Annotated in this window: 88 protein-coding genes and 1 pseudogene (1 of these 89 cut by a window edge); 47 read left to right on the top strand and 42 right to left on the bottom strand. The window is 38.4% G+C overall.

All coding sequences use genetic code 11. From position 1 onward, the window contains the following. The 6 genes from ACOQO5_RS10955 to ACOQO5_RS10930 form a co-directional block, all read left to right on the top strand. Window positions 1-1,022, top strand: a 1,022-nt coding sequence (locus ACOQO5_RS10955) for an ATP-binding protein (RefSeq protein ID WP_420581734.1), incomplete at its 5' end; no start/stop codon positions are given. Continuing rightward, window positions 1,015-2,073, top strand: coding sequence for a response regulator (locus ACOQO5_RS10950; RefSeq protein ID WP_420581733.1), 1,059 nt, complete (start codon window positions 1,015-1,017; stop codon window positions 2,071-2,073). The genes ACOQO5_RS10955 and ACOQO5_RS10950, both read left to right, overlap by 8 nt. 10 nt (window positions 2,074-2,083) lie before the next feature. Next, entirely contained in the window at window positions 2,084-2,410 is a 327-nt protein-coding gene (locus tag ACOQO5_RS10945) for a TraR/DksA family transcriptional regulator (RefSeq protein ID WP_420581732.1), read from the top strand. 21 nt (window positions 2,411-2,431) lie between these two features. Then, on the top strand, window positions 2,432-2,887 hold the full coding sequence (gene bcp / locus ACOQO5_RS10940; protein WP_420581731.1) for a thioredoxin-dependent thiol peroxidase: 456 nt from the start codon (window positions 2,432-2,434) through the stop codon (window positions 2,885-2,887). Between the two features lie 206 nt (window positions 2,888-3,093). Further along, window positions 3,094-14,280: a T9SS type A sorting domain-containing protein gene (locus tag ACOQO5_RS10935; RefSeq protein WP_420581730.1), complete on the top strand. Its 11,187-nt coding sequence runs from the start codon at window positions 3,094-3,096 to the stop codon at window positions 14,278-14,280. A 158-nt stretch (window positions 14,281-14,438) separates the two neighbouring features. Continuing rightward, window positions 14,439-15,143 carry a DUF2490 domain-containing protein gene (locus ACOQO5_RS10930; protein ID WP_420581729.1) on the top strand — a complete coding sequence of 235 codons (705 nt, stop codon included), beginning with the start codon at window positions 14,439-14,441 and terminating at the stop codon, window positions 15,141-15,143. A gap of 124 nt (window positions 15,144-15,267) precedes the next feature. On the opposite strand, the gene ACOQO5_RS10925 is transcribed toward ACOQO5_RS10930, so the two are convergent. Next, window positions 15,268-15,771, bottom strand: coding sequence for an FKBP-type peptidyl-prolyl cis-trans isomerase (locus tag ACOQO5_RS10925; protein WP_420581728.1), 504 nt, complete (start codon window positions 15,769-15,771; stop codon window positions 15,268-15,270). A gap of 77 nt (window positions 15,772-15,848) precedes the next feature. On the opposite strand from ACOQO5_RS10925, the gene ACOQO5_RS10920 reads away from it, so the two are divergent. Then, on the top strand, window positions 15,849-16,421 hold the full coding sequence (locus tag ACOQO5_RS10920; RefSeq protein ID WP_420581727.1) for a DUF4202 domain-containing protein: 573 nt from the start codon (window positions 15,849-15,851) through the stop codon (window positions 16,419-16,421). Between the two features lie 124 nt (window positions 16,422-16,545). Beyond that, the gene (locus ACOQO5_RS10915) at window positions 16,546-17,715 is read left to right on the top strand and encodes a mechanosensitive ion channel (RefSeq protein ID WP_420581726.1); all 1,170 of its coding nucleotides are present in this window, start codon (window positions 16,546-16,548) and stop codon (window positions 17,713-17,715) included. 49 nt (window positions 17,716-17,764) lie between these two features. Here the strand turns inward: ACOQO5_RS10915 and ACOQO5_RS10910 are convergent, their stop codons facing one another. From ACOQO5_RS10910 to ACOQO5_RS10895, 4 genes are read right to left on the bottom strand one after another with little or no spacing between them, the layout of a single operon-like run. Then, window positions 17,765-18,514 carry a DUF1295 domain-containing protein gene (locus ACOQO5_RS10910; protein ID WP_420581725.1) on the bottom strand — a complete coding sequence of 250 codons (750 nt, stop codon included), beginning with the start codon at window positions 18,512-18,514 and terminating at the stop codon, window positions 17,765-17,767. Beyond that, window positions 18,507-19,487 carry an NAD-dependent epimerase/dehydratase family protein gene (locus ACOQO5_RS10905; RefSeq protein ID WP_420581724.1) on the bottom strand — a complete coding sequence of 327 codons (981 nt, stop codon included), beginning with the start codon at window positions 19,485-19,487 and terminating at the stop codon, window positions 18,507-18,509. The genes ACOQO5_RS10910 and ACOQO5_RS10905 overlap by 8 nt, the downstream gene beginning before the upstream one ends. A gap of 3 nt (window positions 19,488-19,490) precedes the next feature. Continuing rightward, window positions 19,491-20,576 (bottom strand): phosphotransferase family protein, encoded by a 1,086-nt coding sequence (locus tag ACOQO5_RS10900; protein WP_420581723.1) that lies wholly within the window; start codon window positions 20,574-20,576, stop codon window positions 19,491-19,493. A gap of 16 nt (window positions 20,577-20,592) precedes the next feature. Continuing rightward, window positions 20,593-21,789, bottom strand: a complete 1,197-nt coding sequence (locus tag ACOQO5_RS10895) for an acyl-CoA dehydrogenase family protein (RefSeq protein ID WP_420581722.1) — start codon at window positions 21,787-21,789, stop codon at window positions 20,593-20,595. 417 nt (window positions 21,790-22,206) lie between these two features. On the opposite strand from ACOQO5_RS10895, the gene ACOQO5_RS10890 reads away from it, so the two are divergent. The 5 genes from ACOQO5_RS10890 (at window position 22,207) to ACOQO5_RS10870 (ending at window position 28,323) form a co-directional block, all read left to right on the top strand. Next, window positions 22,207-23,022, top strand: a complete 816-nt coding sequence (locus ACOQO5_RS10890) for a 2,3,4,5-tetrahydropyridine-2,6-dicarboxylate N-succinyltransferase (protein ID WP_420581721.1) — start codon at window positions 22,207-22,209, stop codon at window positions 23,020-23,022. A gap of 250 nt (window positions 23,023-23,272) precedes the next feature. Further along, window positions 23,273-24,013: an alpha/beta hydrolase gene (locus tag ACOQO5_RS10885; RefSeq protein WP_420581720.1), complete on the top strand. Its 741-nt coding sequence runs from the start codon at window positions 23,273-23,275 to the stop codon at window positions 24,011-24,013. Between the two features lie 715 nt (window positions 24,014-24,728). Then, complete coding sequence (locus ACOQO5_RS10880; RefSeq protein ID WP_420581719.1) at window positions 24,729-26,303, top strand: PAS domain-containing protein; 1,575 nt, start codon at window positions 24,729-24,731, stop codon at window positions 26,301-26,303. 12 nt (window positions 26,304-26,315) lie between these two features. Then, window positions 26,316-26,978, top strand: a complete 663-nt coding sequence (locus ACOQO5_RS10875; protein ID WP_420581718.1) for a response regulator transcription factor — start codon at window positions 26,316-26,318, stop codon at window positions 26,976-26,978. A 286-nt stretch (window positions 26,979-27,264) separates the two neighbouring features. After that, window positions 27,265-28,323: an alpha/beta hydrolase gene (locus tag ACOQO5_RS10870; RefSeq protein WP_420581717.1), complete on the top strand. Its 1,059-nt coding sequence runs from the start codon at window positions 27,265-27,267 to the stop codon at window positions 28,321-28,323. On the opposite strand, the gene xseB is transcribed toward ACOQO5_RS10870, so the two are convergent. The 4 genes from xseB to ACOQO5_RS10850 all read right to left on the bottom strand — a co-directional run bounded on the left by xseB (window position 28,324) and on the right by ACOQO5_RS10850 (window position 31,475). Next, window positions 28,324-28,515 (bottom strand): exodeoxyribonuclease VII small subunit, encoded by a 192-nt coding sequence (xseB, locus tag ACOQO5_RS10865; RefSeq protein ID WP_420581716.1) that lies wholly within the window; start codon window positions 28,513-28,515, stop codon window positions 28,324-28,326. It lies immediately after the preceding gene. Continuing rightward, the gene (gene xseA, locus ACOQO5_RS10860; RefSeq protein WP_420581715.1) at window positions 28,512-29,741 is read right to left on the bottom strand and encodes an exodeoxyribonuclease VII large subunit; all 1,230 of its coding nucleotides are present in this window, start codon (window positions 29,739-29,741) and stop codon (window positions 28,512-28,514) included. Before xseA ends, xseB begins: the two co-directional genes overlap by 4 nt. Before the next feature lie 155 nt (window positions 29,742-29,896). Continuing rightward, complete coding sequence (locus ACOQO5_RS10855; RefSeq protein WP_420581714.1) at window positions 29,897-30,610, bottom strand: LytR/AlgR family response regulator transcription factor; 714 nt, start codon at window positions 30,608-30,610, stop codon at window positions 29,897-29,899. Continuing rightward, window positions 30,600-31,475 carry a sensor histidine kinase gene (locus ACOQO5_RS10850; RefSeq protein ID WP_420581713.1) on the bottom strand — a complete coding sequence of 292 codons (876 nt, stop codon included), beginning with the start codon at window positions 31,473-31,475 and terminating at the stop codon, window positions 30,600-30,602. Before ACOQO5_RS10850 ends, ACOQO5_RS10855 begins: the two co-directional genes overlap by 11 nt. Window positions 31,476-31,962: 487 nt before the next feature. Here ACOQO5_RS10850 and ACOQO5_RS10845 point away from each other — a divergent pair, with 487 nt between their 5' ends. From ACOQO5_RS10845 to ACOQO5_RS10815, 7 genes are all read left to right on the top strand, one after another. Then, entirely contained in the window at window positions 31,963-35,052 is a 3,090-nt protein-coding gene (locus tag ACOQO5_RS10845; protein ID WP_420581712.1) for a SusC/RagA family TonB-linked outer membrane protein, read from the top strand. Between the two features lie 20 nt (window positions 35,053-35,072). Then, a complete protein-coding gene (locus tag ACOQO5_RS10840) occupies window positions 35,073-36,620 on the top strand; it encodes a SusD/RagB family nutrient-binding outer membrane lipoprotein (protein ID WP_420581711.1) in 1,548 nt (515 codons plus the stop codon). Between the two features lie 78 nt (window positions 36,621-36,698). Continuing rightward, on the top strand, window positions 36,699-39,992 hold the full coding sequence (locus ACOQO5_RS10835) for a VCBS repeat-containing protein (RefSeq protein ID WP_420581710.1): 3,294 nt from the start codon (window positions 36,699-36,701) through the stop codon (window positions 39,990-39,992). Window positions 39,993-40,313: 321 nt separating this feature from the next. Beyond that, entirely contained in the window at window positions 40,314-42,266 is a 1,953-nt protein-coding gene (nagB, locus tag ACOQO5_RS10830) for a glucosamine-6-phosphate deaminase (protein ID WP_420581709.1), read from the top strand. 56 nt (window positions 42,267-42,322) lie between these two features. Further along, entirely contained in the window at window positions 42,323-43,414 is a 1,092-nt protein-coding gene (locus tag ACOQO5_RS10825; RefSeq protein ID WP_420581708.1) for an acyltransferase family protein, read from the top strand. Between the two features lie 108 nt (window positions 43,415-43,522). Further along, window positions 43,523-44,380: a hypothetical protein gene (locus ACOQO5_RS10820; protein ID WP_420581707.1), complete on the top strand. Its 858-nt coding sequence runs from the start codon at window positions 43,523-43,525 to the stop codon at window positions 44,378-44,380. Then, window positions 44,380-45,357 carry an ROK family protein gene (locus ACOQO5_RS10815; RefSeq protein ID WP_420581706.1) on the top strand — a complete coding sequence of 326 codons (978 nt, stop codon included), beginning with the start codon at window positions 44,380-44,382 and terminating at the stop codon, window positions 45,355-45,357. The genes ACOQO5_RS10820 and ACOQO5_RS10815 overlap by 1 nt, the downstream gene beginning before the upstream one ends. Here the strand turns inward: ACOQO5_RS10815 and ACOQO5_RS10810 are convergent. From ACOQO5_RS10810 to ACOQO5_RS10790, 5 genes are all read right to left on the bottom strand, one after another. Further along, on the bottom strand, window positions 45,354-47,885 hold the full coding sequence (locus ACOQO5_RS10810) for a PAS domain S-box protein (protein WP_420581705.1): 2,532 nt from the start codon (window positions 47,883-47,885) through the stop codon (window positions 45,354-45,356). The genes ACOQO5_RS10815 and ACOQO5_RS10810 overlap by 4 nt on opposite strands. Before the next feature lie 100 nt (window positions 47,886-47,985). Beyond that, on the bottom strand, window positions 47,986-49,077 hold the full coding sequence (locus tag ACOQO5_RS10805; RefSeq protein ID WP_420581704.1) for a hypothetical protein: 1,092 nt from the start codon (window positions 49,075-49,077) through the stop codon (window positions 47,986-47,988). Between the two features lie 9 nt (window positions 49,078-49,086). Beyond that, window positions 49,087-49,584, bottom strand: a complete 498-nt coding sequence (locus tag ACOQO5_RS10800) for a hypothetical protein (RefSeq protein ID WP_420581703.1) — start codon at window positions 49,582-49,584, stop codon at window positions 49,087-49,089. Window positions 49,585-49,627: 43 nt separating this feature from the next. Then, complete coding sequence (locus ACOQO5_RS10795; RefSeq protein ID WP_420581702.1) at window positions 49,628-50,071, bottom strand: hypothetical protein; 444 nt, start codon at window positions 50,069-50,071, stop codon at window positions 49,628-49,630. 43 nt (window positions 50,072-50,114) lie between these two features. Beyond that, window positions 50,115-50,654, bottom strand: a complete 540-nt coding sequence (locus ACOQO5_RS10790) for an RNA polymerase sigma factor (RefSeq protein WP_420581701.1) — start codon at window positions 50,652-50,654, stop codon at window positions 50,115-50,117. 204 nt (window positions 50,655-50,858) lie between these two features. On the opposite strand from ACOQO5_RS10790, the gene ACOQO5_RS10785 reads away from it, so the two are divergent. The 7 genes from ACOQO5_RS10785 (at window position 50,859) to lepB (ending at window position 58,927) form a co-directional block, all read left to right on the top strand. After that, window positions 50,859-52,493: a CTP synthase gene (locus ACOQO5_RS10785; protein ID WP_420581700.1), complete on the top strand. Its 1,635-nt coding sequence runs from the start codon at window positions 50,859-50,861 to the stop codon at window positions 52,491-52,493. Between the two features lie 4 nt (window positions 52,494-52,497). Further along, the gene (yidC, locus tag ACOQO5_RS10780) at window positions 52,498-54,333 is read left to right on the top strand and encodes a membrane protein insertase YidC (RefSeq protein ID WP_420581699.1); all 1,836 of its coding nucleotides are present in this window, start codon (window positions 52,498-52,500) and stop codon (window positions 54,331-54,333) included. Between the two features lie 355 nt (window positions 54,334-54,688). After that, on the top strand, window positions 54,689-55,471 hold the full coding sequence (locus ACOQO5_RS10775) for a ParA family protein (protein WP_420581698.1): 783 nt from the start codon (window positions 54,689-54,691) through the stop codon (window positions 55,469-55,471). Between the two features lie 34 nt (window positions 55,472-55,505). Continuing rightward, window positions 55,506-56,420: a ParB/RepB/Spo0J family partition protein gene (locus ACOQO5_RS10770; RefSeq protein ID WP_420581697.1), complete on the top strand. Its 915-nt coding sequence runs from the start codon at window positions 55,506-55,508 to the stop codon at window positions 56,418-56,420. Window positions 56,421-56,427: 7 nt separating this feature from the next. Further along, window positions 56,428-57,024 (top strand): DUF5683 domain-containing protein, encoded by a 597-nt coding sequence (locus ACOQO5_RS10765; protein WP_420581696.1) that lies wholly within the window; start codon window positions 56,428-56,430, stop codon window positions 57,022-57,024. Between the two features lie 56 nt (window positions 57,025-57,080). After that, window positions 57,081-57,794 (top strand): 4-hydroxy-tetrahydrodipicolinate reductase, encoded by a 714-nt coding sequence (dapB, locus tag ACOQO5_RS10760; RefSeq protein ID WP_420581695.1) that lies wholly within the window; start codon window positions 57,081-57,083, stop codon window positions 57,792-57,794. Between the two features lie 41 nt (window positions 57,795-57,835). Then, on the top strand, window positions 57,836-58,927 hold the full coding sequence (gene lepB, locus ACOQO5_RS10755) for a signal peptidase I (RefSeq protein WP_420581694.1): 1,092 nt from the start codon (window positions 57,836-57,838) through the stop codon (window positions 58,925-58,927). A gap of 54 nt (window positions 58,928-58,981) precedes the next feature. Here the strand turns inward: lepB and ung are convergent, their stop codons facing one another. Next, window positions 58,982-59,644 (bottom strand): uracil-DNA glycosylase, encoded by a 663-nt coding sequence (gene ung, locus ACOQO5_RS10750; RefSeq protein WP_420581693.1) that lies wholly within the window; start codon window positions 59,642-59,644, stop codon window positions 58,982-58,984. 80 nt (window positions 59,645-59,724) lie between these two features. Between ung and apaG the strand changes: the two genes are divergently transcribed. From apaG to ACOQO5_RS10735, 3 genes are all read left to right on the top strand, one after another. Further along, entirely contained in the window at window positions 59,725-60,111 is a 387-nt protein-coding gene (apaG, locus tag ACOQO5_RS10745) for a Co2+/Mg2+ efflux protein ApaG (RefSeq protein ID WP_084370606.1), read from the top strand. A 53-nt stretch (window positions 60,112-60,164) separates the two neighbouring features. Next, window positions 60,165-60,914: an O-methyltransferase gene (locus ACOQO5_RS10740; protein ID WP_420581692.1), complete on the top strand. Its 750-nt coding sequence runs from the start codon at window positions 60,165-60,167 to the stop codon at window positions 60,912-60,914. 76 nt (window positions 60,915-60,990) lie between these two features. Continuing rightward, the gene (locus ACOQO5_RS10735; protein ID WP_420581691.1) at window positions 60,991-61,788 is read left to right on the top strand and encodes a coiled-coil domain-containing protein; all 798 of its coding nucleotides are present in this window, start codon (window positions 60,991-60,993) and stop codon (window positions 61,786-61,788) included. Between the two features lie 124 nt (window positions 61,789-61,912). Here ACOQO5_RS10735 and ACOQO5_RS10730 read toward each other — a convergent pair whose 3' ends face one another. Beyond that, window positions 61,913-62,338: a DoxX family protein gene (locus tag ACOQO5_RS10730; RefSeq protein WP_420581690.1), complete on the bottom strand. Its 426-nt coding sequence runs from the start codon at window positions 62,336-62,338 to the stop codon at window positions 61,913-61,915. 124 nt (window positions 62,339-62,462) lie between these two features. Here ACOQO5_RS10730 and ACOQO5_RS10725 point away from each other — a divergent pair, with 124 nt between their 5' ends. Continuing rightward, on the top strand, window positions 62,463-62,924 hold the full coding sequence (locus ACOQO5_RS10725) for a MarR family winged helix-turn-helix transcriptional regulator (RefSeq protein ID WP_420581689.1): 462 nt from the start codon (window positions 62,463-62,465) through the stop codon (window positions 62,922-62,924). On the opposite strand, the gene ACOQO5_RS10720 is transcribed toward ACOQO5_RS10725, so the two are convergent. The 3 genes from ACOQO5_RS10720 to serA all read right to left on the bottom strand — a co-directional run bounded on the left by ACOQO5_RS10720 (window position 62,921) and on the right by serA (window position 67,210). Beyond that, entirely contained in the window at window positions 62,921-63,844 is a 924-nt protein-coding gene (locus tag ACOQO5_RS10720; RefSeq protein ID WP_420581688.1) for a universal stress protein, read from the bottom strand. The two genes, ACOQO5_RS10725 and ACOQO5_RS10720, sit on opposite strands and share 4 nt — an antisense overlap. A gap of 69 nt (window positions 63,845-63,913) precedes the next feature. Next, window positions 63,914-64,996, bottom strand: coding sequence for an aminotransferase class V-fold PLP-dependent enzyme (locus ACOQO5_RS10715; protein WP_420581687.1), 1,083 nt, complete (start codon window positions 64,994-64,996; stop codon window positions 63,914-63,916). 315 nt (window positions 64,997-65,311) lie between these two features. Continuing rightward, the gene (gene serA, locus ACOQO5_RS10710; RefSeq protein WP_420581686.1) at window positions 65,312-67,210 is read right to left on the bottom strand and encodes a phosphoglycerate dehydrogenase; all 1,899 of its coding nucleotides are present in this window, start codon (window positions 67,208-67,210) and stop codon (window positions 65,312-65,314) included. A gap of 469 nt (window positions 67,211-67,679) precedes the next feature. Between serA and ACOQO5_RS10705 the strand changes: the two genes are divergently transcribed. Together ACOQO5_RS10705 and ACOQO5_RS10700 are read left to right on the top strand one after the other, a co-directional pair. Then, window positions 67,680-68,951 (top strand): cation:proton antiporter, encoded by a 1,272-nt coding sequence (locus tag ACOQO5_RS10705; protein WP_420581685.1) that lies wholly within the window; start codon window positions 67,680-67,682, stop codon window positions 68,949-68,951. A gap of 39 nt (window positions 68,952-68,990) precedes the next feature. Continuing rightward, window positions 68,991-69,626, top strand: a complete 636-nt coding sequence (locus tag ACOQO5_RS10700; RefSeq protein ID WP_420581684.1) for a GOLPH3/VPS74 family protein — start codon at window positions 68,991-68,993, stop codon at window positions 69,624-69,626. A 34-nt stretch (window positions 69,627-69,660) separates the two neighbouring features. Here ACOQO5_RS10700 and ACOQO5_RS10695 read toward each other — a convergent pair whose 3' ends face one another. The 3 genes from ACOQO5_RS10695 to ACOQO5_RS10685 all read right to left on the bottom strand — a co-directional run bounded on the left by ACOQO5_RS10695 (window position 69,661) and on the right by ACOQO5_RS10685 (window position 74,329). After that, window positions 69,661-70,089, bottom strand: a complete 429-nt coding sequence (locus ACOQO5_RS10695) for a hypothetical protein (protein ID WP_420581683.1) — start codon at window positions 70,087-70,089, stop codon at window positions 69,661-69,663. A 1-nt stretch (window position 70,090) separates the two neighbouring features. Next, a complete protein-coding gene (locus tag ACOQO5_RS10690) occupies window positions 70,091-71,173 on the bottom strand; it encodes a potassium channel family protein (protein WP_420581682.1) in 1,083 nt (360 codons plus the stop codon). A gap of 282 nt (window positions 71,174-71,455) precedes the next feature. Beyond that, on the bottom strand, window positions 71,456-74,329 hold the full coding sequence (locus tag ACOQO5_RS10685) for a response regulator (protein WP_420581681.1): 2,874 nt from the start codon (window positions 74,327-74,329) through the stop codon (window positions 71,456-71,458). A gap of 391 nt (window positions 74,330-74,720) precedes the next feature. Here ACOQO5_RS10685 and ACOQO5_RS10680 point away from each other — a divergent pair, with 391 nt between their 5' ends. From ACOQO5_RS10680 to ACOQO5_RS10670, 3 genes are all read left to right on the top strand, one after another. Continuing rightward, window positions 74,721-76,151, top strand: coding sequence for a thioredoxin-like domain-containing protein (locus ACOQO5_RS10680; RefSeq protein WP_420581680.1), 1,431 nt, complete (start codon window positions 74,721-74,723; stop codon window positions 76,149-76,151). A gap of 109 nt (window positions 76,152-76,260) precedes the next feature. After that, window positions 76,261-76,734 (top strand): hypothetical protein, encoded by a 474-nt coding sequence (locus ACOQO5_RS10675; RefSeq protein WP_420581679.1) that lies wholly within the window; start codon window positions 76,261-76,263, stop codon window positions 76,732-76,734. 48 nt (window positions 76,735-76,782) lie between these two features. After that, complete coding sequence (locus ACOQO5_RS10670) at window positions 76,783-77,340, top strand: rhomboid family intramembrane serine protease (RefSeq protein ID WP_420581678.1); 558 nt, start codon at window positions 76,783-76,785, stop codon at window positions 77,338-77,340. Between the two features lies 1 nt (window position 77,341). On the opposite strand, the gene ACOQO5_RS10665 is transcribed toward ACOQO5_RS10670, so the two are convergent. From ACOQO5_RS10665 to ACOQO5_RS10630, 8 genes and pseudogenes are all read right to left on the bottom strand, one after another. Further along, complete coding sequence (locus ACOQO5_RS10665; protein WP_420581677.1) at window positions 77,342-78,157, bottom strand: alpha/beta hydrolase; 816 nt, start codon at window positions 78,155-78,157, stop codon at window positions 77,342-77,344. A gap of 53 nt (window positions 78,158-78,210) precedes the next feature. Continuing rightward, window positions 78,211-79,095, bottom strand: a complete 885-nt coding sequence (locus ACOQO5_RS10660) for a metal ABC transporter permease (RefSeq protein WP_420581676.1) — start codon at window positions 79,093-79,095, stop codon at window positions 78,211-78,213. Beyond that, window positions 79,095-79,229 carry an iron dependent repressor, metal binding and dimerization domain protein gene (locus tag ACOQO5_RS10655; protein WP_420581740.1) on the bottom strand — a complete coding sequence of 45 codons (135 nt, stop codon included), beginning with the start codon at window positions 79,227-79,229 and terminating at the stop codon, window positions 79,095-79,097. Before ACOQO5_RS10655 ends, ACOQO5_RS10660 begins: the two co-directional genes overlap by 1 nt. A gap of 234 nt (window positions 79,230-79,463) precedes the next feature. After that, the gene (locus ACOQO5_RS10650) at window positions 79,464-80,030 is read right to left on the bottom strand and encodes a metal ABC transporter permease (protein ID WP_420581675.1); all 567 of its coding nucleotides are present in this window, start codon (window positions 80,028-80,030) and stop codon (window positions 79,464-79,466) included. Then, a complete protein-coding gene (locus tag ACOQO5_RS10645; RefSeq protein ID WP_420581674.1) occupies window positions 79,951-80,400 on the bottom strand; it encodes a metal ABC transporter permease in 450 nt (149 codons plus the stop codon). Before ACOQO5_RS10645 ends, ACOQO5_RS10650 begins: the two co-directional genes overlap by 80 nt. Before the next feature lie 5 nt (window positions 80,401-80,405). Then, window positions 80,406-81,199: pseudogene (locus ACOQO5_RS10640) on the bottom strand (metal ABC transporter ATP-binding protein). Beyond that, window positions 81,196-82,113: a metal ABC transporter solute-binding protein, Zn/Mn family gene (locus tag ACOQO5_RS10635; protein ID WP_420581673.1), complete on the bottom strand. Its 918-nt coding sequence runs from the start codon at window positions 82,111-82,113 to the stop codon at window positions 81,196-81,198. The pseudogene ACOQO5_RS10640 and the gene ACOQO5_RS10635 overlap by 4 nt, the downstream one beginning before the upstream one ends. Further along, window positions 82,110-82,766, bottom strand: a complete 657-nt coding sequence (locus tag ACOQO5_RS10630) for a metal-dependent transcriptional regulator (protein WP_420581672.1) — start codon at window positions 82,764-82,766, stop codon at window positions 82,110-82,112. The genes ACOQO5_RS10635 and ACOQO5_RS10630 overlap by 4 nt, the downstream gene beginning before the upstream one ends. A gap of 224 nt (window positions 82,767-82,990) precedes the next feature. On the opposite strand from ACOQO5_RS10630, the gene ACOQO5_RS10625 reads away from it, so the two are divergent. The 4 genes from ACOQO5_RS10625 to ACOQO5_RS10610 are packed head-to-tail and all read left to right on the top strand — an operon-like array spanning window position 82,991 to window position 89,052. After that, complete coding sequence (locus tag ACOQO5_RS10625) at window positions 82,991-84,160, top strand: DUF4856 domain-containing protein (RefSeq protein WP_420581671.1); 1,170 nt, start codon at window positions 82,991-82,993, stop codon at window positions 84,158-84,160. 60 nt (window positions 84,161-84,220) lie between these two features. Next, window positions 84,221-85,330: an imelysin family protein gene (locus tag ACOQO5_RS10620; protein ID WP_420581670.1), complete on the top strand. Its 1,110-nt coding sequence runs from the start codon at window positions 84,221-84,223 to the stop codon at window positions 85,328-85,330. Then, window positions 85,320-86,693 (top strand): HTTM domain-containing protein, encoded by a 1,374-nt coding sequence (locus ACOQO5_RS10615; RefSeq protein WP_420581669.1) that lies wholly within the window; start codon window positions 85,320-85,322, stop codon window positions 86,691-86,693. The genes ACOQO5_RS10620 and ACOQO5_RS10615 overlap by 11 nt, the downstream gene beginning before the upstream one ends. Further along, the gene (locus tag ACOQO5_RS10610) at window positions 86,674-89,052 is read left to right on the top strand and encodes a TonB-dependent receptor domain-containing protein (protein ID WP_420581668.1); all 2,379 of its coding nucleotides are present in this window, start codon (window positions 86,674-86,676) and stop codon (window positions 89,050-89,052) included. Before ACOQO5_RS10615 ends, ACOQO5_RS10610 begins: the two co-directional genes overlap by 20 nt. Before the next feature lie 161 nt (window positions 89,053-89,213). On the opposite strand, the gene ACOQO5_RS10605 is transcribed toward ACOQO5_RS10610, so the two are convergent. From ACOQO5_RS10605 to ACOQO5_RS10590, 4 genes are read right to left on the bottom strand one after another with little or no spacing between them, the layout of a single operon-like run. Further along, a complete protein-coding gene (locus tag ACOQO5_RS10605) occupies window positions 89,214-89,672 on the bottom strand; it encodes a heme-binding domain-containing protein (protein ID WP_420581667.1) in 459 nt (152 codons plus the stop codon). A gap of 39 nt (window positions 89,673-89,711) precedes the next feature. Then, on the bottom strand, window positions 89,712-90,464 hold the full coding sequence (locus ACOQO5_RS10600; protein WP_420581666.1) for a glucose 1-dehydrogenase: 753 nt from the start codon (window positions 90,462-90,464) through the stop codon (window positions 89,712-89,714). Continuing rightward, entirely contained in the window at window positions 90,461-91,291 is an 831-nt protein-coding gene (locus ACOQO5_RS10595) for a mechanosensitive ion channel family protein (protein WP_420581665.1), read from the bottom strand. Before ACOQO5_RS10595 ends, ACOQO5_RS10600 begins: the two co-directional genes overlap by 4 nt. A gap of 23 nt (window positions 91,292-91,314) precedes the next feature. Continuing rightward, entirely contained in the window at window positions 91,315-91,812 is a 498-nt protein-coding gene (locus tag ACOQO5_RS10590; protein ID WP_420581664.1) for a mechanosensitive ion channel domain-containing protein, read from the bottom strand. Between the two features lie 126 nt (window positions 91,813-91,938). On the opposite strand from ACOQO5_RS10590, the gene ACOQO5_RS10585 reads away from it, so the two are divergent. Beyond that, on the top strand, window positions 91,939-92,763 hold the full coding sequence (locus ACOQO5_RS10585) for a DUF4197 domain-containing protein (RefSeq protein WP_420581663.1): 825 nt from the start codon (window positions 91,939-91,941) through the stop codon (window positions 92,761-92,763). A gap of 22 nt (window positions 92,764-92,785) precedes the next feature. On the opposite strand, the gene dsrP is transcribed toward ACOQO5_RS10585, so the two are convergent. The 6 genes from dsrP to ACOQO5_RS10555 all read right to left on the bottom strand — a co-directional run bounded on the left by dsrP (window position 92,786) and on the right by ACOQO5_RS10555 (window position 98,937). Beyond that, window positions 92,786-93,994: a sulfate reduction electron transfer complex DsrMKJOP subunit DsrP gene (gene dsrP, locus ACOQO5_RS10580; protein ID WP_420581662.1), complete on the bottom strand. Its 1,209-nt coding sequence runs from the start codon at window positions 93,992-93,994 to the stop codon at window positions 92,786-92,788. Between the two features lie 11 nt (window positions 93,995-94,005). After that, window positions 94,006-95,013 carry a sulfate reduction electron transfer complex DsrMKJOP subunit DsrO gene (gene dsrO / locus ACOQO5_RS10575; RefSeq protein WP_420581661.1) on the bottom strand — a complete coding sequence of 336 codons (1,008 nt, stop codon included), beginning with the start codon at window positions 95,011-95,013 and terminating at the stop codon, window positions 94,006-94,008. A gap of 4 nt (window positions 95,014-95,017) precedes the next feature. Next, a complete protein-coding gene (locus ACOQO5_RS10570; protein WP_420581660.1) occupies window positions 95,018-95,563 on the bottom strand; it encodes a cytochrome c3 family protein in 546 nt (181 codons plus the stop codon). 97 nt (window positions 95,564-95,660) lie between these two features. Beyond that, entirely contained in the window at window positions 95,661-96,377 is a 717-nt protein-coding gene (locus tag ACOQO5_RS10565) for a cytochrome c3 family protein (RefSeq protein ID WP_420581659.1), read from the bottom strand. Further along, window positions 96,374-98,698, bottom strand: coding sequence for a molybdopterin-dependent oxidoreductase (locus ACOQO5_RS10560; RefSeq protein WP_420581658.1), 2,325 nt, complete (start codon window positions 98,696-98,698; stop codon window positions 96,374-96,376). The genes ACOQO5_RS10565 and ACOQO5_RS10560 overlap by 4 nt, the downstream gene beginning before the upstream one ends. A gap of 5 nt (window positions 98,699-98,703) precedes the next feature. Further along, entirely contained in the window at window positions 98,704-98,937 is a 234-nt protein-coding gene (locus ACOQO5_RS10555) for a chaperone NapD (RefSeq protein ID WP_420581657.1), read from the bottom strand. Between the two features lie 263 nt (window positions 98,938-99,200). Here ACOQO5_RS10555 and ACOQO5_RS10550 point away from each other — a divergent pair, with 263 nt between their 5' ends. The 6 genes from ACOQO5_RS10550 to ACOQO5_RS10525 all read left to right on the top strand — a co-directional run bounded on the left by ACOQO5_RS10550 (window position 99,201) and on the right by ACOQO5_RS10525 (window position 107,088). Then, the gene (locus ACOQO5_RS10550) at window positions 99,201-99,665 is read left to right on the top strand and encodes a hypothetical protein (protein ID WP_420581656.1); all 465 of its coding nucleotides are present in this window, start codon (window positions 99,201-99,203) and stop codon (window positions 99,663-99,665) included. Window positions 99,666-99,860: 195 nt separating this feature from the next. Beyond that, entirely contained in the window at window positions 99,861-101,726 is a 1,866-nt protein-coding gene (locus tag ACOQO5_RS10545) for a DNA topoisomerase IV subunit B (protein ID WP_420581655.1), read from the top strand. A 3-nt stretch (window positions 101,727-101,729) separates the two neighbouring features. Next, window positions 101,730-104,429, top strand: a complete 2,700-nt coding sequence (locus tag ACOQO5_RS10540; RefSeq protein WP_420581654.1) for a DNA gyrase/topoisomerase IV subunit A — start codon at window positions 101,730-101,732, stop codon at window positions 104,427-104,429. A 31-nt stretch (window positions 104,430-104,460) separates the two neighbouring features. Further along, window positions 104,461-105,114, top strand: coding sequence for a TrmH family RNA methyltransferase (locus ACOQO5_RS10535; protein ID WP_420581653.1), 654 nt, complete (start codon window positions 104,461-104,463; stop codon window positions 105,112-105,114). A gap of 6 nt (window positions 105,115-105,120) precedes the next feature. Next, window positions 105,121-105,720 carry a SanA/YdcF family protein gene (locus ACOQO5_RS10530; protein ID WP_420581652.1) on the top strand — a complete coding sequence of 200 codons (600 nt, stop codon included), beginning with the start codon at window positions 105,121-105,123 and terminating at the stop codon, window positions 105,718-105,720. A gap of 123 nt (window positions 105,721-105,843) precedes the next feature. After that, the gene (locus tag ACOQO5_RS10525) at window positions 105,844-107,088 is read left to right on the top strand and encodes a hypothetical protein (RefSeq protein WP_420581651.1); all 1,245 of its coding nucleotides are present in this window, start codon (window positions 105,844-105,846) and stop codon (window positions 107,086-107,088) included. 21 nt (window positions 107,089-107,109) lie between these two features. Here the strand turns inward: ACOQO5_RS10525 and ACOQO5_RS10520 are convergent, their stop codons facing one another. Then, entirely contained in the window at window positions 107,110-107,466 is a 357-nt protein-coding gene (locus ACOQO5_RS10520; RefSeq protein WP_420581650.1) for a DoxX family protein, read from the bottom strand. A 76-nt stretch (window positions 107,467-107,542) separates the two neighbouring features. Further along, window positions 107,543-108,977, bottom strand: the 3' portion of a protein-coding gene (locus ACOQO5_RS10515; protein WP_420581649.1) for a SulP family inorganic anion transporter. 284 nt of this gene lie beyond the right edge of the window; the window shows 1,435 of its 1,719 coding nt (coding positions 285-1,719); the start codon falls outside the window, past its right edge; its stop codon occupies window positions 107,543-107,545.

The following is a 108,977-nucleotide window of genomic DNA, read 5'->3' as shown; positions in this document are numbered from 1 at the left end:
TGGGGAGAGATTTGGTTGCTTTAAAAAAAGATGGTAGTACTTTTCCGGTGGAAATCAGTCTGAATGTGGCTAAAGTAGATGAAGAGGAAGTGACCATAGCTCATGTCATTGACATTACGAGAAGAAGAGAAGCTGAAATCGAGCTAAAACGCAGTGAAGAGCAATTGTTAGTTTACGCTGCTGAGCTAGAGCAACGAGTTCAGGACAGGACCAAAAAATTGAATGAAGCAATAGATGATTTGCAAAAGTCGAACACGGACTTGGAAATGCAGATTAAAGAAAGAGTTAAAGCTGAGAATGAAGCGCGCATTGCCCTGGAAAAGGAAAAAGAACTAAATGAACTAAAAACCCGATTCGTATCAATGGCTTCACATGAGTTCAGAACTCCGCTGAGTGCAATTCTTTCGTCTGTTTCTCTTATAGGAAAGTATATCTCTGACGAGAACAGAGATAAAAAACTCAAGCATATCAATCGTGTGAAATCGAGTGTAGGAGAGCTAACGGGGATTTTGAATGACTTTCTTTCCATGGATAGATTAGATGCAGGAAAATTGACTGTGTCAGCAAGGGATCTCATTATTTGTGATTTCCTTCATGAGATTACCGATGAAATGAGTGAATTAATGAAAAAAGATCAGGTGCTTGATCTTAAGTGTAATAGTCCGGAAGGGATGTTTTGCACGGATTCACAAATTCTAAAACAGGTATTGGTTAATTTATTATCTAATGCCATCAAATATTCTCCGGAGGGAGGAAAAGTAATACTAGATACTATACTAGAAGATAAAGAGCTCACGATCAGAGTAATTGATCACGGGATAGGTATTCCAAAAGAGGATCAGAAACATCTTTTCGATAAATTCTTTCGAGCCAACAATGCCTCGCACATTCAAGGCACTGGCTTAGGATTGAATATTGTCAAAAAATACCTGGAGCTAATACAAGGAACTATAAATTTTGAAAGCACTGAAGGACAAGGGTCCACATTTACATTAAAATTAAATGCCATAAAAGATGAATAAAATATTGCTGATTGAAGATAATGTGGAAGTCAGAGAAAATACTGCTGAAATTTTAGAGCTATCGGGATATGAGGTGACAACTGCTTGCGATGGTAAGGATGGACTTGAAAAATTGAAAAATTTCAAGCCAGAATTAATAATATGCGACATAATGATGCCCATGCTGGATGGCTACGGAGTTCTACATATTATTTCTAAAAATCCATCAACGGCACATATCCCTTTTATTTTTCTTACTGCTAAAGTGGAAAAATCAGATATTAGAAAAGGAATGAACCTTGGTGCGGATGATTATTTGACTAAGCCTTTTGATGATATAGAATTACTTGGTGCAGTTGAGGCTAGATTAAAAAGGAGCAAACAGATTCAAAATGAATATGATGCAAACATTTCAGGACTCGATAGCTTCTTTAGCGATGCCAAAGAAATTGAAAGCTTAAAGCAACTGTCCAAAGAAAAGCGGATCAGACACCATAAGAAAAAAACGAACCTTTATTATGAAGGGGATTATCCTAATTATTTAATATTCATAAATAAAGGAAAAATCAAAACATATAAGACCAACAAGGATGGAAAAGAGCTGATTACTGGCCTTTTTGGTCCAGGGGATTTTATTGGGTTTAATGATTTGATTACGCAATCAGATCATAGTGATTCAGCCATGGCTATGGAGGATAGTGAGTCTTATTATATCCCCAAAGATGATTTTCTGCAATTGATATATAAAGATCGATCTGTGGCTTCCAGATTCATAAAAATCCTATCTGGCAATCTCAAAGATCAGGAAGAGAAAATGTTGCACATTGCTTATAATTCTGTAAGACAGCGTGTGGCGGAAGCATTGTTGACTGTTCAAAAGAATTATGGTTCTGAGAACAAAAAATTTCAGTTCTCTAGAGAGGATCTTTCTAATATTGTAGGAACTTCACCTGAGTCGGTCATTCGAACCTTATCAGACTTTAAAAAGGAAGGGTTGATTGAGATTAAATCCAATCAGATTACACTGATTGACATTGATGAATTAAGTACCATTATATCAAGGGGCTATTGAAAACCTGGAAATGGAGTTAGATAAAAAGGAAGTCAAAAAACTAATTGAAAATGAGATTAAAAATGTTCAATCAAACATTCTAGAGCTCAAAGACTTGACTAAACCTATTTCTCCAGAAAATTCCATAGGCCGTATTAGTCGCATGGATGCGATCAATAATAAGAGCATCAATGAAGCTTCACTACGAAAGGCCGAAGAAAAACTAAGTAAGTTGAAGGTGGCTTTGTCCAAAATTGATGATAAGGATTTTGGTATTTGTGTGCGTTGCTTGAAGCCGATACCCGTTGGTAGAATTATGCTCATGCCTCAATCAAATAAGTGTGTAAATTGCGCCTGATTATTCCAAATTAAAAGTATCATGAGTTTACAAAAAGGAGATAGAGCACCGGAATTCGAAGCCAAAATTCAAGATGGTTCATCCATTAAGTTGTCAGATTATCTGGGAAAGAAAGTGGTTCTGTATTTCTACCCTAAGGATAATACGCCAGGCTGCACAGCACAATCATGTAATTTGAGAGATAATTATGAGACCTTGCAAAAACAAGGGTATGTAGTGCTGGGAGTGAGTCAAGACAGTGAAAAATCTCATGTGAAATTTATAGATAAACATGAGTTGCCTTTTGACCTTATCTCTGATCCAGATCATATCGTTCATAATATGTATGGGACTTGGGCTTTGAAAAAGCTTTATGGCAGAGAATACATGGGTACTGTTCGAACAACTTTTATTATTGACGAACAGGGTATGATTGAAGAGGTGATTAGTAAAGTGAAAACCAAAGCGCACACTGAACAGATAGTGAATATCACTTAAGTTCGATTATGAAATTCTAGTTCCTCTAAGAGAAAATACTTAGATATTTTACGTATCATTGTAATATTTTCGATGGAAGCAACTTCTTTGTTTCCTTATTCATCCAGCGCTTTTAATGTTTTTTTATTGGTTTTTTGGCTTCAGTATGATCCTTCTAGAAGACTCACGTTTAGCCTAAATACCAATTGGCTATTTAACCTAGCATAATGAGAAAAGTTATTGTTGCCCTTTTTCTGGCCATTTGGTCATGGAATTCTTACGCCGAAGGTTCAAAGAATCTTACCCCGTCTAATACAGGTACTGCCGCAGGAGCAAACACCTTCATTGGATATCTAGTTCATAGTTCGGGCTTAGTAGGAAATTTCCTTCAAGCTGATGCGCCCGCAGCAGAAAGAACTTACATTCGAATTAATGATGGAGAGACATTATACTGGGGACTTCGACGGATTTCAAGTTTTGGAACGGATCAAGAAGACCTCACGGTCGTACTCTATGAGAATGATGGAACTATAGCAACGTCATGGACATTGACTAATGATGATGGGAGCCCAAATAGAGCTACATTCAATACTCCACAAACAGGTGTAATAGAAAGCTATGCAGAAGCAACCGCAGGCCCTGAGGCTGTAGTAGGAGTAACTGGATATGATGCGCAGAGTTATACGAATAACACAGGTTCAGATCAGGATTTTTATGTTGGTTTCATTCAGGACGATGGTGGAAGTACGAATCCTGCTACAGATATCAACGAAGAGAGCTGGTATGATTTATGGGATTTTTCCGTTTACGACGGTACTGAAGAGCAGCCTGGCAGAATGTTTTGTCAAAAATGGGGATTTACCAGTGCTGCAGGAGCTAATCTGTTATCTACCGATTTTCAAATGTATGCGAGAGTTCCATCTACAGTAGACGGAGTAAGTGCAGGGAATTATATAAAGGAAATTGATCTTAGTGGTTTGCAGCCATTCACTTTTGCGCTTTATGCAAATTCAGTAGGGTCTGATCCAGGTGTCTTGGGTACGACTAATTTTACAGAATTAAGACAATCACAGACTACTGAAACAGCCCTCTTAGAATACGATATTTTTTTAAACAACCCTGACCTGGAATTGTATCCGACGAGTACATTACCAACCGTAGTTATAGCAGATGCATTTTTCAGTTGTAGTGATACCGGCGGTGGTCAAGCTACTATTTATTTTGAAACTAATCAGGTGGGTCAAGTGGCTATTCTGATTGATATGAATGGTGAGACTGGTTATCAAGCTGGTACAACAGATGTATTAGTTGAGCAGGAAATTACAGCTGAAGGGTCTTATTCTGTGCTTTGGGACGGATTAGACGGTACGGGTGTGGCTGTAGCATCTGGTACTCAAATCACTATTTCAGGTCGGTTTACCTCTGGACCACTTCACATTCCGATGTGGGATGTAGAAGATAGCCCCACTGGCCTTGGTATGACGGATGTGCGTCCAGCTACAAGTTTTGATTTGATTTATTGGGATGATTCACAAGTCTTTACCGGAGCTGACCCAGAAGTTCAATTGAGTGGTACCAATGTAAATACACATACCTGGAATAGTGGAGACAATGATTTGTTGAATACCTGGTCATTCGGATATTATCAAATAAATACTCAAATTTTGGATTTTGTGTATAACTGTGATACGGATGGAGATGGAGTAGCAAATCATTTGGATGATGACGGAGATAATGACGGCATTCCGGATGCTGAAGAAGGAGATGTGAAGGCTGATGCCGATGCAGATGGAATCCCTGATTATTTAGATACTGATTTTGCTGGATTCGTAGACGCTAATGGCGATGGTGTAAATGATAATTTTGATTACGACCAAGATGGTATTCCAAATGCCCTTGATCTGGATAGTGATAATGATGGAATTTCGGATATTATTGAAGCTGGTCTTACCGATGCCGATAATGACGGTTTTGTTGATGGATTTGCAGATATAAATAACAATGGATTAAATGACTCATTTGATCCAAATCCAATGTTCAGGACGGACAGATTTGCAGATGAGTGTCAGACTGTTGCAGACCCTACACATAATTTATCCTTTACGGTAACTACTACAGATGCAAATGGTGATGCTACGCTGACTTTTAATCTAGAGGGAGATTATGGAGTTCAAGGAGGCGAAAATTTCACATTGACTGGTGAAGGTGCTGTCGATTTGGGAACTTATGATTATACCGATTCTGATAATTTGGATGGTTCTGATTGTAATGTCTTGGGATTTTCGATTACTATTCCTCAGGCCAACTGGAACACATTTAATGATGATGGAATAGTGACAATCACCATGACCACTGGAGGGGGAGTAGATGCGATTTGCGGTGCTAATTCTTCTTGTATTACGGACATGTCAGTAACCTATCCTATAAGTAATCCAGGAGGAGCAGTTTTAGTTATTCCAGATAGCGATGGAGACGGTGTGCATAATTATGCAGATATTGATAGTGACAATGATGGAATCGTTGACGTAATTGAAGCTGGTGGAATGGCGGGTGCCAATGGTCAAATTTCTGGCTTTACTGACACAGATGGTAATGGAAGAAATGATAGTCAGGATATAGGGGCTTTGAGCTTTCCGGATTCTGATGGTGATGGCGCGCTAGCAGACTATCTGGATATAGACAGTGATAATGATGGTATTATCGATAACATTGAATCACAAGCAAGCAACGCATTTGTTACTTCTGTTGCTGCCGACACCAATGGTAATGGACTTTGCGATGTTTATGACCCTAACAATGGTGGAACACTCATAGTACCAGTGGACTCTGATGGCAATGGCTCAGAAGATTACATAGATACTGATGCTGATGGAGATGGTGTAATAGACTTGATCGAAGGTCACGATGCCGATTTTAACGGTTTTGGAGATTGGGATGGAGATAATAATAATGTCTTAGATGCGAGTGATCCATTTGGAGCTACATTCAATAGTGATACGGATAGCGATGGCCTTTGGGATGTTTTCGATACCGACAATGGAGGAACCGCAGCCGCCGTGCAAAATACAGACGGTGCTGACTTTGCTGATTTTCAAGATACCGATGATGACAATGATGGTAGCTTGACCTCTGGTGAGGATGAAAACAGCAATGGAGATTGGACGGATGATTTTACACAAGGACAAGGAACTGCTGTAGTAGGGACTACCGTGCCTGATTATTTGTTTAGAGGAGATTATGATGAAGACGGCTTAGCTGATGCTAATGATGCAGATTCAGATAATGACGGATTGCTTGATACTGATGAAGATGGAGGAGAAGCGATTGACCCTAGTCAGGATGCTGACAATGATGGGGTACCGAACTACAGAGACCCTGATATATCTGGCTCCTTAGCTGACGCAACTGATTCGAATACAGACGGAGTATACGACACTTATGATACTGACTTGGACGGTATTCCTGATTTTCTTGACGGAGATTCAGACAATGATGGTATTCTAGATGCCATAGAGGCCAACAATGGTGCGGTACCAAATGGGTTCAATACTTCGACAGCTAGATTTAACTTGAATGACCCAGACAATGACGGTCTCATGAATTATGTTGACAATAGCCCTGCTGCTGTCGGTGGCAGTTCTACATTAAACAATGCCGACTCAGACGCTGATGGCATCCTTGATGTTCTTGATATTGATAGTGATGCTGATGGTATTACGGATTTTTATGAAAGTATCTCAGGCAGTTCTGCCGTGACGTTCGCAAATCTCGATTCTAACGGCAATGGGATTGATGATGGCTTTGATCCTGACAATGGTGGAACTTTGATCATTCCAGTCAATACAGATTTACAGGACAACCCCGATTATTTGGACGATGATTCTGATCAGGATGGAGTACTCGATATCGTTGAAGGTGATGATTTAGATAATGATGGTTTTGGAGAATGGGATGCAAATACCAATGGTGCTACTGATGATGCTGGGTTTGGGTCCGATACAGATGGAGATGGATTGGTGGACGCTTTTGATAACGTGGTTCTTGGTGCAGGAATAAACGGAACTGGTTCTAATGCAGACAGACAAAACACTGATGGCATCGACAATTTAGATTATAGGGATACTGATGATGACAACGATGGGGATCTTACTGAAGATGAAGATATTAATTTGAATGGCGATTTCAGTGATGATCGTACAGATGGACAGGGAGGAGCTAATATTCCGGATTACTTGTTTTATGGCGATTTTGATGGTGACGGAGTTCCTGATAGCTTAGACGGAGATTCTGACAATGACGGAATAGCTGATGCAGATGAAGATAATGGAGAAACTATTGATCCCAGTGGTGATGAAGATGGAGACGGTATTCCAAACTTTAGGGACGTAGATGATGCTACAGTGACTGCAGGATTGAGTGATACTGCAGATGCAAATGGCGATGGGGTCTACGATGTTTTTGATACAGACGCTGATGGCATTCCTGATTTCAGAGACTTGGATTCCGATAATGACGGATTTCCTGATTTGTTTGAAGTAGGAGGTACTGATGTAGATAATGATGGGTTATTAGATAATACGACAGACACAGATGGTGATGGAGTGGCCGATATAATCGATCCAGACGATGGAGGAACACCGCTAGTTGTTGTTGATACAGATGGCGACGGGTTTAGGGATGCGGCCGATCTGGATTCTGATGGCGATGGTATTACCAATCTCTTGGAAGCAGGTGGTACAGATGCTGACGGAGATGGAAAAATTGACAATTTTGTAGATTCTGATGGGGATGGTCTTGCCGATATCATAGACCCTGACAATGGAGGTAGTCCGTTAGTAATTCCAGACACTGATGGCGATGGAATTGATGATTATTTAGATGTCGACTCTGATAATGATGGTATCACGGATGCCGTGGAAAATGGGGGTGCTGATACAGATGGAAATGGTAAAGTTGATGGGTTTGAAATTGATACCGATGGTGACGGCTTGCCAGATTCGGTAGATCCTGATAATGGTGGAACTCCAATTAGTGATACAGATACAGATGGTGATGGTATTCCGAATAACAAAGATCTGGATAGTGATAACGACGGGTATCCTGACATCCTTGAAGGAGGAGGTACAGATGCTGACTTTGATGGAAGGGTCGATGCCATGTCTGATGCCAATGGAGATGGATTGAATGATTCAACTGAAAGTAATCCATATGCCATTCAAGACTATGATGGCGACGGTCAGAGGAATTTTGCAGACATGGATTCTGATAACGATGGCTTGTTGGACTTGGTGGAAAATGGTCTTACAGCAGATGCAGGAACAGGTCAAATCGATGGTTTTACCGATGCCGATACGGATGGGTGGAATGATGCCCAGGAAGGAATGGCATTTACTATTGTAGACACTGATGGAGGTTTATTCCCAGATGCTATTCCAGACTTTTTGGATTTAGACGCCGATGATGATGGTATTGTAGACAATATTGAAGGCCAAACCAAAGCCACTTATGTCGCACCTTCTGGTAACGATACAGATAATGATGGCTTGGATGATGCTTATGACCCGAACAATGGCGGTACATTGCTTTCTCCGCCAAATACTGATGGTACTGGTGCTGCTGATTATTTAGACGATGACTCGGATGGTGATACGGTTAACGATAGAGTAGAAGGTAATAATGCCGGACGGGGACAGTATGCGGATTGGGACGCAAATAGTAATGCCACGTTTGATGACACCGGATTTAACTCTGATATAGATGAAGACGGAATCCTTGATATTTTTGATAATTATGTAGGAACAGGAATCACTCAAATTACAGGTTCTAGTGCAGCTGTTACAGATATTGATCTAGATGACATTTGGGATTTTCAGGATTCGGATGACGACAATGATGGTACACTGACCAGTGCCGAAGATACGGACATTGTAGATGGAAATCCTACGAACGATTTTGCTCAAGGCGGCTTCAATATTCCAGATTATTTGTACAGCAATCCCGATTCTGATGGTGATGGAGTAGCAGATAGCTCGGACGATGATATAGATAATGATGGTTTAGCCAACTCAAGTGAAGATGGGGGAACAGGAGTTAACCCAGGTGGTGATAACGACAGTGATGGTATTCTGAACTTTCAGGATGCTGATATGGATGGAGATGGTATTGCCAATGTGAGCGATTCCGATGCGGATGGTGACAATGTTACAGATACTTTTAATCTAACTGATGCAAATGGCGATGGAGTCATTGACGAATTTGATTATGATTTGGATGGAATTCCAGACATGATGGACAGGGATAGTGATAATGACGGTATTGCAGATGTGGTTGAGTTTGGATTGGCTGATACAGATGAGGATGGAGCCTTGGATGGAGCAATCACCACAGATGATAATAACAACGGAATGGAGGATTCAGTTGATGAATTATGTGATGGCAATCCAATAGTTACTCCGTACTATGCTGCCACTTTATTTGAGAATAATGGCATGGACGATACTGACAATGCGCTTGGAGCACCTGATGGAACTTATGCATTTACAAATGCTAATGGAGAGTATATAACAGTCCAATTTGGTCGTACCATACCAAATGGTACTGATGTGATTTTTAATTTGGCCATTGATGGTAATTTCAATTTCACGACTTCTCAATCCACCGATGGGACGAATTTCACCAATGCGGTGCAGCAATCCGCTACTGGATTAACCACTCCAACAGACTATACTTACACACTCAATGCCGACGCAGACTATATAAGATTTCAGGCTGATGGAGGAACAGAGAGACAATTGTATCATATCTACTACAATGTCACAACAGGTCCATGTTTTGGTGGTACGCCAATTACTATTCCTGATACAGATTCTGATGGAGTACCAAATCATTTGGACTTAGATTCTGACAATGATGGAATCACAGACAATAGAGAAGCCCAGACTACGGCGACTTATGTGGCGCCAATAGCAGGAGATTCAGATACTGATGGAATTTTAGATGTTTACGATGTAGATGCTTCCGGTGCCATTGATCCAGAGAATTCTGATGGCGTAGACAATGATGATTATTTAGATACTGACGCTGATAATGACGGAATTCTGGACATGATTGAAGGGTTCGACGCTAGTTCGAATGGGTTTGCCGATTGGGATACAGATGGAGATAATGATATTACTGATGAGTTTGGATACAATGTAGATACAGATAATGACGGGATTTGGGATGTGTTTGATACAGACAATACAGGCTTTGCTACCTTTTCTAATATAGATGCATCTAATCAAGCGCTGCAAAATTCAGATGGTGCTGATGAGGCTGATCATCGGGACACTGATGATGACAACGATGGCACACTTACAAGTGCAGAAGACACAGGTGACGGAATGGGCGGAGGTGCTGATGGAGATTGGACCAATGATTTCGTCCAAAACGGAAATCCAATCCCGGATTACTTGTTTGCCGCAGATAATGATGGTGACGGTGTTTTAGACACAGTTGATGGTGATTCAGATAATGATGGTATAGCTTCGATTGACGAATATCCATTTGGTGTGATTCCTCTACCTGCTGGAGGTCCAGATGATGGATCTCTATTTGATGGCGATCTTGATAATGATGGAATCTATAATTATCTGGATGATGATATGGATGGAGATGGAGATGTCAACAGCATAGATGCTGATGACGACGGCTATGGAAATAACTTTACAGATGCCAATGGTGATGGGGTATTAGATGAGTATGATCAAGATCAAGATGGTATCATCAATCCATTTGATGTAGATAGTGACAATGATGGTATTTATGACGGTATAGAAGCTAACAACGGTACTGCAGCTGCTGGCTTCGATACCAATACAGGAAGGTTTACTGGGGTCGATGGAGATGGAGATGGGGTATCAAGTGACGTAGATCAAAATGATGGTGTTAGTAACAATGCACAAAGTACTACGCTGGCTAATGAAGACTTTGACTCTGATAGTTTAGAAGATTTTCTTGACTTAGACTCTGATAACGATGGTATTACTGATCACTATGAAAGCCAAGCAACCTTTGTTGCATTGAGCGGAAATGATACTGACGGTGACGGCTTGGACGATGCGTATGATAATGACGACGGTGGAACTTCAATTACACCTACCAACACGGATGCAGGTGGTGAACCTGATTATAGAGATGATGATAGCGATGACGATGGTGTTGACGATTTGATTGAAGCCTACGATGCCAATGCTAATGGCTTTGGTGATTGGGATTCAGATAATGACAATGACATCACGGACGAGACAGGCTATAATGTAGATACAGATGGTGATGGCGTTTGGGATATTTATGATATCTACGCAGGTCGAGGAAGCGATAATGTAGTAGGAACATCAGCAGATTTACAAGATACAGATACGGACGGAACAGTAGATTTTAGAGACACAGATGATGATGAAGATGGAATAGATACCTCACTGGAAGATGCTAATGGAAACAATGATTGGACTGATGACAAAACTCAAGGGGGAGGAGCCATTCCAGATTATTTGTATTTCGCGGATTTTGATGGTGATGGAATAGCTGATCTACAGGATTTCGACAATGACAACGATGGTATTCTCAATATCAATGAATATGATGCTTCACTAGGAGATGCCTTTGGAGATGATGATGGAGATGGATTGTTGAACTACAATGACCCTGGTGTAGATACCAATGCTGACAACATTGATGATCGATATGATTTTGATTTGGACGGTGTACCAAACTTCTTTGATTTGGACAGTGACAATGATGGTATACTGGATTTGATAGAAGGAGCAGAATTATCCGATGGTAATGATGATGGTACTATAGATGCATTTACGGATGGTGATTCGGATGGTATCCATGATGCAATTGGCTATACCGAAGGAACTCTTGACAATAGTGGTGGAGGTGATGGTGTTACCAGTCCTGCAAATAGTTCCACAATTGATGGTAATAGCGCAGATTTAGATCAGACCAATGAATTTTTGGTAATCGATCTTGGTGCAAGTTACGGTGCTGGAACAGTGGTAGCGGTATTAGCTCGGGTGGACGCAGCAGGTGTTGGAAACAACGATTTGGAGATTAGCCAGCATACTGCTAATACTTTTTCAGATGGTGCATATACTAATGATCAGCAGTTTTTAGCTGTATCTAATACATTGTATCAAAGCTTTACCATTGAGCTAAACGCGTCAGCTCAATATATCGGCGTTGAGAACCTGAATAGCACGGCAGGATCTTTACAAATTGATGGTGTCTATTTTAATACATCTACTCCTCCCGATTTTGATGGTGATGGTCAGCAAGATTTCTTGGATTTAGACTCAGATAATGATGGCATCCAAAGTTTATTAGAAGCAGGAGGGAATGATGCCAATAATGATGGTTCGATAGATACATTTGGTGACACTGATGGCGACGGTTGGGCCAATATTCTCGATGCTGACAACGGAGGTATAGCTTTATCTCCTTTGGATACGGATACAGATGGCTTTCAAGACTATGTAGACAGAGATTCGGACAATGATGGTATTCCAGATATTATTGAGGCTCAAGGGACAGATGCTACAAATGATGGAGAAACTGATGTGCTTACCGATTCAGATGCAGATGGCTGGGTAGACACCTACGATCCGGACAATGGCGGAACAGCACTGGCAGTATCAGATACGGATAATGATGGTAACTATAACTATAGGGATCTTGATTCTGATAATGACTTGATGCCGGATGCTGTAGAAGCCAATGCTGGAATTGCTCCAGCCGGTATGGATGCTAATGGACAATTCTCTTCACTTGTCGATACTGACGGTGATGGTTATCATGATGATCGAGATGGTACCGATGGAGGTGCTGCTTATGCTTACACCAATTCAGATGCAAGTGGATTGGCAGATTATCTAGATATAGATTCGGATAATGATGGAACTCCAGATATTGTTGAGAATAATGGTACTGACTCAGATAATGATGGTCGGGTAGATTCATTTGTTGATGCGGACGATAATGGAATTGATGATGGTGGTTCCGCTGTAAGTGGCTCAGATCAGGATGGGGATAATTTGCTCAATTATCAAGATGCAGATTCTGATAATGATGGTATTTCTGATTTGGTAGAAGGTGGAGGAACAGATGCTACCAATGATGGTCAAGCAGATGATCTTACTGATACGGATGGAGATGGTTGGGTTGATACCTATGATTTTACTAATGGAGGAAGTGCCCTTTCTCATAGCGATACAGATGGAGATGGCTTGTTAAATTTCCTAGATTTGGATGCTGATGGTGATGGTATACCTGATGCTGCTGAAGCTAATGATGGTTTCTTCCCTGTAGGAACGGATGATCATGGTAGGTTCACTGTAGGAGGTAATGATGCCGATGGCGATGGACTCGCAGATGATACTGATGGTACACCATTGGCACTTACCAGTACGGATGTAGATGGAATCCTAGATTATCTAGACACGGACTCAGATAATGATGGTTCTCCTGATTTATATGAAGGTTTTGATGATGATGAAGACATTGGAGAACCAGTAGGAGCCAATGATGTGTTACGGGATTTCGAGGCTAGAGCTGCAGCTTATGAAACTGCTAATGGAGATCCTGGGCAGTATACCACAACAGATACAGATACTGATGGTATTCCAGATTGGCTAGAGGATGGAGATGGTGATGGTGTACTCAATTTTGCTGATCCTGACAACGGATTCTTTAGCGATGCTGATTCTGATGGAATAGTAGATCTATTCGACAGTGATGCCAATGGTGTAGAATATGGAGGTGTTTCGGGAGTGCCAGATAATGATGGGGATATGACTCCTAATCAACTGGACACGGATAACACCATAACACTACCTTTAGACTTTTTATCATTTGAGGGTCAGTATATTGAAGATAAAATATTGCTTTCCTGGACTACTGCAAACGAGATCAATGTGAGTCATTTCGAAGTTGAAAGAAGTGCTGATGGAGAATCATTTAATGTAATTGGTCATTTAGATGCAATAAATATTGAATCAACCATCAACATCTACTCCTTGTATGATAAGTCTCCTTTGAAAGGAGTGGCGTATTATAGATTAAAGCAAGTGGATTTTGATGGAAAGTATCAATATTCTGAAACCATTAGAATGGAATCTGAGCTACACCAATTTTCCATATTGTACTACCCAAATCCTGTGGATGATTTATTGACTTTGGATGCCAATGAAGAGATTCAATATGCCAGTATTCAGATCATATCTATTTCTGGTGGAGTTGTTTACCAGCGTGTATATTCTGAAATTAACAACTCAAGAATCAATATTGATCTCTTTGGATTGCAGACTGGAGTATATCAGGTGCTTCTAGAAACTCCAAAGGGCACAAAAAAATTCCGTATAATTAAAAAATAGGTTGTATTACCGTCATTTACGAAACACGTCCTGAGTGATTGGGACGTGTTTTTTATTTAAGTGGATAGATACATTTGATATTTAAATAGGTAAAAATTCGGACGGTTAAGTTTACTGAGTAGGTTTATTATTGCCTGGTCTTTTGAAAATTAGAATAAATGAAGAAAATAATACTTGTTACACTATTACTATCAGGTCTGTCAAATGCTAAAGGGCAAGAGGTGGAAGGTGATATGAATGTTTGGTTTTTTATGCTTAATCATTACTCGATCAATGAAAAATGGCGAATAGGTAATGAAATCCACGTGAGAAGATATGATTGGACCAAGGAGCAACAGCAATTTCTGATTCGTCCGTACTTAGACTTTCGATTAAATAAAGAGGTTGTTTTTACACTGGGATATACGCACTTAAAAACCTCATCATTTGGACCTTTGCCGTCAGGGATCACCGTTCCAGAAAATAATATGTGGGAACAGGTTACACTTAACCAGACTATTGGTAAACTGGGTATTTCACATCGTTTCAGAATGGAGCATCGTTGGATAGGCAATATAGTAGGGGATGATATCAATGGCTATGCTATTGAAGGCACCAATTTTGCCAACAGATTCAGATATCGACTCACATTTCGACATGATTTAGGAGAGAAGTGGTTTGCTCATGTGTTTAATGAGTTTTGGTTTCATCAAGATGGGTTGAAACCTGAATCATTTGATCGAAATTGGTTTTATGTAGGGCTTGGTTACCGGGTGGCAGAGTCAGGAAATGTCCAGTTAGGATATATGAAGCAGCGAATTAAAGTGGGAGATAATTTTCTAGAAATGCCTACGTTCCAGTTGATGTTTCAATATGATTTTTAGCAAAATAGTGGCTCAATCATCCTCGTTTACAACGAGGGTGAAATGAGTATAGCATCTGTGAAGCGATCTATACAATAAAAAAGGAGATTGATATTCAATCTCCTTTTTTTGATAGTCATGATTATCAATGCTGGTGTCCACCTGGACCATGTGCATGGCCGTGATCAAGCTCTTCAGCCGTAGCCTTTCTCACTTCAATTACTTCCCCTGAGAAAAACAAGTCTTTTCCAGCCATCGGGTGGTTAAAATCCATGTTGACGTGCTCGTCAGTTATTTCTTTGACTAACCCCTGCAGCGGATTACCTTCTTGGTCTTTCATAGGAAGGAAATTACCCACCTTTACAATTTCCCCTAATTTACCATCTTGCTCAAACATATTTCTTGGCAAGTTCACCACAGCATTTTCATCTACCGGCCCATAGGCTTTGTCGCTTTCTATACCAAATTCGAATGAATCACCAACTGACTTATCTTTCAGATTGATTTCAAAATCAGGTAATACTTGCTGTGCACCAAATAAAAATACGAATGGCTCTTTGCTGTCCACTTCCTGGACGACTTCACCACTCTTATTTCCCTCTTGGAGCTTATAGGTGATGGATACTACTTTTTCGTTTCCTATATTCATGACGCGAAGGTAGAACTATCATTTGACGAATGCCAATTGAGACTCATCCTATATCTTTACGATTCAAATATTGAATCATGATTGAGAAAATTTTAGCAAAAATTGATGCTATTAATGCGGAAGACCCAAACGCTGTGTTGTATCACGGAGAAGAATGTCCAAAAGAACTCGTATATGGCCAGCGAATGACAGATATGTTACATGAGTACGATTCAGCCCCTTCTATTGCGATGCAGATTGCCGCTCGTGGTCAACATATACAACGATGGGCTATCCCTAGGTCCGATTACCCTATGGATAGAAAAGGGTATTTGAAGTGGAGAACAGAATTGAAGTTGATGCATGGGGAAATCCTTTCTGACATTCTTGAAGAAGAGGGAGCTGATCATTCTTTGATAGCTAAAGTAGCTGACCTGGTTACAAAAAAGAGACTTAAAACAGATGCTGAAACTCAGCAATTAGAAGATGTAGTTTGTCTGGTTTTCTTAAAGCATTACTTTGAGGAATTTGCGGCTGAGCATGAGGAGGAAAAGGTAGTTTCTATTGTGCAAAAGACCTGGGGCAAGATGACAGAGAAAGGTCATGAAATGGCCCTGAAACTCGATTACAACAAAAAGGAATTGGCGCTAATTCAAAAAGCACTTCAATAATTAGATAAATATGAGATGATATTGAACTATTCTAATGTAACTATTTCTTCTTCACTAGGATATTTCAATGGCTTAGGCTATCTTATTCGTCGAAATTTCACAAATCTAAAACCTATTAAAAGAAATGGTCTTTCCTGATTATTTACAAACACTTATTAATTCCCTTCACGATATCATGCCTGGTGTACTTGGTGCGTTGGTGGTTTTTGTCGTGGGCTGGCTTATCGCTGTAGTTATTCGTAGAGTAGTACACAGTCTCATGAAAAAAACAGATTGGGATGAACGCTTGCTGGGTAATACTATTGTAGACACAAATAAATTCCTGGCTAATCTTGCTTACTACATTTTCATGGTGATCAATTTATTGATTGTCTTGGAGATGCTTGGTTTCAGCTATGTGTTGGATCCTATAAGAAACATGCTAGATGAATTCTTGAGTTTTATACCAAAAATCGTGGCCGCGGGTGCGGTTGTATTCATTGGTTATGTATTGGCCAAGTTTGTATCCAATTTGGTAAAAATGGCTGGAAGCTTTTTGGACCGAATTGGTGAACAAATTGGATTCAAAGAAACAGACAAACTGGTCTTTTTTCTTCAACAAATCGTTTTCATTGCGATATTCATTCCTGCGATTATTCAAGGACTTAATGCGTTAGAGTTAGACGCCATTACAACGCCGGCGAATAATATCCTTCATAAGTTAATGGATGCCGTACCGCACATTATTGGAGCCGGATTGATCATGACCATTTTCTTTATTGGAGGCAAATTTGTCGCAACATTCGTCAATGATCTATTACTCAATATTGGAGTAGACAAACTTTCGAAACAATTGCACCTATTTATCATTGCAGAAGATCAGTCACTTTCTAAAGTAATTGCGAATATTTTGCACTTTTTCATCGTATTCTTTGGTGTAATCTCAGGCGTAGAGTTGCTAGGGATGGACAGACTGACAGAAGTTATGCATAATATTCTCAATTTGTCCGGAGATATTCTATTTGGACTAGTTGTCATGGTATTGGGCAATTTTGTAGCTTCTGTGGTGCATGGTTCGATGAGCAAAAAGAAAGAAAATGAATTTGCAGCCGGCATAGCTAGGATGGCCATCATTGGTTTATTTTTAGCCATTGCACTTCGTACGATGGGAATTGCTAACAGTATCATCGATTTAGCCTTTGGGCTGACATTAGGATCACTAGCTGTGACTGTAGCACTGGCATACGGTTTGGGTGGTCGAGAAGCAGCAGGCAAACACATGGAAGATATTCTGAAACGATTCAGAAAAGAATAAAAACGTTTAAATCGAATTGGAAAACCTCAGTCAATAGGCTGAGGTTTTTTTATATCAACCAAGGAATAAGTGCCTTTCTGTTAGGTGGATATTCAGGAAATTTTTCCTTGTACCATCTGTGATGTTTTATGGCTCTAGGGACTAAGTTGGCTAGTGTCCAAATCAAAAATGATAAAGCAGCATAATTATAGGCCATCAGCGCAAAACCAGTCCATTGGATTATTTCTCCAAAGTGGTTAGGACAAGAAATGTATTTAAATAACCAACCAATTGGGATTTTGTAACCACGCTCACCTGGTTTTCTTAAACTAATCAAGTAATGATCACTTTTTTGGTTGATGAAGAACCCTACAGCAAAAAATGAGATTCCCAGGATAAAATTGATGCTTTCTACGCTTGAAGAATTATTGCCGGATAAATATGAAAGGTAGTAACCATTTAAACTTGCGTTGACAGCATTGAAAAAAATGGCTGAAATAGCAATCACCAGAGGCATTTTTTTGCCTTTTGTTTTAATCCGAAGGGGGAAGACAAAGGTTCGGTTAAAATAATGAATAAGCCACAATGCAAACAAGATAAGTGTATAGGTGTTTTGATTTGAAACTAAACTGAAATAAAGCATAATCAAAAAGGAGGGAAGCTCCATAATTATCCATCCCCATTGATTACTTATTTCTATCCCCCAACCTTTCTTAGTATGTCTACCATATGGGGCAGTTACAAATTGAAGTAGAATAAATGCGGCTACGGCAATAAATATCCAAATGGCGCATAATGTATTAAAATCAGTATTATTCATAGATGTCGAATTCTTCTTTATTCCATTTCAATAGGTCTGATATTGTCGATTCAATACTACGACATTTATGATTCAATTCTTTTTTTGCCTTATTATCAACCATATATCTCGGGGATTGCTGAAGTGTTAACAAACTTTTTCGTGTCAGGGGAAGGTTGGATTTTGTTATTTTTAAGTACCACCTAACTATCGGATAAATGGCCAATAATAATTGAGTAGGAATGGTGATCCATGATCGGTGTGGGTTCGCCAATTTCGCCATTTTTTCTATTGAGCAAAATGAACCGCAAAGCAGGTAGATTTCGCCTTTTCGTGCTTTGTCAAAACTATTGATGATGGTCTGACAGAGATCTCTTACTTCGATCATGTCATAGCCACCTGTTGTTAGCATAGGTATATTTCCATATGCTAGATTATAAATGGTTTCTCCTAGGAGTGAAGGGTGATAGTCAGGTGGACCAACAACAGCTGTAGGTCTCAATATGACGGCATCTAGATCATGAGTTTTAACCGCTGCAATAATCGCTTTTTCCGCTTTAATTTTACTTGCCTCATAGCTATTAGTATCATCATTCTTATATGGTACAGATTCATCAAAAATGTCATGTTCAGATTTACTTTGCGCAACATCTGAAGAGCTGATATGGATGAGTCGAATGGCTTGCTTTTTCAGACAAGCATTGATAACTGCTTGTGTACCTTCCACATTGATTTGAAAGAGTTTTTCAGTGTTGTGGTCGTCAATAGAAACCAAAGCAGCACAATGAACAACTATTTGAGCTTCAGAAAATAAACTGCTCAAGGTAATTGAATCATTGATGTCGCCTTGTATCCAAGTAAGGTTCTTATGTGCTAATATTGGTAATGATCGGTGATATAATGCCCGAATTAGATAATCTTCCTGTATCAGTAATTCTATCAGAGCAGTACCGATATGCCCAGTCCCTCCGGTAATCGCAATAATGTTGTTCACAGGTTAATAATTAGATATCGACCCCGAATCCAGCGCTTTTTGACCATTCATGGCACAGGCGTTTACCACGCCTATCAATCCGGCAAAGCGCGGATCTTTCGTCAATCCTTTTTTGTATCTGGCATAGATTTGCTGACAGATCACGCCTAGTTTGAAACAAGCAAAAACGTAATAGAAGTGGATGTTGGAAGTATCAATCCCAGTCTTTTCAGTATATCTTTCAAGGACTTGCTGTCTGTTTAGGTTTCCAGGCATCCAGGTAAGGTTAAAGGCTTTAAGTGCTGGAGGATCAATGAGTTCTACCCAGTAGGCTAAGGCGGTCCCTAAATCCATCAGAGGATCGCCTATTGTTGCCATTTCCCAATCCAGAACAGCCAAAACATCTGAATAATTTTCAAGCGACAAAACAAGGTTGTCATACTTGTAATCGTTGTGCAAAAGAGTAATTGTCTCACTTTCTATGATGTTTTGAGTGAGCCATTCGCCAAGTGCTTCCATACCTGGCAACTGATCAGTTTTGGATTGATTATATCGCTCCACCCATCCCTCAACTTGTCTTTTGACATATCCTTCTGGTTTTCCTAATTCCCATAAATTGTTTTTGTCAAGATCAAGTTGATGTAAGTCGCAAAGAATATCTACTGAATTGGCACTGATCGTCTGCATGAGTTCTGCCGTCATAGGCATATTCTTAGGCGGGGCATTTCTGAGTATAATGCCTCTTACACGTTCCATGATAAAAAATTCATCACCAATGATGTCCTGATCCTCACAATGCAAGATAGGACGCGGTGAATAGGGACAAACAGGATTTATTTTAGTTAATAAATCATATTCCCGTTTCATGTCATGTCCACCCTTTACCTCAGCACCAATAGGTGGACGACGTAGGACGAATTCCTGATCGTTGCATTTGAGTAAATAGGTGAGATTGGAGAAGCCACTTGGAAATTGTTCCACACTAATACTCCCTTCTTCAAAATCAGGGGAGGATTTCAGAAATTCGCTAAGCTTATTGATGTCAATATCTTCACCCTGGCGGATCATACCAGATCGGTCCATCAACATATTTTTATTTCTGAGGCTCATTGTAGAGTTGTTTGGTTTAGTAATTTTTCAATATAGAACGTGCAATAACAGATTTGTGAACTTCATCCGGTCCGTCATATATTCTAGCTCCTCTTTCATGTCTGTACCACCAAGACAGGATTAAATCGTCAGTAATACCTAATGCGCCATGTACCTGAATAGCGCGGTCTAATACTTGTTGTAATACATTGGCCACATAATACTTGATTGACGATATTTCAACTCTGGAAGCTTTACTTCCATGCTTTTCTATCTTGTCAGCTGCATGCAAAACCATAAATCTTGAGGCATTTATTTCTGTTCTGGATTCGGCAATCCAGTTCTGAATCGTTTGTTTGTCACCTAAAACCTCTCTGGTTGATATTTGACGGAATGCCGCTCTTTTGCACATCAAATCCAATGCTCTTTCTGCTATTCCAATCCAACGCATACAATGATGAATTCTGCCAGGTCCAAGACGTTGCTGAGCCAACATGAAGCCTTGTCCTTCTTCGTGTATTAGATTGGCCATAGGAACTTTACAATTCGTGTATTTAATTTCTGCATGACTTACATAGCCGGCTCCTTCTTCTCCCATGATGGGTATATTTCTGACCAATTCGAAACCAGGAGTATCTGTCGGTACCACTATCATACTGGCTCTTTCATAAGGACTTTCAGCCTCAGGGTTTGTAATGGCCATGACGACGGCAAAAGAGGCGCCGTCTGCTGAAGATGTAAACCACTTATGTCCATTGATGACATAATGATCATCTTCTTTGGTGGCAGTGGTGCTCAGATATTTGGGATTTGATCCAGCATGTTCTGGTTCTGTCATAGAAAAACAACTTCGAATTTTACCTTCTTGCAAAGGAGCTAGGAAAGTAGATTTAATTTCTTCGGAAGCATAGCTTTCAAGCAATTCCATATTGCCAATGTCAGGTGCTTGACAGTTGAAAGCATAATGACCAAATGGGGTATTTCCCATCACTTCACTAATTTGTGCAAACTCTACTAAATCTAGGCCCAAACCTCCTTCGTCTTCGGAAAGGTGAGGAGCCCATAGTCCCATTTTTTTTGCTTTTTCTCTAAGTTGGAAAAGCAGATTTTCGTGTTGTTGAAAATCTGATACCTCCAGTAATTTCATTTCTAAAGGGATGACTTCTTCATTAATGAATTGGGTGTATTTTGGGAGGAGATTTTTGACTCTCGGGGTACTAAAAAGATCAATCATTGAGCGTAGTTTATGGATCATCAAGATAAGTAATTGATTGGATTAAACGAAGGGTGGGGGTAATGATCTTTACAAGAACAGATAGGGTGTTTATCTGGTCATTTAAAATAGTTGAGCGCTAATTAAAACAAAAAATAGCATTTAGCAGCACCAAATAATATTTGGTATGGATTTATAGTAATCAGTAAATCAGATAGATAAATACCATTACTTAAATAAAAATAGAGTATGCGTGCCAGATTATTAGAATGAAATCAATAGGAGCTGAAACAGAAGCTGATTGTTAATAAATTAACATATGTTTTTTGCTTCGTGAAAATGAAAGCGAAGTATATGTTTTTGAAACTTGGAATTGTAACTAGTTTTGTTGCGTAAAAGAAGCCTGCCAAATGGGCCAATTAAATTACAAATTGACAAATGGAAGATAATAAAAGAATCATTGAAGAAACCTGGGAAGATCGTTCGAAACTTCAAGATGGAGAAGTAGTGAAAACAATAGAGTTTGTTTTGGAAGAATTAGACAAAGGCAGGTTGAGATGTGCTGAGCCAACAGCTGATGGGTGGCAGGTTAATGATTGGGTGAAGAAAGCAGTAATCCTATATTTTCCCATTAGAAAAATGGAAAAAATCGAGGTTGGTCCATTCGAGTTTCACGACAAGATGGCGCTCAAATCTGACTATGATAAGTTAGGTGTTCGAGTGGTTCCTCATGCAGTAGCAAGGTACGGCGCATACATTTCGAGTGGTACGATTTTGATGCCCTCCTATGTGAACATTGGGGCCTATGTCGATGAAGGTACCATGGTTGATACTTGGGCTACTGTAGGTAGTTGTGCTCAAATTGGCAAGGGTGTTCACCTTAGTGGTGGTGTAGGTATCGGAGGCGTTTTAGAGCCAGTGCAAGCAGCTCCTGTAATTGTAGAGGATAATGCTTTTATAGGGTCAAGGTGTATTATTGTTGAGGGAGTTAGAATAGGAAAGGAAGCAGTGTTAGGCGCTAATGTTACTTTGACTGCGAGTTCAAAAATCATTGATGTTACAGGGGATGAACCAGTAGAATACAAAGGCTATGTACCTGAAAGGTCAGTAGTGATTCCAGGATCATATGCTAAAAAATTTCCAGCTGGTGAATACAATGTGCCCTGCGCCATCATTATTGGAAGAAGAAAGGAAAGCACTGATAAGAAAACTTCGCTTAATGACGCGTTGAGAGAAAATAGCGTAGCTGTATAAAAAAGTTATAGGTTAATCGTTGATGGTTATTGAGTGATTGGGCCATAATGAAAGCCAATTACTTGATAACCATTTTTTGTTCTTCGCCCTTTAGATTAGTAACACATATTCATTTAACCCATCTCCCCAGACCTGTTCTGGGGTTTTCTGATTAGTGCGCGGACTGACGGATACCACAACAGGCGTGGTAAGTAGAGGCGCAAATCAAAATCAATTGCTTACATTTATTATTCCAAATAAATCTATTGATATGAGAAGTTTAATCCTGATATTTTTCTTTGCCTTGAGTCTGGCTGCTCACGCTGCTGAAACGATTAAAATCAAAGCATCCGATGGGGTGGAAGTGACCGTTGACTTGCACATATCACATCCCGACACCGTACCCTTCATCGTGTTATTCCATCAAGCCGGTTGGAGCAGGGGAGAATATCAGGAAATTGCACCTATCCTCAATCAGTTGGGATTCAATTGTATGGCCGTTGATCAGCGGTCCGGAAAGGCAGTAAATAATGTAGAGAATCAGACCTTTGTCAGTGCTCGTCAACTTATGAAAGAAACTAAATATGTGAATGCATTACCAGATATGAATGCTGCCATTACTCACGCGAAGACTTATTTGGCTAAAGGAGACTTAATTATATGGGGCAGTTCATATTCCTCCGCTTTGGTGTTGAAAATAGCAGGTGATCGCGCTGATGAAATAAATGGAGTTTTGGCCTTTTCTCCTGGTGAATATTTTCAGTCTATGGGAAAACCTAAAGATTATATTACCTCGAGTGCTAAAAGCATCCAATGCCCATCATTCATTACTTCCGCAAGAGGTGAACAAAGCAGTTGGTGGTCTATTTATGAAGCCATTCCAACTGAGACCAAATCCTACTATCTCCCAGAGAGTTCAGGAAACCATGGATCACGAGCTTTGTGGAGTAAGTTCTCTGACCATAGAGGGTATTGGGATGCCGTTACAACATTCCTGAGCCAATATTTATGATTCTCTCTTTTTGGTGGAATTCCCAAGCCCCGTCATAATTGAGTAGAATATTGTAATTCCGGTGATAAGAAATATTGGAATATAAAATTTTATTAGCATCACTCCTTACAGTGACAAAATGGTTTCGACAGTATAGTTGTGCACTAAAACTACATTACAACTAATACCTAAAACAATTCTGATAGCATATCAATTTTTCATTCGCTTTGCATGCCTTTATTTTTTGGTAGATAAAAGACAATCAGAAACAGTAAACAGCTATGTCAAGACATGGACTAGGTTTTTCACCTATTTCCTCTATTAGGCAATTCACTCTTATATCGTATCCATTTGAATCGCACCTTTGTATTGTAGAGTTGAATAAGAGGTTAAACAACATTGATGATTAGGTTGGTTTTTGGAAGTAATCTGGAAGCTGGAGAAGTTGAAATTGAAGGGAAGTAGCTTCCAGAATTCTTAACTACTTAAGATTTTAAGCCGGCAGGTTATTGTGAGAAAAATAAGGTTGGTTTTTGGAAGAAAACAGGGGTGAAAGTGAAGTTGATAGAGTAGGAGACGCCCTTGTTTATTTTTTTAAACGATACACAAGATCAAATCAGCTATGAGATTGGTATTGGAGCACCGGGGCAATTGGCCTTTGGTGCTTTTTTATTTACAAAACTTAATTTCTCAATTATAATTATCCGATTTAGAACACATTACATGATATTTGAATATGACCAAATCGTCCGAGGAAGTTCTGGAAGGGGTGTTGTCTGCTATCAACGAATTGACAGTAAATCAAAATCTGAATCAGGCACTTGATCACGCCGTTCGTTTAGTTGGGCAAACCTTCGATAGTGATTGTTTTTTGTCTAAAATAATTCTTGAAAAAAAGAAGTGGATCAGCAATGTACGACACTCCTGGATGAGAGTGCCGGATGATCAAAGAATTGCAATCAATCAGAACTTGGTGTTAAGTGCTTTTGGTGATATTAGTAAGCGACTACTTGATGGTGAAATAATTACATTAAAATATAGCGAATCAAAGAGGAAGCTGAAGAAGCACTTTGATGAATCCGGTGGCAAATCCGTCATCTTAGTACCAGTGCTCATAGGAGAAAATTTGTGGGGAATGTTGGCTATGTCTGACATAGAAGATGAAAGAGATTGGCCAAAAAGTGTTAGAGCAACCTTAGATTCTTTAGCCACTGTGATCAGCTCTAAGGTGAGAACTAGTGAATACAAAAAAGGGTTGAAAAATGAAATTGATCGGAGCAAAAAAGCTTTACTCAATCAAAATGAACGCTACCTCTCTTTAATTGAAAATGTGCCTGGGATTATTTTCAGATGCAAAAATGATGAAGATTGGACTATGGAATTTATTAGTTCGTATGTAAAATCAGTCACTGGTTATGAATCAGTAGATTTTCTGGATCATAAGAAAGGCATTCATTTCAATAGTATCATTCATGAGTCTGATCAATTGATGGCAAAAGAGGATGTAGAAGCTCAATTGTTAAAAGGGACGCATTATAGAACTACATATAGAATCCGAACAAAGGAAAACGAGGTAAGATGGTTGTGGGAGCAAGGGGTCCAACTTATTGAGAATGGAGAGGAATTTCTGGAAGGATGTATAGTGGATATTTCAGATCGAGTGAACAGCCATGAACGTGTGCTCGCGGCTACCCTGGAAGCTGAAGAAAGGGAGAGAAGTCGGATATCAAGAAATGTACATGACAACTTACAGCAGCTCCTTATTACAGCACATATGAATTTAACCTTTCTTAAAAAAAGACAAGCTGATTTTACTGATAAAGAAAAAAGAAAATATGAGATAGCCAATGACTATCTACAAAAGGCTATCGAAGAATCGAGGTCATTGTCTCACAAATTGATGCCAAAAGCCATTGAAGATTATGGTTTTGAAGAAGCAGTAGAAGGCCTGATTGAAAATGTAGATGAAGTAGTTGATACTAAATTTGAATTTTATAATAACTTAAATGGGGATCGCCTTTCTTCAAAAGTGGAATTGTGTTTATTTAGAATTACCCAAGAAGCTATGAGCAACATTATCAAATTTGCTCATGCAAAAAAGTGTACAATTCAGTTGATGAAGCATGAGAAAACTGTTATTCTGACTATTGAGGATGATGGGATCGGTTTTGACAAAGGGAAGGTTGTGATGAATGCAGAGTCGTTTGGACTAAATAGTATGAAAAACAGAGCATCTTCAGTGGGCGGACAATTTTTTTTAGATAGTCAAATAGGAAATGGTACTCAGTTAATTGTAGAAATACCATATTAAAACTTAAACTTTATGATGACCAATTTGATCAAAATATTACTGGTAGATGATCATAAGATGATCAGGGAAGGAATTAAATCATTTCTAGAAGAGAGTGAAGAATATGAGGTAGTATTGGAAGCAGAAAATGGGACTGATGCTTTCGAAATTTATGATCCATCAAAAGTAGATTTGGTAATAACAGATATAATGATGCCAGAAATGGATGGTATCGAACTCACCGGTAAGCTAGTGAAAAAGAACCCCGACGTCAGGGTAATAGCACTCACCATGCTCAATGAAAACCATCATATCAAACAGATGCTGAAAGCAGGGGTATCGGGCTATTTGTTAAAAAACTGTTCCGAAGAAGAACTTTTCAAAGCTATTGAAACAGTAATGACTGGCAATAAATTTTATTCACAAGAAGTGACTGATATCATCATGAATGATCTGTCTGGTGATAAAAAACCAAAACAGCGATTGTCAATGGAAATTCCACTAACTACAAGGGAGCTTGAAGTTTTACATCTCATTTGTAAGGAACATTCCAATAAGGAAATATCTGACAAGTTGTTTATTGGGATGCGTACTGTCGACGCCCACAAAAGAAACTTGCTTGAAAAAACTGGTTGTAAAAATGTAGCTGGATTGGTAGTTTATGCAATAGAAAGAGACTTGTTTAATGACTTATAAAAATTATTTTTTACTGATTAAAAAAAGTGAATATTTGAACAGGCATTTGGCAGCATACTAGTACTCTCAAACAAGTATTCTGAAATTTCGTAAATTTGCTATAACCAAGCTATTAAACGTTATGAAGTTAATTCAGAAAATAGTCGGTCAGATCAAAAGACGATTTGGCTGGACAGCACCTAAACCCAACCCTGTAGACGTCGAATATTTCTTGTCTCGTAAAAAGCACAATCTAAGTTAATCTGAACAGAGTAATGGGTATTGCCAAAAGAATTGTTTTGGGGATATGACAATAAGAAATGCTTTTGTAATACTATGCCTATTCGTTTCTTTCTATCAGGCAGCTAGTCAAGGTTCTATTGATGCGGTAAAAATAAAAGGCACTCCTGTTGACATCTACGTACCTCCATCTTACGATAATTCAAAGGAATATCCTGTCGTGTATTTCAATGATGGCCAAATGCTTTTCGGTCACCCTACGATTACAATTGCTTTGCAAGATATACTGGATAGCTTGATTGACAATCGGCTTATAGTAGAGACCATTGTTGTTGGCGTATTTGCTGATGAGTTGAGGGCAGAGCGCTATGTACCTTATCAAAATGACCAATTCGAGCGAATGCCCAATGGAGACTCTTATGCTGAGGATTATGTCAACTTTCTGATTGATGATGTGGTTGCTTATGTTGATGAAAACTACAGCACCGTATCAAAACCAGAGGGTAGAGCCATATTTGGATTTTCTTTTGGAGGATTGAATGCTTTGTGGATGCTTTTGAATCGACCTGAAACCTTTTCAATGGCTGCAGGAATTTCTGCATCTATGTGGGTGGAAGACTTTGCTTTGTATGAAGAAACTAAAAAATATAAACCCAATCAGAAAATTTGGTTTGATATTGGTACCGCAGAGTGGAACTATTATGTGCCATTTCAAAGACTTCTAAAAGAGCAAGGTGCAAGCATAAATACGAACGCCTATTACTTTGAAGTGAAGGATGCAGTCCATACTTGGGAAGATGTCAGGCAAAGGGTACATATGCCTCTTATGGTTTTTGCTGGGGCGAAATCTCATATCCCTTCAAAAATGAATGTAGAAATAGAAATTATTCCAAGTAAGTCAAATGCACAAAAGAGATTCACCAGACTAAATCCAGTGATTACATGTAAGGATGGGTTAAAATATTCATTGGCCTATGAAGCCAATTACGAAGTGACGAACCCAAGTGCTGGCAAGGTGTATGAAGATGGCAGGTTTGAACTTTATGGTGGCGAGAACCTTGAAGTAATTGTAACCTATCTAGATTTCTCCAAGAAAGTGAAAATACGTTCAAAACTTCTCAACTAGTTAGTTGTTGGAAGTCTTGTTAAGATCTTTTTCGATTCCCCTCAAACGTTCTTGGCAAAAATGAACCAATTCATTAGCACGTTTCACTAATTCGGTGATTTGATCTACCTCTACTTCTTCCGATTCTAACTGTTCACAAATAGATTGCAATTCATCATATGCGGATTGATAAGTTAATTTCTTTTTACTCATTTGGTTTTGTTTACAGTACTGATGATGATTTGAGATGCGGTTTTAGTTTCAATCTTGTCTCCTAACTTAACTTTTTGATTTTTCAATGCTTTGCCATTCAAACGTGTGATTGAGTATCCTTTATTTAAAATGTTTTGTGGGTCGTAGGCATCAATCAGTTTTTGGTTATGATCTAAGTTTGCTCTCAGGTGGTTTACTATGATAGTCGGTTTTTGCTCAATGGTATGTGTACACTGCTCCAGTTCAAAGAAATTCTTCTGCAAAATTTGATTAACACTCAGTTGCCATTTGAATTTTATCTCATTGATACGTTCATTTTGACGTAAAAGTAATTCCTGTGTTTGCCGCCCGATGGATTCTTGAATTTGATTTATTTCTGATTCAAAAGTGGACATTTTCGCTATCAAAAATTCAGCTACAGAAGTCGGTGTTTTTAATCGGGTATGAGCCACCAGGTCTGCAATTGATTGATCTCGCTCGTGACCAATACCGGTAATTATAGGTAGTGGAAACTGTGCCAAATGCGAACAAAGGTCATAATCATCAAAACAATCCAAGTCAATCTTTGACCCTCCACCTCGTATGAGTATGATAGCTTCATAGTTTTTATTGGATTCATTGATTTTGTGAAGAGCATCTATAATGGACTGTGGTGCAGCATCTCCCTGCATAGTCGCTGGAAATAAATCTAAAGTGGCTTGATATTGGTAGGGGTTGCCTTCAAACTGATTGATGAAATCTTCATATCCTGCTGCCGATTCAGAACTGATGATTGCTAACTGCTGAGGGACAATTGGAAGCACCAAAGATTGGTTCATGTCAATGATGCCCTCGGATTCCAATAGCTTAATTGTTTCTTGTTTTTTACGCTCTCGTTCACCTATGGTGAAATTGACGTCAATGTCTCTAATGTTGAGACTTAATCCGTACACTTCATGAAACTCTAGGGAAGCATTTAATAATACTTTCATCCCCTGTTTGAGTTCAGAGCCGGTCTGAGAAACGAACCAAGGGTGGATTTCTCGAAACACATTGGCCCATATTGTACCTCTTGACTTTGCTTTTACATAGTTGTTTTCTTTTTCTACAAGCTCAAGGTAACAGTGACCATTGCCATGCAGATTGATTTGTCCGATTTCCGCTATGATCCAATAAGAGCGTTCTAAGTTTGTAGATAAAACGTCTTTGACAAGTAAGTTGAATTCCTGGAGAGAGTAATGATTCACGAGGTAAATGTCAATTTACAAATTTCAAAATCCAAATAGCTGTGAGAAAATTCACTAGATATTTTGATTAAAAGTTAATTAAGATTTAAGGTGTGCTATTTACGATTGACAGAGACTCCTAACCTGAAATTGTAATTCGTATTTTGTAAATCACTTTACTCAGTTCCTAGCAATAGATTCTTAATGTCCTTTTGATAATTCCTCCCGATGGGCAAAAGTTTATCTGCGATTTCTACTTGGTTTCCATCTATGGCTTTCACTTTGTTTTTAGCTATGATGTAAGAACGATGAATTCTTACAAAATCATCACCCGGTAATATTTCAGCTATTCCTACTAGATTGTTGTGGTTGATTAAGCTTTCATCGTAAGTTTTGATACGAACATAATCTTTGAGACTTTCTATGTACAGAATATCATCAAGGTAAACCTTGATCATTTTTTTATCGATCTTGAAAAAAACGTGTGCTTTTTCTCCATCCTCGGAGCTGCCTCCATCAGAAGACTCTTTTTCTGCATTTCGTTGTTCTATTCGATTAACTGTTTTCATAAATCGCTGCAGCGAGAAGGGCTTGACTAGGTAGTCGATCACATCGAGTTCGAAACTTTCTACAGCGTACTCCCTGTAAGCTGTAGTAATAACCACAGCAGGTGGATTTTGAAGACTTCTTAGGAAATCCAGACCCGAAACAGTGGGCATATTAATATCCAGGAATATGACATCAACTTCTTGATTGGATAGAAAATTAAAGCCTTCAACCGCATCTTTACAAGTTCCGACCACTTCGAAATTTTTAAAGTTGACTAAAAAATTTTTAATCACATTAATGGCAAGTGGTTCGTCATCTATTATTAAACAATTAATTTTCATTCAGCGGTATATTTAAAACAGTCTTGTATTTTTCTTCTCCTTCGATCAAATCTAGTTTGAAATCTGTATCATAGATCAATTTAAGCCTTCTTTTTGTATTTTCTAAACCGACCCCATGATTATATGTTTTCAAACCATTGTCCGCAATCGGCCCTGGTGATTTGTTGTTTTCAGTAATGAATGTAAGCCTTCCATCTTTCACATGGAGTGAAATAAGAATGGGAATATCCTGACCGATCAGTCTGGTGCCATGTTTGAAACTATTTTCAATAAATGGTAATAGTAAAACAGGTGGTATTTGCTTTCCTTCAATGTCTCCAGATATTTCTAAATCGACATTGAGTCGTTCTCCATACCTCAACATTTCCAGGTCAAGATAATTTTGAATGTGCTTGATTTCCTTGACTAACGGTACGTTTTTTTGTTTAGCGTCATAGATAACATAACTCATCAACTCAGATAGTTTTAGCACGGTATATGGCGCTTTGTTCGATTTATCCAAGGTTAATGAATAAAGGTTGTTAAGTGTATTAAAAAAGAAGTGTGGTTGAATTTGAGATTTAAGGAACGCAAGTTCAGTTTCAAGATTTACTTTTTGAAGCTGAGCCGTTTTATTTTTGAATTGAATCCAGTCTATGGTCATTTTGATGGCAGTACCTATGGCCACTACATAAACCTCTCCAATAAATGAGGCCATCACATAGTTGAAATTGAAAAGAGACAAATCCTGGATACCTGATTCTTTATATACTTCTGTGGTAACAAATAAATAGGTCAAAATGATTCTAACAATAGTGATCCCAAGAGTGGAAAGAAAGAGAATAATTATGTACCAAGTAATTTTTTTGGGGATCAGTCTTGGCATGAGATAGTATATATTAAAATACACTATTACTATATGCAGTGGAAACTCTACAAGATTTGACCGAAAGGAGTAGGTATAGTCATCAAAATAGGAACCCCATCGTACCCAATTGAATGAGAAGTAAATAACCCAGAAAAGGGTATGGTATACAACTGGTTGCTTGGCAAAGCTCAATGTCCTTTGCATAGAGGTTTCTTCTGGCTTAAAAAATAGATGATCGGAAGTTAACACTATTACTATCAGTTGTAAAATGAAAATGTCCGATATATTATCAAATTTTTATTAACCAGAGTCAATATTTCGCTCGGTGGCAGCGAGTGAAAGCTCAATGGTAATAATTAACCATTTAGAGATAGAATGGAGCTGAAGTCTTCATTCGAAGGTAAAATCCCACCATTCAGCTATTTATTTTTAATAAGGCTTAAAGATTAGTGAAAATAGAGGATGCTAAAATCTATTAATAATGACTAAATCTAAAATTAAGTCTATGAAACAGAGAATACTTTTATTAAGTTTTGTCATGGGTATGGTGCTAATGGCACAAGCCCAAACCCGGACTTTGACTGGAAAAGTCACCGGAGCAGACGATGGCACTGCTTTACCGGGGGTGAATGTGTCGGTGAAAGGCACGAGTACAGGTACCATTACTGATATGGATGGTAACTATAAAATGGATGTATCAGATGCTGACGTTCTGGTATTTTCATATATTGGATATGCTACTCAAGAAGTTCCCGTTGGAGGAAGAAGTGTAGCTGACATTGTCTTAGCTGTTGATGCTGAGCAACTCGAAGAAGTTGTAGTTACGGCCTTAGGTATCGAAAGAGAAAAGAAATCTTTAGGTTACGCTGTTACAGAATTAGGAGGAAAAGAAGTAAGTGAAGCAAAGGAAAATACCTTTGTTAATTCACTTTCTGGCAAGGTGGCTGGACTTCAAGTCTCTCAAAATGCTGGCGGAGTTGCTGGTTCAGCTCGAGTTGTCCTAAGAGGTAATTCTTCTTTGACTGGTGATAACAACGTTCTATATGTCGTAGATGGAATTCCATTTGATAATACATCTAACGGAACACAAGTTGATGAATGGGGGAATAATATGGATTATGGAAATGGTATCGGTGATATCAACCCAGAGGACATAGAAACTATCTCAGTATTGAAAGGTGCAACAGCAGCTGCATTATACGGTTCAAGAGCAACCAATGGAGTAATTTTAATTACAACTAAAAAAGGGAATTCAGGTTCAGGAATCGGTGTTTCATATACTTCTAATGTGGTGTTTGAAGAAGCTGCCTATTTTCCTGAATTACAAAATACTTATGGCCAAGGTGCTGATGGAAACTTCTTGACAGATGTTGATGCAGTTAGAGGTGCCGGTTCATGGGGACCAGCAATGGCTGGTCAAAGTGCTTTGCTTTGGACGGGTGAAAACGGAGCCTACAGTGCACAGCCGAATAACATGAAAGAGTTTTTTGATTTAGGAAAAACTTGGACCAATTCTATCGCTCTGGATGGTGGTAATGAAGAAACATCATTTAGATTAGGATATACTAATGTTTCAAATTCTGGTATTGTGCCAAAAAGTGGTTTGGACAGAAATTCATTTACTGTGAGAGTTAGCTCTCAATTGACTCCGAAATTGTCTGCTGATGCTAAAGTGTCATATGTCAATCAAAAAGTAAAAAACAGACCAAGCATGTCAGGTTGGGGAGATAATGTTATGTTGAATTTAGTTGGGATGCCTAGAAATACGGACATGAACGAATTATCTAGGTACTATGATGTCGATGGTAGCGTACGAAGACCAGTAAGTACTTATGGAAATAATCCATACTATACTGTAAACGAAATGTATAATGAAGATTCTCGAAATAGAGTCTTTGGAATGACTTCTTTGAGTTACAATGTGACTGACTGGTTAAAAGTAATGCTAAGAGGCGGAACTGATTATACGGTTCAGAAAATTTTCTCTTATACCAAAGCTGATCACCCATTTAACAATTCAGTACTTAATGACCTTACTTATACTTCTCAAGAATCAAACTTTGATTTCTTGGTTTCAATGAATAAAGATTTGTCTTCGGACTTTTCAATGGGTGTAAACCTTGGAGGAAATTTGAGAAAAAACAATAATACTACTGCTGGATACCAAGGAAGTGGTTATAGTTTCCCAGGTATTTACAACATTCTAAACACGAATACAAAAACTGTAAATGCAGGAGCTGGAACTTATGAAAAAGAAGTTCAGTCCGTTTATGCAAGTGGTCAGTTTGCATATTTGAATGCCATTTTCATTGATTGGACTGCAAGAAATGACTGGTCTTCTACTCTTCCTTCTAGTGATAATTCTTATTTCTACCCTTCTGTTTCTACTAGTGTTGTAGTATCAGATTTGATTGATGGTTTGAATGGTGGAGCACTTTCATTTTTGAAGGTTAGAGCGTCTTATGCACAAACAGGTAATGATACACAACCTTATAAACTAAGAGACTTGTTTATTGTTGATGGAGATTCTTACCTTGGGCTCAACACAGCTAGTATTAATCCAAGCAAAGCAAATGCTAATTTGGTTCCAGAGAAAACAAATGCATTGGAGGCAGGGATTGATGTTCGATTTTTGGAAGGAAGATTTGGAATTGATTTTGCCATTTACAAATCAAATACTACGAATCAAATTATGCCAATTTCAACAGCTAGAGAATCAGGATTTACTAGTGCTTGGGTGAATGCTGGTGAAGTAGAAAATAAAGGTTGGGAAGCTGCTATTAATGCAGAAATACTACGCGGTGGAGATTTTACTTGGACAGCCAACTTAAACATGTCATCTAATGAGACAAAAGTGATTGAGTTAGATCCTGAGAATGGAATCACAACGCTTGATTTAGCTCAAGGCGGTGGAGGCGGAGTATTCTTCGTATCTGCTGTTGCAGGAGGAAATTACGGTGAAATTAGAGGATTCGGATATCAAAGGAACGATGCTGGACAAATTATTGTAGATGCTGAAGGACTGCCATTGGCTACCGAAGAAAGAGTGTCATTTGGCGATTTTAATCCAGACCTATTGGGAGGATTGACTAACAGCTTTACCTATAAGAATTTTGCACTTGACTTCTTGATCAGCTTTAGAAAAGGTGGTAAGATTATGTCTGTAACAAGTGCTGTACTAGATGGTAATGGTGGAAGCGAAAGATCATTAGAGGGAAGAGATGGTGGAATTGTAGTACCGAACAGTGTGACTGAAGCTGGTGATCCAAATACGACAGCAGCAACCGCCATGAGATACTGGGGATCTAATTATGGATCACGTAATATCATTGAGGATTATGTGAAAGATGGAAGCTTTGTTAAATTTAAAGAGATTACTCTTTCTTACAACTTACCTTCAAGCGTACTTTCGAAAACTCCATTTAATAGAGTGTCTGTAGGCATTACTGGAAGAAATTTGTTCTTCTTGTCTAGAACTATTAAGGATTTTGATCCTGAAGTCTCAGGTTACAATAGTGGAAATGGCCAGGGAATTGAAGCATACGCACTTCCTGCTACAAGAAGCTATGGTTTCAACCTTAAGGTTAATTTCTAATAAATTAAAGAATTAAAACTATGAAAAAGATATTATCAATATTCTTGGTATTCGTAGCCGTAGCCTCTTGTACAGATGATTTTGAGGAGATGAATACAAGTCCAAATAGTCCGTCTACAGTTAGTGATAACTTAGCGCCAGTATTTACATATGTTCAAAGACACGCCTTTGCAGAAACTAGGTTTAACACTTGGAGAGGAAATTTGATTTTCGGATCAAGATTTGCTGACCAATGGTCATTCAGTTTTGCTGGTACATGGTTTGGAAATGCAGCCGGATTCTCTTATAATGCTGGATGGACTGATGCTGCATGGGATGATCCATATTCAAAAGTGTCTGCTAATTTGGTCTCTCTTTTGGAAGGAACGGATGTCGGTGGAACTGCAGAAGACCCAGCAATTAATGCAATTACAAAGGTAATGAAAGGGTTCTTCTATCAAAGAATGACGGATCAGTTTGGTGCTATTCCTTATTCTGAAGCAGGTACTGGCATTGCCGCACCAGCTTTCGAATCTCAGCAAGACGTTTACAACGATATCATGGCTGAGTTAGGTGAAGCAATTACTGCACTCAAAGTAGTAGGTACAACCCACGCTTATGCAGGAAATGATATAGTGTATGGTGGTGATGTTTCTAAATGGATAAAAGCAGCTAACACGTTAAGATTGAGAATGGCGTTAAGAGCTAAAGATGCTTCTGGTAGTAATTCTGATGCTGTAATTTCTGCAGCTATGGCTGAAGGTTCTTTTCTGAGCAGTAATGATGATTCATTTGCTGTAGATAGAGATTACACAAATGCAAATAACTTGTTCAATGGTTATAGCGATGTCTGGTGGACATGGGATGGGCCAGCGGCTAGATGGTCTATGAGTAGTACACTTGTAGATGCATTGAAAGCTAACAATGACCCAAGGTTATATGCCTTTGCTCAACCAATTGAAGGAGGAACTGTTGGAAATTCTGCTGACTATGTTGGTTCAATTGTTGGCGCTAATTCCGATTACATCAATGCAAACAATTTTGAAACTTTCTCATGGCCAAATGCGAGAATTTATTCTGAAGGAAGTGATGTCATGCCTTCCATAGTAATGACTTATGCTGAAGCTGAGTTACTTCAAGCGGAAGTAGCACTAGATGCAGGTAATTTAGGGACAGCTCAAACTCATTTTACGAATGCGATCCAAGGTCATATGGAATATTGGGGTGTGGATGCTGCTGATATTACCACTTATTTGACTGATCCTTCAGCGACACTTGTTGCTGCCACGGCTTTCGATCAAATCGCACTACAAAGATGGTTTGCCGCATATACTTATGGATATGAAGCTTGGGCTGTGTCAAGAAGAATGAATGTAGCTGAACAATTAGGCTTTGATACTAAGCCAATAGCAGCTACGGGAACTCCTGGATTTGCTAATACTGTAGGAGGCGCTGAGAACGCATTGCCAAAGCGATTGAGATATTCTTCTAACGCAGTATTGCTTAATGCAACTGGAGTAGAGCAAGGCAACACATTAAATGGTGGCCCTGATGCAATGACGACAAAAGTTTGGTGGGACGTTAATTAATTCCATTATTAGATAAATTAGAAAGACCATCTCGAGAGAGGTGGTCTTTTTTCATTCAACCCTAAAGTTTTAATTCTGATGCAAAAAGTTATCCTTTCCTTTTTGGTATTGCTCATAGTAGCTTGTCAAGCAGATAAGCAAGAAGTTACAAAGCCACTTTTTGAAGAGGTCAGCGCGTTGACATCAGGTGTTAATTTCAAAAACGAAATACCAGAATCAGCATCAATGAATTCGTTCGTGTACGAGTATTACTATAATGGCGGCGGAGTAGCTACTGGAGATATCAACGGTGACGGTTTGGAAGATATATATTTTACAAGCAATCTAAGTCCTAATGCTCTATACCTCAATACTGGTGACCTACAGTTTATTGACATCAGCAAAAAATCAGGCATTGAAGGAAAAGAAGGATGGGCCACCGGTGTCAGTATGGTAGATATCAATGCGGACGGTAGGCTAGACATTTATGTCTGCTATTCAGGGCCGTTTCAAGCAGACTCGCTTCGCGCTAACGAACTTTATATCAATCAGGGAAATGATAACTCGGGTAATCCAATATTTGAAGAACAAGCGGCAAATTATGGTTTGGCCAGCACAGCGTTTAGTACGCAGACGGCTTACCTCGATTATGACCTTGATGGCGATTTGGATGTCTTCCTACTCAATCACAATCCCACTCGTATCCCCGAATCAGAACTCGCTATTGGAAGAAGTAAAAAGAATATCAAAGGAGATCAGTTTTTCGAAAATGTCGATGGCGTATTCGTTGACAGAACAAACGAATCCAACATCTATTCAAATGCCATTTCGTATGGTCTGGGAATTGGCGTCGGTGATTTGAATGAAGATGGATGGCCGGACATTTATATATCGAATGATTATGAGGAGATGGATTACATCTATCTCAATCAAAAAGACAAAACATTTAAAGAAGTAGTCAAAACGGCCACTAGGCACATTTCTAATTTTTCGATGGGAAATGACATTGCCGACTATGACAATGATGGGGCCTTGGATGTGCTCGTATTGGACATGGTGTCTGAAGATAATTACGGCATCAAAACTAGTATGCCATCAATGAACCCAGAGCTTTTCAGCAAGAGATTAGCTCAAGGCTTTCATCATCAGTATATGTACAATACACTCCAGAGGAATACGACATACAATGCTAACGATCGGGTGCCTAGATTTACGGATGCTGGCAGATTAGCTGGAATTACAAACACAGGCTGGAGTTGGGCGCCACTCATGGTGGACTTTGACAACGACGGATGGAAAGACATTTTCATTACCAATGGAATCAAAAGGGATTTTAGAAATAACGATTTCAACCTATTTTTAAAAAAAATGATGGCTTCAGATCCTAATTATTTGGATAATCCAAACCACATGGAAGCCACGTTAAATAAAATTCCGAAGAAGCCACTCAAGAATTACTTCTATAAGAATAATGGTGACCTCACTTTCCTAAAATCAACAGATACTTGGTGCCCTTCTATGAAGAAGTCACTTTCCAATGGTGCCGCATATGCAGATATTGACAATGATGGGGATTTGGATTTGATCATCAACAATATCGATGAAAAGGCCACCATCTATCAAAATCATTCAACTAACAATTTCATCTCGATCAAACTAAAAGGTAGTCCAAACAATCCAGAAGGTATAGGTGCCAAACTGTGGGTGTATACCAATGATCAGACGCAGTATTTTGAACATTACCGTGTACGAGGGTTTCAATCGAGTATAGCTTCAGGAATCAACGTGGGTCTAGGTACTTCTACAGAAGTGAATAGGATGAAGGTGGTCTGGCCAAATGGTACCTCCCAAGAACTCACTCAGATCAGCGCCAACCAATCCATACTGTTAGATGCAAAGGATGCTGTTAGCAAGTCAGATGAGCGCAGACCTCAAAAACCACTTTTTACAAAAACAGGGGCAAAAGCAATAAAGCATATTGAAAACGAATTTGATGATTATGCAAAGCAAGTTTTATTGCCGCACAAGTTGTCACAATTTGGCCCGGCTATGGCCATAGGGGATGTGAATGGAGATGGTCTAGAAGACCTGTTTTTTGGGCAGGCTGTCGGCAGTGAGTCATGCGTTTACTTACAATCCACATCGGGAGAGTTCGAACAATCACAGCAGTTGGATGATAATTCTGCTGAGAGCACAGATGCGGTGTTTTTTGACTTTGATAATGATGGTGACCTGGATCTGTACGTGGTATATGGGGGTAATGAATTCGAAGATGGAGATGAACGCTATGTCGATAGGTTATACATCAATAATGGAGGTAAGCTGAAATATGCACTTGACTTATTACCAGCTATTTATGAAAGTGGTTCTGTGGTAAAGGTTCATGATTACAATGAGGATGGGCGGTCGGATCTGTTCGTTGGTACCAGACATAGGCCAGGGGATTATCCTAATCCTGCGACAAGTTATTTGCTGAAAAATACTGGAGAGAAGTTGATAGATGTGACATCCGAAATAGCAGCAGGCCTGAAGGATATAGGATTAGTCACTACCATGGAATGGGCAGATGTCGATCAAGATGGAGATTCAGATATGATCATGGTAGGCGAGTGGATGGCGCCTACGTTTTTGATTTATGATGGTCAGAAATTCACCAAAAAGCCTAGTGTATTCCTAGACAGTCTCAGTGGATGGTATGGCACTGTGAAGGCGGTAGACATAGACAAAGATGGAGATTTAGATTATGTACTGGGCAATCTGGGTAATAACTATAAATATCAAGCCAATACTGAGGAGCCCTTCGAGGTGTATTACTCAGATTTTGACCAAAACGGTTCAAAAGACATTGTTTTGGGTTATTACAATTTCGGTGAACTTTATCCTGTTCGTGGCCGTCAATGCTCGAGTCAGCAAGTACCTGAGTTAAAAAAAGAATTTGCTAATTATCATAGCTTCGGCTCATCATCTTTGGCTGAGATCTATAAGCTGAGTAGAAAAACAGATGTTTTACACCTTAAAGCAACTAATTTTTCTAGTGGGGTATTGATGACCACTCATACGGGGTACGAGTTTGTGCCTTTTCCTAGTGAAGCACAACTGTCAAGCATCAACGATTTCATAGTTGAGGATTGGAACGAAGATGGTCATTGGGATCTTTTGTTAGCCGGAAATTTATACCAGTCCGAAATAGAAACACCAAGAAACGATAGTAGTTATGGTTTGGTGTTGCTAGGTGCTGGCGATGGTAGCTTTGAATCCATGGATGCGGATGCATCAGGATTCTATACACTCGGTGAGACACGTAAAATGGTAAAAATGAAAATTGGTGGACAAGAATATGTGGTCAATGCCATCAACAATGGTCCGTTGATATTTCATAAGGTTGCGAAATAACAAGCTTGCCTCCATTTAGCTCTAATATCAGGTCATACAGCGAAAGAATTTCGATGCCACCTGAGCTAAACATACCTTAGTACTCACATTTAGTAGTAGTACAAGAAATTAAATTAGAGTTTTGGGTTAGAAAGGGTCACGTTTTGCGTGATCTTTTCTTTTTTAGGGCTATTTGCTGCTGTTTCCCGTTTAGCTTCAAAAAATACCAGTTTAGCTAATATTTTTCCTCTCCATTCATTGAATATCTAGTTTTATTTCATAATTAATAAGTTAAAAGCGCAGAATTACGCTTTTTAAAAGAAATTGGATATGAGCATAACTATGGTAAAAGATACCGGAATAGCATCTAAAAGGACTAGTCGTAAGGAGTGGAGCGCGATGGAATCTACCAAATTTGAAAAGATACATACCGAAATATTCGAAGACTCTGACAAAGCATCAAAAATAATTGCCCAGGAGATTTCGGCTTTGATTAGATATAAAACCGAAAGAAATGAAAAGTGCATTTTGGGTTTAGCTACTGGTTCTTCACCCATTCAGGTGTATGCAGAGCTGGTACGCATGCATAAGAAGGAAGGGTTAAGTTTTCAAAATGTTGTTTCCTTCAACCTAGATGAATACTATGGGTTAGACAAAACGGATAATCAGAGTTATATCCATTTTATGCATCACCACTTGTTTGATCATGTAGACATCCTACCAGAAAACATCAATGTACCAAGTGGGAAAATAGCATTCGAACATATTGCGGAGTACTGTACGCAGTACGAAGAAAAAATTGAGAGCTACGGAGGATTAGATTTTCAGTTATTGGGCATTGGCCGAACTGGCCATATTGGTTTTAACGAACCAGGCTCCAAGATCAATTCAACTACGCGAATGATTACGCTGGATTATTTGACCAGACAAGACAACGCCTTTGCATTCAATAGCATGACGGATGTACCTCGTAAAGCAGTTACCATGGGTGTCGGTACTATTCTTAAGGCTAAGCGAATCGTCATCATGGCCTATGGTATGAAAAAGGCCGAAATTGTAAGAAAAACTGTGGAAGGAGAGATGTCAACTGATGTGCCGGCTACTTTCTTGCAGGAACATGAGGATGTGACATTTGTGCTAGATGAAAGTGCGTCTCAAGATCTTACCAGGTACCAAACGCCATGGCTGGTTGGTGACTGTGAATGGACAAAAGATCTGAAGAAAAAAGCAGTAGTTTGGTTGAGCCAAAAGCTAAACAAACCAATTCTAAAGCTGGCTGACAGAGATTACAATGATCACGGCATGTCTGAAATCTTAGGAGAAGGCGGCGCTTATGAAGTGAACATCAAAATGTTTAATCACTTTCAACATACCATTACAGGATGGCCGGGAGGTAAGCCGAATGCTGATGATTCGAACAGACCCGAAAGAGCTACACCTGCCAAAAAACGAATCATTATTTTTAGTCCGCACCCGGATGATGATGTAATATCTATGGGAGGCACATTTCTTCGCTTAGTTGATCAAGGGCATGAAGTACATGTAGCTTATCAGACTTCTGGAAATATTGCAGTGGCTGATCATGAAGCTAATCGTTTTGCAGAGTTTGCCAAACAATTATACGAGTATGCCGCAGGAGAAAAAGCTGATACTAAGGTTTTCGACAAAATGTTGAAGGAAATCAATTCAAAGTCCAAAAAAGATGTGACTTCGATAGATGTCAGAAAAGTAAAAGGATTGATAAGAAGAGGAGAGGCTATAAGTGCTTGTAGATATTACGGTATCCCTGATAGTCAGGTTCACTACTTAGATTTGCCATTCTATGAAACGGGCAAAGTAGAGAAAAACCCCTTGGGGAAAGCAGATGTTGATATTATTAAAAATCTCATAGAGGAAGTTAAACCGCACCAAATTTATGCTGCAGGAGATTTGGCGGACCCACATGGCACACATGAAGTTTGTCTGAAAGGAATATTTGCGGCTTTAGAAGGCCTGAAAAAGCAAAAATACATGAAGGATTGTTGGGTATGGCTTTATAGAGGCGCATGGCATGAGTATCCTATTGATGAAATCGAGATGGCAGTGCCTATCAGTCCTGAAGAGTTGATGAAGAAAAGAATGGCTATTTTTAGACATCAATCTCAAAAGGATGGTGTAGTATTTCAGGGCGAAGATAGTCGTGAATTTTGGCAGAGATCTGAAGATAGAAATAGAGAGACAGCCGAAATGTATGATAGCCTTGGATTGGCAGAGTATGAAGCGATAGAAGGCTTCAGAAGGTATCATTTCCTGTAATTTTTGAAAAAAATAGCTCGGCGAGCAACTCGTCGAGCCAACTAAAACTTCACAATTTGAGTAAAGATCGACTCCTAAGCCTTGATGTTTTTAGAGGCCTGACCATCGCGGCTATGATATTGGTTAATGACCCAGGCTCGTGGTCCTACGTTTACAGACCACTTTTGCATGCGAAATGGCATGGGTGTACGCCTACGGATTTGATATTTCCTTTTTTCTTGTATATGGTCGGTATGGCTGTTTCATTGGGCAAGCCAAAAACAGGGCATGATCGAAAATTAATCACGAGTAAAATATTAAAGAGGAGCTTATATCTTTTTTTGATTGGACTCTTTCTAAATGGGTTTCCATATTTCGAACTATCCACATTCCGAATCCCTGGTGTATTACAGCGCATCGCTTTGGTTTTTCTGGCTATTGCTTTAATGCACCATTACTTCAAAACAAGAGTGCAGATAATAATTGGAATTTCCTTGCTTGTTGGCTATTGGATAATCATGAGTTTTATTCCTGTTCCAGGAATTGGCGAACCAAACCTAGAACCTGAAACTAATTTTGCAGCCTGGTTTGATCGACTATTTCTAAGTGGCCACATGTGGCGTTTGAGCGAAACATGGGATCCCGAAGGTTTTCTTAGTACTTTGCCTGCTGTGGTCACAGGGCTGTTAGGGATTTTTTCAGGTAAAATATTGTTTGCTGCAGAAAATAAAGCACAAGGACTTGGTAAAATCTTCGTGCTTGGTAATGTTCTGATAGGTATCGCTCTGGCTTGGGACATGACCTTTCCAATCAATAAAAGTTTATGGACAAGCTCATTTGTTTTATATACTGGTGGGATTGCTATGAATTTTTACGGGATTTTGTTTTGGCTACTTGATATTCAAAAGTACCGTTCCAAACTGACGTTTCCCTTTGAAGTTTTTGGTTCCAATGCTATAACTGCCTACGCATTGTCAGGGGTGTTGGCTTCTCTTTTTGGGATAATTTCCCTAGGTGATTATTCTATACATCAAGTGTTGTTTGATGGACTGGTCAATATTTTTGGAGATAATTATTTTGCCTCTTTTGCATATGCAGTCGGGTTTGTCACTTTGTGCTACCTTCCAATTTTAATATTGTATAGAAAGAAGATTTTTATCAAAGTATAGGAGGAATTAAAAATGTCGTAATAATTTTAAATTTTGTTGTAATTCTTTCTAAGAAAATGAAGGAAAAAGGAGATTACAATTAGTTTTGAAATTAAGTCAAAAGATCATATGATACTTATAGGAACAAGCGGATCATCTAAATGCGACTGGCAACTTATTCAGGGCAAAGAAACTGTTTTGAATTTGAGCTCCAGTGGAATCAATCCGTATTTTTATACAGAAGATATCATTGAAGTTTCTGTTCGCTCATTGAGTGAGTTACTCAAGCATGCAGATGAAATTGAAGCAGTTTTCTTCTACGGAAGTGGCTGCTCTAGTAAAAAGCTACAAAACATTGTAGTACGTGCATTAGCCAAAGTATTTACAAAATCTCACATTTACGTCAATCATGATATTGTAGCAGCGGCTTTTGCTACATATGATGGTACTCCGAGTTTTACTTGTTTGATGGGTACAGGAGCTAATTCATGTTTTTTCGATGGCGATATTGTGAGACAGGAGGTGCCAGGTATCGATTATGTATTGGGTGATGAGGGTAGTGGAGCTTATTTTGGAAAGATACTGCTTCAATCCTTTTTGCGAAAGCAACTCCCACCTGAAATAGCCACAGTATTTGAACAAACATATAACATTACCAAGCATGATATTTTGCAAAACGTATATATGAAACCTTTTGCAAATGTGTATTTGGCCTCGTTTTCTGAGTTTATACATCAACACATGGATCATCCATTTTTTAGAGTTATTCTGAAAGATGGGATAAGGAAATATGTAGAGATTTATTTGGAAAGCTTCCCTAATCACAAGAAATACACAGTCAATTTTGTGGGTTCTATACCATTCTTTTTTGAAGACATATTGAAAGAAATATTAATCGAGAAAGAAATAGAACTAGGTAAAATAATCAAAGAGCCCATCGAACAATTAGTACAATATCATATTAATAAACACTACACTACAAAATAATGCTTGAATTAATAGTTGGAATAGATATAGGAGGTACCAGCACTAAATTTGGTTTAGTTGATACTTCTGGTAAAGTGAGAATTCATAGCAGCATTGCAACTGACAATCCTGATATTAGCGCGTATATAGCTGAGCTTTCCAGAGCGATCAGAAACTCTATAGACTCATTGGATGAAAATGTAGAGCTTATTGGTGTAGGTGTAGGAGCTCCAAATGGTAACTACAAGAAAGGAACGATTGAAGATGCGCCCAACCTACCTTGGTCAGGTTCTATTCCAATTGCGGAATTGCTTGAAGCTGAATTCCATTTGCCTGTCAAACTCACCAACGACGCCAATGCTGCGGCCATAGGAGAGATGATGTTTGGGGGAGCCAAAGGCATGCAGGATTTTATTACTATCACGCTTGGGACAGGTTTGGGATCAGGATTTGTAGCTAATGGTCAATTGATTCAAGGGCATGATGGCCACGCGGGTGAGTTGGGGCATATTGCCTACAAAATCGGTGGTGGACGCCTGTGTAAGTGTGGTAAAAAAGGATGTTTGGAAACGTATGTTTCTGCTACTGGATTGAAAAGAACTGTATATAAGCTTTTGGCAGATCATCACATGGATAGCGAATTGAAACGGTATAGTTTTGATGACCTGAATACTAAAATGGTAGCAGACGCTGCCAATAATGGTGATGTTGTAGCAAAGGAGGCCTTCAATTATACTGGGAAAGTCCTTGGAGCGAAATTAGCAGATGCTGTGGGGCATACGAGCCCAGAGGCTATCTTCATAATGGGAGGTTTAGCCAAAGCTGGTGAATTGATATTTAAACCTACCATCAAAAATTTTGAGAAAAATTTACTCAATATCTATCAAGGTAAAATTAAAATATTACCTTCTGAGTTAGACAGTACGCATACACCAATTATAGGAGCTGCAAGTTTAATACTTGAAGATAATGAGAAGATAAAGAGTGTTCCGGTTTAACCGGAATGTTTCGTTTCGATGGTCAAAGGAAGGGAAATACTAAACTCAGTAAACTCGCCCTCCTTGGAAGATAAATCGACCGATCCATTCATTTTTTTTACGGTTTCTTTGATGATATAGAGTCCTAAACCGGCACCTTTTGATCTGTCGCTGGCTCGATAAAACATGTCGAAAATCTTATCTTGACTGGATGCTGCAATGCCGATGCCATTGTCCTTCACTTGAATCGATAGTTGTTTTTGTGCCTTTTGCTCAATAATAGTAATATCAATATTCTGAGTAGACTTATTCAAGTCCTGATATTTAATGGCATTGGAAATTAGATTGGCTAAAATGACTTCTATTCTACGTTTATCAGAAACAAATTTGGACTTCAGTTCTACATTCAAATTGAATAATACGTGCTGATATCCCTCCATATGAATCATATTGTTAATGATTTCATTGGTTAGTTTTTTGAAATCAATTTCATTTTGCTGAACCTCTAAGCGAGAGTTTCTGGAGTAGTCCAAAATATCCATAATGAATTTATCCAGACGCTCGACGCTGGTTCTGATCATGCCAAGATATTTCATTAGAGCAGACGATGGGTTTTCTGATTCAGAGATGTTTACCAAACCTTTAATTGATAGGAGTGGTGCGCGCAAATCATGGGAGACACTGTAAACAAACCGATCTAACTCGAAGTTGACTTTTTTCAATTCTTCGATTTGTTGAACCAGCTGTTCCTGGGTGTGTTTTCTGGCAGTAATGTCTTCTACTGAACCTTCAAATCTGAGCGGTGCACCATTTTCATCTACGGTGAATTTCAAGTGATTACGAACCCAAAAGATTTCGCCGTTTTTCTTAAAACTTCGGTATTCAGCCTCAATTTTGGTTTTACCTGCTTTAAGTTGATTTCGAATATGTTGACGATCTTTTTGATCTACAAAAAATTGGAGTGCAGGTTCTTTTACTTGTTCCAACATTTCTGCTGGGGAGCGAAAACCATACATTTTTGCCATCGCCGGATTTACAGTAAGAAGTTCCCCATTTCTCTTTCCTAAACCGATATAGATACCTTCTGCGGAGTTTTCGAATAGGTTTTTGTAGTCTGATTCTGCTTTTACTTTGTCTGTTATATCCCTGAAAGACCAAACTCTTCCTATATTTTTTCCATCCAATATCATTGGGACTGAATGTCGCTCGAAAATCTGGCCACTTTTGAGATGTACCAATCGTGTATGCACTTCATCGGAATGTATAAGTTCTTGGACTTCGGACAATATTTGCCCTGCATCTATGACTTGATTTAGAATGAATTGAGATATTTCTTCAAAAGGGGCAGTTTTGATATAATCCTGATCAATTCCCCATTGTTTACAAAACCGGTGATTGGCTTCTAATATATTTCCATTGCTCCCTGTTGCTAGTATGCCATCATCAGTAGATTCTAAAATGGCTCTTAGATAGGAAGTTTGCTTTTCTTCATTTTCTTTTTGAGCAACAATTGAACTTCGGTCGAATATGTGAGCACAGAATAGAGCTTCATTTCCTTCATGCAGCGCTAGTATGGATAGTTCAATGGGGATAATCGTTCCATCCTTATGCCGTGCAACAGTTTCTACCCTGGGGTTAGATAACGGAGGAATACCCACATTCACATAGTTTTCAATGCCAAGTATGTGTTTTGGGTGATATTCTTTAGGTATGATCGTATCTGTAAGTTTCTTTCCAATTATTTCATTTGCTTTCCATCCAAATGTTTTTTCTGCCTGTGGATTCCAAAATGAAATCACACTTTTTTGATCATACCATATAGAGGCTTCAAATGAAGCGTTGCTCAAATTATTGCGTAATTCATTCGCGGATTTTAATTTTTTAATCGACCGCATGGCATATCTACTCGTCAATCCTATGAGTAGTATAATAAGCATACTGTTGGCTATAAATAACCAGCTTTCGAGATACCTTGCAGTGTTTCCTAAAACCTTACTGAAATTATATTCAGCTTTAGTTAAGTCAGCGGATAGTTGGTTGATTCGTTCGAGGGTTAAGAGTAATTCTTTTTCTGACCAATTTTCATTGTGTAATCTCATTCGACTATCAAGGCCAAGTTGGTATAGCTCTCCGATGAGTTGATCACCATAAGCCCATAACGAGATGGCTTCACTCATAAAAGATATTTCTCTAAATCGTTTAAAGAGCCAAATCATACTTTCAAGATCTTCAGCATGATTGTTTCCTTGTAAGAGTCTCTTTTCTATCTCTTGATTGCCAAGATTATTTTGCATAGCTATTCGAGCTAGACTATCACCAATTGGAATATTTATGTCGGCAATAAACTTATCCCAGTAGTGTTCTTCTTTCGAGGTTAAGTAGAGAATAAGATGGTTAGAAGCTGCTTTTTGACCTTTTGAATATTGAGATTCACCATTGATGTAAGCTCTAACAGCAGAGGTAGTTTTTAATGTATAATAATTCACAGAAATCAGAATAGCACAAACAACTAGAATGATAGAAAGTGCTGTGATTCGGATAGTGGACATTTTTGGGCTATTGCTAAACGTGAGGTGCTTGTCTGCAAGGTGTATTCTTAATTCTTACTACAATATACTAAATGGAAAAAGAAAGAAAACTATTTTATCCTTAGAGCTTGGATTTTGTTTTGCTGATTGGAAGATTGTATAAAATGGCAAAGCCGAAATAACCATTAGATTCATATTCATATTCAGCTCCTTCCAGATTTCTAGGGATATTATAATTGTAGCTCAAATAAAAAGTCATTTTTTGAGTTTCAAATAAAATAGGAAGGGTTAGATAATAATTCATCAAGCTGAATGCATTGTTCGAAGAGTTAGTTGTAAATAATAAGTTATAAGCTTGAGTTTGTAAGGCATTCAGTTTTTCACCGGAGTTTAGTGAATCTCTTAGTCGAATTAGAAAACCTGCTGTGGTGTTGGTATAACCGGCTTCGCGCAGTCTATTGGCGAAAATTACCATTTCCTTGTCATTTGAACGTTTGAATCTGGTGAGGTAATTGGTGCGTGTATATTGGGATGTAATGTTTTGATTTCCAAATAGGATAGCAATTGAAGGTAGTATGGATATTTTGTTAAATGGTTTGAATCCTTTGAAACCAAGATTACCAGTTAAGTTCCAAATTAATCTGTGAGCGGTTTCCGACCCAAAGGAAAAAGAATAATCAACACCAGTATATATGTATTTAAAGTCCTGTGTTATTGACCCACTGAGCGAATTAGTCAGGGTTTGACTTGCATCCTTTTTAGTGTAAAAAGAATGATCATATGACAAGCTGTAAGTCGTTTTCTTAGCCAATTGACCTATGTAGCCTATGGTCAATACGGTGAGGTTGTATTTTGGGTCAAATTCACTATTCCAAAATCCAGTAGCATCTACATATAATCCTGAATGATGGTAATAGGCGACTCCTGGAGTCAATCCTTGCTGATCTAGACCAAAATCGCGACCGGCAGAAGTCACGCGGCTAGAGTATCCAATTTTAAATTGCAGCTGAGACTGTTTCGATGCTGGTTTTAAAAGCTCATCTATCAATGCAAATAGAGAAGCTGAGTCTGCTTCATTTTCAAAAATAGCGTCCAATTCTGCATCAAGTTTTGCTAATTCTTCTTGTAGGTCATTTTGAGCTTTACAAGTTGCGGAAATGATCAAAAGGCCCACGAAGAAAGTGGCTGTTATGGTTAAAGTGCTAAGACGCAAAAAGGAGAATTAGTTGTTTCTTTTATTTCTCATCCGTTCATTATTTTGTCTTCTGAGTTGTTCATTCGTGTTTTGCTGTTGTTGTCGCCTTTGATCAAGTCGATCAAGCAACATTCTCTTGAAATCCCTTTCTGCATTTTGAAGAGACATGAGCTGTTTAGAGTTAATTACTTTTAGCATACGTTGAGAATATTCACCTTCAAGTTTGAGCTGCCGTTCTTTGACTTCTCTACCCAGTTTGAGCATCTCCTGTGTTTCTTGTTCGGTGGCTGTTTCAGGGTTGAATTTCCTTCTTGCTTGAGCAAACTCCTGGTGGTTCTCTCTTCTTTTCTGACTGTACTCATTGTATATCGGCCAGAATTTTTGGGCATCATCTGGAGTTAGCCCCAGTCGTTCACTAATCATAGCAATTTTTGCTGACTCTATTTTCTGTCTGGCTTCATCATTTTGAGCTTGAGAAATTGTCGTTAACAAAAGCATAAGTGATGTAAGTAGTAGTCTTTTCATTGTTACAAATATATTCATGGCTATTACTATTATATAAAAGTGCTTACATGATTTCAGTTGAATAGTCGAGTTCAGAGTATATTGATTCAAGGTCATCATCTGATAGATCTCCATCAATCATCTCCTTTTCTAGTGTTTCCAAATCCTCTATGAGATAACTTTCATTTACAGAAGCTAATATTTCATCTGTGCTAATATCTTCTTCATAGAGGTATTCGATTAGATCTTCAGAATCAATAGAGGCCAACAATTGTTGAGTAGTTGGGTGGGAGTCTTGAGGATAAAAGAACCACCCAATCAGAAAAATGGCGACTGCGGCGGTCAGACTCCATACCACTTGCATTTTAGGTATGAATAAAGATGTAGAAACCCTCTTTTCTTCATTAATTCTAGATTGAATTTTTAATGGCAACTCATCAAAATAGCCATCAGGTACTTGATGAATATGGTTTCTTTCAAGTGATTCGATATCTATTTTCTTTTTCATAATATAAGCGTCTGATGATTAGACAATCATTTTAATAGAAGGTTTAATCTAGTTTTATATTTTGTTCAATTTTTTTTACAGCCAGGTGATAACTTGCTTTTAATGCCCCTTCACTGGTATTAGTAATTTTTGCTATTTCCTTAAATTTCATCTCATCAAAGTATTTCATATTGAATACCAGTCTTTGTTTGTCAGGAAGCTTTAACAAAGCTTTTTGTAATTTCAGCTGAATTTCTTCCCCACTAATGTGAGAAGATTCATCGACTTTATGTGCCAACTCGCCTGCCACATCATTTATCGGAAGAAAGAATTTATTTCTTTTCTTTTTTAAGAAATTCAAACACTCATTGGTAGCTATTCGGTAAATCCAGGTAAACAAACTTGAGTCTTCTCGAAACTTGTGAATGTTTTTCCAGACTTTGATGAAAACATCTTGAACCAGATCATCAGCGTCGTCATGATCAATGACCATCTTCCTGACATGCCAATAGACTCTTTCTTGGTATTCACGTACCAATAAGTTGAAGCCATGGTTCCGACTTTCCTCATTGCTGAGTTTTTCTATTAATTCCTGATCAGTCAAAGTAGTGCAATTTGCAACTTAGATGCTCGAGTACATTAAAGGTTTAATCTTGTTGAGGATAATTTCTTTTATTATCTCAATTCATTTGACTCAAACTTCCTGTTTTTACTACACTTCTCAAAATATTATCTAGTCCGCTCAAAGATTATTGAAGCGAATGTCATACCTTTGAGCCCCGTAACAGAAGTTTCGAATTCACATCAAATGACATCAACAAAATACATTTTCGTTACGGGTGGAGTAACCTCTTCTCTTGGTAAAGGAATCATTTCAGCATCTTTAGGTAAGTTACTGCAAGCCAGAGGGTTTTCTGTAACCATCCAAAAACTAGATCCATACATCAATGTGGATCCTGGGACTCTCAATCCTTATGAACATGGTGAATGTTATGTGACAGACGATGGGGCCGAAACTGACCTTGACCTGGGTCATTACGAAAGATTTTTGAATGAACCTACTTCTCAGGCAAATAATGTAACTACAGGTCGCATTTATTACAATGTGATTAAAAAGGAAAGAGAAGGGGAGTTTTTAGGGAAAACAGTTCAGGTAGTTCCTCATATTACCGATGAAATTAAAGAAAGTATATACCGATTAGGTAAGACTGAAAAATATGATTTTGTGATCACCGAGGTCGGTGGATGTGTAGGTGATATCGAATCACTGCCTTTTATAGAAGCCATGCGACAAGCTCGTTTTGAATTGGGGCCCACAAATGCCATCAATATTCATTTGACTTTAGTGCCATATTTGGCTGCTGCAGGAGAATTAAAAACTAAGCCTACGCAGCACTCGGTAAAACAATTGCTTGAAGCGGGGGTTCAACCTGACATTTTGGTTTGTAGAAGTGAGCACAAGTTGAGTGCTGATTTGAGAAGGAAGATTGCTTTATTCTGCAACGTTCCGGTCAATTGTGTCATTGAAGCGCAAGATGCAGACACCATCTACGATGTGCCACTTTTGATGAGAAAAGAAAAATTGGATGAAAGAGTGCTTTCTCGTATGAAGTTCTCTTACAAAAAAGAGCCAGGATTAGAGCATTGGAAGAAATTTTTAGGAAAGCTTAAAAATCCTGTAAATGAAGTAAACATTACCGTTGTAGGTAAATATGTTGAACTTCAAGATGCTTACAAGTCTATTTCTGAAGCATTTGTACATGCTGGTGCAGAAAACGAATGTAAGGTAAAAGTAAAATGGCTTTCATCTGAAGATGTTACACCAGACAATGCTGCTAAACAGCTCGAAGGGGTAGATGGTTTATTAGTTGCTCCTGGGTTTGGAGAAAGAGGAATTGAAGGAAAAATTGAAGCCATCAAAATTGCTCGTGAACAAGGAATTCCGTTCTTTGGAATTTGTCTGGGTATGCAGTGTGCCAGCATCGAGTTTGCAAGGAATGTGTTGGGTCATAAAGATGCTAATTCGAAAGAAATGGCAGAGAAGTTAAAGCATCCTATCATTGATATCATGGAGGACCAAAAGAACATCACTGAGATGGGTGGTACCATGAGATTGGGTGCCTATGACTGTCAGATCAAAAAAGGAACTAAAGCGTATAATGTTTATGGACAAACCAAAATACAGGAGCGCCACAGACACAGATACGAGTTTAACGATGCCTATTTGAAGGATTTTGAAGAGAATGGAATGATTGCTTCAGGACGAAACCCTAAAACTAATTTGGTGGAGATCGTTGAATTGAAAGATCACAGATGGTTTGTAGGTGTTCAATTTCATCCAGAGCTTAAGAGCACGGTGCTCAACCCACATCCGCTTTTTGTGAAATTTGTAAAAGCGGCCCTGTCATATAAGAAAGATAATTTATCAGAAAACAATAACTAATTAGATGGATAAAAATCAGATCACAGGTCTGGTCTTAATGCTTGCATTAATGACCATATATTTTCAATTTTTTGCTCCGGAGGTACCTGAGCAGCCTGTTGAAACAGCACCCATTGAAACCTCAGCACCTGCTACTGTCCAAGATACACAAATGGCTGCCACGCAGCCTACAGCTATTAATGACTCATTGTCATCAGCTCTTCACAGAGAGAGATATGGCATTTTTGCTCCATTTGCCACTGGTGAAGAAGAAGATATCAATATAGAAAATGAGTCTGTCAAGATTGTCCTTTCTAGTAGGGGTGGTGTAGTAAAAAGAGTTGAGCTTAAAGACTATTTGACTTACGACAAAGATCCTTTGATTTTGATGGATAAGAATAGTAGTCAATCAGATTTGCTATTTGTGAGCAATTACAAGCCAATTAATGTATCAGAGTTATACTATCAGGCAGACTATAGCAAGCTAAAAGTCGAAGGGAATGATTCATTGACTGTTAGCTTTAAGGTGGCCTTGGAGAATGGTAGATTTCTTGAGCATAAGTATAAGCTTGGAGGCACTGGTTTTCAATTACAATATGAAATCAATCTAGTAGGGATGGATGGAGTGATCGACAACCAAGACGCACAATTTACTTGGGTGGACAACATGAAAAATGTCGAACACACACTGAAAGAGTCTAGAGCTAAAACTACGATTAACTATCAGCCGATTGGTGATGACTTTGATGACCTCGGTATAGGTGAGGGTGCAGAGTCAGAAACTATTGAGCAAGGCCTAAAATGGTTTGCCTTTAAGCAGCGTTTCTTTTCTGCAGCACTGATAGCTGAAAATAAAATTGGCAAGTCAACTCTAAGTACAATCGTTGATCCTGCAGATAGTTCTACGGTAAAGACAGGTACGGCAGTATTATCCTTGCCTATAGGTGATTTAAAAACTGGTAAAGGCAAATTTCAATATTACTTTGGCCCGAATGATTATACGGTTCAGAAGAAAGTCGTGGACGGTTTCGAGCAAAATGTAGACCTCGGTTGGTTCATTTTTAGATTGGTCAATAAATGGTTGATTATCCCAATTTTCAACTTACTGGAAGGTGTGATTTCGAATTACGGTATCATCATTATCATTTTAGTTTTTGTGATTCGTTTGATTTTGGCTCCGTTGACTTACAAGTCACACATGTCTATGGCCAAGATGAAAGTCTTGAAGCCGGAGATGGATGCCATCAAAGAAAAGCATGATGGTGATATGCAAAAGTCACAGCAAGAAACGATGGAGCTCTACCGTAAAGCTGGTATTAATCCATTGAGTGGTTGTATTCCAGTTTTGCTGCAGTTTCCTTTCTTGCTAGCCATGTTCAACTTCTTTCCAAACTCGATTGAGTTGAGGCAGCAAGCTTTTCTTTGGGCGTCGGATTTATCTACTTATGATAATGTGCTAAATCTCCCATTTGAAATCCCATTTTATGGATCTCATGTAAGTTTATTCTGTCTACTGATGACAGGCTCAACTTTACTCTATACTTGGTCTAACAGTCAGATGAATTCACAAATGCAGGGACCTATGAAGTCTATGCAGTACATGATGCCGATTATGTTCTTGTTCTTCTTGAATAGTTTTTCTGCTGGTTTGACGTTCTACTATTTCGTTTCAAACATCGTTTCTTTTGGGCAAATGGCTTTGTTTAGAAAATTTGTTGACGAAGACAAGATTCTTAAAGTGATGGAAGAGAACAGAAAGAAAAATGCCAATAAGAAAAAGTCTAAATTCCAGCTCAAACTGGAAGAGGCGATGAAAGCTGGTGAAGAACAGCGCAAGCAAAAAGGAAAGAAGAAAAAGTAATTTGCTAATCTGTTGACAGCTTAGATTAAGTGTTTTACTAAATAGTAATCAGGAAAAAATGATTCTTCTTAGAGTCACTAGATAGGGATTCTGAGAATCATTTTGATAATCAGCGTTCTCTTTGAGTAACTCTGATTGGAAGTTAAAAAGAATTAAATTTAATGTCCCGTTCCGATAACCATCGGAACGGGACATTTTAGTTTTCAGCTACTTATGAGTTTATCAACATTTGTATGTGGAGAAGTTTCCAGATACAAATAGAAGAAATGCGGAAACGAAAATTATATTTGCCAAGGTCGATGAAGTGTAACTATCGACTTATTGACAATTTTCATTAAATCTGACAACGAGCTTTATGGGTAAGATTATCTCAATTGCAAATCAAAAAGGTGGAGTAGGGAAAACTACTACAGCTATAAATCTAGCAGCAAGTTTAGCCGCATTAGAATATAAGACGCTATTGGTTGATGCTGATCCTCAGGCCAACTCTACTTCTGGTATTGGTGAAGACCCTAAGCAGGTGAAAGCTGGGATTTATGAGTGCATGGTGGATGCTATTGACCCCTATGAGTGCATCATGAAATCTGACATTGATTATTTGGATTTATTGCCTTCTCATATTGACCTTGTCGGAGCTGAAGTAGAACTTGTCAATTATGATGAGCGGGAAATGAAAATGAAGGCCACTTTGGAGTCTATTCGAGAGGATTATGATTTCATTATAATCGATTGTTCGCCATCTTTAGGTTTGATTACTGTCAATGCATTGACTGCTTCAGATTCAGTTATTATTCCAGTGCAGTGTGAATACTTTGCATTGGAAGGCTTAGGTAAGCTCTTAAATACGATTAAAATTATTCAATCAAGGTTGAATCCTGATTTGGAAATAGAAGGGATCTTATTGACCATGTATGACATGAGATTGAGATTGTCAAATCAAGTAGTAGAAGAAGTAACTACGCACTTCAAATCAATGGTCTTCGACACGTTGATTCCACGAAATATTAAACTTAGTGAGTCGCCAAGTTTTGGTTTGCCAGCGATCTCTCATGATGCAGAAAGTAAAGGCGCAATTAGCTACCTGAATCTTGCAAATGAAATTGTAGCGAACAATGAGCAATTGGCCGAAATGGCCTAACAACGGACAGCCGACCAATAAAAGAATTATTTAGATGAGCCAAAAGAAAGCAAACAAAAGGAATGCGTTAGGTAGAGGGTTAGGAGCACTATTGAGTGATGATGGTGGTGGAGAGAAAAGCGTTTTGGCTAAAAAGCCTCTCCGTGAAAGAAGTGCTTCAACTGGTAGCATATCTGAAATAAACCTAGATCAGATTGAAGTTAATCCTTTCCAACCACGGACGGATTTTGATCAGGATGCTTTGCAGGAATTATCTGAATCTATAAAAGTACAAGGCATTATTCAGCCTATTACCGTAAGGAAACTTAACAACAATTCTTTTCAACTTATTTCTGGTGAACGAAGATTTCAGGCCAGTAAACTTGCTGGTTTAGAAAAAGTACCTGCGTATATCAGAACAGCCGATGATCAGCAAATGTTGGAAATGGCTTTGATTGAAAATATTCAACGCCAAGACTTGAATGCTATGGAAGTTGCTCTCAGTTACCAAAGGCTTCTTTCTGAATGTGATTTGAAACAAGAGCAGCTTGGAGATAGAGTAGGTAAAAAAAGGTCTACAGTAAATAACTATTTGCGCTTGCTGAAATTACCACCTGATATTCAAGCAGCAGTGAGAGATGGTAAAATTTCTATGGGCCATGCCAGAGCATTGATCAATGTAGAAGACACTTCACTACAATTAGATTTATTGAAGAAGATTCTAAATGAGGATCTTTCAGTGAGAAAAGTGGAAGCTTTGGTTAAACAGGCTTCGTTTCCGGATGAGCCTCAAGAAGAGCCTGAACAAAAAGTAGTGAATAAAGAGATATTAAGTGTTCAAGACAAGTTATCTTCGCACTTTGGGACGAGAATCAATATCGCCTCGAAAGATAACAACAAAGGAGAGATCAAAATACCTTTCGCTTCCGTTACGGAATTGAATCGCATTTTGGAAATCATTGACGCTTAAATATAGAGTGAAATCATCGGTATTTGTTTGGATAGGATGCTTGATCATCAGCACATCGGCTGTAGCTCAAAATGAAACCATCATTAGGGCGAATACAGATACTACCATTGTAGCCACTGACCTTGGTGGTATAGAGACGTTTCAAAGCAAATCTACTTTAGATCCTGATAGAGCTGCTTTATATGCAGCAGTGTTTCCTGGACTCGGACAGATGTATAATAAGCAATATTGGAAATTGCCAATAGTGTATGGCGGGGCAATTCTTATAGGACATTTCATCAAATACAATAATGATTTTTACAATGCTTTTCGGAATGCATACATCGCCGAAACAGATGGGGATGATACTACATTTAACCCATTTCCTCAGTTTTCACAAGAAGCGTTGCAACGAAATGCTGAAAGGTTTAAGCGAAATAGGGATTTCATGATTATTATGGGCGTGGTTTATTATCTGGTTCAGATTGTTGATGCCCATGTATCTGCTCATCTTATCGAGTTCAACATCAATGATGATTTGGCCTTGCAGCCAACCTATCACCCAAGAGAGAAATACTTTGCCCAAAATGTTGGTATGTCTTTGGTTTTTAAATTGAACAAGTAGTAATAAATCAGAGATAGTTGTAACTAATCAACTGTTAATTTTTAAAAAACTGAATAATGAATGTAGGATTGGTAGGGTATGGAAAAATGGGTCAAGCCATTGAAAAGATACTTCTGTCTAAAGGACACACGATTTCAAAAATAATCAACATTGATAATGCCGACGAAATAGCCGATATCACCCTATCTAATACAGATGTGGTCATTGAGTTTACAGCACCCGAATCAGCACTCAATAATATCAAAACGGTTCTAGGAAATAAGGTGCCAGTTGTTTCTGGTAGTACAGGTTGGTTAGAATATTACGAAGAGGTAGTGAATTATTGTAACGCTCAGGATACGGCATTTTTCTACGCATCAAATTATAGCTTGGGAGTTAATATATTCTTTAAACTCAATGAACAATTGGCTAAAATGATGAACGGAAAGGGTTATGAAAGCTCCATGGTGGAGATTCATCACACGCAGAAGTTGGATGCGCCTAGTGGAACCGCTATTACATTGGCTGAAGGCCTAATTGCAAACAACGATAGCAAGACAAAGTGGGTGAATGAGAAGTCTTCCAATCCTGAGGAACTTGAAATAATTTCCGAGCGTGTAGATCCTGCTCCGGGTACTCATGACATTACTTATGATTCTAAAGTGGACACCATTAAAATCAGTCATGTAGCACATAGCCGGGAAGGTTTTGCTCAAGGAGCAGTTTTGGCAGCAGAATTTTTAGCTGGCAAGAAGGGTGTTTACTCCATGGACGATTTGCTAAAACTTTAGGATTCAGATTAAATCATATATTTGCCGAAATTAAATCAACTATGAATTGGAATTTTTTTAAACCTAAGAAGAAAGAAGAGAAGAAAGGACCTGTGAAAGAGTGGGTAGATGCTATTGTTTTTGCAGTAGTAGCAGCCACGCTTATTCGTTGGGCATTTATGGAGGCGTTTACGATCCCTACACCCTCGATGGAGAACTCTTTGCTTGTAGGTGACTTCTTATTTGTTAGTAAGATTAATTACGGCCCAAGGACCCCAAAGACCCCCTTGCAGTTTCCGTTGACTCATGCTAAAATCTGGGGTACTAATATTCCTTCCTATACTGATGCCATTCAATTGCCGCAATTCAGATTTCCTGGTTTTGGTGACGTGGAAAGAAATGATGTGGTAGTTTTCAACTATCCTCCAGAATTCGAACATCCTACTGATCTCAAAACACATTATATCAAAAGATGTGTGGCTATAGGAGGAGATACGATCGAAGTAAGAGATTCTCAGGTGTACGTAAATGGTGAAAAAGGAGAGAACCCGGAGGATATGCAGTTTGCATACTACTTAAGAACCGATAGCAAAATCAATGATCGCGTATTTAAGAAGAATGGAGTGTGGGATTACAACCGTGGAAGCAATAATGGTTTTTATCAAATGCATGCTCGTCCGGAAGACGCTAAGAAGTTTGAGAACTTAGACTTTGTAAAAGAAGTCATTCCACACAAAGAGCCAGAAGACTTCGTCAACCCGAGAATATTCCCAAATGCAGTCAAATTTCCATGGAACGCTGATTTTTTTGGTCCATTGGTAATTCCAGCTGAAGGAATGAAAATTGAATTGACTGAAGACAATGTAGCCATATACGGTACAACCATACGCAATTATGAGGGCTTGGAGAATGTAGAACTTAAAGAGACTGAATTATTCATTAATGGTGAGAAGGCCACTTCCTACACTTTCAGCCAGAATTACTATTTTATGATGGGTGATAATCGTCACAACTCAGAAGATTCTAGATTCTGGGGATTTGTGCCTGGTGATCACGTCGTGGGTGAGGCGTCATTTATTTGGATGTCTATTGATCCAAACGAGAGTTTTCTTAGTAAGATCAGATGGTCTAGACTATTCAATGGCATAGATTAATACAGGGCATTAGAATCAAGAACCTTGATATGATCTAGTTCTTGATTCTAAATTTTACCACTCAATTTCATTTAATCCTTTATCTCTTAGAAAGGCATTTGTTTTACTGAAATGCTTATTTCCAAAGAATCCTTTGTGAGCAGCAAAGGGGGAAGGGTGAGGGGATTCTAAAACATGGTGTTTAGTTTTGTCAATAAGTGTTCCCTTATTTTGGGCATACGCCCCCCACAAAATAAAAACCAAGTTTTCTTTTTCCTCTGATAAGACTTTAATCACTGCATCTGTAAATTCCTCCCATCCTTTTTTCTGATGTGAACCAGCTTGATGAGCTCGGACAGTTAAGGTAGCATTAAGTAGAAGTACGCCTTGCTCAGCCCAACGATCCAGGCACCCATGGGGTGGGATATCTTTGTTTAGGTCATCTTTGATCTCTTTGAATATGTTCTTCAATGAAGGCGGCATTCGAGTTTCTTTCTGCACTGAGAAACATAATCCATGTGCTTGACCCTCCCCATGATATGGATCCTGCCCCAGAATGACTACACGTGTGTCGTCAAATGAGCTGAGGTCAAAAGCGCTAAAGATATATTTAGCAGGTGGAAATATTTGATGGTTTTGATATTCCGACTTTATAAATTCCGTTAGATTATGGAAGTAATCAGCTTCAAATTCTCTTTGAAGTCTTGTCTTCCAGCTTTTTTCAATTTTTACATCCATTATTTTCGAAAATAAAATAAATTGACTTACTTGTATACTCAATCCTAATCCAATTTTACAATTGATAGTGATAATTTTTGATGGTAACAGAGATAACAAAAGGCATTAAAGTGAGTGTGGAGACGGAATACCAACCTAAGTATTCCAGCCCCAGACAGTTTCATTATGTCTTTACTTATAAGGTTACTATTGAGAATCAAAGTGAACACACCGTTCAACTCAAATCAAGGCACTGGTACATAAAAGACGCAGCCTACAGTGATCGTGAGATCGAAGGAGAAGGTGTAGTAGGTCAGCAGCCAATCATAGAACCAGGGCAAGAGCACGTATATGTCTCTGGATGTAATCTGAAAAGTGGTTTGGGTAAAATGATTGGAACATATCTTATCGAACGAATCATTGATGGTAAGAAAATTGAAGTGCGAATTCCCGAGTTCGTCATGGTAGTTCCAGATCGATTCAATTAGATCAATTCCTTTTCTTGAGAATTTCATTAATTTTTTTTCGAATCATTCGATACTTGAGGTATTGGTTTTTGGCTATGGATGAACATAGTCTTCAGTCTCCATTTCTTTTTGATGTCTATCAGCAGGCACTTAATCCATCGAGGAGAAAAAAAGTCAAAAACATAGAAATTGAAGCTATCCGTAAGAGACTTTATAAAGATAGCAGACACATAGAAGTGGATAGTTTAGGTTCGAAGTCTAGTTTGGCTTTTTCTCGGTCCAAACAAATTAGTGCAATAGCAAAAGCTGGAATTTCAGATAGAAATCAATCTGAAATTTTGGTCAACCTATTAGAGTATCAGTCTTCGAAAGTTATTTTGGAATTAGGTACTTCCTTGGGGTTAAATACGATCTATATGAGTCAGGCAGGAGTAGTGGAACGTGTCGTAACAGTAGATGGAAATAGTGAGCTATGCGAAATTTCTCAGTCGCATTTTTCCGAATTGGAAATTCAAGGAATTGAGCTTATTAATACCGATATAGATGCTTTCATTCTCGAGACAAATGAAACTTTTGATTTTGTTTATATGGATGCAAATCATACTTATGAAGCCACCAAACGATATTTTTCGTTCGCGCTTGATCGATTGTCTAAATCAGGTACGATAGTAATTGACGATATAAATTGGTCTCAAGAAATGAAAAAAGCATGGCTGGAAATACAACAAGATTATTCCGATCATGTTTATATAGAAAATGATAAAATTGGAATAGTATTTGCGAATGTAAAATCTCTAAATGGAAATTATATTTTGAGATTTTAGAATATCATAACGAGCGTTTTTTATGTAATTGCTTATGTGTAATTATCTTATATTTTTGCAGCTATATAATTCAACTATGGAAAAAAATTCTTCAGCACATCAGGCACCTGAAAAAGGTCAAAATAAAAAAATATTTACGGTGATACTTGTGCTGCTCCTAATAGCAGCAAGCGGTGCATTCATTTATAAGTACTTGGAATCTTCTGAGTTGGCTAAACAAAATGGAATGACACAGGCTCAATTAGATCAGGCTTACAATGATTTAGACTCTATGAGCAATGAGTTGGATACCAGAATATTGAAAATTGCTCAATTAGGCGGAGAAATTGACACGCTTTTGCAAATCAAAACCCAGCTTGAGGAAGAGAAGAAAGCCTTCAGAAAAAAATCATACAAGCAAATCAATGATTTACAAGGAAAAGTTAACGGCTACAAAGAATTGCTTTTGGCTCAAGATGAGGAAATTGAGCGATTAAAGGTGCTCAATGATTCGTTGATGGTTGAAAATACAGAGCTGAAAGTGGAAGCAAATAGCTTGACTGAATCAATTAAAGATCTTAATCAAAGCAAGGCAAAATTGGAAGAGAAGGTGGCTACTGCTTCTAAGTTAAAAGTAGAAAAAGTGGAAATCGTCGCAGTTAGCTCTAGTGGAAAAGAAAGGTCATCGCCATTCAAAAACAGACACATTGATCATTTGAAAATTGATTTTGAAATAGCGGAGAACCGAGTAGCCCCAATAGAGGGAAAAGGAATTTTAGTCAAAATTACAAACCCTGATGGTAATGTAATTTTTGATGTAGCAGCTGGTTCAGGAACATTTGTTTTTGAAGGAAGAGAAAGCTTTTATACAGTTAAAAAGGATATTCTGTTTTGATCGAAATAGTCAATCGCTTAGTTTCTTGTACAACAAGGGAAGCGACTATGATCTTGGTAAGTATATTTTAGAAGTTTTTACAGATGACTACAAAATGGGTTCTACATCATTTATAGTCAAGTAATTATTTCCTCAAAAAGGCCTTGATATTGGTCTTTTCATCTAGAAGGACTTTTGTGCAGCACATCAGAACGATGAGTGCCATAACCATCAATTGACCACCATCGTTTCCAACGATAATCCCAATAAAAAACAAGTGGGAAAGGATAGCGCCTATCATTAGTGCCACACCTAGAAGAGCTCCTAATCCAGCATGTTTGGGCCAGAGTAATAGGATGGAAGCTATCAATTCTAATATACCTGTAGAAATTCTGAAAAATGCTTCGTAATCACCGTGCCCAAAAATCGATAGGGTAAGGTTCGTAAATAAAGCTTTGGATTCGTTGAGAAATGCATCCCCGCCTATGCCGAATTTGAAAAGCAAAGTTTCGAGTAGTATGATTGCAGCAATAAATCTAGGTAGATATTTGATGATCTTGTTTAACGTCATTGGTGTGAAAATAGAGTTTGACTTATAAGTTACACGAATCAAATAAAAATAGGGCCTCTTTGGACTTCAAAATTATAGTTGCTAACATTAATGTATCTACATTAGATACAATTAAGCTATTGATATGGGGTTGAATAAGGATATTAAGCAAAAGAAATTCAAATCAGAATTTGAAAAAGTTGTAGTGAATCTGATGTTCACTCGTAATTGGTTGGACGAACAGCAACAGCGGGTTTTAAAACCATTTGGACTAACTATACCCCAATACAATGTGATGCGAATTCTACGTGGGCAGCATCCCGAAGTATGTACAGTGAATCTGATCATTGAAAGAATGCTAGATCGTATGTCCAACGTATCAAGGATAGTAGATAAACTTGTATCAAAGGAGTTGGTATCAAGAATTCCCAATCTGCAAGACAGAAGAGCTGTTGATGTTTTTATTACTCAAAATGGGCTGGATATACTCGACCAGCTGGATGATTCTTTTCAGGTACTTTTCGAAGAAATCAATTCGTTTTCAGATGAAGATTGTAGTCGTGTGAATGATTTCTTAGATAGATTCAGAGGTACTGAGCCTGATTAAATCTTTTTGAGTATATCCAACAACCCTTTTTTCTTATCCTTGGACCGTACAACTAAAATCGGAATCTCAGAATGCAACTGAACCAATTTTTCCGCGCTACCACCAATAAAAAGTGAAGCAGCAGCAGTAATTCCTTTTGCACCTATGACGATGGCACCAGCTTTAATACTTTTTGCAGTTTTGTAGACAGATGAGATGATGTCTTCGTGTCGATCTAATGTATAAATTGGTTCAATTGTCAGGTTGGTCTTTTCAAATTTCTTTTTGAACACTTCGTAATCTTTCTTCGCATGCTCTTCCATTATAGCAGCAAATTCTTCGAATGATTTACCTGTATAGTGGTAACCACTTGGCACTTGATACACATGTTGGATCAAGCATTTTGGCTTTGGGAAATGATCAATATTGAGTAAATCGATGGTTTGATTGACTGCATCCAAAGCATTGTCAGAAAAATCTACTGGGACTAGTACCTTACTGATTCTTTTGTCAAACCCTTTTGGAATAATAAGCAAAGAACAAGCTGCTCTACGAGCTAATCGACTGATGGTTACTCCGCCGCTAGGCTTCTCATTTTTTCTACCTACAATGATCAAATCCACCTCTTTACTTGCGCTAAACTTCAGAATAGCTTTAGTGGGTTGGCCAGATCTAATTTCAATACTTACTTTTGAGTCATTGTGAATATAATAGCGATCAACTTCTCGCTCAATTTCTTTTTTTCTTTCAGCTAATGCGTCATCTATAATGTTCGGAAATTCCTTTTTAACAGCAGCAGGAACATTCAAATCCTTGATTACATTGATGAATTTAACTTGCTTAGTACCTGCAAGTTTAGCTATCATTGATGCAGCGTAGATCAATTCCTTGTCTAAGTCAGAATGGTCGAGAGCTACTAAGATTTTTTCAAATTTATACATCAGATTCGTTCGTTCAAGTTGTAATTCTTTCTTATGGATTTCAATTTATGCAAAAAGATAAATCAATTTTTAGAAATCTAACTGATTAATCTCATCTACAAGCATTTCTATTTGCTCTTTTGAATGAGTGGGAAAAGAGGCGATGCGGATATGTTTATTCTTAAATTCTCCATATCCATTTCCTATATTTAGTCCCTTTTTAGCTAAACGCTTGATTAATGATTCGGACCCACCTTCTACCTCAGCTACACCTACTGTTTTAGATCTAAATTTATTCTCTTTCACGAATGCATTTAATTTCGGGTGAGTTTCAAATAGGTTATACAAAAGTGCACTTTTATAGTTTGCTTCCTGTCTGATTTGATCTATGCCTTTAGTAAGCATGTCTTTCACCACTTTTCCTAGTAAATAGATGTTAAGCACGTTGGGAGTGCAAGTAGTCTGATGTTTGGCAGCCATTTTTGCAATTTTCAATATGCTATTGTAAGAGTCATGATAATTACCCTCTGCTTTGAGTTGTTCGGCCTTTTCTAAACATCTTTCATTGAATGTCCAAACACCCAATCCAGCAGGCAGTCCAAATGACTTCTGAACGGAGAAATATAAACTATCCAACTGGGTGAAGTCGAATTGAGGAATAGGCAAGGAGCTCACTGCGTCAATGACCAATAGTGGATCCTGATATTTGGCACGTAAGCGATAGATGTCTTCAACAGGCATTGCTGCGCCAGTGCTTGTTTCGTTTTGTGCTAACCCAATGAGCTCAACGTTTGAATCGATGACTGCAGATGGTAGATCGTGGTGTGTTCCAGCAGCTACTGTACGGCCTTCTGCATTTTTTCCATGAGCAGAAACCGCCGTATGGAATTTTTTTGAAAAATCACCATTGATAAAATGAACGGAATGTTTTCTGATGAGGTTTTCACTCATTCTATCCCAAACTTCAGTGGCAGAAGAAGTAAACCCGATAGTAAAATTCTCAGGTAATTGTAATAATTCTCTCAGCAATTCTGTGGTCTCCTGATGCATCTTAACATAAGCCTTGCTTCTATGACTTATAGAGGCAATATCAGATTTCAATGCCTCTTTGATATGTTGTTCAGCAGTGAAATATAATGCTGATGGACCAGGAGTGAAGAAAATATTTTTCATTGGAATAATTAAATATATGCACGAAAGATAAAGTCAAAATTACCTTCCATTATTCGCTGCAAAATGAATACATTTGTCGGACAAATCTCTGGGTTTTTGTATGTTTATTTAAACTATAACTATAAAAATGACCGAGTGATTTCGGTGGCTAAATCGGGCCTCATTTCGATCTCTGATCGGAACTCTTCGGAGATAACAGAGGAAGATTGAATCACACGGATAGCTCAAATCCTTACATTTTCCGGTTTAAATTTAAACCCTAAACTCAGAGATTTTACTAAAAGCCTTCATGATATAATCAGGAAGGCTTTTTCTTTAATAGAGCACTCTGAATTTAATAGTTCCGTTAATTTTTCTTAGGTCTGAAATAGCCTCCTTATTATAGTTCTTATTGATATCCGTTATCACATAACCAACTGTATCATTGGTTTTTAAATATTGGCCCATGACGTTGATGTCATGTTTGGCTAACGTATTTGTAATATTAGCCAATACACCCGGTTGATTGTGATGAACATGAATGAATCGATGAGCGTCCTGGAGTATCGGGAGTGTCAAGTTTGGGAAATTCACGCTATTGGTAGTGGTTCCAGTGTTGATGTAATCTATAATCTTTGTAGGAACAAACTCCGCAATATTTTCTTGCGCTTCTAATGTACTACCTCCAATATGAGGAGTAAGAATGACATTTGGAAGGCCTCTTAGTTCAGAGACAAATTCATGTGCATTACTCAGAGGCTCCTCTGGGAAAACATCCACAGCAGTTCCGGCAATTTTCCCACTTTCTATATTTTTCTTAAGTTCTTTAATATCTACCACATGACCACGAGAAAGGTTCATGAATACTACCCCTTCTTTCATGTAGTCAAACTCTTTTTTGCCTATAACATTAGCATTCGATTTTCGACCGTCTACATGCAATGAAACAACGTCTACTTTAGTCAGAAGCTCTTTTAAGGATTTGCATTTAGTAGCATTTCCTAGCGCTAACCTTTCATCCAGATCATAATAATAGACATTCATACCCAGCCCTTCAGCCAAAACTGAAAGTTGCTTTCCAATGTTTCCATACCCGATGATACCGAGTTTCTTGCCTCTGATTTCAAAACTACCTTTCGCTGATTTATCCCATTTGCCCTGGTGCATAGAGAAAATCTTATCCGGTAAATTTCTGATCAACATGATCATCTCGCTGATGGCTAGCTCAACCACTGATCTAGTATTGCTAAAAGGTGCATTGAAAACGGCTATACCACGCTTCGTACATTCAGTGAGGTCGATTTGGTTTGTACCTATGCAAAATGCACCAACGGCCATCAATCGATTGGCATGTTCCAACACTTTTTTGGTGACCATTGTTTTGGACCTGATACCTAAGATTGACACATCTTTTATTTTTTCGCAGAGTTCTTCTTCATCGATGCCTGCTGGGTAAATTTCAATCTGATAGCCTTCTTCTTTTACGATTTTTACACCATTCTCGTGGATATTCTCCAAAAGCAAGACTTTGATTCTATTCTTAGGATATGATAGTGCTCCTTCCATTTTATTATGATATAGTATTTCGTCTAACGAGGGGGCGACGTGGTCGGCGTTTTTTACCACGTTTTCTCGTGAAACATTTTCAGTAAAAGCATAAAACCTGTTGGCTTTGCCTTCTTTTCTAATTTCGTAATCGTTGTACCCATCTCCAATTACATGAATCTCACCTTGCAGTTTTAACGCTTCAATTTTTGCTGGCTTTCCTTTGCTTTGCGATAATATATTGTCTTCGTCAAATCCTACAATATTGTCAAGGTCATCAAACACGAATGTATTGGCGTGCACGTTTTCTTCTTTGATTCCGTATTTCTCAACAATAGGGAAGATAAATTCTTTGAACCCGTTCGAAAGAATGTAAACATGGTCTGCATGCTCTTTTAGAAAAGCCTTATTTCTTTTGAAAGATTTGGATACCAGCTTATTCAGCATGGTAATGAGAATGGGGAGGTGTTCCTTTTTGGCATCCAAGATTTGCAAACGCTGATTCAAAGATTCTCTGAATGATAATTCGCCACTCATAGCCAGGTCTGTAACGTCCGCAATTTTCTTGAGTCGTTCAATCTTTTCCGGATGATCTTTCAGTGAAATAGATCCAAGTACATCCAGTGCTTCGACGCTTGTAAATGTGCTATCAAAGTCAATCACAAAATTTTTTGTAACTGTTTCAGTCATGCTATAAAACTCCTTTTATAATGAATGAGTATTAACCTGTTTTGATCACCTTGGGTTTGGAGTGGTAAAATTATTTTGATTCTTTATATAAATGGTCACATATATTCAAATTTATAATGATTGTCATGATATTTTAATGAATACTTAAAAATGCTTCTTTTCATTAAGAATTTTACAAAATATCAGTTCATAACCAAAGGATATTCTTTTTTGAAATAACCCTACTGGATGTCGGAATGTGCATATAAATGAAAATTGTAAAGTCATGATTTAAGAACATTCTAAGAAGGTGTGCTTCAATAGGCGATGTAGTGTCAAATTCAGTATCAATAAAGTGGAGGTTAAGAAGTGTATCGATAGTTTATTTGTAGTATATTGGTGATATTCTTAACAAATTGTATAATTGCACTATTGGAAGAAAATTGAAAGTGGAATTATTTAGCAACTCTAAAACTTAAACTTTGCTCAAATGGGTATTTTAGACCTCATCACCTTACTTATTTTCCTAGCCGCTGCTTTTACACTAATTAATATTACATTTCTAAAATTGCCTTCTACCATTGGGCTTATGGCGATCGCTTTGATGTCCTCTGTTGCGATTGTGTTCTTGGGGTTTGCGGTTCCAGCTGTAATGAATGGGGCAAGTCATATCGTTGAGGAATTTGACTTTAAGGAAGTACTATTAAATGTAATGCTTAACTTTTTGCTCTTTGCTGGTGCTTTGTCAGTGGACTTAAGCAAACTGTTAGAAGAACGATTGCCAATTATCGTTTTGGCCACTATTGGAACATTGATGTCAACTTTTATAGTTGGTTTTTTAATGCAGTTTGGATTTGGACTTGTGGGCAGTGAAGTGGAGCTTATTTATTGTTTGTTATTCGGAGCATTGATTTCTCCTACAGATCCAATTGCTGTGCTTGCGCTTACAAAGGAATTTGGATTGGATAAGAATCTGGAAATTAAGATAGCCGGAGAATCCTTATTTAATGATGGCGTTGGTGTAGTTATTTTTCTAACCATTTCAAGTATAGCTATGGCTGGACATGGTGGTGGTCACGGAGCTCATGGAGGCGGAGAAGAAATTACAGCCATGAGTGTGGCAGGCCTGTTTGTGAAAGAAGTGGCGGGTGGTTTGCTCTTAGGTGCTGCATTTGGCTATTTGGGTTTCAAACTGTTGAATTATATCGATAATGATCATGTTGAGCTAGAGGTTTTAGTCACCCTTACACTAGTTATGGTAGGAGGTAGAGTAGCTGAATTACTTCATGTGTCAGGTCCATTAGGTATGGTTGTAATGGGGCTATTTATAGGTAATGAAGGAAGAAGCGAGCACCTGGCCAATGCCACAGGCGAGTATGTGTTTAAATTTTGGCACCTCCTGGATGAGGCCCTCAATGCGATACTATTCATTTTGATAGGCCTTGAAGTGATCATCATTGCTCAGGATTTTAGAATGGAATTTTTGATGATTGCGCCAATTGCTATTGCTATTGTGTTATTTGCAAGGTTCATAGGTGTTTCAATCCCTATAAAAGTGATGGAAATGCTGGGTAAGAAATTTGAAGATAAAAGTATCATTATATTGACCTGGGGCGGTTTAAGAGGAGGAATTTCTGTAGCTTTGGCGCTTTCATTGTCGGATGAGATACCTCATAAGGATATTATTTTGGCAGCCACATATGCTGTGGTAGTATTTTCTATTTTAGTGCAAGGATTGACTATCAAAGGCATATTGAAATAATAAATGAAATCAAATTAGTAGAAAATAAATTACGAATAGATGAAATTAAGTTTAGCAGAAGGATTGATGCTGATTGCGTTGGATGACGAGGAGGGAAGATTATTGTCAGCAGCAGAGCATTCAATTGATCACGGACTATTGGCCATTTTGATTTTAGAGCTATCTCTAATTAAGAGAGTTGGATTCGAAAGCAATAAAATTGTAGTGAAAGACCCAACAGGAACAGGTAACAAAGTGCTTGACAGTGTTTTGAAAGCTATTGGTGGTGGTGGAGATTCTGTCTCTGGTACGATTAAGAAAATTGCTTCTGGTTTTGACTCTATACAAGATGACGTGATCGAATTATTGGTTCAAAGAGGTATTTTGAAAGTTGAATCAACTAAGCTTTTATGGATTCCAGTTTCAGAAAGAATGGATAATGCTAATTATGCATTCGAACAGGAAATCAGAGATACGTTGAAAGCAGTTGTTCAAAAAGGACAGAAACCTACACCAGCTATCATTATCTTAATGTCTATGATCACTAATTGTAAGATTTTGGAAGAAGTTTTCCAAGAAAAAGATGAACTGATCGATGCGGTGAAGGTAGCCAAAGACATTACCAATTCTCCTGCGATAGACGCTGAAACGCAAATAGTTTTGAACGATCTAAAGGAGCATTTTCTGACGCTTTAAGAATATAATATCAGACAGGAAAAGGAGCTAACATTTAATTGCTAGCTCCTTTTTCTTTTTTGGCCTCATCTTTCGAGGTTTTACTATTCTGTAAGTGGAATTCAAATAGTTGATTCACCTCGTTCTCAGTTTCTTCAAGGGTAGTACCATTTTTTTCAGTCAATTGTTGAATTTGAAGATCAATGAGCGTTTTTAGATAAGCTTTGATAGAATCTTGATTAGCAATAGTTTTATTGGCTTTCATTGCCATAAACCCGAAACCTTCATGAGGGTTGTTTCTATCTCTTTCTAGAATGAAATATTCGTGTCCTTCAATTTCCACTTGATCGAAATGATATTGAATGTCTTCATGAATTTCGCTGAAATTGGGACCGTCAGAGTGATTTACATCTCTGTTTTCACAAGAAACTAATACTGAAATCGCAATAACGAGTATAACTGAAAAATGCTTATGATGTCTCATGTTAGGATTCTTTAAAGTACCCTTCTTGAACATTGAATGCTTTTTGTATGAGCTGGAATGAGCTCCCATTTACAATGATTATTAAATAATCTCCCAAAGCAATAGTGAATTTCTTTTCTGGATTTTTGATGAGTTGCCGTTTGCCATTTTTATCCTTTTTACTCATACCTATCAATATCCCATTATAGGTCTGTTTTATGTTATTAAATGACTCATGGTAGTCTTTATTGAGATAAGGATTGTCATAAGTAACCAAAAACTGCTTGATGTCATAGTCAGTAGGAGTGTGCGCAAATGACATGATGTCTTCAGTATATGAAGCAACATCTGGTTCAAACATATAACTAGCCAATATTTTTGATGAAATATCGTGGGGAGATATAGCATTTGTAACACCTGCATTGATAAAAGTGTTTTTGAGGTTGGCGTTTTCCAAAGTAACTACGAATTCCAATTTCTCAAATACTTTTTTCATATTCAGGATAAACACCAATTTTTCTGTATCATCATCCAGATTTACAAAAACTACTGTTGAATCTTCAATATTAGCCTTCTTAAGCATTTCCGTATTCTCGAAATCGGAATATAAGGTGAAGACTTTATTGGTGTCATATTTCTCGTGAATATGCTCAATATGGCTTTTGATATTTGTGACAATAGCCACTTTTTTGTTTGCTCCGATGAGCTGTTCCACAACAAGTTGGCCAAAATCACTCCAACCAATCATGACGACATGTTGCTCAAACAAGGTTCCGTTGTACCCTAACATTTTGTTTTGTTTTAAAGTGGTAATTAAGTTCGTGATTTGACCAATGAGTAAGCCATATATGCCTACACTCAATAGAACAAAAATAAATCCTATAAACCTGCCATATAGTGTTACAGGATATATATCTCCGTATCCGACAGTCGTCAAAGTAGCTATGGTAAACCATGTGGCTTGGTGATAATCAGTGATACTCGACTGTGTGCTCTCCTTTTCAAAATTAATTAACAGAGTAATTAAGATGAAATAGATTACCAACCCAACAATTGATCCAATTATGAAGCGATTTATTCGTCTTCTTTCACTCGTGTTTAACATTGATTAGTCATAAAATACAACTCAACTTATTAAAATTGAAGATATTTAAAATTGCTATCCTAAAGAAATTTTGATGTGATTATTCTCCTAGACTAAGCATCTAATAAGTAAATATACGGACTATATAAGATGTGGGGGAGAAACAAAAAAGCTCCAGAATAAATTCTGGAGCCAGCAGCATTTTGAGAAAAATTAATTATGACTCTAAATTCGACAAAGGTGATTTCAAAATATTGCCAAACTTCTTGAAAATATTGCCAAACGACTGTGAGCGCATTGAAATTAAATGAATTCTGCAGGTGTTTTACCAAATCTCTTTTTAAACTGCGTATTGAAATGACTCACATTATTCATACCGATGGATTTTGCAACTTCTGATGCACTGCTTACCTTTTTTTCTTTGAGTATTCTGTTTGCGTATTGCAATCGAATTTCTTTTATAAATTCAAAAGGAGTGGAATCCGTCATTTTCTTAATCATTCGATAAAACTTTCGCTCACTGACGGCTATTTGATCAGCTAAATGGTTTACAGAGAGATTAGGATCGTCTATTCGATCAAAAATCAAAGATTCCACTTTTTTAATCAGGGATTTTTCTATATCAGCCAAGGTTTCTGGATTGTTAATGAACAGCGCTGCTTCTTTATTATTATTCCATAATTCCTTTTGATCTAAAAGATTTTCAATTCTTTGCAGTAGCTCTTCCGGTTTGAATGGTTTACAGAGAAAGTCATTCACGCCTTGTGATAGGACTCTGGATTTATCCTCTTCTGATGTTCTGGCAGATAATACTAGTGCAGGTATCTTTCTGAGATTTTCATCTCCCTTCAATTTCTCTAATAGCTCAAACCCATCGAACCAGGGCATCATTAAATCTGTAATGATCAAATCGACCTTTTCTTTGTCGAGTACTTTTAAAGCGCGTTTACCGTTTTGAGCAGTCAATACGTGATATTTGGATTCGATTAGACTTTGAATGAAATCGCGAATTTCGGGATGATCTTCAACAAGTAGTATGGTTTTTTTATCCTCTTTGCTTTCGCTACCTGAGATATTTACAACAGGAGTTTCTGAGAGCTCAGGTTCATCCATTTCTTTAAAAAGTTCTCTTGTTTTGCTAGTAAAAGCTAGATCTGGTAAATGGATACTTTGCTCACTAGAAATATTTTCTTGAGGAATCGAGATGATAAATTCGGAGCCTTCGCCGAGCTTGCTTTTTACATCAATTTTGGCCCCATGCTTATGTATAATCTCTTTCACAAGCGCTAGCCCAATACCAAAGCCTTCCTGAGTACTGAATGTTGTTTCAGGGGCTTGATAATATCTTTCAAATATGTAAGGAATGTTTTGTTCTGGGATACCTTCTCCAGAATCAATAACTGAAATAATTAAGCAGTTGTCTCCCTTGTTAAGGGATAACGTAATGAAGTCGTCTTTCTTTGTATGTTTAAATGCATTAGTAATCAGATTGAATATGACTTTTTCAAACTGAGAAGGATCAATATGCAGAATAGCTGAGCCATCGAATATCGATTTTGAATAAGACAAATGAATGCCTTTCATTTCTGCAATAGAATCAAATAATCTGACAAAGACTTTAAGCATTTTATCAACGTCAACAAACTGTTTATGAACGATAAGTTTGCCATCTTCGAGCTTGATGAGTTCGTTGATTTCATTGGTCAAATGAACGATTCTTTCTCCATTGAGCAGCCCTGTTTTTAATTGTCGTTCTGCTTTTTCGGTCAAGAGTAGATCTTCGCTTTTGAGCACCTGCTCAATGCCGCCCATAATCAGTGTCAATGGGGTTCGGAGATCATGGGAGATGTTAGCGAAAAACCTTGATTTTGCTTCGTCCAGTTGTTTTAACCTATCTGATTGTTTCTGGATAGTTCCAGTAAGCTTCTTGTTTGTAATATAAGTTCGGTAAATAATTAAAGCGATTAATACTACCAGAATGAGTCCTATGCAAACGCTTATAAGAAGTATGTTTTGGGCTCTTATGGTTTCTTGATCAGCAATTTTTTGCTGCTTCAATAATTCATTTTCCGCAGATCTTTTTTCTGCGTCAAATTGCATTTGAATTTTGTATTTGTGACTCTCAAGTTGGATTGATTTTATTGAATCCTCCGCTTGTTTGAAACTCTGTTGAATGAATACTGCTTCTTTGTATCTTTCTTGAGCAATTAGGGCTTTGTAGATAATTTTTGAAAACAGTACTACATCTGACAGATTGTTTGTAGAATAAGCTATAGATAGCATAGTTTCACTCAGAGAGATGGCCTCATCGAACTCTTTTGAATAATAATGTATGTATGCCAATTTTCGCGAACAGTCGAGCGCCAGGTTGGTATTACCCAGGGATAAGTACTTTTCATAGGCCTCCTCATAGAAAGGTTTGGCTTCTGAAAATCTGTCTTGAGAATAATAATTATAGCCTTTAGATCTGATGGCGTACAATTCACCTATAATATCACTTTGATGATGAGCTGCTGATACAGCGCTATCTAAATAAATTTCGGACAATTCAAAATTTTTGTTTCGGGTATGCAGTCTGGCCATTTGGATGTAAACATATGCTCCAACTTCCAAGCCATGTTTTGCGAGAAATGCTTTTTGCTGTTCGTAATAGCTGATGGCTCTTTCATATTCTTTTAGATTGTTATATATGAGGCCAATATTGCCGATGATATGTGCAACATTTTTATAGTCACCAATTTTCCCATAAATATTTTTGGCTTTGAAGTAGAAATCCAAGGCTATTTCATAGTCTTTAAAAGTGTAATAAGAGTTGGCAAGATAAGCGTACGTATCAGCTAGAAGCGAGTCAGTTTTTGGATAACTGGAAATTAAGCTCCTAGACAGGGTAATGGACTCAATGTAGTTTCCCTTTTTGTATTGATCTTTGATCCGCTTGTAGAGTATGGAATAATAGAGGTCGTTGTAATCTCCATTTCTATCTAAGTGATATTTTTCTTCAGTGAGTAGATTATATGCCAAATCCAATTCATTTGAATAAACTAATGAATCATAGATCTTTACAAAGTCTTCAAAAGATTGAGTTTTATTGTTTTTTTGACCTAACGATGTGGGGCCAGCAAGACATAAAATTAGAAAAAGTGAAGAAGCTAAATATTTGGTCAGATTGCTTTTCAATATAATTAAATTAATTTCTCAAAATACTGCAGTCAACTAGTGACGTTGAGTTTCAGGGTCTTTAGGAGGGTCAACTTCCTCTTCCTCTTCCCTTGGTTTTCTGCTTATGTAAAGCGATTTAATAAGAGTTTTCATTATTGTTTGATTTTATGAAAAATAATTGAAGTCAAGGTAGTCAAACATTCGAATTTCATCAAGCAGATTTTACTCTTTACGTGGAAGTGGTCATTTTTGTACAATGATTAGGTTTGTATATTTTTTATTCTGACTAAAATTAGAATAATCTTCAATTCAAAATTTAATATCGCCATGGCGTTAAAAATTTGTTAATTGCATAATTGCTAGCATCAAATTTGTTTGTTTTACATCTTGTATGAATTAAACGAAATACATGAATCACATCAAACACACATTTATCCTTTTTTTGTTATTGAGCGCATGCCAGATCGTGTCCGCGCAATCCACAACTCCTGAAAAGAGGCCTTATAGAATTGAAATTACCGTAGAAGGGCTAGAAGATTCAGTGGCCTATTTAGGTTATTATATGGGCAACAAAAGATATGTTTTAGATACCACGAGCATTAATAAGAATGGCAATCTGGTATTTGAAAATAAGAAGGCTATTAAAAAAGGAGTTTACTTCTTATACACTGGAAGTTATACTATGGAATTTCTGATAGATAGGTCTTTTAACTTTAAATTATCCACAAAAAAGCTCACCACTTATCCCGATCTAAAAATTGAAAACTCAGAGGATAATGAGCAATTCAGAGCATTTCAGTTGGTCATGATTGATCATCAAACAAAAATCAAAGCAATTACTGGGTCATTAGATTCTACAAGTGTTAGAAGCGATACGCTCCGTGTACGAGAAGAAATGGCTCGGCTCGCTGAACTGAATAGTTCAAAGAGAGACAGTTTGCTAAGTGTTTTTGGAGATTCGTTTATGAGTCAAATTCTAATCATGATGGCCAAGTCACCAGAATTGGAAATAGATTCAGATTCTCTGTCCATAGAGCAGAAAAAAACGCAATACAATTATTATAAAGATCATTTTTTCGATGGCCTAGATTTTGAGTCCGAAGGCCTGATTCGTACGCCTGGTTTTTATGGAAAAGTGAAGGAATATATTGATAGAGTGACTTTTCAGAATCCAGATTCAATCATTGCTTCAATCGATCATGTGCTAGCTAAGTGTAAAAATAATCCTGAGCTTTATAGATATTGGATGGGGACATTCTTTGGTGAATATCAAAACCCAAAAATCATGGGAATGGATATGGTATTTGTGCATTTGTCGGATAACTACTATTTGAATGATAAGGTAGAATGGGCGGATAGCACATTGCTTGCTGAGTTGAGAAAAGAAATGACATTTCTTCGTGAAAATCAAATTGGTCTAAAGGCGCCTCAAATTTATCTGCTCGATACTTTAGAGAATAGAGTGAGCCTCTATGACATTAAATCGGATTACATGGTGCTATTTTTTTATGATCCAGATTGTGGACATTGTAAGAAGAAAACCCCTGTGCTGTATGACTTATATAAAAAAATGGAAGGAGATTTTGATGTAGTCGCTGTGACAGTGGGAACAGACACTAAAAAGTGGAAAGATTTCATTAACAAGTTTGAGTTGGATGGATGGAAACACCTGGGAGATCCTTACTACAAAAGTAATTTCAGAGTACAATACAATGTACGTAGCACTCCTCAGGTTTATATTGTAGATAAGGACAAAACAATCATAGCAAAAAAGCTTGATGTTGAGCAAATTGAGGGCTTCATAAATGATAGAAAAAGAATGGACAAGCTGTCCCAGTAGGGGATTTGCTTATCCTTCTCGTTTAATACCTAAATTGTGATGAAAATTTTCTGATTTAGATGAATTAGTTTATTTTCGATTTTTTAAACCAATATAAAATTTCAATCAGATGATTAAGGAATTCAACACGTTACGTGATGATGAAATAGAGGTGTTGCTGAAGGCTCCTGTTTTGGTATCTATTTTAATAGCCGGAGCTGACGACAAGATAGACAAGACTGAAATCCATCAAGCTGTGGAAATAGCAAATAGCAAGCAATCAAGAGCAAGAGAGCAGCTAATTGATTATTATAAGGAAGTAGGAAAGGGCTTCAAAGAAAAATTTGAAAAGATGGTGAATGAAATGCCAGATTCACCTGATGGAAGAGCTGAAATTATAGGTAAGGAATTACGAAAACTTAACTTTATCTTGCCTAAAATTGATCACAAATTTGCAGTGAAATTACATGCAAGTTTAAAAGATATGGCAAAGAAAATAGCTGAAGCTTCTGGAGGAATATTAGGTTATATGTCGGTGAGCTACGAAGAAGCTAAATTGATGGAATTATCAATGATTGATGACCCATCCGATTACGAAAATTAGAAGTACTAACCCCGCCAGTCGGGGTTTTTTTTTCTCCAAACCTAAACGATGTATACCAGATACCGAGCTGATATTATTTATCCACTTCGACTCACTTTTGTCATTTGGCTCGTTTTCACGTTTCAGTTCTATTCTCAGATAGATCTTGGTTTTTTGGGTATCTATCCCAGGAAATTGAATGGTCTAGTTGGTATCATTACGGGTCCTCTTGTTCATGGAAATACCCAGCATATATTATCCAACACGCTTCCATTATTATTCCTGGGGATAACTGTATTTGTATTCTATAATCGAATAGCTCTCTGGGTATTTGTGAATTGTTATCTCCTTACAGGGATACTCGTTTGGCTGTTTGGAAGACCATTTTATCACATTGGAGCAAGTGGGTTGATCTATGGCTTAGCCTTTTTTCTAATTTCTTTCGGATTGTTTAGGAAAGATTTTCGGTCTTTGGCCATATCCATTGTCGTGGTAATCTTATATGGAGGATTAGTCTATGGTATGTTGCCAACAGTATCAAATATATCTTGGGAGTCGCACGCTTTTGGTGCTTCCATAGGCATAGGCTTGGCCTTTATGTATCGGAATACTCGAAAGCTGGACTGAATCAAAGATTCAGAACAAAAGCGTATATCTGCTTGGCATATTCGGATTCATTCACAGTGAAGTTATCCATTCTTGAGGCTACATCAAATTGGTATAATTCTTTAAAGTCATGCGAAGTAGAATTCAAAAGCATTTCCATATCACTTGTTGAATACAAGAAGTTTTTGGAACCATGAATATACAATATACCTCTCAAATTTTTTCCAGGCTCTTTTTTTACTACATTCAAAGAGTTGTAATCATTGTTTTCAATTCCATCTGGTAAAGTCATTACTGCATTGATGTTTTTGAATTGGGTTTTTAATGCAGTGAAATCAACGAAAGGTTCATCTGCAATAATACCGGCTATATCTTCCTTTTCGTAACCCCTTGCTATAGAGATGCCTGCACCAATTCCCCATCCATAAGCAATAAGCTCATGATGAAATCTGTTTTCACTATACTCATATACTGCATCAAAATCATCATAAAACTCTTTGTATACATATTGGTATTTATTGATGTTGAAATCACTGCTAGCACCAAATCCGCGGTAATCATAGATGATAACACTAAATCCGTAGTGAACCAAAATCTTTACTCGCTCCAAATAGTCTCCCATGTTGCCAACTCCATCATGACTAATAATCATTAGTTGATCTCCAAGGTCTGATGGGAAATACCAGGCACTTAATTGCACACCATTGGACGAAGGGATCATTAGTTTTTCATACTTCATGTGAAAGTCATGCGGTGTATGAGTATAAGTTTTCTTTGGGGAAAGTGCCAGAGAGGAAAAAGAAAGAGAAACGATAAAGAGTATTGTTGTAAAACGCATGAACGTATATTTCAATTTGGATAAAGAAAACATTTTTCCACTGGAGAAAAAAATCAAGTGTGAGGTTTCATGGATTTTTGTCTTATTCTAGTAGTAATAAGCCCTTCTGATGGCGAAAATAGGAAGGCAATAAGAAATAATGCCCCAGCTACGGTTGACATGGCACCAGCAATTGATCCATCTACTAAAACAGCTAAATAATATCCAGCGATCGAGACAACAATGCCCAGGAATGCAGTCATCATAAGCATTTTTGGGAAAGAATTGGTGAGCAAGTAGGCTGAGGCTGGTGGAGCAATCAATAATGCAACAACTAAAATGGCGCCAACAGATTCGAAGGAAGCAACAGTAGTTAGAGATACTGCAGCCATCAAAAGATAATGCCACAGGGCAGTAGATATCCCAATGGCAGTAGCAAAGGCTGGATCAAAAGTAGTGAGGTACAGCTCTTTGTAACCCAACCAGATAAATGCTATTATCACAATAAAAACGAATCCAGAAACATACAATACTCTTGGACCTAATATCATGCCCGAATCAGTTATCCATAGGTCGAGTGGGACATAAGCAATCTCTCCATGAAGTACACAGTCCTGATCCAAATCAACTTCATTAGCAAATACCGAAATCAGGATCACGCCCAGTGCAAACAACCAGGTGAAGGTCACCCCAATTGAAGCATCTGTTTGGAGGTTCCCTTTTTTATGAAAAAACTCAATCAAAACAGTTGTGAGTATACCAATGATGCCAGCTCCTAAAAGCATAATCACAGAGTCTCTACTGCCGCTGATCAAAAAAGCAAGCACAATACCTGGTAGTACAGCATGGGATATAGCATCACCTACCATGGCCATTTTTCTTAGAATTAGAAAGCATCCCAATAATCCACAAGTGACAGCTACCAACGAGCCAGTTAATATGATATAAACAGCATCCATTAGTTTTTAATTGGTTTATTGTAAGGAATAACACTTTCGTGTGGGTCACTCGTTGGGTATTGTAATAGGGCTTCTAATCTGGCTTCCAATTCTGGGGTCAAAATATGCTCAATGTTATCTGCGTCTTCATGCACATGATCTGGAGCAATACGCAAATTACTTAGTAAGGTATACTTCCCATAAGCGATGCAGTTTAACTATTCTTTGACCTTTTTTTTGGCCTTGATCTGTCAATTGCCAGTTGCCCTTTTGGTGCTTCAAAAATCCTTGATAAGTAAGTTGATTAAGACCCGATAAAAGGGCAGGGGATTTGATGGGTCGTTTGGCTTGTATCTGTTCAATATTCCTTTGCTCTTCAAAATTATTGTCTATTTCCCCAATTGATAAAAGAGCTTAAGGATATTTTCTGTAAGAATGCGTTTTCTGATTTTGGACTGTCGAATGAGCTTATATAAAATACCTTTTTCAGGGGCGACAAAAAATGAAACCAAAGCGATCATGGAAATAACCATCACAATCCAGGGCCCAGTAGGCATGGAAGGAGCAACATAGGATATATACGCACCACTGACGCCTGAAAACGCTCCAAAAATGGCTGATAAAAGCAGCATGATATTGAGCCTATTGGTCCAGAATCGAGCAGCGGCAGCTGGAGTAATCAACATGGCAGCCATCAGAACCACACCTACAGCCTGAATTCCCGTTACTACAGCAAGAACTGTCAGTGTAGTCAAGGCCAACTCCAAACGTTTAACAGGAAACCCAATGGATTTGGCAAAGTCCTCATCAAAGGAAATCAATGCAAATTCTTTATAAAAGAGAATAACGCCTAGTAGCAGGCAAACACTAATTGCACTAAAAATGATCAGATCCTGCCCAATGAGTGCAGCTGCTTTGCCAAATAAAAATGAATCCAATCCAGTTTGGGGCTGCATTTCCGGAATGCTGAATCATGGTCAAAAGCAATATACCGACACCAAAGAAAACAGACAGAATCAATCCAATCGCAGTATCTTCTTTGATTTTAGATTTTCTGGTAATTACATCAATTAGAATTAGAGACAACCACCCAGTAATGAAGGCGCCTGTGATTAGGAATATGGGATTTTTTGTACCGGATAAGAGAAAGGCCAAACAGATACCAGGCAACACTGCATGAGCTACAGCGTCACCGACAAGTGCCTTTTTCTTAAGGAATGTAAAACAACCTACCAGTGCCGAACTTATCGCTAGCAATACAGAGCCACCCGTCACAAATCGAATGTTCGGGTTTTGGAAAGAAAAGAAGGTAATCAAATCTTCCATTCCTATTAGGTTAGATCTCGAGTTGGAAACTGCTGTTTCTTCAAAAGATTTCCTACTTCTGTCAGGATGCTTAATTTGCCACCGTAGGTCTCTTGTAGTAATTCTTGAGTAAAAGCTTGCTCTACTGGTCCTGATGCAACTAATCTGGTGTTTAATTGTACCACCCAATCGAAATACTGAGAAACAGTTTGTAAGTCATGATGTACCACTATGACAGTTTTTCCTTCATCAGACATTGTTTTCAGGATGTTGATTATAGCTTTTTCCGTGGCGGCATCAACACCAGCAAAAGGTTCATCCATAAAGTAGATCTCAGCATTTTGCGCCAGTGCTCTAGCTAGAAATACTCTTTTGTTGCTGTCCGCCTGAGAGCTGACTGATTTGCCGGTTGGCAAACTGCTGCATATTCACTTGCTCCAGGGCGTAATCAGCAGCTTCATAATCAGCTTTTCGTGGACGTTTGAATAATCCTAATTCTGCATATCTCCCCATGACCACCACATCACGGACAGAAGCTGGAAAATCCCAATCCACAGATTCTTTTTGAGGAACGTAGCTGACTTTATTTCTAACTTCAGCGATGGGTAGCCCCAACAGTTCTACCCACCCACTACTCAAAGGGTACGATTTCCATTATGGCTTTGATGAGTGTAGACTTACCAGCGCCATTAGGTCCAATAATACCTACTAAGGCACCTTTTGGTAACGTAAGGTCAACGCCCCACAACACGGGTTTTCGACTATATGTAACCGTTAAGTCGTGAATTTCTAAAATAGGGTCGTCTACATTTACAATCATTTCAAAGCTTTTACAATTGTTTCAACATTGGTGTGTACCATGCCGATATAAGTACCTTCAAATTGACCAAAAGGTCCCATTGCATCGGAATATAAACTGCCACCGATGAGTACTGAATGTCCTTCCAGCTTACACCCTTCAACTACAGCATTAATGGCTTTTTTGGAAACTGAGGTTTCTATGAAGACTGCTTTAATTTTATTTTTCACTATCAGGTTAACTAAATCTGCTACGTCTTTGAGACCTGGTTCAGAAAGTGTGGAAATGCCTTGTAAACCTTTTACCTCAATACCATAAGCTTCTCCAAAATATCCGAAAGCATCATGTGCAGTGATAAGCATTCTTTGTGTTTCTGGAATTTGAAATATGGCTTTTTTCACTGAGGAATGTAAGGAGTCTAACTGCAGAAGGTATTTTGCAGCATTTTTATCGTAATACTTTTTATTTAGCTCATCGGCTTTTACAAGGCGCTGATGGACATTTTTTACCGCCTTTTTCCAAAGCGACACATCAAACCAAATGTGAGGGTCAAAAGTCCCAGGATATAGCTCACTTGCACGAAAAAGAGAATCCGGTATATTTTCAGTCACTGCCGATACAGGTTTCACTCTACTTAGCTTCTCAAATACTTCCCCCATTTTGCCTTCTAAGTGCAATCCGTTGTAAAATATGAGATTTGCGTCTTGTAGTTTTTTCAAATCACCTTGAGTAGCCTTGTATAAGTGAGGATCTACTCCGGGCCCCATAAGTGCCTGGACGTCTACACTATCACCTGCAATATTGATGACCGCATCATAGATCATTCCTGTAGTTGTGACTACTTTAAGCCTTCCACTTCGAGTATTGCTGCTAGGTTCACAAGAATCCAGAGCAATGAGGCCAAGTATGAAGTATATGTAAAAGTGTTTTTTCATTCTGTAACTAATAAATTATCTGCTACTTGTTTAGAGATAAATATGACTTGTTCGTTGGCCATTTGGATTTGCATGGAACCATCAAAAGAGTTTTTCTCTTTGACCACTATTTTAGTTCCTAAAGCTATTTGTATTTTATCCAGGTGTGTTAAGAATTCTGAATCAGAATCGTCAACTCCAGTTACCAAGACGGTTTTACCAATGTTGATTTCGGAAAGAGGAACCTTTTTTCCGACGACAATTTCACCTCGTTCATCAGGGATAGGATCTCCATGAGGGTCTATTCTCGGATGTCCTAGAAATTTATCAAGTTTTTGGGTTAGAATAGGGGACTTGATGTGTTCAAGTTGCTCTGCTATTTCATGAACTTCATCCCATTTAAACTGAAGTTTATCCACCAAAAAAACTTCCCAGAGTCTGTGCTTTCTAATGATTTGCAAGGCTTCTTTTCGTCCTTTTACTGAAACGTTAACCCCTTTGTATTTCTGATAATTCACAAATCCTTTATCAGAGAGTTTCTTGATCATATCACTTACAGAGGCTGGTTTTGTTTGCAATACCTCTGCGATAGCATTGGTGGATACATCGGATTTGTCTGCTTGTGACAAATGGTATATGGCCTTCAAATAGTTTTCTTCTGCGTGACTTAACATGTAAGTTTTTAGATGACTTATTACAAAGAAAAACAAAATTTAGATTAATCTAAAAATATATTTTGATGCAATTAACAATTTAAGAGGAAGTGGATCACTACAAGTAGTGATTTTTATCATGAAAGAAGAATTAGTCTACCTAAAGGTTGTTTGATTTTGGCTGGTTCATATTTTTGCCTCATTATTTATAATCAGTCTTAATAAACATAATATATTTGCGACTTATGAAATTCAGCAAGATTTATATCGGTTTAATTTTTGGAGCGACAATGATGTCGTGTAGTGATGATGAGACAGCACCGTCCATAGATGCACCGGATACTTATACATTTACCAGAGATGGTGCAAGCACTGTTTCGTACAGCGGACAGTCCACAAGGATAGCCATGAATCACGAATTAGGCAGTGCGTTGAAAGTAGAAACAAATTCTGAAGATGCTTTATTGAGCATGTACAATCATCAGGAAGGCGATGCTGATTTTTCGGATGCTGATTTGAATGCGTCCAGCAAGAATTTAAAAAGTAAGACAGCGGCTTCTGCTGATTATTTTTCAGATAATGCGACAGATGCCGCAGCTATTAAAACACAAATTGACACTTGGATATCTAATCAGCACGATGAGGTATTTCCAAAATGGAACGATGCTGCTTCTGCTGGAGCTGCTGGACAAATTGCCGATGGTACATCTACTAGATATGTAAATGCTCAGGGAATAGAATTCAACCAGGTGATAGCAAAGTCTTTAATCGGTGGGCTTTTGGCAGATCAAATATTGAATAACTATACCAGTACAGCAGTGCTTGATGCTGGTTCTAATATTGAGGACAACGATGCAGATGCAGTAGCTGAGGGTAAGACTTATACTAACATGGAGCATAAGTGGGATGAGGCCTATGGATACGTATATGGAGGAACTGAAGATAAGCCAAGTGACTTATTGAAGTATATCGGAAGTGTGGATGGTAATGAAAACTACACTGGTATAGCAGAGACTATTGAAGGTGCTTTTATTTTAGGAAGAGCAGCTATTGTAGCCAAGGACTATACGGTAAGAGATGCGCAGACTGAGATCATCAGAGAAAATATTTCTAAGGTAATTGCCGTAAGAGCGGTACACTATCTCCAGGCTGGAAAAGCAATGCTAGAATCTAAAGAATATGGAAGTGCTTTTCACGATTTATCAGAAGGTTTAGGGTTTGTCTATAGTTTGCAGTTTACAAGAAAACCAAATACCGACGCACCGTACTTCACTAAGGCTGAAGTTGAAAAATTTTACGAAGATATATTGGCCAATGAAAACGGTCTATGGAATGCCTCTTCAACTACGCTGGATGAGATATCACAAGAAATTGTGGATGCATTTGACTTAGTGCTTGCAGAAGCGGCGTTATAAATTATTTGAAAATAAAAAGTGGGATGAGGTCAGTTTTTAATTGACCTCATTTTTAAGTTTATGAAGATTTCTAGAGTTCTTATATTAACGATTACAGTTTTCTTATACTCCTGCGATTCAGGAAGCGACGAATCCACCAACGACAATTTTGATAGAGGAGCCATGTTGGCCAATTGGGCAGATCATATCATTATTCCTGCTTATAACAACTACGAAAAAGAATTAGAAGGGCTAACAGCTGCAACGCAGAATTTTACAGCTAATCCATCTGAAAATCTGCTTGTAGAACTTAGGACTAAGTGGAAATCAGCTTACCTGGCATGGCAGTGGGTGGCTATGTTCGAAATAGGAAAAGCAGAAACTATAAGCCTACAAAGTTACACAAATCTATACCCGACAGATCCAACAAATATTGAAGCTAATATTGCATCAGGAACGTATAATTTAGACTTGCCTTCGAGAAGAAATCAACAAGGTTTTCCAGCGATTGATTACCTCATTAATGGTCTAGGGTCAGCAGACAACGAGATAGTTGCGGTTTATTCCGATGAAAACTCTGGAGCAGCTTACAAAGCTTATTTGGATGCAATTGTTTCAAAATTGCACTCACAAACTACTGAAGTGCTAGCCGACTGGAAAGATGGTTACAGGGAGGTTTTTGTAACTAATGATGGTTCAAGCGCCACTGGAGCTGTAAATAAAGTGACCAATGATTACATCTACTATTTTGAAAAACACTTGCGAGCCGGGAAAATTGGAATTCCTGCTGGTGTATTTTCTAATACACCAGATGCTAAAGATGTAGAAGCCTATTACAATTCAGATTTTTCCAAAGAACTTTACGAAGAAGCCTTAAAGGCAAGTGATGCATTTTTTAATGGTCAACATTTTGGTAGCGAGACCAAAGGCGAAAGTTTCGCCTCATATTTAGATTATTTGAACTCAATCAAAGAAGGTGAGGACTTGGTTAAGTTGATCAATGATCAGTTTGTCAGTATAGAAACTACGAGTAGCAATTTGATGAGTGATTTGTCTGAACAAATTGAAACTAACAACACGTTGATGCTCAATACATATGATGAGTTGCAAAAGAACGTGATCTATTTCAAGCTGGATATGCTTCAGGCCTTGAATATAAAAGTGGACTATGTAGACGCTGATGGAGATTGATGCACGATCATCATATTGGAATCAAACCACACAGGCCGCCCCACTAGCGGTCTTTCGTATTTTATTTGGGCTACTCATGTTTTTGAGCATGGTTCGATTCTGGGCTTATGGTTGGATCGTACGCCTTTACTTAGAGCCCAATTTTCATTTCTCTTATTATGGTTTTGAATGGGTGAAACCTTTGGGAGGCTTTACTTATATCCTCTTTATTATTTGTGGATTATCAGCCTTGATGGTTTCGGTAGGCTATAAATACAGAATCGCAATTGTGATATTTTTTTTGAGTTTTACCTATATCGAATTGATGGACAAGACGACTTACCTCAATCACTATTATTTCGTGAGTTTGGTAAGCTTTATCATGATTTTCTTACCCGCCAATGCCTATGCCTCTATAGATGCTTATAAGGAACAAAATTTAGCGTTTGAGTACATTTCCAAATGGAATATTGACTTGCTAAAGCTGATGCTTGGTATTGTCTATTTCTATGCTGGCTTGGCAAAACTGAATTCCGACTGGTTGGTTGATGCCATGCCTTTGAAAATGTGGTTGCCAGGTGGTTATGATTTACCCCTGTTAGGTCATTGGCTACAACAGACTTGGGTACATTATACGCTGAGCTGGGTAGGGGCGTTGTATGACCTTACGGTGCCTTTCTTGTTACTCTTTTCCGCCACTAGATGGTTTGGGTATTTTATGGTGGTTGTCTTCCATGTACTCACCAGTATACTATTCCCAATTGGGATGTTTCCGTACCTTATGATTGCTTGTACACTCATTTTCTTTCCATCAAAGTGGCACGTGGATGCACTTTCTAAGTTGGGTCAATATACTACATGGATGCAACCAGGTGTTTATACTGGTCGCACGCTGAACATAGACTATAATTCTTTTTGGCAGAGGGCAAGATTAACCCTGATAATCGTTTTCTTTGCGCTCCAATTTGCCATTCCATTCAGGTATTTGTTGTATCCGGGGGAGTTGTTTTGGACGGAAGAAGGATTCCGATTTTCCTGGCGAGTGATGTTGATGGAGAAAGCGGGAATTGCAGATTTCAGAATTGTTGATGGAAAAACGGGTCGACGGTTTTATGTAGACAACAGAGATTTTCTTACACCATTTCAGGAAAAGCAAATGTCGTTTCAACCTGATTTTATATTGGAATATGCGCATTTCCTGGGTCATCATTTTGAGTCTCAAGGACATGAAAATGTGGAAGTGTATGTAGATAGTTTTGTGGCACTCAATGGAAGGTCAAGTCGTCCTTTTGTAGACCCAGAGGTGGATTTAATGAAAGTTAAAGAGTCATTCAAACATAAGCAGTGGATTTTACCATTCGAAGATGAGATTAAAGGTTTGTAGCATAATTGGCGTAATGCTGTTGTTGGCTCAGGTGTCATGGGCGCAGCATGAATTGAGGGGTAGAGTTGTTGATGCTGTTTCAAACCAAGGTTTAGCTTCCACACAGGTTTATATTGAAGAGCTAAAAAAACTGGTGGATACGGATAAAGAAGGGTATTATCGTTTCAATAATTTACCTGCAGGTCAATATACATTGATTGTTTTTTCCTATCAGTACGAAACACTGGCCACTCAACTAGAGCTTAGCAGCAATCAAACATTAAACTTCGAACTTTCTGAATTGTTGACAGAGCTTTCGGAGGTAGTTATCAATCAAAAGAAAGAAGAAATATTTAGCCTAAAACGACTCCAGCCAGTGGAAGGCACGGCCATCTATGCAGGAAAAAAGAGTGAAGTAATCTTGTTAGATCAGATGGTGGGAAATCGTGCGAGCAACAATGCCCGGCAGGTGTATTCGCAGGTAGTTGGACTCAATATTTATGAAAGTAATGACGGCGGACTACAATTAAGTATCGGAGGGAGAGGGCTAGACCCAAATAGAACTTCAAATTTCAATACCAGACAAAATGGGTATGATATCAGTGCTGATGTGCTAGGTTATCCTGAAAGCTATTATACCCCGCCAGTAGAAGGTCTTGAAGAAATTGAAGTGATTCGTGGGGCAGCATCCTTGCAATACGGCACACAGTTCGGTGGTTTGATTAATTTTAAGATGAAAGAGCCGGTAGCAGATAAAAAAGTAGAATTGGTCTCTCGACAAACGCTCGGTTCATTTGGTCTGTTTACCAGTTTCAACAGCCTGAGTGGAACGCTAGGAAAATTTAGCTATTATACCTATTTCAATTACAAGAAAGGGAATGGTTACCGACCCAATTCTGATTTTGATTCAAAAAACTTCTTCGCCAATTTCAAATATGCCTTTAGTGACGAAACTAGCCTTTCGGCAGACTTTACCTATTTGAAATATTTGGCTCAGCAAGCAGGAGGTTTAACTGATAGCCAATTTGCAGAAGACCCCATGTTCAGCAATCGCGAACGTAACTGGTTTGAGGTAGATTGGAAGTTGTATGCTATTAGACTTGATCATAAGTTTTCCAATAGAACGGATTTTAGTCTCAATTTTTTTGGCTTGGATGCCGAAAGAAATGCGCTAGGGTTTAGAGGAATTCCAGGAGCTGATGGACTCAACAGAAACCCCGTAAACGAGCCAGATTGGACAGATGAAAATGGGGGTTATGTTTACCCAAGAGATTTAATCAAAGGCAGTTTCAACAATTGGGGTGTAGAAACAAGGTTGTTAACAAGATATAGTCTTTTCGATCGTGATGCTGTGTTTTTAATTGGAGCTAAGTTTTACAAAGCAGAAAACACTTCGCTGCAAGGCCCTGGCTCGTTTGATAGTGATGCTGACTTTTCATTTGATCTCAACAATCCTACTTATCCTTATGTTTCAGATTTCACATTCCCTAATCAAAATTTGGCTTTTTTTGGAGAGAATATTTTTTATCTGAATGATAAACTATCTATTACACCGGGGATTAGGGTAGAGCATATCAAGACTGAAAGTGAAGGTTCTTACCGGGTGTTTCCTGACCCGACGGATGACACTGTCTATCGAGATACTACAGATGTCCAATCGCTACCTAGAACCTTTGTTTTGTTAGGCTTAGGCGTGAGCAATGAATTTAATCCAAATCTTGAACTGTATTGGAATTTTTCACAGAATTATCGTTCAGTTACGTTCAGTGATATCAGAACGGTAAACCCATCCTTCATCATCGACGAAAACATTCAAGATGAGAACGGATATACCTCTGATATTGGGTTGCGTGGAAAATGGAAAAAATATGTGTCTTACGACATTGGAGGATATGTAATGATGTACAAGGATCGTATTGGAATTGTATTCGACAATAGAGCCAATCGAGTGAGAACTAACATAGGAGATGCCATGATCTATGGCTTGGAGCTTTTTGCGGATTGGAATCTAATTGAAACTTTAAAAGGAGACAATCAAAATGTTAAATTCAATTGGTTTGTGAATGCTGCCTTTACCGGATCCAAGTACTTGAACGCCATTGAAGGAAACAACAACGTAGATGGCAACAAAGTGGAGTTTATCCCAGACGTAAATATAAAAACGGGTCTCAATATGGGTTACAAGAATTTGCTGGCAAGTATTCAGTTCACCAGTATGTCTGAGCAGTATACCGATGCAGAAAACTCAGGGATAGCAGAACCAGGCAGTGCCAGGGAAGGAGTGATAGGAGAGATACCTGCCTATCAAATCCTTGATTTCTCTTTATCCTATAGCTATAAGATGTTACGTTTGGAGTCAGGTGTCAACCAATCTGACTGATAACAACTACTATACTCGAAGAGCCACAGGCTATCCCGGTCCCGGAATCATTCCGTCAGACGGACGCAGTTTCTATTTGACGTTAGGGATTAAGTTGTAAGAGATTAGACTTCGGCGTCAGACATCTTGAAGATGTCTGACAACTCTATAGGAATAAAGCTTTAGTCTTGCTCCACCCCAGGTAAGCGCTTTACCCAGGCTACCAACTTTTCAACTTGCTCGTCAGATAGACTGGCTTCTCCATGAATAAGTGTGTATGAAGTTAGAGGCATTTCACCTTCTTCTACTTCTTCATAAAACTCTTCTAGTTTGTGCAAGGCTTTCTTTTCTGAATAAGAACCCCATTCAGAGAGGTTAAAGTGCTCACGGCCTTCTTCGATGTGATCAGCCAACCACCAAGACACAGGGGCGAAATTTGAATACCACGGATATTCTGTATGGTAAGAATGACAATCGTAGCAAGAAGTCTTTATGATTTGAGCAATTTCCTCTGGCGGATTAGTAATGGAAATAAAATCGTTACTAGCATCATACGTAGGGTTTTCTTTGTCTATGCCAAAGAATTGTATGATAATAAGTACGGCTACCAGGCCCGCTATAATTTTTGTTTTTAGTGTCATCTGTAAATCCTTGAAAAATTGGATTCGAATATATAAGATTTATATTGTAAATCCACCATCTGCCGTGTAAACACCACCGGTACAATAGGAAGAAGCTTCTGAAGCTAAAAATAGTGCTAGACCAGTGATTTCATCTGATTCTCCTATACGTTGCAGAGGAAGGTGTTTTACAAACTTCTTAGTCAGGTCATCATTACTCCAAAGCGCCTCACTAAACTTAGTTTTAATTAGCCCTGGACATATCACATTGGCTCGAATGCCTTGTGGTCCTAGTTCTTTAGCCATTACCTTAGTGAGCGAAATTAAGGCTGCTTTACTTACACTATATATACCCAAATGTGCTTCAGGAGAGATGCCACCTACACTGCTAATATTGATGATGGAACCGCCAGCCTCCATGTGAGGTACGGATAATTTCACCAATTCAAATGGTCCTTTTACGTTGACGTCCATGATCTTGTCGAACGCAGCGATGTCAGTTTGTATCACGGGACCAAAAACAGGATTGGTGGCAGCATTATTCACCACAATATCGATCTTGCCATATACTTCCAAAGTTTTGTCAATCAGGTTGCCAATTTCCACCATGTCACCTGTGTTACAGGCTACTCCAATAGCTTCAAATCCTGCTTCGGTGATTTTTTCGGCTACTGCATCTACTGCTTCTTGTTTTCTACTCGAAACTACTACTTTGGCACCAGCGGCAGCATATATGGAGGCCATGGCTTCACCGATTCCTTTACTTGCGCCAGTAATTATGGCAACCTTATCTTTTAATGAAAACTTACTCATTTCGTATGATTGGATTTAATGTGAATATCTGTTTGAGGGAATGGTATTTCGATTCCGTTTGTATTGAATAGCTCGTTGATTTCGAACCTAATATCGCTTTTGATCGATTCTATTTCCCACATGTTTTTGGACCAAAATCTTATTTCAAGATCTAAAGATGAATTGCCAAAATTGATGAATCTACCAAAAGGTTTAGGTTTTTTAGCTACCTCCGGATGATTGGCAGCAGCTTGTTCAATCAACTGTGTTGCTTTTTTTACATCTGAGCCATAGGCTACACCGACACTAACTTTGAAACGGGTAGATTGACGATTGTGAGACCAGTTGATCACCTTGTCGCTAACCAATTTAGAATTGGGCACAATGATAATGATGCCATCTCGAGTTACTACTTCTGAAGTACGGATGTTGATTTCAGTGATTTTTCCTACCAACCCCTCAAGTTCTACAATATCACCGATCGAAACTGTGCCTTCAAACAATAGTACTAATCCCGAGACTAAGTCATTGAATTGTTGCTGAACCCCGAGCCCGAAACCCACCAATAGGGCGGCGGAACCGGCCAATAGCAAAGTGAGCTTGACTCCAACCAATTCCAGTCCAACAGCGATGGCAGCTACGATAACAACATATTTGATGATCTGATAGAATGCCCATGCACGGCCTTCGTCAAACTTGTTCAGTTTAATCTGTCTTTTGAAAAAGCGTCGCAGGATAAAAAGCACCAGTCTGGTAGCTACTACCACACCTACAATGGCCAGGATGTGATAGACCATGATATTGATTTCACCGAAGTGAATAAGCTTAAATTGGAGGAACTCTTTCATGCGTTATATTAGGATAGTCTATACTAATCCATAATTTCCATAATTGGTTTTTGCAATGCAAGATTGTTCGGATAAAATACTGTTTTTTTCTTCTCTACCTCCAATTGTAAAGAGAAGAGTGTCATGTCTACGATAATCCCTTCAATAGTATTATCACCATCAACTATCCTGATTCTAGTACCTATGCGATGTGGAAAACTAAAGAATAGAACTGCACTAGCGGTGATGTTGCTTAGAATAGACCAGCTTGCAAAAAGTGCGATGCCAGCTACCGTAAAGAAGGACGCAAAGTAGATAGCTATTCCTTCGAAAGTAATGTTCCAGATAAAACCTAATAAAATAAGACAAACTATGGTGAAGGAGCTGTTGATAATTTTAGCCGTATCAGTAGCTCGCCCTTTTTTAAATTTTCTACGAGTCGCGAATTTTTCAGTATATCGTTTTGTGAGTAGCTTGGCTACTGTATAAACAAGGAGCAACCCTACAGAAAGTATACTTTGGATGATAAGCTTATCTTGCATTGAATGATAATAGAAAATGGTTTAATTGAATCGAAGTTAGAATTTAATTCTTTGATTTTATAGACGATCATACAACAAAATCACTCTATTTTTGATTATTAATATTAGAGACACAAATTGATTATTATGAAATTTCCAATATTGGTTACTGCTTTAGCTTTTCTGTTTGTTTCATGCGAAGAACTAGAAGATGCTCTTAATCTTGGTTTATCAGATGAAGAAATTGTAGAAGGATTAAAAGAAGCCTTGGATACCGGGTTAGATAGTGCAGTCACATCTGGTTCGGCAGTAGATGGTTATCTGAAAAATGAAGCCATCAAGGTTTTGCTTCCAGAAGAGGTGACTAAGTTGCAAGATGAAATTGATGCTGGAAGTATTAACTTGGGGTTTACCACTGTTTCATATCAGCAGTTGCTGGATTTGTATGTAGAAACAAATCAAAACATTGATACTGATCCGTTTGAGGAACTTATTGTTGCCATGAACAGGGGTGCTGAAAAAGCTGCCACCAAGGCAACACCTATATTTGTTGATGCCATTACATCCATGAGTTTTACTGATGCATTGGGGATTCTTCAAGGTGGAGAAACTGCTGCCACAGACTATTTCAAAACAAAAACGAGTACGTCATTGATCAGCGCATTTCAGCCAGATATCAAAACTGCATTGGGAGAAACTGCTGCCACTGATATCTATACTGGAGTTGTTGATTTTTTGAACCATGAAGAGACGTTTAGTCTTGGCCCATTATCTCAGACTGTTAAAGTGAATCAATATATCGGCAAAGATCTCAATCTGCCAGAAACCCTTGACGAATACGCGACTACCAAAGCAGTGGACGGACTTTTTCATTTGGTAGGAGAGGAAGAGAAGAAAATCAGGAAAGATCCGTTACAATATGCCAGTGACATCATACAAAAAGTATTTACCAGTGATGAAGCCAACGGTTAAAGGAATCTTCAATACTTATTTATCAACTCTTTAATCTCATTTCTCCGTTCTCTATTGGGATTGCTACTTTTACCAACGTTGTAAAAATAAATATACCCATGGCCCAGATGCCTAAGGTTACACCGATTTCTACTAATGTCGGCGCATACTCCACGATATCTCCCCAAGGCCCAGGAATAAATCCAGGAATGATTAATCCCATGCCTTTTTCAATCCAGATAGCAACGAATAACAATCCACAAGATAAGTACATGAAAAATGGTTTGCTTCTGAATGTATGAATGGTCAACAATACTGTAGCTATTACATTCATACCGATAGAAGAGTAAATCCAGGGCATCAAGGCATTTTTACCTTCTAGGCCAAAGAATAAGTAATAAGCACTAATACTATGATGCGTCGGTGCATAAAACTCTTTGAAGAGTTCAGAAAACAGCATGATCAAATTGATCTGAGCAGCAACAGTAATGATTGTCGTTATTTTCTTCACTGTCTTTTCTTCTATGGCGTATTTGGTGAATTTGTTGATAACTCCTAAAGCGATGACAATCAATGCAGGGCCTGCAGCAAATGCTGAGGCTAAGAATCTTGGTCCTAGCAAGGCGTTGTTCCAAAACGGTCTGGCAGGCAGACCTGCATATAAAAAGGCTGTCACCATATGTATACCTACTGCCCAAAAAACAGAAATAAATACACCTGGTAGATAGATTTTTTTGTTTGGTGATTGGCCTTTGTACTTGGTGAATAAGATATAAAATGGAATACTGATATTGATAAAAAGATAACCATTTAGTACAAGTACATCCCATGCTAGCATGGAAGATGGAAAATTGAAATAACCCAACTTAGGTATCAAATGCCAAGCTCTGGCTGGTCCACCTAGATCCACTGTAACAAATGCCAAACACATGATTAGAGCTGAAACTGCTAAACCTTCTCCAATAAGTACGGCTTTATGGAAATCCATATCTTTAAGGATGTAGGTAGGTAGTACAAGCATAACAGCAGCAGCTGCTACGCCTACCAAAAAAGTAAAGTTAGAAATATACAACCCCCAACTTACCCTATCACTCATGCCAGTGATTGATAAACCTTGGTCTATTTGCAGATAATAACAATAAGCACCGAGTAGCATGAATAAGGTTAAGCTCCCCATCCAAATGTGGTAGGTCATATTGCCCTTAGTGGCTTCCCGAAAACCATCTTTTACTAATTGTGTAAGTGCATTCATTCTATTATTGCTTAATCCATGTAATACCAAAACTTAGGTTCAGTACCCAGGTCTTCTTTTAATCTAAATACTTTTTTGTTGGCCAATATCCAACGGATTTCGCTGTCAGGGTCGAGTAAGTTTCCGAATACTCGTGCACCAGTAGGACAGGCTTCTACACAGGCTGGATTTTTGCCTTTACGTGTTCGTTGAACACAGAAAGTACATTTTTCCATGACCCCTTTTTTTCGCATTCTGTTGCCTAAGTAGTGCTGCTCTTTGTTGACTTGTTCTTCCAAAACTTTTGGGTCGGACCAATTAAATCGTCGACCATCATAGGGACAAGCGGCCATACAATATCTACAGCCAATGCACCAATCGTAGTCAATAACCACAATTCCATCTTTTTCCTTCCAGGTAGCGCCTACTGGGCAGACATCTACACAAGGAGGGTTGTCGCAATGAAAGCACTGGGTACCCATGTAAAAATGGCCTTCTGCGGGTACTTCATGGTAATAATCGTCATCTGCAAATTCGAAATTGATTTGACCATTTTTGTGTTCATGAATACGAATATATTGCATCTCTGAGTCTCGATCCTGATTGTTTTCTTCGACACAGGCATTCACACAGTCCATGTAACCTTGGCATTTGGAGATATTGAACGCGTAACCATAAAGCACGTCTTCTTCAGCATCCTTGGCTGAAAGATTGATAGTACTTCCTTTATTGATTTCATAGAGCCTGGTCAGACGATCTACAGTTGCACCTTTCTCATCATCTGTCATCAATCTGAAGTTGCCTTTGAAGTATTCTTCCCAATTGAGTTCTGCCTTTTCCTTTTTAGTATCACCAGCAGTGACACTGCATGAAGAATTGACTAATCCAGCACCTGTTAATAGCCCTAGTGAAAGTTTGCGAATGGCATCTCTTCGGTCTGATTTTTTGTCAAATACCTGAGTGAACCCGTCAGGTTTGTTTTCTGAACAGCCACAAGTCGACTTTCCGCAGCCTTGATGTTTGTTGGTTTGATCTGGCATATAGTTATTCGTTTTCTTGTTGGTTTATTTTAGTTTTATTTAATCTCGATGGCCACCTGGGTTTGAAACTGGGGTCATGAGGATTGTGACAATTCACACAAGTCATACTTACGCGTGGTGGGGCCCATCCACCCACGCGCTTGCCGTGTGCACCACCCAACCAGTCTTTTTTCTGTTCAGAATGGCATTGTCCACATAGATTATAGCTTTTGTTGAATGAAATGGGTTCTTTAGTAAGAGAGACCAATTCATTCAAATCTTGATCGTTATGGCAAGTCATGCAATTCATGGTTTCATTCGGAGCATGATGAATAGAGATGTTCCAATGCGATTTTTTGTATTTGGAAAGCTCACTGGCTTTTAGTGACTCTATAGACCGGTCATGACAATTGAGGCATGAAAAAAGCTCCATTTGACTAGTTCGCTCTGGGACTAAGAAATTATTACCCGCAGGATGTTCTACTTCTACAAGTGCCAAATTACCCACATGATCCAATGAACTCACCCCATAGCTGATAGAGTCTTTATCCATGTGATTTATCTTATCCATAATCCCATGTAAATGGGCTTCTTCTTCATCTAGACTTTTAGTGTGAGTAGTGCATTGTTGAAAGAGAACCATGCAGCAGAAGTATAGTATGATATGCTTATTCATTTTCATCGTTTCTTTTCCAGGTCATTTTTACAGAATAGCCATCAGATATTTCTACTGTATTTGATGGTACAGGTACATGGCATTGTCGACAATTGCTTCGTTCGGGGTGTGAAACTCGAATTTCTTTAGGAGCAGCTGGTCCGCTATGACATGCCATACAATTGGATCGCATTTGAAGATCATGAGGAATGACTGGAGGACTTCCTGCCATCGCTCGATTGTCTACTTTCTGGGCCTGAGCTGCTTGCCATTGATGTGGCTTAAATAACTTGTCAGTTTTTGTAGGTACATGACACTGTTTGCAATTGACAAGTTCAGGATGAGGAGTCACAGGAGCATAAGCTTCAAATTGAGCCACATACCCTCCGTTGTCATGACATTGCAGACAACTCTTATCGCCAATGCCTTTTTCGGAAAGCAAAGGGTGAGGAATTGTCGGAGGAGCACCTGCATACGCCCGATTGTCATAATACGAATCCAAACTTCTTTCTAGCTCAGGATGGGCTTCCATATCTACCTCGGTCTCTGGATTATATGCTCTACGAAACACATTATATTCTTTGTCCAGATTGGATAGCGGTGGTGTCAATTGTTGAGAAACAGGAATACCTTTGAAATCTTCATCTATGCTTTTATTAAAAATGAATAAAGCAGCAATGATCAGAATAATCCAAAAAGAAATAATGGGGTATTTGGATGATGCTGTCATGCCTTTTCTACTTTAATGGCACATTTCTTATAATCCGGTTGCTTTGATATCGGACAAAAGGCATCCAAAGTCAATTCATTGATCAACATTGACTCATCAAAAAACGGAACAAATACCTCTCCACTTACAGGCTGACCCCGTTCATCTACAGAAGCAGGCAACTCGATGGTGCCGCGTCGACTGGTTAGTTTTACTTTATCACCCGTTCTTATATTCATGGCCTTGGCATCCCCTGGATTCAACTCTACATAAGAGTGGGGTACAGCTTGGTGTAGTACTGGAATTCTTCTGGTCATAGATCCCGTATGCCAGTGCTCAATAACACGACCTGTATTTAATAAAAATGGGAAATCGTTATCTGGATTCTCTGGTGCAGGTTCATATGGTCTGGCCCATATCCATGCTTTTCCGTCAGGTTTCCCGTAAAAATCATAACCATCTCCTTTAGCAGCAGGATCATATTTTGCATGAAAACGCCATTGAGTACTTTTTCCATCTACGTAAGGCCACTGAGCGCCTGGTTGCTTCTTGAGTACTTCATATGGTGCTATGCCGTGTTTTTTACCTTCATGGTGACGAGCATATTCAGCCCAAATTTTTTCAATGTGCTCTTCTTTAGACCAAGGGAACAATTTTTCATGACCCATTCTACGTGCTACTTCTATGATTTGCCAGGTATCACTCATGGCCTCACCTGGTGCATCTAGCATTTGATCAAAGTGCTGAGTTTTTCTTTCAGAATTGCCGAACATACCTTCTCGTTCGATCCACATAGCTGATGGAAGAATGACATCGGCGATATCTGTCGTAGGAGTGGGGTATACATCAGATACCACAATGAATCGACCGTCTTTTTTAGTCGCATCTCGGTATCGATTCAATTTTGGCATAGTTACCATTGGGTTGGTGACTTGAATCCACATAAACTTGATGTCTCCGCGATCAAGTGCCCTGAACATTTCTACCGTATGATAGGTAGGTTTTGCTGGTATTTTTTCAACTGGCACGCCCCAAATTTCGGCTGCATGTTTTCTATGCTCTTCGTTCATTACCACACCATGTGGAAGCTTGTGTGTAAGCGTTCCCACCTCTCTTACCGTGCCACAGGCACTTGGCTGACCAGTCAATGAGAAAGGACTATTGCCTGGTGTCGAGATTTTCCCTGTGAGCAGATGGATATTGTAAACCAAATTATTTATCCATGTACCTCTAGTGTGTTGGTTCATTCCCATGCACCATAGTGACATGACTTTGGTATTGGCATTACCATATTGAGCGGCTAAATATTTGAGGTCCTTGGCTGATACACCCGTGAGTGCTTCAACTTTCATTGGATCATAAGGTTTTAGGAATTCAAACAATTCATTAAATGAAATGTCTTCTGCTTTATCCTTGAAATTAAATTTATCTTCTAATCCGTATCCAATGTCTGTTTTGCCTTTTTTGATGGCACAGTGATCTTTTACGAATTGTTTATTTACCCAGTCATTTTTGATGATTTCATAACAAATGGCATTAGCAATAGCCAAATCACTTTGAGGCTTAAAAAGAATGGTTTTATCGGTAGCCGCGGATGTACGTGTCATCCGGGTGGTTAGATCAATGATCTTTACATTTTTCCTTTTCTGTCTTTGCTCAAGAATTCTGGAAAACAAAACAGGGTGCATTTCAGCCATGTTATTTCCCCAAAGCACAAATACATCTGCGTGATCAATATCTTCATAACATCCCATTGGTTCATCCATGCCGAAGGAAGTCATAAATCCGGTCACGGCACTAGCCATACATAATCGCGCATTCGCCTCTAGGTTATTGGTACCGATGCCACCTTTCATGAACTTGGAAGCCACATAACCATCAGGAATAGTCCACTGTCCGGACCCATACATAGATACCGCATCCTTGCCATGCTTGTCTATAGTTTCTTTCATTTTAGAGGCAACCAGATCCAGTGCTTCTTTCATAGAGGTCTCTACCAATTTGCCATTTTTCCGAACCAACGGTCTAGTTAATCTGTCTTTGGCATAAAGCGCCATAACCGAATGGTAGCCTTTTACACAACATAACCCTTTATTCACAGAGTTTTGGGGATCTCCTTTCACAGCTACCGCTTTCTTATCTTGAAGTCCAATCAGTAAACCGCACCCAACTCCACAAAAACGACAAGGTGATTTTTTCCATGTGATGTCTCCTTCAGGTAGATTTTTTTCTTGCTCCTCGGCAAATAAGATCCCTGGGAACATCGATGCAGCAGCAGCCATGGCCGACGCTGTAGCTAACTTTTTAAGAAATTCCCTTCTAGATTGATTAGATGTTTGCATACGTTTTAATTATTGTCTTTAAATCCTGAAACCATCGTCAATTGCTCTAGGCAATCCAAGGCATTGATTTTTTCGAGAAGGGTTTCTTCTGCTTGATTATCCTTAGTTTCTGTTACCACAACTAAAAGGTCTTTATTCGTACTAGGCAATGCGTCGCATTCTGGAAATAAAGCGATTTGATCGGTCAATTGTGTTAATTGATCCTGCTTCGGAATGGCCAAAAAACTTGATATAGGCATATAGAATAAGGTTTAGTTTATTTCGAAATAAAGTTGAGAAAAAACGGTCAGTCTGAATTGAAATAACTGGAAAATCTAATCATTCAATAAACTGATTTTCGTCATGTTTTTATAAGCATGATGTACATATGTCAAAATGAACTTCTAACTTAATTTAATTAATTATTTATAATATGATGGTCAGTATTTGAATCGAATGATGTTTCGTTGGATTAATCTATCTTTGGAGGTACATAATATATGCGCTTAAATTTGATGTCATAATGATCAAAGTTGTCAAACTACTTTACACTCTTTCCATTTTCGTATTTCTTGTTATTCTATTGTATGTGTATGCATTTTTACCCAACCAAATTGGCGTTTTCTTTGATGCTGGTGGGAACGCTACCATCTCAATACACAGGGCAGATTTCTTCTATTCAGCTTTAGGGCTTTTCATTTTGACCAATGGGTCAATCTTGCTATACAGGAGAATGAATAGGGGACATCTTAATATCGGAAAATCAGAGTTTGAAGATATGACTTCTTCTGAATTAATCTATCACTGGTTAAACGGACTTTCGTTTGTAATCAACGTGATTTATATATTCTCTATCATGTTTGTAGGCATGTATCATAATGCTGAGCATTTCGATATCACCAATTATGTTGCTTTAATATACATTGGTCCAATCCTATTGGCTGGTTGGATTTTTTGGTTTATTTATTTACAATTTTCCAAGAAGTAAAAAACTTCTGTCTTTCAATTAGTTATATAGACTGATTTAAATAATCAGTCAAATAATTCGTCGGTTTCTGGGCAGATGGAGAAGAGTTTTGATTTGAAATTTTCACTCCAAATGTTCTATATTCACCTCCAATTTTGGAAAGTGTAAAATCCCCATTTTTAGTTTTGAATAATAATCTTTAGGTATAGGAGATGTATGGCTGCTAGTGTAGAATATAATGAAGATAGTATTAAGTCACTCGATTGGCGCGAGCATATCAGGTTAAGACCTGGTATGTATATTGGTAAACTTGGAGATGGCTCGGCTGTCGACGATGGAATCTATGTATTGGTCAAAGAAGTGATCGACAACTGTATTGATGAGCATGTCATGGGGCATGGTAAAACGATTCATGTGAAAGTAGGTGATCATCGTGTGGAAGTTAGAGATTATGGTCGCGGGATTCCATTGGGTAAAGTGGTTGATTGTGTGTCTAAAATCAACACTGGTGGCAAATATGATTCTTCTGCCTTCCAAAAGTCTGTAGGGCTAAATGGAGTGGGTACAAAAGCAGTAAATGCATTATCTACCTATTTCAAAGTTCAATCCTTCCGTGAAGGAGAAACTAAGCTGGCTGAATTTAATACTGGTGAGCTTACCAATGATGCCAAAATTGCTAAGAGCTCTGAACGAAACGGGACGTTGATCGCTTTTGAGCCTGATAATACCGTATTCAAAAACTATCATTTTATTCCGGAATATTTAGATAATCAAATCTGGAATTATGCTTTTCTGAATGCTGGCCTAACCATCAACTTCAATGGTCAGAAATACCATAGTGAAAATGGTTTGTTAGATCTACTGACCAGAAAGTCAGATGTAGATACTTTGCGATATCCTATCATTCACTTGAAGGGGGATGACATTGAGATCGCTATGACGCACTCCAATCAGTATGGTGAGGAGTATTATTCCTTTGTGAATGGGCAATATACGACGCAAGGAGGGACGCATTTAGCAGCTTTTAGAGAAGCGGTTGTTAAGACCATTAGGGATTTCTTTAAAAAGGATTATGATGCAGCGGATATCAGAGCGAGTATAGTAGGAGCCATAGCCGTAAGAGTACAAGAGCCTGTGTTTGAGTCTCAGACCAAAACTAAACTAGGCTCATTGAATGTAGCTCATGATGGACCAACCATGAGGAGTTTTGTGCTAGATTTTGTACGAAAAGCTTTGGATGATCATTTGCATAAAAATCAGGCGGTTGCAGACGCTTTGCTCAAACGGATTTTGCAGTCGGAGCGCGAAAGAAAAGAAATTGCTGGTATCAAAAAACTAGCAAATGATAGAGCAAAAAAGGCCAATCTTCACAATAAAAAACTAAGAGATTGTAGACTTCATTTTGATGATAAGAAAGGAGATGAGGATAAGAAATCTGAAACGATGCTTTTCATCACTGAGGGAGATTCGGCAAGTGGTTCTATTACTAAATCAAGAGATGTACAGACGCAGGCGGTTTTTAGTTTGAGAGGAAAACCATTTAACTGCTTTGGTCATACCAAGAAAGTGGTGTATGAAAATGAGGAGTTTAATTTGCTTCAACATGCACTCAACATTGAAGATGGGATAGAAGGCTTGAGGTACAGAAAGATTGTAATCGCTACCGATGCGGATGTGGATGGTATGCACATTCGATTGTTGCTGTTGACCTATTTTCTCCAATTCTTCCCAGAATTGGTAAAAAGTGGGCATGTATTCATCTTAGAGACTCCTTTGTTTAGAGTGCGAAATAAGAAAGAAACCATCTACTGCTACAGTGATGAGGAGAGGCAGAAGGCAATTCATAAGCTAGGTAGCAAGCCTGAAATCACACGTTTCAAAGGGCTGGGAGAGATTTCTCCAGAAGAGTTTGGTGAATTTATCGGAGAAGACATTAGACTAGAGCCAGTAATCCTTAGAAAGGATACCAAAATTGAAGACCTGCTCAAATTCTATATGGGCAAAAACACCCCTGACAGACAAAATTTCATAATTGATAAACTAAGAGTTGAAAAAGACTTAGTAGAGGAAGAACTAGTTTAACCAATGGAAGAAAACAATCACATCAACAGTCAAAACCAATCTGACGAACCCATACACGATGTCATTCCAGTTTCCGGGATGTACGAAAATTGGTTTTTGGACTATGCCTCATACGTAATTCTTGAAAGAGCGGTACCTGCCATCAATGATGGCTTGAAGCCTGTGCAGAGACGTATCCTTCATGCGATGAAGGAAATGGACGACGGAAGATACAACAAGGTGGCCAACATCATTGGAAGTACTATGCAGTATCACCCACATGGGGATATGTCGATCGGAGATGCCATGGTGAATTTGGGCCAAAAGGACCTGCTGATTGACATGCAAGGTAACTGGGGAGATGTGCGTACTGGAGACCGTGCCGCAGCGTCCAGATACATTGAAGCCCGGCCTTCCAAATTAGCTTTGGACATCCTATACAACCCTCAGACGACCGAATGGCAGTTGTCTTATGATGGTAGAAAGAAGGAGCCCGTTACCCTTCCTGTAAAATTTCCATTGTTGTTGGCACAAGGGGTAGAAGGGATTGCAGTAGGACTATCTACCAAAATATTGCCTCACAATTTTTGTGAATTAATCGATGCCTCAATCAAACACTTGAAAGGAAAAAGCTTCAAGTTGTATCCTGATTTCCAGACAGGAGGCATGATTGATGTAGAAGAATACAACAAAGGCCATCGTGGTGGTAAAGTAAAGGTGCGTGCGAAAATTGAAGAGTACGACAAAAAGCAGTTGGTCATCAAAGACATACCTTTTGGCACCACAACTACAAGTTTGATCGAATCGATTATCAAAGCCAATGATAAGGGAAAGATCAAAATCAAAAAGGTAGTAGATAATACGGCAAAAGATATTGAGATCCTGGTTCAATTAGCTCCAGGAGTTTCGCCAGACATCACTATAGATGCGCTATATGCCTTCACTGATTGTCAGGTGTCTATTTCTCCTAATGCCTGTGTGATTGTAGATGAGAAACCCATGTTTACCAATGTGCATGAGATTCTCAAAATGAATACCGATCAGACGGTGGATTTGCTTACTCAAGAGCTGGAAATCAGAAAAGGGGAGCTGCTAGAAAAGATTTTGTTTTCTTCACTCGAGAAGATTTTTATTGAAAACCGTATCTATAGAGATATCGAAGAATGTGAGACCTGGGAGGCGGTTATTGAGACTATTGACAAGGGACTAGAGCCATTCAAGCCACAGTTCTATAGAGAAATTACACAGGAGGATATCGTACGATTGACGGAAATAAAAATCAAGCGTATTTCCAAATTTGACTCTTTCAAAGCGGACGAATTGATGTGTAAACTTCAAGAAGAGCTCGCACAAGTAGAACATCACTTGGCCAACATTGTGGATTATGCCATTTCATATTTCAATAATCTATTGAAAAAGTATGGAGAAGGGCGCGAAAGAAGAACCGAGATTTCATCTATTGAAACCATTGCAGCAACCGCTGTGGCTGCCAACAATGCCAAATTATACGCCAATTACAAGGACGGATTTATTGGTTATGGATTGAAAAAGGATGAATTCATTTCCGATTGTTCTGATTTGGATGACATTATTGTTTTCAGAAAAGATGGCCGCTGTGTGGTCACAAAGATTCAAGACAAAGTCTTTGTAGGAAAAGACATTATTTATGCTGGTGTTTTCAAAAAAGGGGACGAGCGGATGGTCTATAACATGTGCTACCTGGACGGTAAATCAGGTCGCACCATGATCAAACGATTTAATGTGACTTCTGTCACTCGGGACAAGGAGTACAACTTAACCAAGAGTGAAAAAGGCTCCAAGGTGCATTATTTCACGGCCAATCCAAATGGAGAAGCTGAAGTCGTAACCGTGTATTTAACAGCAGGAGCAAAGGCAAGAAAGAAGGTATTTGATTTTGATTTTGCTGAGATTGATATTAAAGGTCGTGGAGCCGGAGGGAATATTCTGACCAAGTATCCAGTTAGGAAAATAGATTTGAAAACGGCTGGAAAGTCCACCTTGGCCGGCACAGATATTTGGTATGATGATACCATTGGTAGACTAAACCGTGACGAAAGGGGTGTTCATTTAGGAAATTTTAATGCAGAGGATTATGTTATTGTTTTCTACAAAGATGGTAGTTATGAACTGACCTCATTCGAATTATCGAATCATTACAATCAAGGGCAGATCTTCAGTATTCATAAATTTGACCCGGACCAAGTGCTTAGTGTATTACATCAGGATGGTGAGTCTAAAGTGTTGTATATCAAACGTTTTACAATTGAAACTTTGACTGTAGGGAAGGCTTTTTCATTTATCAATGAATCTGCCAACTCTAAGTTATTACATATCTCTGTAGTAGATGAACCAAAAGTGAAAGTGACCTATCGAAAGAAAGGTGAACGTGCCAAGAGTGAAAAAGAATTTGCTTTGGCGGATCTGATCGATAAGAAGGGATGGAAGTCAATAGGCAACAAATTTCCTGTACAGAATGTCTCTAAAGTGGTCGAGCTAAACACGGAGATAGAGACGAAAAAAGATGAGCCGGCTACAGTAGACCCGGAAGTATTAGAAGGCTTAAAAGCTGAGGTACAAAAGGAAGTTGAGCAAGAAGAAACAGAGAAAGAGGGTTTTGATGTAGGTAGTTCGATTGATTTGAGCAGTTCTAAAGCGGAAGACGAAGACGACGAAGACAAACCTCAGCTTGGACTTTTCGAATAATCGAGCATATCAAGAGCAGTGGCTCCATTACATGTCTGAATATGTTACAGACAATAAAAAGCAGCTATTTGATGATATTCTGAGTCAACGCACTCGTTACTTAACAGTGGTCCTTGAAGATTTATTTAAAGCGCATAATGCAAGTGCAGTGATGCGGACGGCAGAGGGTTTGGGCATACAGGACATTCATGTGGTGGAACAGCGGAATGCTTATGATTATAACCCGTACGTGCTGAGAGGAGCAGGAAAGTGGCTTACTTTGGAAAAATACAATCAAACGGATCAAAACATGAAAGTCTGTTTTGATCATTTAAAAAGTCAGGGGTACCAAATATTAGCTACATCCCCTCATGAGTATGCCAAGGATTATAGAGAATTTAAGATCAAGCAAAAAACAGCAGTAGTTTTTGGCGCCGAAGAAACCGGAATTAGTGATTACGTAAAGGAAAATGCTGATGGGTTTGTTCAAATCCCAATGCATGGATTTACAGAGAGTTTCAATATATCAGTGAGTGCTGCGATAGTTTTAGAAGATTTCATGAGGCAAATCAGAAATAAAGAGGGCATTGGCTTAACGCCAGACGAAATTTTTACGTTGAAGCTCGAATGGTATAAAAAAATGATACCGAATGTTGATATTCACCTCCGTGCTTTTAATAAATCTCTTGAACAGAATAAGAATTGATAACCAATGCTAAAAACAATTAAATGGTTCATACTGTCAACTTTCGCATTTATAGTCATTTGTAATGTTTGGATTGTGGGCACCACACAACAAGGCATTGTAGAAGACAGTCGAGAGTTAATAGGAGCAGAGGTAGGTTTGGTATTTGGCACAAGTCAACACCAGGTAAATGGCACTTCCAATCCATTCTTTTTCAATCGAGTAGCATCCGCAAAACAACTTTTGAGTACCGGTAAGGTGGAACAATTGGTTCTGAGTGGTTCAAAAGATTCCATTTATTATGATGAGGCAGAAGCCATGAAAATAGCACTGATTGATCAGGGAATCGATCCGGATTTATTGATTCTTGATAAGTATGGAAATAGAACTATAGAGTCATTGGCCCGATTAAAAAATGTATATGGTTATGATCAATGTATACTCATCACACAGGAGTATCATGCCTATAGGTGTCTTTTTATAGCTGAAAAGATGGGTTTGCATGCACAATGCTTTGTGGCAAAGACTCCTGATAAGAAATCGCATATTTGGGCGTTGTTAAGAGAATTGTTGGCGAGAACGAAAGCAGTTATTGATTTGTACTTGTTGTCAGACGACTTGAAATAGAGTTTTGATTATATTCAATCACAATTTTTTTTCTTAGCCCCTTATAATAACTTCGCTTCAAACTTGCTGAATTAGGCCGTATGCGCTTAATTTATCTATCTGACTTAAATGAAGCCTGAATAAATGGAGATCCTTGATACTTATCTCGAAGATAAAAGTACCTATCAATTTGCAGAAGAGCCCTTATCCCTGCAAAGTGAATATTTCAATGTTAGTATTCTAAAAGAAATTGAAAAATTAGGAGGAAAGATTGATCTAAATCCTGTACTCGTTGTTTCTGCTCAGGTACTGAGTTATGCACAGTTTTCTAAATTCTTCAAGTCTCAGCGAAATATGAGTGAAGAAGACAGAAAGAAGTTTGTAGAAAACTATTTTGCACATTGTGGTTTTGGAAAGCTTTCGATGCGGTCAGTATCGAATAAAGGAGGATATGCTGAACTGATCTCAGACCATTTTGCCTCAGCGTGGTTTAAGTACTTCGGTGAACGAACAAAGGAGCAGCCAGGTGTTGGGTATTTTACTTGTGGTTTTTTATGTGGGGCAGTAGAGGCCATATATGAAGTACCTTCAGGAACATTCGATGGAAAACAATCTACTTGTATCTCTAAAGGCGACAACAAGAGTAGATTTGAGGTGTTTAGAGGCTTGAAAAGAACGCTTAATCCATCACCTTCAAACGGAAAACAACAAGAAGAAGATGAACCGCTTACAGATACTAGTGGAATAAATGACTTCAAAGTAATTGAATTAATCAAAGACCTTCATCTTACTGGTTTGGCTACAGATAAAGGTTTTGTTGAGTGTTTTGGGACTACCTGGACAAAGAATTATGCCAATTATTATCCACTGGTGATGATTAAGCTTTTGATGCAAGCACAGAAAAAGTTAGGAAAAGGAGGAGTAGGTCACATTAAGAAAATTTTCACGGAAGAAGCAGAGAAGAATGCTTATTTTATCCTTGGTAGTGTATTAAACTCTGAATTTTGGAAGGAAAAAATTACCGGAATTGTGAGCTCAGATACAAATGGAATGTGGCATGCTTGCCTCGATATTATGAGTGCGTTTGGTTGCGGTAAATGGGAGTTAGCAGAAGGGAGTTCCACTGAATATAAAGTCAATGTGATCAATAATCCTGAAACAAACGCCTTCTTGAAATTAGTAGGTAATACTAAAGCACCACTAGGCTATTATACTGGTGGCTTTTTGACTGGTCTGGCGCATTATATTCGCACCAATCCAAAACCAGATGCTGTAGATGCTAATTTTATTGAAGAAATGAGAACTTCAAAAGGTGACATTTCATACAAAGAAGAGCAATCGAGAATGCTAGGTTCGGAAAAAGATACGCTCATGATTCTTGTTCATTAGAATCAAGAGCGCCTTTAATATCTAATCAGATAAATGACCTGACATATACCAAGCACCACCGGCTAATGCCAGATCTTTTAGTAAACTAGGCATACTCGAATCACTACCATTCATTACAGCCACTAAATGAATCATAATTGCGAATAGCAATAGCATTAACCCCAGTAATTGAGTAGCCATTTTTGCTCTCTTATCAATGATTATAGCGACTGCTGCAGCGACTAGTGCTGCTCCGGTCAAATAGACCCAAAATAACCCTGCGGGCATAAAAGAAGGCACCATTCCGGTCATGCCTTTAGCATTCATAAAGTGAAAAATTCCAAAAATAGCCATGGGTATGGCGAACATGTATTTTCCAGCAACTGGTAGATTGTTCATTTGTATGTGGTTTTGTTGAGTAATTTAAATGTATCAACACATAAATTACTCAAATAGAATCAGATAAACAACCTTTCTATTCTACGTAATCCTGATCATAAGCATCAGGATGGGAAATTGTGACGTTATCTCCAGGTTCAAGACTTGAATGATGACTTACTATTTTACCATCCCTAATTACAAATGAAAATCTTAGATCATTTTGGTCTTCAAAGCCTTGTGATCTCCAGTTGATTTTGTATAATCCACTATCAATTTTTAGTCCATCTACCTTCCTGGAGAATACTTCATAAGGAACCACTTTCAAGTTATTTTTTCCGAATAAATCTCTGTACAAATCTTTCACCTGATCTTTATTTTTTCTTATTTGAGTTGAGAATGCCGGTATCATTATAACATCATCTGCATAAAGTCTCATTAAATTATTAAGATCATGACTGTTTACAGCAGTTACCCATTTATCCAAAATAGGAACTGCTGGTTCATCTATCATATCAGTTCTCTCTATACTAGCCGCATTGGAGTTAATTTCCAGCTTGAATGAATCATTGAATAGCTCCAAAATTTGAGTGGTTGAATGACCAGTTCTTCTCATAAAAACATATTGTATGGCCGCATGTACAACAAGTAATAGAATTAGCCCTTCGAAAATTCCTAATTCAAAAACAAGTAACCCACAAATTCCTGCCATGATCAATGCATACCTTCCTTCAGACCTGACATGAGCTATGTTCGCAATCATTTTCCAACCTGAATAGACCATAATGATTCCTAATGCATACTCAGGAAGGTGTTCAAGAATGACGGGAAAGATAACAACCAACAAAAGGATCAATGATGTAAATAAGTTGGACAGTTTAGTAACAGCACCAGCTACTGTATTGGTTGTGCTTTTAGCTAAACCATCAAGATTAGTCATACCACCAAAAAATGTACTGCCAAAGTTAGCAATCCAGATGGCCAATATACTATTGTTGGTGTCAGCGCTTCTTCCCATGGGGTCCATCTTTTCTATAGCTACGTTGCTCATTACTTGCTCAATTATATCAATAGTACACAGCATCATAGCAAACCCTACCATTTTCATTAAAATGAATAAAACTTCTTGATCATTCATACCTGAGAAGTGAGGTAAGGGTAAAGCGAGGTGAAAAGGCACAGTGTCGATAGTCACTTTAGGTAGAGGCAAAAAGAAGCTCAGTACAAAACTTGTCAGCATGATTACAAAGTAGGGAAGTGCTGGCATCTTCTTTTTGTAATATTTAAATAGTAATACAAAAGAGACAAATGAAACAATGCTCAATACCAATATGACCTCGCGCTCAAAATTGAGCCAAGTTTCAGTTTCATGTTCAATGTCATACAAAAAGGGAATAAACTTTAAAGCAATCTTTAATCCAACTCCAGCAAGTAGACCTTCAACCAGGTAATGAGGCACTATTCTAAGAATGTATTTTTCCAGTTGATACTTCCATACGATGGCCTGAAATGTGGCAGTCAGCATTATGACA

Origin of the sequence: Reichenbachiella sp., from assembly GCF_965223055.1 — a bacterium.
Classification (GTDB): Bacteria; Bacteroidota; Bacteroidia; order Cytophagales; family Cyclobacteriaceae; genus Reichenbachiella.
Note: the sequence above shows the minus strand (reverse complement) of the source record. Positions and strands in the feature narration are given on the sequence as shown.

Bases quoted from the DNA above. Each gene is read 5' to 3' on its own strand.
- ACOQO5_RS10950 (WP_420581733.1), top strand. From the start codon at position 1,015: ATGAATAAAATATTGCTGATTGAAGATAATGTGGAAGTCAGAGAAAAT.
- ACOQO5_RS10945 (WP_420581732.1), top strand. From the start codon at position 2,084: ATGGAGTTAGATAAAAAGGAAGTCAAAAAACTAATTGAAAATGAGATT.
- bcp (WP_420581731.1), top strand. From the start codon at position 2,432: ATGAGTTTACAAAAAGGAGATAGAGCACCGGAATTCGAAGCCAAAATT.
- ACOQO5_RS10935 (WP_420581730.1), top strand. From the start codon at position 3,094: ATGAGAAAAGTTATTGTTGCCCTTTTTCTGGCCATTTGGTCATGGAAT.
- ACOQO5_RS10930 (WP_420581729.1), top strand. From the start codon at position 14,439: ATGAAGAAAATAATACTTGTTACACTATTACTATCAGGTCTGTCAAAT.
- ACOQO5_RS10925 (WP_420581728.1), bottom strand. From the start codon at position 15,771: ATGAATATAGGAAACGAAAAAGTAGTATCCATCACCTATAAGCTCCAA.
- ACOQO5_RS10920 (WP_420581727.1), top strand. From the start codon at position 15,849: ATGATTGAGAAAATTTTAGCAAAAATTGATGCTATTAATGCGGAAGAC.
- ACOQO5_RS10915 (WP_420581726.1), top strand. From the start codon at position 16,546: ATGGTCTTTCCTGATTATTTACAAACACTTATTAATTCCCTTCACGAT.
- ACOQO5_RS10910 (WP_420581725.1), bottom strand. From the start codon at position 18,514: ATGAATAATACTGATTTTAATACATTATGCGCCATTTGGATATTTATT.
- ACOQO5_RS10900 (WP_420581723.1), bottom strand. From the start codon at position 20,576: ATGAGCCTCAGAAATAAAAATATGTTGATGGACCGATCTGGTATGATC.
- ACOQO5_RS10895 (WP_420581722.1), bottom strand. From the start codon at position 21,789: ATGATTGATCTTTTTAGTACCCCGAGAGTCAAAAATCTCCTCCCAAAA.
- ACOQO5_RS10890 (WP_420581721.1), top strand. From the start codon at position 22,207: ATGGAAGATAATAAAAGAATCATTGAAGAAACCTGGGAAGATCGTTCG.
- ACOQO5_RS10885 (WP_420581720.1), top strand. From the start codon at position 23,273: ATGAGAAGTTTAATCCTGATATTTTTCTTTGCCTTGAGTCTGGCTGCT.
- ACOQO5_RS10880 (WP_420581719.1), top strand. From the start codon at position 24,729: ATGACCAAATCGTCCGAGGAAGTTCTGGAAGGGGTGTTGTCTGCTATC.
- ACOQO5_RS10875 (WP_420581718.1), top strand. From the start codon at position 26,316: ATGATGACCAATTTGATCAAAATATTACTGGTAGATGATCATAAGATG.
- ACOQO5_RS10870 (WP_420581717.1), top strand. From the start codon at position 27,265: ATGACAATAAGAAATGCTTTTGTAATACTATGCCTATTCGTTTCTTTC.
- xseB (WP_420581716.1), bottom strand. From the start codon at position 28,515: ATGAGTAAAAAGAAATTAACTTATCAATCCGCATATGATGAATTGCAA.
- ACOQO5_RS10855 (WP_420581714.1), bottom strand. From the start codon at position 30,610: ATGAAAATTAATTGTTTAATAATAGATGACGAACCACTTGCCATTAAT.
- ACOQO5_RS10850 (WP_420581713.1), bottom strand. From the start codon at position 31,475: ATGCCAAGACTGATCCCCAAAAAAATTACTTGGTACATAATTATTCTC.
- ACOQO5_RS10845 (WP_420581712.1), top strand. From the start codon at position 31,963: ATGAAACAGAGAATACTTTTATTAAGTTTTGTCATGGGTATGGTGCTA.
- ACOQO5_RS10840 (WP_420581711.1), top strand. From the start codon at position 35,073: ATGAAAAAGATATTATCAATATTCTTGGTATTCGTAGCCGTAGCCTCT.
- ACOQO5_RS10835 (WP_420581710.1), top strand. From the start codon at position 36,699: ATGCAAAAAGTTATCCTTTCCTTTTTGGTATTGCTCATAGTAGCTTGT.
- nagB (WP_420581709.1), top strand. From the start codon at position 40,314: ATGGTAAAAGATACCGGAATAGCATCTAAAAGGACTAGTCGTAAGGAG.
- ACOQO5_RS10820 (WP_420581707.1), top strand. From the start codon at position 43,523: ATGATACTTATAGGAACAAGCGGATCATCTAAATGCGACTGGCAACTT.
- ACOQO5_RS10815 (WP_420581706.1), top strand. From the start codon at position 44,380: ATGCTTGAATTAATAGTTGGAATAGATATAGGAGGTACCAGCACTAAA.
- ACOQO5_RS10810 (WP_420581705.1), bottom strand. From the start codon at position 47,885: ATGTCCACTATCCGAATCACAGCACTTTCTATCATTCTAGTTGTTTGT.
- ACOQO5_RS10800 (WP_420581703.1), bottom strand. From the start codon at position 49,584: ATGAAAAGACTACTACTTACATCACTTATGCTTTTGTTAACGACAATT.
- ACOQO5_RS10795 (WP_420581702.1), bottom strand. From the start codon at position 50,071: ATGAAAAAGAAAATAGATATCGAATCACTTGAAAGAAACCATATTCAT.
- ACOQO5_RS10785 (WP_420581700.1), top strand. From the start codon at position 50,859: ATGACATCAACAAAATACATTTTCGTTACGGGTGGAGTAACCTCTTCT.
- yidC (WP_420581699.1), top strand. From the start codon at position 52,498: ATGGATAAAAATCAGATCACAGGTCTGGTCTTAATGCTTGCATTAATG.
- ACOQO5_RS10775 (WP_420581698.1), top strand. From the start codon at position 54,689: ATGGGTAAGATTATCTCAATTGCAAATCAAAAAGGTGGAGTAGGGAAA.
- ACOQO5_RS10770 (WP_420581697.1), top strand. From the start codon at position 55,506: ATGAGCCAAAAGAAAGCAAACAAAAGGAATGCGTTAGGTAGAGGGTTA.
- dapB (WP_420581695.1), top strand. From the start codon at position 57,081: ATGAATGTAGGATTGGTAGGGTATGGAAAAATGGGTCAAGCCATTGAA.
- lepB (WP_420581694.1), top strand. From the start codon at position 57,836: ATGAATTGGAATTTTTTTAAACCTAAGAAGAAAGAAGAGAAGAAAGGA.
- ung (WP_420581693.1), bottom strand. From the start codon at position 59,644: ATGGATGTAAAAATTGAAAAAAGCTGGAAGACAAGACTTCAAAGAGAA.
- apaG (WP_084370606.1), top strand. From the start codon at position 59,725: ATGGTAACAGAGATAACAAAAGGCATTAAAGTGAGTGTGGAGACGGAA.
- ACOQO5_RS10735 (WP_420581691.1), top strand. From the start codon at position 60,991: ATGGAAAAAAATTCTTCAGCACATCAGGCACCTGAAAAAGGTCAAAAT.
- ACOQO5_RS10730 (WP_420581690.1), bottom strand. From the start codon at position 62,338: ATGACGTTAAACAAGATCATCAAATATCTACCTAGATTTATTGCTGCA.
- ACOQO5_RS10725 (WP_420581689.1), top strand. From the start codon at position 62,463: ATGGGGTTGAATAAGGATATTAAGCAAAAGAAATTCAAATCAGAATTT.
- ACOQO5_RS10720 (WP_420581688.1), bottom strand. From the start codon at position 63,844: ATGTATAAATTTGAAAAAATCTTAGTAGCTCTCGACCATTCTGACTTA.
- ACOQO5_RS10715 (WP_420581687.1), bottom strand. From the start codon at position 64,996: ATGAAAAATATTTTCTTCACTCCTGGTCCATCAGCATTATATTTCACT.
- serA (WP_420581686.1), bottom strand. From the start codon at position 67,210: ATGACTGAAACAGTTACAAAAAATTTTGTGATTGACTTTGATAGCACA.
- ACOQO5_RS10705 (WP_420581685.1), top strand. From the start codon at position 67,680: ATGGGTATTTTAGACCTCATCACCTTACTTATTTTCCTAGCCGCTGCT.
- ACOQO5_RS10700 (WP_420581684.1), top strand. From the start codon at position 68,991: ATGAAATTAAGTTTAGCAGAAGGATTGATGCTGATTGCGTTGGATGAC.
- ACOQO5_RS10695 (WP_420581683.1), bottom strand. From the start codon at position 70,089: ATGAGACATCATAAGCATTTTTCAGTTATACTCGTTATTGCGATTTCA.
- ACOQO5_RS10690 (WP_420581682.1), bottom strand. From the start codon at position 71,173: ATGTTAAACACGAGTGAAAGAAGACGAATAAATCGCTTCATAATTGGA.
- ACOQO5_RS10680 (WP_420581680.1), top strand. From the start codon at position 74,721: ATGAATCACATCAAACACACATTTATCCTTTTTTTGTTATTGAGCGCA.
- ACOQO5_RS10675 (WP_420581679.1), top strand. From the start codon at position 76,261: ATGATTAAGGAATTCAACACGTTACGTGATGATGAAATAGAGGTGTTG.
- ACOQO5_RS10670 (WP_420581678.1), top strand. From the start codon at position 76,783: ATGTATACCAGATACCGAGCTGATATTATTTATCCACTTCGACTCACT.
- ACOQO5_RS10665 (WP_420581677.1), bottom strand. From the start codon at position 78,157: ATGCGTTTTACAACAATACTCTTTATCGTTTCTCTTTCTTTTTCCTCT.
- ACOQO5_RS10660 (WP_420581676.1), bottom strand. From the start codon at position 79,095: ATGGATGCTGTTTATATCATATTAACTGGCTCGTTGGTAGCTGTCACT.
- ACOQO5_RS10650 (WP_420581675.1), bottom strand. From the start codon at position 80,030: ATGCAGCCCCAAACTGGATTGGATTCATTTTTATTTGGCAAAGCAGCT.
- ACOQO5_RS10645 (WP_420581674.1), bottom strand. From the start codon at position 80,400: ATGGAAGATTTGATTACCTTCTTTTCTTTCCAAAACCCGAACATTCGA.
- ACOQO5_RS10635 (WP_420581673.1), bottom strand. From the start codon at position 82,113: ATGAAAAAACACTTTTACATATACTTCATACTTGGCCTCATTGCTCTG.
- ACOQO5_RS10630 (WP_420581672.1), bottom strand. From the start codon at position 82,766: ATGTTAAGTCACGCAGAAGAAAACTATTTGAAGGCCATATACCATTTG.
- ACOQO5_RS10625 (WP_420581671.1), top strand. From the start codon at position 82,991: ATGAAATTCAGCAAGATTTATATCGGTTTAATTTTTGGAGCGACAATG.
- ACOQO5_RS10620 (WP_420581670.1), top strand. From the start codon at position 84,221: ATGAAGATTTCTAGAGTTCTTATATTAACGATTACAGTTTTCTTATAC.
- ACOQO5_RS10615 (WP_420581669.1), top strand. From the start codon at position 85,320: ATGGAGATTGATGCACGATCATCATATTGGAATCAAACCACACAGGCC.
- ACOQO5_RS10610 (WP_420581668.1), top strand. From the start codon at position 86,674: ATGAGATTAAAGGTTTGTAGCATAATTGGCGTAATGCTGTTGTTGGCT.
- ACOQO5_RS10605 (WP_420581667.1), bottom strand. From the start codon at position 89,672: ATGACACTAAAAACAAAAATTATAGCGGGCCTGGTAGCCGTACTTATT.
- ACOQO5_RS10600 (WP_420581666.1), bottom strand. From the start codon at position 90,464: ATGAGTAAGTTTTCATTAAAAGATAAGGTTGCCATAATTACTGGCGCA.
- ACOQO5_RS10595 (WP_420581665.1), bottom strand. From the start codon at position 91,291: ATGAAAGAGTTCCTCCAATTTAAGCTTATTCACTTCGGTGAAATCAAT.
- ACOQO5_RS10590 (WP_420581664.1), bottom strand. From the start codon at position 91,812: ATGCAAGATAAGCTTATCATCCAAAGTATACTTTCTGTAGGGTTGCTC.
- ACOQO5_RS10585 (WP_420581663.1), top strand. From the start codon at position 91,939: ATGAAATTTCCAATATTGGTTACTGCTTTAGCTTTTCTGTTTGTTTCA.
- dsrP (WP_420581662.1), bottom strand. From the start codon at position 93,994: ATGAATGCACTTACACAATTAGTAAAAGATGGTTTTCGGGAAGCCACT.
- dsrO (WP_420581661.1), bottom strand. From the start codon at position 95,013: ATGCCAGATCAAACCAACAAACATCAAGGCTGCGGAAAGTCGACTTGT.
- ACOQO5_RS10570 (WP_420581660.1), bottom strand. From the start codon at position 95,563: ATGGATAAGATAAATCACATGGATAAAGACTCTATCAGCTATGGGGTG.
- ACOQO5_RS10565 (WP_420581659.1), bottom strand. From the start codon at position 96,377: ATGACAGCATCATCCAAATACCCCATTATTTCTTTTTGGATTATTCTG.
- ACOQO5_RS10560 (WP_420581658.1), bottom strand. From the start codon at position 98,698: ATGCAAACATCTAATCAATCTAGAAGGGAATTTCTTAAAAAGTTAGCT.
- ACOQO5_RS10555 (WP_420581657.1), bottom strand. From the start codon at position 98,937: ATGCCTATATCAAGTTTTTTGGCCATTCCGAAGCAGGATCAATTAACA.
- ACOQO5_RS10550 (WP_420581656.1), top strand. From the start codon at position 99,201: ATGATCAAAGTTGTCAAACTACTTTACACTCTTTCCATTTTCGTATTT.
- ACOQO5_RS10545 (WP_420581655.1), top strand. From the start codon at position 99,861: ATGGCTGCTAGTGTAGAATATAATGAAGATAGTATTAAGTCACTCGAT.
- ACOQO5_RS10540 (WP_420581654.1), top strand. From the start codon at position 101,730: ATGGAAGAAAACAATCACATCAACAGTCAAAACCAATCTGACGAACCC.
- ACOQO5_RS10535 (WP_420581653.1), top strand. From the start codon at position 104,461: ATGTCTGAATATGTTACAGACAATAAAAAGCAGCTATTTGATGATATT.
- ACOQO5_RS10530 (WP_420581652.1), top strand. From the start codon at position 105,121: ATGCTAAAAACAATTAAATGGTTCATACTGTCAACTTTCGCATTTATA.
- ACOQO5_RS10525 (WP_420581651.1), top strand. From the start codon at position 105,844: ATGGAGATCCTTGATACTTATCTCGAAGATAAAAGTACCTATCAATTT.
- ACOQO5_RS10520 (WP_420581650.1), bottom strand. From the start codon at position 107,466: ATGAACAATCTACCAGTTGCTGGAAAATACATGTTCGCCATACCCATG.